Source organism: Streptomyces sp. HUAS MG56 (genome assembly GCF_058673395.1).
In genome coordinates this window covers 2601043-2716017 of the sequence record NZ_CM178722.1, presented here as the reverse complement: position 1 = coordinate 2716017, position 114975 = coordinate 2601043, and the positions used below count along the sequence as shown (strand labels likewise).

Genomic DNA, 114975 nt, shown 5'->3' with positions numbered 1-114975 from the left:
TGGCACTACTCGACCTTCGACCTCGTCGCCCACACCCGGCTCGCGGCCATCGGCCGGCACCTGGGCGTGGACCTCTGGTCGTACCGGGGTCCGGACGGGCAGGGCCTGGTCAAGGCGGTCGACTACCTGCTCCCGGCGGCGACGGGCGCCGCCGCCTGGTCGCATCCGGAGCTGGAGTTCCACCGGTACGCGGCCACCGACGTCGTCCACGCGGCGGCCGACGCGGGGGACCGGGCGGCCGCGAAGGCCGTCGCCGCACTGGAGGCGCCGCCCGGCGGCGACCTGTGGGCGCTGCGTCCCGCGGCCGAGCAACTGGACTCCATCGCGGGCTGACCTCTGCCCGACGGGCTCCGGCCAGGGCTCCTGAGCGGTCGCTTAGTATGTGGTTGTCCTTGCAACCATGTTCAGGAGCCCCACCCGTGACCGCCGAAGCCCCGAGCGCGCCCGTCCTCTCCTACGGTCGGCTGATCCCCGTCACCGTCCACTTCGACGACCTCGACGCCCTCGGACTCCTGCACAACGCCCGCTACCCGCTGCTGGTCGAGCGCGCCTGGACCGAGCTGTGGAACGAGCACGGCGTCCGCTTCGACGGCGACTGGCACGCGGCGGGTGACGCCTGCAACGCGGTGCGCGAACTGCGCATCAGCTACGAGGCGCCCGTGACCAGCCCCGGTGCGTACGCCGTCCACCTCTGGCTGGACCGGCTCGGCACCACCGGCCTGACCTACGGCTTCCGCTTCTGCTCGGCCGACGGCACGCGGACGTACGCCGAGGGCGCCCGGGTGCTGGTCCGGCTCGACGCCGGCACCCTGCGCCCCACGCCCTGGACGGACGGCTTCCGGGCCGTCGGCCGGGAACTGCTGCGCCCGGCGGGCTGACGTTCCGCGGGGGCGTCTGCCGGGGCGTCTCTCAGGGGCGCGGGTCGGGTACGGCGGCGGGGCGCACGCCGGCCTTCGGGTGGCCGCCGCGCTCGGCGGTGCGCAGCACCCCCGCGAACACCGCGAGCCCGCACGCCAGCGCCGTCACCACGCCGAACGACACCACCAGGCTGGTCGCCTGGGCCACCCCGCCGATCAGGCTCGGCGCGATCAGCCCCGAGGTGTAGGTGATCGTCGCCACGCCCGCTATGGCCTGGCTGGGGTTTGGCCCCGCGTGCCCGGCCGCCGCGAAGCACAGCGGTACGACCACCGCGATACCGAGCCCCATCAGCCCGAACCCGGCCATCGCCACCGCCTGTTGCCCGGCGACGACGATCAGCAGGCCGCCCAGCACGGCCAGCACCCCGCCGGCCCGGACGGTACGGACCGCGCCGTACCGGTTCACCACCGCGTCCCCGGCGATCCGCGCCACCGCCATGGTCAGCATGAACCCGGTCGTACAGGCCGCCGCCACCCCGGCCGAGCTGTCCAGCCGGTCCCGCAGGAAGACCGCCGACCAGTCCAGGCTCGCGCCCTCCGCGAACACCGCGCAGAAGCCGACCGTGCCGATCAGCAGCGCCGAGCGCGGCGGCAGCGCGAACCGCGGCGGCGGCTCCTCGTCCGCGGCCGGCTGGAGGTCCGGCACCCAGGAGCAGGCCACCGCTCCGAGCACGGTGAGCACGGCGGCGGCCAGCAGGAAGTGCACGCGGGCGTCCGCCCCCAGATGTGCTGCGAGCGTGCCGGCCGCCGAGCCGGTCAGCGCCCCCGCGCTCCACATGCCGTGCAGCCCCGACATGATCGACTTGCCCAGCAGCCGCTCGACCTCGACACCGAGCGCGTTCATCGTGACGTCGGCCGTCCCCGCGCTCGCGCCGTAGACGAACATCGCCAGGCACAGGGTGTACAGGTTCGGCGCCAGCGACGGCAGGACCAGCGACATCGTCCACAGCGCGAGCAGCCCGCGCAGCGCCGTACGGCTGCCGAAGCGGTGGCTGATCCGGCCCGCGAGCGGCATCGCGCACGAGGCGCCGAGCGCCGTGAACGCCAGCGCGAAGCCCAACTGGCCCGCGCCGAGCGAGGCATGGTCCTGGATCCACGGCACCCGGGTGGCGAAGGAGCCGGTCACGGCGCCGTGCACGGCGAACACCGCCGCCACGGCGTACCGGGCGCGCCTCACCCCGCCGGGTGCGTGTCCCACGTCACTCATGTTCCCGTCCCTCCCCGGTCCGGTCTCACCTCCGGGCGACTGGGCGCCCCTGCGGCACGCGGCGTAAACTATCAGGGACCCTTCCTGATAGATAGACGGCTCTAGGATTCCCGTCATGCCCGCATCGCCCAGCACCGCCCGGGCCATCAACGACCGCCTCGCCCTGCGGCTGCTCCAGCAGGAAGGCCCGCTGACGGCAGGGCAGTTGAAACAGCTGACCGGGCTGTCCCGGCCGACGGTCGCCGACCTCGTGGACCGGCTCGCCGACGCCGGGCTGATCACGGTGGTCGGCGAGTCGGGGGAGCAGCGCCGCGGCCCGAACGCCCGGCTCTACGGCATCGTCGCCGACCGCGCCCACCTGGCCGCGCTGGACGTCCGTACCGAGGGTGTCTTCGTGCTGGTGTCGGACCTGGTCGGGCGGGTGCTCGCCGAGGCGTCCGTGCCGATCGGCGGGGACACCGGCACCGGGTCCGCCGTGGAGCAGGCGGTGGCCGCGGTGGAGCGCGCCGCCAAGGAGGCCGGTGCGGACCGGCTGCACACCGTCGGCATCGGCGCGCCGGGCCTCGTCGACCCGGCCACCGGCGACCTGCGCGACTCCGGCGGGCTGCCCGAGTGGCACCGCAGCCTGTCCGCCGCCCTCCAGGATCGCCTCCCGGGCGCCCGCGTCACCGTGGAGAACGAGACCAATCTCGCCGCCCTGGCCGAGCAGCGCGAGGGCGCCGCCCGGGACCGGGACACCTTCGTCCTGCTCTGGCTGGGCCACGGCGTCGGCGCGGCGGTCGTCCTCGACGGCACCCTGCGCCGCGGTGCCTCGGGCGGCACCGGCGAGATCGGCTTCCTGCCCGTCCCGGGCGCCGGCGCACTGCCCTCGGCGCAGGACTGCGACGGCGGCTTCCACTCCCTGGCCGGAGCGGCGGCGATCGGCGCTCTGGCGACGTCCTGCGGCCTGCCGGCACCGCCCCGCCCGGACGGCCCGGGCGCGGCGGAGATCGTGCGGGCGGCGGTGGCGGCAGAGGGTCGCGAGGAAGCGGTCGATACGGGTGCCGGTCCGCCCGCCACCCGCTTCCTGCACACCCTCGCCGATCGGCTCGCGGTCGGGGCCGCCTCCGTCGTGGCCGTCCTGGACCCCGGCTGCGTGGTGCTCGGCGGGGAGGTCGGGCGGGCCGGGGGTGCGGTGCTCGCGGGGCTGGTGGCGGAGCGGCTGCGCGGGATGTCACCGCTGCGCACGGAGGTCCGGGCCGGCACCCTCGGCGGCACGGCCGTCCTGCGCGGTGCACTCCTGACGGCCCGGGACCGCGCCCAGGACGACCTGTTCAGACCCCCGGGCCTGACCTGACCCCTCCCCGTCTGGATACGGCCCCGCGTGCCGCACCCCTCCCGAACGGCCCCCGCTTCTCCGTCAGTTGCCGAAGCGGCGCTCCAGGTACTCCTCGAACGTCACCTGGCCCACCGCCCGCTCCGGTGCCAGGTGCCCGCCCGCGCGGAAGGCGCGGCACGTCCGGCCGGGCAGCGGTACCCGGACCACGCCTCGGCGGCGGCCGGTCGCCTTCAGATAGGCGCGGGCCAGGGAGTCGAAGGAGCGGACCTCGGGGCCGCCCATGTCCGGGACCCGTCCGGCCGGTGCGGCGAGTGCCAACTCGGCCAGCCGGTCGGCGACTTCGGTCACCTCCACCGGCTGGTCCGGCACCCCGGCCGGGAGCGGCAGGACGGGCGACCTGGCCAGTGCGCCCAGCACCGTCGCCACCAGGTCGTGGAACTGGGTGGCGCGCAGCAGCGTGAAGCCGAGCCCCGACTCCTCGATCAGCCGTTCCACGGCCAGCTTGGACCTGTAGTAGCCGAGCGGCACCCGGTCGACCCCGACGATCGAGATGTACACCAGGTGGGCCACCCCGGCCCGCCGCGCCGCCGAGACGAGACGGCCGGCCGCCTGCTCGTCGCCGCCGCGCGGGCTGCTCGCGCAGTGCACCACCGTCCCCACACCCGCCAACGCGGCGTCCAGGCCCGCTCCGCCCGCGCGCAGATCGACGGCGTACGGCTGCGCGTGCCGGCTGAGCACCCGCACCACCTGCCCGTTTGCCCGCAGCCGTTCCGTCACACGGCGGCCGAGCGTGCCGGTCCCGCCGGTCACCAGGATCGTGGTCATGCTGTTCCCGTTCCTCCGGACTCCGGGTACCCCCGGTCGGAGCACCCCTCGCCAGTGGAAACCGGACGGCCGCGGGAATCGTGACATCGCGGCGACGGACGTCGCGCGCCCTGGCGGTCCGGCGGCGGGCAAGGGCCGTCGTCACCGCCACCGGACCCGTCCGCACCCTAAAAGGACTAGACCAGTACGGTCAATGGTCCGGGCCACCATCCGGGGCACCGTCAACCGGACGTCCCGGAACGGCAGTTGTCCCGTGCGGCTGCGCCGCGCAAGGGTGCCGGCACACACTGTGAGGGAGGCCACACGCTTCGCCTGTCTGGATGCCGGTCCGGCGTGGCACACTGGCCCTGTACCAGAAGCAGCGCACTCCGGGGTCGGTGAAAGTCCGAACCGGCGGTTACAGTCCGCGACCCGGCCGCTTCCAGCGGCCGGTTGACCAGGTGAAATTCCTGGACCGACGGTTAAAGTCCGGATGGGAGGCAGTGCGCGGCGAGCGGGCACGTCTGTCGTGTGCGCCGTCGTATCTGGGCTCGTCCGTACCCGGACGGGTCCTTGTCGGCGTCGTCCCTTCGTGCTCACTCGTACCTGCTGTCGTCATCGACAGGCCCCGGAGTCCGTGCCCGAAGAGGCAGGAGGACCCGGGAAGTGTTCACCGGAATCGTCGAAGAGCTGGGTGAGGTCACCGCCGTCGAGAACCTCGGCGACGCCTCCCGCTTCAAGCTCCGTGGTCCCGTCGTGACCGAGGGCGCGCAGCACGGCGACTCCATCGCCGTGAACGGCGTCTGTCTCACCGTCGTCGAGCACGAGGGCGACGAGTTCACGGCCGACGTCATGGCCGAGACCCTGAAGCGCTCCAGCCTCGGCGCGCTCACCGTCGGCTCCCGCGTCAACCTCGAACGCCCCACCGCCGTGGGCGCCCGTCTGGGCGGCCACATCGTGCAGGGCCACGTCGACGGCACGGGCCAGGTGCTCGCCCGCACGCCCTCCGAGAACTGGGAGATCGTGAAGATCTCCCTCCCCGCGGACCTCGCCCGCTACGTGGTCGAGAAGGGCTCCGTCACCGTCGACGGCATCAGCCTCACCGTCGTCGATGCCGGCCCGGACTACTTCACCGTCAGCCTCATCCCGACCACCCTCGACCTGACCACGCTCGGCGTGAAGCAGGCCGGCGACCCGGTCAACCTGGAGGTCGACGTCATCGCCAAGTACGTCGAGCGCCTCCTCGGCGACCGTGCCCAGGGAGCCGGCAAGTGAACTGGCTGAACTCCGAGGCCTTCACCCTCTTCGGCCAGCGCATCATCTGGTCGGACATGGTCGGCAACATCCTCGGCCTGATCACCCTCGCCCTCGGCTGGCGCCGCTCCCTGTGGACCTGGCCCGTGCAGTTCCTCTCCGGCCTCGTCCTCTTCGCCGCCTTCTACGGCCATCTGACCGGCAGCGCCGGCAAGCAGGCCGTCGTCATGGCCGTTGCCCTGTACGGCTGGTGGCAGTGGCAGCGCACCAGGGACCGCGCCGGCGACGGCCACATCACGCCCCGCTTCGCCACCTGGCGCGAGCGCGCGGCCATGCTCGCCGCGGCCGCCGTGGGCACGGTCGCCGTCGCCCTGTTCTTCCAGGCGTACCCGAGCCTGTCCTGGGACCCCTGGCCGGACGCGTACATATTCGTCGGCACCGTCGTCGCGATGTACGCCCAGGCCAAGGGCATGGTCGAGTTCTGGATCGCCTGGCTCCTCGTCGACGTCGTCGGCGTTCCCCTCAACTTCACCAACGGCTACGCCTTCTCCGGTTTCGTCTACGTCATCTACGGCGCGCTCGTCCTGTGGGGCATGCGCGACTGGTGGCTGCGCTCCCGCAGGCGTCCGCAGCCCGTCCTGGAAGGAGCTCCGGCATGACCGCGGCACCTCTGCTCCACGACATCGATCCCCTTGAGGACTTCCTGCTCGACCCCGTCGAACAGGCCATCGCCGACATCGCCGCGGGCCGCCCGGTCGTGGTCGTGGACGACGAGGACCGGGAGAACGAGGGCGACCTCGTCATCGCCGCCGAGAAGGCGACCCCCGAGATCGTCGCCTTCATGATGAGCGAGTGCCGGGGCCTGATCTGCGCCCCCATGGAGGGCGAGGAACTCGACCGGCTGCGGCTGCCGCAGATGGTCGAGGACAACACCGAGTCGATGAAGACCGCCTTCACCGTCTCCGTGGACGCCTCCGCCGCGCACGGCGTGACCACCGGCATCTCCGGCGCCGACCGCGCCACCACGCTCCAGCTGCTGGCGAGCGGCACCGCCGAGCCGACGGACTTCGTCCGCCCCGGCCATGTCTTCCCGCTGCGCGCCAGGCCCGGCGGTGTCCTCGTGCGCGACGGCCACACCGAGGCCGCCGTCGACCTCGCCCGGCTCGCGGGCCTGCGCCCGGCCGGCGCCATCGTGGAGATCGCCGGCGAGGACGGCCGGATGCTCCGGCTGCCCGAGCTGGTCCCGTTCGCCCGCAAGCACGGCCTCACGATCATCTCCATCGAGGACCTGATCGCCTACCGCCGCAGCAGCGAGCCCACCGTCCGCCGCGAGGCCGAGACCCGGCTGCCCACCGCCCATGGCACCTTCACCGCCTACGGCTACCGCGCCGTCGCCGACGGCGTCGAGCACGTCGCCCTCGTGCACGGCGAGATCGGCGACGGGGAGGACGTCCTGGTCCGCGTCCACTCCGAGTGCCTCACCGGCGACGTCTTCGGCTCCCTGCGCTGCGACTGCGGCCCCCAGCTGGACACCTCGCTGGAGCGCATCCAGAAGGAGGGCCGGGGTGTCGTGGTCTACCTGCGCGGACACGAGGGCCGCGGCATCGGCCTGCTGTCCAAGCTCCGGGCGTACGAACTCCAGGAGCAGGGCCGCGACACGCTCGACGCCAACCTCGAACTCGGCCTGCCGGCCGACGCCCGGGACTACGGCGCGGGTGCGCAGATCCTGGCCGACCTCGGCGTGCGCAGCGTCCGGCTCATGACCAACAATCCGGACAAGACGGACGCGTTGCGTAGCCACGGCATCAAGGTCACCGACCGCGAGCCGATGCCGGTCCAGGCCGGGGAGCACAATCTGCGGTACCTGCGCACCAAGCGCGACCGGATGGGCCACGACCTGCCCTGGCTCGACACGCCCGCCGTGGCGGCCTGCGGCAACCAGTAAGCAAGAAAGCACTGAGGAGAAACGTGAGCGGCAAGGGTGCACCGGAGCTGTCCGTACGGGGCGCGAGCGACCTCAGGGTCGCCGTCATCGCGGCGCAGTGGCACGAGAAGGTGATGGACGGTCTGGTGAACGGCGCCCTGCGCGCCCTGCACGACCTGGGGATCGACGAGCCGACCCTCATCCGGGTCCCCGGCAGCTTCGAACTCCCGGTCGCCGCCAAGGTCCTCGCGGGCCGCGGCTACGACGCGGTGGTCGCCCTCGGCGTCGTCATCCGCGGCGGCACGCCCCACTTCGACTACGTGTGCCAGGGCGTCACCCAGGGCCTCACCCAGGTCAGCATCGAGACCGGCGTCCCCGTCGGCTTCGGCGTGCTCACCTGCGACACCGAGGAGCAGGCCCTGGACCGGGCCGGCATCGAGGGCTCCAACGAGGACAAGGGGCACGAGGCGGTGACGGCGGCGGTGGCGACGGCGGCCACGCTGCGCTCAGTATCCGAACCCTGGCACTAGGTCGGCCACCACAGCGGCTAGGGTGGGGCACACCATGTCCAAGAAGACGTTCGAGGAGCTCTTCACCGAGCTCCAGCACAAGGCCGCCCACGGCGATCCCGCCACCTCCCGCACCGCAGAGCTGGTCGGCAAGGGTGTCCATGCCATCGGCAAGAAGGTCGTCGAGGAGGCCGCCGAGGTCTGGATGGCCGCCGAGTACGAGGGCAAGGAAGCCGCCGCCGAGGAGATCTCGCAGCTGCTCTACCACGTCCAGGTGATGATGGTCGCCCGCGGGATCTCCCTGGACGACGTCTACGCCCACCTGTGAACAGCCTGCCGTACCAGCCGTAAAACCCCTTCACGCAAAGGAAGCCGACCTCATGCTGCGCATCGCCGTCCCCAACAAGGGTTCCCTGTCCGGCCCTGCGGCGGAGATGCTGCATGAGGCCGGCTACCAGCAGCGCCGCGAGTCCAAGGAGCTCCGGATCGTCGACCCGGAGAACGAGGTCGAGTTCTTCTACCTCCGTCCCCGCGACATCGCGATCTACGTCTCCTCCGGCCGCCTCGACATCGGCATCACCGGCCGCGACCTGCTGATCGACTCCGGCGCCGGCGCCGAGGAGATCCTCCCGCTCGGCTTCGCCCGCTCCACCTTCCGCTTCGCCGCCAAGCCCGGCACGGCGAACGGCATCGCGGACCTCAAGGGCAGGACGGTCGCCACCTCCTACGAGGGCATCGTCGCGGGGCACCTCGCGGAGCGCGGCGTCGACGCCTCCGTCGTCCACCTCGACGGCGCCGTCGAGACCGCGATCGAGCTCGGCGTCGCCGAGGTCATCGCCGACGTCGTCGAGACCGGCACCAGCCTGCGCAACGCCGGCCTGGAGGTGTTCGGCGAGCCCATCATGAAGTCCGAGGCGATCGTCATCCGCCGCACCGGCGCCGACGCCGCGGAGGCCGCCGAGCCGAAGGTCCAGCAGTTCCTGCGCCGCCTCCAGGGCGTCCTGGTCGCGCGGACGTACGTGATGATGGACTACGACTGCCGCGTCGAGCAGCTGGAGAAGGCCGTCGCGCTCACCCCCGGCCTGGAGTCCCCGACCGTCTCGCCGCTGCACAACGAGGGCTGGGTCGCGGTCCGCGCCATGGTCCCCGCCAAGGAGGCGCAGCGGATCATGGACGACCTCTACGCCATCGGCGCCCGCGCCATCCTCACCACGGCCATCCACGCCTGCCGCCTGTAAGAGGGGTACGCCGACCGATGTCCGACCCGACCTCCCTTCCCGACCTCCCCGTCACCTTCCGGCCGGGCCACACCCGGGCCATCCTGCTCACCGCCGGCGTGGCGATCTTCCTGACCATCACGGCGGTCGGCCTGCTGCTGGAGCAGCTGGGCCCGGGCGAGCGGCTCAGCTTCGTCGTGACCGGAGGGCTCGTCTTCTGGGTGCTCGCCGTGCTGGCCCGGATCAGGGTGGTCGCCGACGACTCCGGCGTCACCGTGGTCAACATCGCCAGCAAGCGGCGCCTGGAATGGGCGGAGATCGTTCAGGTGAACCTCCGCCCGGGCGACCCGTGGGTGTTCCTCAACCTCAGCGACGGCACCAGCCTGCCGGCGCTCGGCATCCAGCCGGGCCTCGCCAAGCAGCGTGCCATTGCCGACGCGCGGGCCCTGCGGGCGCTCGCCGAGGCCCGCTCGACGGTCGACGGCGCCCACGACCGGGGCTGACCCGGCTGCCGAGCACGGCCCTCAGGGGCCCGTCGCGGCTGCCTCGGGGGCGGCTCCGGGCTCACTCGGGGGCAGATCGGGGCCGACTCCGGGGCGCCCACCCTGCCCGAGCGGCCCTTGTCTTGATTAATCTGGTGGCGGAGGCCTTTTCGCTGCGCCTCCGCCCCTGCGCGCCGCCCCGGTGCCCAGGGGTTCCTGCTACCCGAGGAGTGACTCCCTCCAGCGATGGACGGATCGTCCTGTAGTACCTGCGCCGCCCCGACCCGACATACCGGGAAGGCGGCGGCATCGTGACCACCTCTCTGCTGCTCCTGGCAGCCGCCCTCCTGCTGATTCTCGCCAACGGATTCTTCGTGGCGGCCGAGTTCGGCCTCGTGACGGTCGAGCGCCCGGAGGCCGAGAAGGCCGCCGCCGACGGCGACCGACGCGCCCGTACGGTCGTCGAGTCGCTGAAGGAGCTGTCCTTCCAGCTCTCCGGCACCCAGCTCGGCATCACCATCACCTCCCTGGTCGTCGGCATGCTCGCCGAACCGGCCCTGGCCCGGCTGCTGCACGGCCCGTTCGCCGCACTCGGCCTCCCGGGCGGTGCCGTCTCCGGTATCGCCGTGGTCGTCGGCATGCTGCTGGCCTCCGCGATCCAGATGGTCATCGGCGAACTCGTGCCCAAGAACTGGGCGGTGTCCAAGCCGCTCCAGGTCGCGCGCTTCGTCGTCGGCCCGCAGGCCCACTTCTCGCGGCTGTTCCGCCCGGTCATCGCCGCGCTCAACACCGTGGCCAACCGGCTCGTCCGGGCCCTCGGCGTCGAGCCGGCCGAGGAGCTGGCCTCCGCCCGCACCCCGGGCGAGCTCGTCTCCCTGGCCCGGCACTCCGCCCAGGCCGGCGCCCTGGAGCAGGACACCGCCGACCTGTTCGTGCGCACCCTGTCCCTGGGCGAGCTGACCGCGCAGCACGTCATGACCCCGCGCGTGAAGGTCAGCGCCCTCCAGGACTCGGCCTCCGCCGAGGACGTCGTGAACCTCACCCGGGCCACCGGCCTGTCCCGTTTCCCCGTCTACCGGGAGAAGATCGACGAGATCGTCGGCATGGCCCACCTCAAGGACGCCCTGGCCGTCCCGGTCCACGACCGGCTGCGCACCCCGGTCAGCCGCATCGCCCGCAAGGCGCTGCTCGTCCCCGAGACCCTGCCGGTCCAGCCCCTCCTCGCCCGGCTCCGCTCCGAGCAGCCCATCGCGGTCGTCGTCGACGAGTACGGCGGCACGGCCGGCGTCGTCACCCTGGAGGACATCGTCGAGGAACTCGTCGGCGAGGTCCGCGACGAGCACGACCGCCCGGACACGCCGGAATTCGCCGTCGCCCCGCCGCAGGACGGCAAGCCGGCCTGGGACGTCGACGGCAGCGTCCGCGTCGACATCCTTCAGCGCATAGGACTCGACGTGCCCGAGGGGCCGTACGAGACGGTCGCCGGCCTGGTCGCGGACCTGCTCGGCAGGATCCCTGCCCCCGGCGACCGGGCCGAACTGCCCGGCTGGCGGCTCTCGGTGCGCCGCGTCGGCCACTACCGCGCCGAACGGGTCCGCCTGGTCAGGACGGCCCCGGCGGCGAACGTGATGGAGGCCGCCCGATGAGCCTCCTCCAACTGGCCTTCGCCGCGCTGCTCGTGCTCGCCAACGGCTTCTTCGTCGGTGCCGAGTTCGCGCTCGTCTCCGTGCGCCGCAGCCAGATCGAGCCGCTCGGCACGGCACGCGCCCGCCAGGTGCTCTACGGCCTGCAGCGCCTGCCGCAGATGATGGCCGCCGCCCAGTTCGGCATCACGGTCTGCTCCCTGACCCTCGGCGCGGTCGCCGAGCCGACGGTGGCGCATCTGCTGGAGCCGGTGTTCGCGGCGGTCCGGCTGCCGGACGGCATGATCCACCCGCTGGGTTATGCGATCGCGCTGATGGCGGTCGTCTTCTTCCACCTCGTGATCGGCGAGATGGTGCCGAAGAACCTCGCGATGGCGGCCCCCGAGAAGGCGGCGCTCTGGCTCAGCCCGGGCCTGGTGGCGTTCGCCCGCGTGTGCAAGCCGATCACGGTCGCCCTCGGCGCCTGCGCCCAGGCCATCCTGCGCCTGTTCCGGGTCGAGCCGAAGGACGAGGTGGAGGCGGTCGTCACCACCGAGCAGCTCAACCGCCTGCTGGAGGACTCCGGCCAGGCGGGCCTGCTCGGCCCCGAGGAGCGGGAGCGCCTGGAGGACGCCCTGGAGCTGGGCTCCCGCCCGGTGACGGACGTCCTGCTGCGCCGGGAGTCCCTGGTCGTCGTGGCGCCGGCGGTCACCCCGGGCGAGATCGTCGACCTGACGGCCCGCACCGGCTACTCCCGCTTCCCGGTCGCGGCGACGGACAAGGGCGCCTTCATGGGCTACGTCCACGTCAAGGACGTCCTGGACCTGGAGAGCTCCGACCGTGCCGTCCCGCAGCACGTCTGGCGGCCCATGACCACCCTGCGGGCCGAGCTGCCGCTCGACGACGCCCTCACGGTCATGCGCCGGGCGGCCACACACCTGGCCCAGGTGGCCGACGCCTCCGGCAAGGTGCTGGGTCTGGTGGCCCTGGAGGACGTACTGGAGCTGCTGGTGGGAGAGGTACGGGACCCGGCCCACCGCGAGATGCCCGAGCCGAGAGTCAGCGACGAGCCGGAGGGCGCGCTCGCCAACTAGCCCGGACGGCGGGGAGCCGCGTGACGGCGGGCCGATGATCGGCCGTCACGCAGCTCCCCGTGTCCGTTCCGGTTCCCCGTGTCCGTTCGGGGGAGGGCGCTCACACACCCGGCGGATCCTGGGGGCCCCGCCCCGACAGCACCTCTCCGTACGCCTGCATCAGGTCGGGCAGCCGCAGCGTCGCCAGGTCGTCCCGGGAGAGCGCGCCCAGGTAGGCGGAGAGCCGCAGGTCCCGGTACGCGCAGCTCTTCTCGTACAGCGTCCGCAGGAAGCGGCCGTTGCCCAGCTCGTCGATCCACCCCTGATCGACCACGTGCCCGGCGATCGAGCGCAGCTCCTCCAGCGCTTCCTCGTCCCACACGTCCCCGTTCTCCGCCGCCAGCACCTTGCCGATCTCGGTGAGTTCCTGCGGCCGGTAGGAGGGGAAGTCGACACGGGTCGTGAAGCGCGAGGACAGCCCGGGGTTCGCCGCCAGGAGCCGGTCCATGCCCTCGGGGTAGCCGGCCAGGATCACCACCAGGTGGTCCCGGTTGTCCTCGGCCCGCTTCAGCAGCACCTGCAGGGCCTCGTCGCCGTACGCGTCCCCCTTGCCGTACCCGGAGTTCGACAGCGCGTACGCCTCGTCCACGAACAGCACCCCGCCGATTGCGGAGTCGATCAGCTCGTTGGCCTTCACGGCCGTCTGCCCGAGGTACTCGCCGACGAGATCCGCCCGTTGGGCCTCCACCAGGTGGTCCCCGCCGAGCAGGCCGAGCGCGTAGAAGACCCGGCCGAGGATCCGGGCCACCGTGGTCTTGCCGGTCCCCGACGGGCCGGAGAAGACGAAGTGCCGCTTCGGCGGCTGCACCGGCAGCCCCTGCCCGGCCCGCAGCCGGGCCATGTTCAGCTGTGCGGACAACGCCTTCACCTGGCGCTTGACCGGCTCCAGCCCCACCATGCGCTCCAGCTCGGCGAGCGCCTCCTCCAGCAGGGCGGGATCCGTCGGCCCGGCCGGGATCGGGGAGGAGGGGACTCCGGTTTTCGCGCGCACCGCCGGGTCGGCCACCGAGGGCAGGGGCCCGGTCGGCAGATCCGGCTCCGGCAGCCGAAGATCACGGCCCTCGGTGCCGAAGAGCGCGTCGAAGCCGTCCGGTCCGTCGACGCTGTCCTGCCCGGCGCCGGTCAGACTGATCGCGGCGAGGCCGGCGGCGTCGTCGTACCCGTCCCCCTCGGCGATCGCCGCGAGGCGCGCCGAGGTGTCCATGAACGCGGGGTCGACGCGGTGCACGGCCCGGTACAGGGGGAGCGCCGCCGCCGAGCGGCCCGTGCCCTCGTGCGCCCGCGCCAGCCAGTAGCGCAGCTCCTTGCGCTGCGGCTGCTCGCTGCGGCAGCGCATCAGCGCCGCCGACAGCAGCGGCTCGGCCTGGCCGTACATCTCCAGCCGGACCCGGGCCATGCCGCCGAACAGGCCCGCCTCGATGCCGAGCAGCGGACCGTCCAGCAGCGGGTCGGTGTGCCGGACCAACTGCTCCCAGTCCTTGACCAGATAGGCCCGGCAGGCGTGCAGGAAGCGCACCTGGGGGTCGGTGTCGACGGGGGGCAGTCCGGCGAGCGCCCGGTCCAGCTCGGGCACGTGCCGGCCGTCCAGCCAGTGCGAGGCGTGCGCCAGCAGCAGATCGCGCGGGCTCTCCAACACCGGCTGCACCCACCAGCCCAGCCAGTACCAGGAGTTGAGGGGCCTGCGGTGCCGGGTGCGCTGCTCGCCGAAGCGGTCGCGGTGCCGGAACATTCTGAGCAGCGCGGTCGTCGTGTCGACCCGGAGCGCGTGCAGCCCGAGCCAGCCGTCCGCCATGCCCGGGTCCATCCGCACCGCCGTGCGGAACTCCTCCTCCGCCTGCGGATAGGCCCCCATCGTGTACGCGTCGACACCTCGCAGCCAGGCGAGGTCGGCCGGGGCGTCGGGGCCCTGCGTGCCGAAGTCCATCCGTCCCCCCACAGACCGTGCCCCCGTGGTTCACCACCGGGCGGACGCCCGGGGCCGCCGCGGTCGAACCGCCGTGCCGCGGACCGGAGTTGCAGTGTGCGAGGCAGCCGCTCGTCGCTCGCACCGATGGCATCGTACCCGCGCCGGGACCGCCTGCCGAAGGGTGCCGTAGGGGCCGTTTGACGAGGTGGGAGCGGACGGGGCGGACAGGCTTCGTGACCGAGGGTGAGCGGCTCGGTGCGCGGAGCGCCCGGAAAGCGGCATTAGGGCAGTACGAAGCCCCCGGTCACGGGGGAACAACCGGGGGCTTCGCGTTGGTGGGCGGTTCCGATTGACCGCACATTGAGAACGTAAGACCTGTACGGGCCCCCGGTCAAGCAGAGTTGAGGCACTCGGAGAAGTTCACCCGCAGGGGCCTTCACAGGTTCACCACATTGGCGATGGTCCGTCACTCAGGGTCACGGCCTGGTCCGGTCCAGGGGTTGACCCGGGTCCCGGCAGTACCTCGTACCCCACCGGTGTCTGTGTCACCAGGAGATCGGCATGGGGGTACGAGGGGTCGGCGGCGAAGTGCGCGCGCTCCGCCTCGACCCAGCCGTCCCAGAACTCCCGCTGCTCCGCCCCGTCCCGCAGCCGGCCGCGCGCCCAGGACTCCTCCCGGGGCAGCCCCATCCACAGCAGCCGCGCCAGATGCGGCCGCAGCTCCCGGCGGCCGGCGCCGACGCCCTCCAGCAGGATCACCGGAGCGGCCGGCAGCGGCCGTGGCGCGCCGAAGGCGCGGGCCCGCCAGTCGTAGGGGGTGTAGTGCCCGCTCTCGCCGCGGGCGAGCGGGCCGACCACCTGGGCCATGAGCCGGTCGGTCCAGTCGAAGAGCTGCTCGTGGCTCGCGATGTCGTCGAGGTGCAGCACCGGCGCCCCGTCCAGCGCGGCGGCCAACTGCCCGGCGAACGTGGACTTTCCGGAGCCGGCGTGCCCGTCGACGCCGATCAGCCGGACCGGCCCGAGGGAGGGCGGGAGCCGGCGCAGCCGGGCGGCGAGGTCGCGAATGACGGTTCCCGAGGTGTGCGGCGGTGTGGGTGGATTTCCGGAAACAGTCTAGTAGAGGTTTGAACCATCGGCTGGCGGCCAGTCAATGGCCCGGAAAAACATTCGGGAAATCACCTGACCGATATGTCGAATTCGGCGTTCCGGGGGTGCCCGCCCGTGAGTAGGGTGCCTCCAGCGCAACTGACCATGCGTCGTACGGGGACTGGTAGGGGGACATGGCCGCGGAGTTATTCGAAGGGCAGTATGTGTGGCATCCGGCCGCCGACGACCGTGTGCTGGCGAGTGTATGCGTCGATGTGCGCGCCGGTCGTTATCGATACGCGTACGAGGCGCTCGCCGAGACGCGTTCCGACTTCGGCCTGCGCGCCCATCGCTCGCTGGTTATCGCCTCCGAGGCCGCCGGCACCGATCTGGTCGAGCGCTGGCTCGACGAGGAGCCGACCCCCGAGGCCGCGCTGATGTGGGCCCGGGTCGCGGTGCAGCGCGCGCTGCGGGCCGCGGACGCCCACGACGAGCGCGCCGAGGCACTGGAGCGGATCGCCCTGACCGCCTGCGACCGGGCCGCCGCCCTGGCCCCCGCGGACCCCACCCCCTGGGCGGCCAAGCTCGCCATGGCCCGGCTGCACCGGCTGCGCGACCCGGCCCCGCACGGCCTGCTCACCGCCCCGCCCGGCCCCTGGCGGCTGTTCGCCCACGTCCTCTCGCTGGACCCCTGGCACCGCGAGGCCCACCACCGCTTCCTCTCCTTCTTCTTCACGCGCCACGGCGGCTCCGTCAACGCGGCCTGGGACGTGGCCGCCTTCCTCAGCCAGCGGGCGCCCGCCGACTCCGCCCTGCGGCTGCTGCCCCTGGTGGCCCTGGTGGAGAGCTACAACCCGACCCAGTTGCTCGCCGACCAGGTCTGGGAGCAGCCGCAGTGGCGTGCCACCGCGCTCGCGATCTACCAGAACTGGCTGCCCGCGGTGGCCGGATACCGCTTCACCCCGGTGCTCGACCTGGCCTACCTCGCGCACGCGCTGGTCATGGGCCAGCGCGAGTTCGAGGCCCGGGCGGTGTTCACGGCCATGGGCCCGTACGCCTCGCGCATGCCCTGGAGCGCCTTCGGTGACCCCGCCGAGCAGCTCTCCCGGGCCCGGCGCGCCTGCGGCCTGCCCGTCCCGGGGCCCGCCTGACCCCGCACGGTCTCCGCCCCCGGGAGACGCGTGCTCCGCCCCCACCGAGAGAAAGGCGAACAGTGTCGGAACGGATGTCGGCTCCACGGGCGAAGGCCCGTGCGGGCGAAGAGGCGGTCGCGCTCGACGACGACGCGACCCTGCATGCGATGGGCTATCCGCGCAAACTCACCCGGCGCTTCCAGGCGTTCGACAATTTTGCGATCTCCTTCACCATCATCAATATCCTCTCGGGTATTTTCTCCTCCTTCGGATTCGGAATGGGTGCGGGTGGCCCCCGCATTCTCGTTTTCGGCTGGATCGGCGTGTCCGTGATGGTGCTGCTCATCGGCGCGGCCATGGCGGAAGTCGCCTCGGCCTATCCGACGAGCGGCGCCCTGTATTTCTCCGCCGGTAAACTCGCCAAGCGACACAAAGGGGCCTGGTCCTGGTTCACGGGCTGGCTGAACTTCGTCGGCCAGATCGGCGGCACCGCCGCCACGGGCTATGCGGCCGCCACCTTCATCCAGGCCTTCGTGAGCCTCCAGTGGCCGTCCTACCAGCCGACCACGCATCAAACGGTGCTGATCACAGCGCTGGTCATCGTGGTGCAGGGGCTCGCCAACACCTACACCGTGCAACTCGTCGCCGTACTGAACCGCATTTCCGTGTGGTGGCTGCTGATCGGACTGGTCGTGATCGTGGGCGCACTCATAGTGATCCCCGATCACCATCAACCGGCTTCGTTCGTGACGCATTTCGAGAACAACACCGGCTTCACGAGCGGGCTTTACGGCGGCATGCTAGGTCTGCTGGTGACCAGCTGGACCTTCACCGGCTTCGACGGCAGCTTCCACATGTCGGAGGAAACGGTCCGCGCGACGGTCAACGCGCCGAGGGGGATCACCCGCGCCATCGGCTATTCGGCGATCACCGGCCTGATCCTGATGCTCGCATTGGTCTATAGCATTGGCGACTACGCCAAGGAAGCCGGCGCGGGCGCGCCGCCCGTGCAGATCCTCATCGACGCACTCGGCCTCGGCACCGCCAAGGTCATGCTCCTCATCGTCATCGGCGCGATGCTCTTCTGCGGTCTCGCCAACCTCACCAGCAACACCCGGCAGATCTTCGCCTTCTCCCGGGACGGCGCGATGCCCGGCTCGCGCTGGTGGCACTCGGTCTCGACGCGCACCCGTACGCCCGTGAAGGCGGTCTGGCTCGCGGTCGTCTGCTCGCTGGCCCTCGTCGTGCCCGGCTGGTGGTCCCACACGGCGTTCACCGCGATCGTCAGCGTCAACGTGGTCGGCCTCTTCCTCGCCTACGCCGTACCGATCTTCCTGCGGCTGCGGCTCGGGGACGGGTTCGAACCGGGCCCGTGGCACCTGGGCCGCTGGGGCCGGCCGGTCGGCTGGCTCGCGGTGGTCTGGATCCTGCTCAGCAGCGTGCTGTTCATGCTGCCGCAGGCCTCGCCGATCACCGTCGACTCCTTCAACTACGCGCCGATCGCGCTCGCCGCCGTGCTGCTCGTCGCGACGGTGTGGTGGTTCGCGACGGCCCGCCGCCGCTTCCAGGGGCCGGTCAGCTACGGCGGCCCCGACGAGGTGGCGGCGATGGACCTTGTCTGACCGCCCGTGCCCCGCACCCCGCGATCCCAGGGGCGCGGGGCACGCCGCCAGAGGCGCAGACCAATATTCATCGCGCGGCATGCGCCGAAGCGCTGGCAGGGGCATGGCGCCTGCCTCATAGTTGGCGCAGACCACCTACCGGACCAGCCCCGACCCGGACACCTGGGGGTAACCGCGCCCATGAGCAGAGCCCAGCAGCCGTCCCGCAGAACCGTCCTCACCGCAGCCGCAGTGGTCGCCGCAGCCGCAGCCGCGGCCGGCGCCGCGCCTCCCGCTGCCGCCGCCGCGCAGCGGCCGTCCGCCGGGGCCGGCGGGCCCGCCCGGGCGCAGGCCCGCCCCATCGACTACCGGGCCTGGACCACGTACGGCCAGTGGCGCCTCGGCGCCGCCGAGGGCGTCCGGGCCGTCTCCGGCGGGCGCCCCGGCGTCGTGATCGGCATCCCCGCCGGCCGCACCGACTACACCGACCCGCACACCGGCACGACCGCCACCTGGGAGTACGCCGTGTGGACCGGCCCGGTCCACCTGCTCGCCGTCCCGGCCACCGAGGTCGTCGCCTCCTGGAACGCCCACACCCCCGAGGGCACCTGGCTCCAGGTCGAACTGCGGGGCACGTACTCCGACGGCACCGCCACCCCCTGGTACGTGATGGGCCGCTGGGCGGCCGGCGACCAGGACATCAAGCGGACCTCGGTGGACGGCCAGGGCGACGGCAGGAGCGGCATCTCGACCGACACCTTCGCCATCGCCGACGCGAGCACCGGTCTGCGCCTGGTCTCGTACCGACTGCGCCTGACCCTCTACCGCAGGCCCGGCACCGAGCTGACCCCGACCGTCTGGCGGCTCGGCGCCATGGGCTCCGACGTCCCCGACCGCTTCACGGTCCCGGGCTCCGCCCCCGGCCTCACCCACGAACTGACCGTCCCGCGCTACTCGCAGGAGATCCACAAGGGCCAGTACCCGCAGTACGACAACGGCGGCGAGGCCTGGTGCAGCCCCACCTCCTCGCAGATGATCGTCGAGTACTGGGGCGGCCGGCTCACCCCCGAGCAGCTGGCCTGGGTGGATCCGTCCTACGCCGACCCGCAGGTCGACAACGCGGCCCGGTTCACCTACGACTACCAGTACGAGGGCTGCGGCAACTGGCCGTTCAACGCCGCCTACGCGGCCACCTTCGACGGCATCCAGGGCGTGGTCACCCGGCTCGCCTCGCTCACCGACGTGGAGACGCTGGTCGCGGCCGGTATCCCGGTCATCACATCCCAGTCCTTCCTGGCGAGCGAGCTGACCGGCGCGGGCTACGGCACCTCCGGCCATCTGATGACCGTCATCGGCTTCACCGCGGAGGGCGACGTCATCGCCAACGACCCGGCCTCGCCGGACGACGCCGCGGTCCGACGGGTCTATCGCAGACGGGAGTTCGAGAACATCTGGCTGCGGACCAAGCGGTACAACGCCGCGGGCAAGGTCGTCTCCGGCAGCGGGGGAGTGTGCTATCTCTACTTCCCGGCGCGTCCGGGCCCGCGCCGGCGCGAGGCGCTCGCGGCGGTGGGCGTGCGCTGACCGTGTGAGCAAGCTCATCACCGCACAGGCCGTCGCGGGTGGCAAGGTGGACAAACGGGTGGGGAACCTGCTCTGTACGTCCGACCTCTGCGAGTAACTCCATGACCGCACACCCGGCCACCGCCACCCGCGCCCGCACCGGAGGGCCCCGCGACGACGGCCCGAAGATCGTCGAGCACGTCATGGGATGGGTCCTCGTGGCCGTCGTCGCGATGCTTGTGACCCAGCTCGGTCTGCTCTGATCCGACCCGCTCACGCGTGCGGCTTGTTCTGACATACTGCGGATGTCCCGCCGACCGCCTGGAACAGGGTCGAAATTGAACATGCCGCACCAGCGTGCCGCCGTCCGTCCCCGGATGCGCGGCACCGAGCGCTCGGTCGCGCGTCGCGCCGAACTCATCGCCATCGGGCGGAAGTTGTTCGCCGACACGTCCTACGACGCGCTGTCCATGGACGACATCGCCCGCCAGGCGCATGTCGCCAAGGGGCTGATCTACTACTACTTCCAGTCCAAGCGGGGCTACTACCTGGCGATCATCCAGGACTCCGTGGCCGACCTGGTCACGTTCGCGGCGAGCGGGCTCGACCTGGCCGCCGTCGACCGCGTCCACCGCACCATCGACAGCTACCTGCGCTACGCCGAGCACCACCAGGCCGCGTACCGCACGATCGTCAGCGGCGGCGTCGGCTTCGACGCCGAGGTGCACGCCATACGGGACGGCGTGCGCGAGGCGATCGTCGACACCATCGCCGAGGGCGCCTACGGCCGCCGGGACATCTCCGCTCCGGCCCGGATGGGCCTGCTGTCCTGGGTGTGCAGCGTCGAGGGCGCGACCCTGGACTGGATCGACCGCCCCGGGCTGTCCCGCGACCTCATGCGCGAGCTGCTGGTGAAGACGCTGGGCGGCGTCCTGCGCGCCGTCGAGGAGCTGGATCCGGCCCACCCGGCCCCGCAGCCGGCCCGCCGCGACACCTGAGAACCGGTCGTCCCGCGTACGTCCGGCACGGCACAGACCCCCGTCACTTTCTGTTGAAAGTTGCGTGCGTCGAGTAGCACTGCTTTCTTGAAGTAAGCGGTCGTTAACTGGTGACGGGAGGTCCCTGATCGGGCATACTCACAGCGCAGAGCCGCTGGTCAGCAACTCCTGAGACCCAGGAGCGGGCGCCCGCGGCCATCCAGAACGATCAGGCGGAGCAGCTCCCACCCCACGGGCCACCCGCCTGTGCCCGACAGGGAGGAGACCGACGCCATGTCCGACCGCGACCCGCAGCCGGTGGAGCGTCAACTGCCCACGGAAGAGGCGAGAGACCTGCTCGCGCTCGTCCGTGAGATCGCCCAGCGCGAGATCGCGCCGACGGCCGCCGAGGAGGAGGAAGCGGGCCGCTTCCCGCGCGAGGTCTTCACCCTGCTCTCCCGGTCGGGACTGCTCGGCCTGCCCTACGGCGCCGAGTACGGCGGCGGCGACCAGCCCTACGAGGTCTACCTCCAGGTCCTGGAGGAGCTGGCCATGGCCCGGCTCACCGTGGGCATAGGCGTCAGCGTGCACACGCTCGCCTCCTACGCCCTCGCCACCTACGGCACCAAGCAGCAGCAGGTCGAGCACCTGCCCGCGATGCTCGGCGGCGGTCTGCTCGGCGCCTACTGCCTCTCCGAGCCGTCCTCCGGCTCGGACGCCGCGTCCCTGCGCACGAAGGCCGTGCGGGAGGGCGAGGAGTGGGTGCTGAACGGCACCAAGGCCTGGATCACCCACGGCGGGATCGCCGACTTCTACACCGTGATGGCCCGCACCGGCGAGGACGGCCCGCGCGGCATCACCGCCTTCCTGGTCCCCGGCGACACCCCCGGCCTCGGCGCGGCCGTGCCCGAGAAGAAGATGGGCCTGAAGGGCTCACCCACCGCACAGGTCCACCTCGACGGCGTCCGCATCGGGGACGACCGGCGGATCGGCGAGGAGGGCCAGGGCTTCTCCATCGCCCTGTCCGCCCTCGACTCCGGCCGGCTCGGCATCGCGGCCTGCGCGATCGGTCTCGCCCAGGCCGCCCTGGACCAGGCGGTCGCCTACGCCACCGAGCGCCGCCAGTTCGGCCGCCCCATCGCCGACTTCCAGGGGCTGCGCTTCATGATCGCCGACATGGCCACCCAGATCGAGGCCGGCCGCGCGCTCTACCTCGCGGCGGCCCGGCTGCGCGACGCGGGCAAGCCGTTCGCCCGGCAGGCCGCCATGGCCAAGCTGCACTGCAGCGACACGGCCATGAAGGTCACCACGGACGCCGTGCAGATACTCGGCGGCTACGGCTACACCGCCGACTTCCCGGCCGAGCGCTATATGCGCGAGGCCAAGGTCCTCCAGATCGTGGAGGGCACCAACCAGATCCAGCGGATGGTCATCGCCCGCCATGTGGCGGGACCCGAGGGTCGCTGAACTGCCCCCTGAGGACCGTAGGGGCCGCCAGCCTGAGCCACTCCGGGTCGTGGCGGCCCGGCAGGGTGCGGCCCCGGTCGGCCCAGGCCCGCATGAGCGCGCGGTAGATGGGCGGATCCTGCGGCGCCGGCGGAGGCGGAACCGATTCCGCGGGGCGCGGGACGAAGAGTCGGCGCTGACGCCCGGTGTCCTCGTACATGAGGGTCATACCCGGGCAACGCCGTCCAGGCCGGACGGGTCACCGCCCCGCGGAATCGGGCGTCAGTTCACGCACGTCCGGTTCCCGCTCTGGCCACCTCCCCCCGTCTGACGTACCGTCAGCGAACCGTCCACCAGGGGGTGTCCGTGGCCGACGACCGTCCCGTACCGCTCGACGAGTACCCCGTGCACCAGGTGCCGCTGTCCATGAAGCACGTGGCCACCGGGGACCGCAACGCCTACGACCGCTGCATCTTCCACGTCTTCGACCACGCCGGACGCGCCCTGCTCATCCTGGGCCTCGGCGTCTACCCCAACCTCGGCGTGATAGACGCCTACGCCACCCTGCGCACCGGCGACACCCTGCACGCCGTCCGCGCCTGCGACGCCCTCGGCGAGGACCGCATGCGGCTCGCCGTCGGCCCGCTGCGCATCGAGGTCGCCGAGCCGCTGCGCCGGCTGCGCCTGATCTGCGCGGACGAGCAGCTCTCGTACGACCTCACCTGGACGGCCGCCTTCCCCGCGCTGTGGGAGCCGCACCACCTCCAGCGCCGGGGCGACCGGCTCACCCTGGAGGGCCGCCGCTTCGTGCAAGCCGGCACCGCCGAGGGCATGATCCGGGCCGGGGGAGAGGAGTTCCGGGTCACCGCAGCGGACTGGACCGGCACCCGGGACCGCAGCTGGGGCGTGCGGCCGGTCCCGGGCGAGGACGGCGGACCGCTCGCCGAGAACCACCCCACCGAGGGCTTCCACTGGATCTGGTGCCCGGTCCGCTTCGAGGACCGCTTCCTGATGGTCGTCACCCAGGAGGACGCCGACGGCCACCGCTCCCTGAACGACGCGACCCTCGTCCGCCCCGGCCACCGCGACCGCCAACTGGGCTGGCCCCAGGCCGAGATCAGCTACCGCTCCGGCACCCGCCACCCGCAGCGGGCGGTCGTCCACCTGGGCGACGCCCGCAGCTCCCGCCAACTCGACGTCGAGATCCTCGCCTCCTCGCCGCTCGCCGTCGGCGCCGGCTACCCGCCCGCCGACGACTGGCAGCACGGCACCTGGCGCGGACCGGGCTGGACCGACCGCCGCACGTACGACATGACGGCGCCGCACCCCCTCGCCGCCTACGGCGTCACCGACCACTCCGCCCGCTTCCGGCTCGACGGACGCACCGGGTACGGCATCTTCGAACACGGCTCGTTCGGCCGGCACGACCCGAGCGGCTTCACCGGCTTCGACTCGGTCGCGCCCTGAGGGAGGAGCCCCGCATGCGCCCCCGCACCAGCACCCGCGACCCCGAGGAACTCGGCCGCCGCCTCACGGCCTGGCTCGGCACCCGGCTGCCCGGCGCCAAGGCCACCGGGATCACCGTCCCGGCCTCCAACGGCATGTCCAGCGAGACCCTGCTGTTCGACATCGAGCACCCCCGACCACCGCTGCGCTCCTGCGCGTTGCGGCTGGCCGCGGACCCGTCGGCGTACACCGTCTTCCCGGAGTACGACATGGCCCGCCAGTACCGCACCCTGCGCCTCGTGGCCGAGCGCACCGACGTGCCCGTGCCCCGGGTGCTGTGGCTGGAGGAGGACCCGGAGCCGCTCGGGGCGCCGTTCTTCGTCATGGAACGCGTGGCGGGCCGGGTGCCGCCGGACGTCATGCCGTACACGTACGAGGGCAGTTGGCTGCACGCGGCGAGCGAGGCGGAGCGCGAGCACCTGGAGGCGGCGACCATCGGGCTGCTGGCCCGACTGCACGACCAAGTCCCGGCCGGGGAGGCCGACTTCCTGTCCCTGCCCGGCGCCGGCGACGCGCTGCACCGCCATGTGTCGGCCCAACGCGCCTACTACGCCTGGGTGATCGACGGACTGCCCCGCTCGCCGCTGATCGAGGCCGCTTTCGACCGGCTGGCCCGCATCTGGCCGGGCGAGCCCGGCGCACCCGTCCTCACCTGGGGCGACGCGCGCATCGGGAACGTGGTCTACGACGGCTTCGACCCCGTTGCCGTGCTCGACTGGGAGATGGCGGCGCTCGCCCCGCGCGAGGTCGACCTCGGCTGGACGGTCTATCTGCACCGCTTCTTCCACGACCTCACGGTCGGCTCCGGACAGCGCGGCCTGCCCGAACTCCTGCGCCGCGACCGGGTCGAGGCCCGCTACGCACGCCTGACCGGGCACACCCCGCGCGACATGGAGTTCTACCTCCTCTACGCCGCCCTGCGGCACGCGATCGTCATGCTGCGCGTCGCCTACCGCCAGGTGCACTTCGGGGAGGCCGCCGTGCCGGCGGACCCGGACACACTGATCCTGCACCACGCCGACCTGCGCGCCATGGTGCGGGGCACGTACGGGAGTTGAGCCGGCCGGGCGGCGGGAACCGCGGTGGCTCAGGCGGCCTGGTGGCGCATCTCCGGCACGCGCATCGGGCGCGAGCCCGGGCCGCCGACGTGCGAGAAGGGCTGCGTCCGCCAGTTCAGACCCTGGGGGAGCGTGAGCAGCAGGGCGGTGTCCTGCTCCTGCGGCTCGGCGGACTCGTCCGCCGAGCGGGCGTCGGCCGCGGCGCGGCCCGTACCCGCACAGACCGTGAGCCCGAACGGGTTCCACGGCGAGACGCACAGCGCGTGCTCCGGCAGGATCTCCTCGCCCGCCAGCAGCGCGATCGGCTGCGCGCAGTCCGGGCAGATCACCCGGTACATCTCGAAGGTGTCGTAGGCGTCCGGTTCGTCGTCGAGGGCGTCGGGTTCGACGTACTCCGGCTCGGGCTCGACGACCGGCTGCTGCCGCTTGGACGTGGTGCGACCAGGGCGATGGACACTCTGCATGGGATTCTCCCCCTAAGGCTGGGCCGTGAAGGCGCTGCGGCCTCGACCACAGCAAGCACTTCCCGTCCGGTCCCGGGGGTAATCACGAGAACATCACGGAGACCGTTCGAGGCGTGTGTCGTTCGTCACATGCCGCGTGCAGGTGCGTGCGCGGGGCGATTCCCGGTGCTTTTCGTCGCGAACCGGCCATGACCTGCGCTCTCGGCTACCCCGGGAGATCAGGCGCACGGTAGGTTTTGGCGCCATGGAGGAGCTGGACCGACAGATCGTGCAGCTGCTCGTCAAGGACGGGCGGATGAGCTACACCGACCTGGGCAAGGCCACGGGCCTGTCCACGTCGGCCGTGCACCAGCGGGTGCGGCGGCTCGAACAGCGGGGCGTCATCCGCGGCTATGCCGCGGTGGTCGACCCCGAGGCCGTCGGGCTGCCGCTCACCGCCTTCATCTCGGTGAAACCGTTCGACCCCAGCGCCCCCGACGACATCGCGGACCGCCTCGCCGGCGTCCCCGAGATCGAGGCCTGCCACAGCGTCGCCGGCGACGAGAACTACATCCTCAAGGTCCGCGTGGCCACCCCGCACGAACTGGAGGAGCTGCTGGCCAGGCTGCGCAGCCTGGCGGGCGTCTCGACCCGGACGACCGTGGTGCTGTCGACGCCGTACGAGGCGAGACCGCCGAAGATCTGACCCTTCGGCGGCGGGCACGCTGAGAGGTGCCTCTGGTGCGGCGGCACCGCCGCGGCGAGAGAAACTGTCGGCTATGAGTGAGCGCACCGCCGAGCCCCCCCAGACCGTCCTCCTGCGCCGCGGCGAGGTGCACAGCCCCGCGGACCCCTTCGCGACGGCGATGGTCGTGGAGGCCGGCCACGTCGCCTGGGTCGGCTCCGAGGGCGCCGCCGACGCCTTCGCCGAGGGTGTGGACGAGGTCGTCGACCTCGACGGCGCCCTCGTCACCCCCGCCTTCACCGACGCCCATGTGCACACCACGTCCACCGGCCTCGCCCTGACCGGCCTCGACCTGTCCGCGGCCCCCTCGCTGGACGCGGCCCTCGCCCGGGTCCGCGAGTTCGCCGCCGGCCGCCCGGACGACCGCGTCCTGCTGGGCCACGGCTGGGACGCCGCCCGCTGGCCCGGCGGCCGCCCGCCGACCCGCGCCGAGCTGGACGAGGCCACCGGCGGCCGCCCGCTGTACCTCTCCCGCATCGACGTCCACTCCGCGGTCGTCACCACCGCCCTGCTCGACCTGGTCCCCGGCGACCTCCCGCGCACGGACGCCCCGCTCACGAAGGACGACCACCACGCCGTACGCCGGGCCGCGTACGCCGCCGTCACCCCGGCCCAGCGTGCCGAGGCCCAGCGCACCGCCCTGGCGCACGCCGCCTCGCTCGGCATCGGCACGGTGCACGAGTGCGGCGGGCCGCAGATCTCCTCCGAGGACGACTTCACCGGCCTGCTCGCGCTCGCCGCCGACGAGTCCGGCCCGCGGGTCGTCGGCTACTGGGCCGAGCAGGCCGACGAGGGCGTGGCCAGGGCGCGCGAACTGGGCGCCGTGGGAGCGGCCGGTGACCTCTTCGCCGACGGCGCCCTCGGCTCGCACACCGCCTGCCTGCACGAGCCCTACGCCGACGCCGCCCACACCGGCACCGCCTACCTGGACGCCGGGGACGTCGCCGCGCATGTCGTCGCCTGCACCGAGGCGGGCCTGCAGGCCGGCTTCCACGCCATCGGCGACGCCGCCGTGAGCGCCGTCGTGGAGGGCGTGCGCGCCGCCGCCGAGAAGCTGGGCCTCGCCCGCGTCCGCGCCGCCCGCCACCGCGTCGAACACGCCGAGATGCTCACCCCGGAGACGGTCGCCGGCTTCGCCGAACTGGGCCTGATCGCCTCCGTGCAGCCGGCCTTCGACGCGCTGTGGGGCGGCGAGGACGGCATGTACGCGCGGCGGCTGGGCGCGGCGCGGGCCCGCACCCTCAACCCGTTCGCGGCCCTGCTGCGCGCCGGCGTGCCGCTCGCCTTCGGCTCCGACAGCCCGGTCACCCCGCTCGACCCGTGGGGCACCGTGCGCGCCGCCGCGTTCCACCACACGCCCGAGCACCGGATCTCCGTGCGCGCCGCGTTCACGGCCCACACGCGCGGCGGCTGGCGGGCCGTGGGACGGGACGACGCGGGGATCCTGGTGCCGGGCGCCCCCGCCGACTACGCCGTCTGGCGCACCGACGAGCTGGTCGTCCAGGCCCCCGACGACCGGGTGGCCCGCTGGTCGACCGACCCGCGCTCCGGCACACCGGGCCTTCCCGACCTCACCCCGGGCCGGGACCTGCCGGTCTGCCTGCGTACGGTGGTGGGCGGACGAACGGTGTTCGTACGGCCGGGCGAGTGATCTGCCGGGGTGGCGCGTCGCCGGCCGGTCGCCGCCGTCGCGCCGCCCGACCTGCGCATCCTCCCGGGCCGGCCCGGCGCCCCGGCCGTCGTGGCCGGTCCGGGGGGTGTTTGACAGTCGGCGCCCACGGGCCGGTAGGTTCGTCCGAGTCCACCACCGGACGTCCGACCGGGGAGCGTTCACGCGACTCGTCGCAGCGCCGCTGGGTCAGGGACGGTGTGCCGCACCGGGCACCGTCACTGGGAGCCAGGCTCAGCGCCCGCGCCGACGAGGGAACGTTCCGGCCGGTCGGCAAGGTGTGACCCGGGTGGGGCCCGGCGCTCAGTAGACAACGGCTTTCGGTCGATCCGCAGCCAGCGGGTCCCAGGTCGGCCCGAAGGGCGCCGGGCCTCCATCCGCAGGGGTCACAGGGGGCGTCGGGGTCCCAGGCGGCGGAAAGATACTCAATGCCCACCGCCAAGGTGCCGAAAAACGCGTTCTTACCCCACTCTTGTGGAATCGACACCACGATACGAACGATGTCGGTGCGACCGGCCAGGCCACGGCCACTATGGTTGGACCCCTGCGTACGACCAGAAGGGGCAGCAGTGAACGACGGCGACGGGACCCTGGACGCCAAAAACCAGGGGAGGCAGTTCGGTCCGCTCGGCACAGCCTTGGTGATCATTCCGACCTACAACGAGGCGGAGAACATCAAGACCATCGTCGGCCGGGTACGCAAGGCCGTCCCCGAGGCGCACGTGCTGATCGCGGACGACAACAGTCCCGACGGCACGGGCAAGCTCGCCGACGAACTGGCCGCCGAGGACACGCACGTCCAGGTGATGCACCGCAAGGGCAAGGAAGGCCTCGGCGCCGCCTACCTCGCGGGCTTCCGCTGGGGCATGGAGCACGACTACGGCGTGCTGATCGAGATGGACGCCGACGGCTCCCACCAGCCCGAGGAGCTGCCCCGGCTGCTCACCGCCCTCAAGAGCGCCGACCTGGTGCTCGGCTCCCGCTGGGTGCCCGGCGGCCGGGTGGTCAACTGGCCCAAGTCCCGTGAGTTCATCTCCCGCGGCGGCAGCCTCTACTCCCGCATCGCCCTCGACCTGCCGCTGCGCGACATCACCGGCGGCTACCGGGCGTTCCGGCGCGAGACGCTGGAGGGCCTGGGCCTGGACGAGGTCGCCTCGCAGGGCTACTGCTTCCAGGTCGACCTCGCCCGCCGCGCGGTCAGGGCCGGCTACCACGTGGTCGAGGTCCCGATCACGTTCGTCGAGCGCGAACTCGGCGACTCCAAGATGAGCAAGAACATCCTCATCGAGGCGCTGTGGCGGGTCACCGCCTGGGGCGCCGGGGACCGTGTCGCCAAGCTCAAGGGCAAGCGGGCCTGACGCTCGTCCCACGGTCGGGGCCGATCGGCCCCTTTATCCCGTGCTGAAGGGCCGCCAGGCACACTGGGAGCATGACGACTGGCGTTCCCACCTCCGCGTACACCACCCGGCCCCGGCGCTCCCGGCTGCGCAGGTATCTGCCGCTGGGGGTCGCCGCGTGGCTGGTGCTGGAGATCTGGCTGCTGACCCTGGTCGCGGGCGCGGCCGGCGGTCTCGCCGTCTTCCTGTTGCTCGTCGCGGGCCTCGTCGGCGGCTCCGTGGTCATCAAGCGGGCGGGCCGCCGTGCCTTCCAGAGCCTCAACGAGGCCTTGCAGCAGGGCGGTTCCCCGGCGCGCGGCGGCGGCAACGGCCTGATGATGCTCGGCGGTCTGCTGCTGATGATCCCCGGCCTCCTCTCCGACGCGGCGGGTCTCCTGCTGCTCCTGCCGCCGGTCCAGAAGGCCGTGAGCCGCTTCGCCGAGAACACCCTGGAGAAGCGGCTGCGTGCCGCGGCCCCGGGGAGTCTGGGCGACGCCTTCCAGCAGGCCCGTATGCACCGGCCCGACGGCAAGGTGGTGCAGGGCGAGGTCATCCGCGAGGACGGCGCGGGACACCGTCCGGAGCCGGGGGAGCAGTACCCGCCCCTGACGCGCTGAGCGTCCCGTACCCATACGAAAAAACCGCGGGCGCCGTACGTGAGGATTCACGTACGGCGCCCGCGGTGTGTTCGTCTGCGGCGTTATGCGGACTTACGGCTGTCCCGAGGGTGAACCGCGATGTTCATCGCCCCCGAGCGCAGAACCGCCAGGCGCTCCTCAAGGACCTCTTCGAGTTCCTCACGGGTACGCCGCTCCATCAGCATGTCCCAGTGGGTACGCGCGGGCTTGGCCTTCTTCTCCTCAGGGCCGTCGCCGTCGACGAGGAGTGCCTGGGCCCCGCAGACCTTGCACTCCCACTCCGGCGGGATCTCCGCCTCGACCGAGAAGGGCATCTCGAAACGATGCCCCTTCTCACATGCGTACTCCACGGCCTGGCGCGGGGCCAGGTCGATACCGCGGTCCGTCTCGTAGCTGGTCACCACGAGGCGCGTACCGCGAAGAGCTCGCTCACTCATGAATCGTGCCTCCCGGGCTTGTCGCCCACAGGACAGGTGTCGCTGTCGTCGTCATCCGGTCAACGTCCGGTCGGCGGTAAAGATTCCCGTTCCGAGTCCCGTTCCGGGTCATGCGTCGCCGTCGTAGCCGCCCCTTGTTGTACCCACCAGCGCCCGGTTTGTCACATCTGCTAGCAGATGTCACCCAGCGTTTCGGCATCTTTGACGCGCAGTAACGGTACGCCTGGCAGGCCAAACGCGTACACTACCGCCCTTTCGCCTTGAGCGCTAAATCCGCGCTAGATCTTTTCCGGGACGGGGTTCCCCGCCTCGGCGATCGCCCGCCGCACCGGAACCCGGGCGAGCAGGGCGAAACCGATCACGAAGAAGGCCACCAGCGAGATGATCGCGGAACGATAGCTGCCGGTCAGCTGATACGTCACGCCGAACAGCAGCGGCCCGAGCCAGCTCATCCCGCGGTCGCTCATCTCGTATGCCGAGAAGTACTCGGCCTCCTTGCCGGGCGGTACGAGATGGGAGAACAGCGACCGGGACAGCGCCTGGCTGCCGCCGAGGACCAGGCCGATGCCGGAGGCCAGCACGAAGAAGAACACCGGCGCCTTCGCGGGCAGGAAGTAGCCGGCCGCCAGGGTGAGCGTCCAGGCCACCAGCGAGCCCAGGATCGTGCGCTGCGCGCCGTGCGTCCGGGCCAGCCGCCCCATCGCCAGCGCCCCGGCCACCGCCAGCACCTGCACCAGCAGCACCGCCACGATGAGCGTCGACTGACCCAGCCCCAGCTCCTGCGAGCCGTAGACCGAGGCCTGCGAGATCACCGTCTGGATGCCGTCGTTGTAGATCAGGTACGCCAGCAGGAACGACAGCGTCAGCGGATGCCGGCGCATGTCCCGGACCGTCGCCGCGAGCTGGCGCAGCCCGGGCGCCGTGGCGCGCTCCACGCGCGTGTGCCGGTCGCGCAGCCGGCTCAGCGGTACGAGCGTGAAGGCGCCCCACCACAGGCCCGCCGCGGCCAGGCAGATCCGCACCGCCTCCGTCTGGGACAGCCCGAAGGAGCCGTGCGCCGAGTACAGCACCAGGTTGGCGACGAGGACCGTGGAGCCCGCCGCGTAGCCGAAGGCCCAGCCCCGCGAGGAGATCGCGTCGCGCTCCTCGGGCGGGGCGATCTGCGGCAGGTACGAGTTGTAGAGCATCATCCCGACGGACTGCGCCGCGTTGGCCACGACGAGGAGCACCCCGCCGAGCAGATACCGGTCGCCGTCGAGGAAGAACATGCCGGTGGTCGCGGCCGCCCCGGTGTACGCCGCCGCCGCGAGCAGGGGCTTCTTGCGGCCCGTGCGGTCGGCCGCGCTGCCGACCAGCGGCATCAGCACCACGGCCACGATCACCGAGAGGGACACCGAGTAGGCGAAGAAGGAGCCCGCCCGGACCGGCACGCCCAGCGGATGCACATAGCCGCCGGAGTCCGCGGCCCGCTCGGCGACCGAGGTGAGGTAGGGCCCCAGGAACACCGTGAGGACGCTCGTCGAGTAGACCGAGCAGGCCCAGTCGTAGAAGTACCAGCCGCGTTGCTCGCGCCGCAGAGCGGCGGTCTCGTCCGCAGCCCCTGTGCGCACGGTGTCGATTCCCACCCGTGCCCTCGCTTTCCCCGCTGAACTGCGAAGGCTCGGGCCGCCGCCGGGCCGGTCAGGCCCAGACGCCGCGGTCCTCCATGACCTTGCGCAATGTGTCGATGTGATCGGTCATGATGCCATCGACACCCAGGTCCAGGAGCCGGTGCATGCGTTCCGGTTCGTTGATCGTCCACACGTGCACGTGCAGCCCGCGCGCGTGGGCGGCGCGAACGAAGCGCTGGTCGACCACCGGCACGCCCGACTGCGCCTCGGGCACCTGGGCGGCGACGGCGGAGCGGCGCACGGCGGCCGGCAGACCCCACGAGCGCAGCCGCAGGCTGAGCACCCCGCGCGTGCCGAACGAGGTCGCGAGGCGCGGCCCGGCCAGCCGCTGGGCGCGCAGCACCCGCGCCTCGGAGAAGGAGCCCACGCAGACCCGGTCCCAGGCGTCCGTGCGCTCGATCAGGTCCAGCAGCGGCCGCAGGGCGGGCTCTGCCTTGACGTCGACGTTCCAGCGGACCCCGGGGAAGGTCTCCAGCAACTCCTCGAACAGCGGCACCGGTTCACGCCCGCCCACGCGCGCGTGCCGTACGTCCTCCCACGGCAGGTCCGCGATCCGGCCCGCCCCGTCGGACACCCGGTCCAGGGTCGAGTCGTGGAAGGCGACGAGCCGGCCGTCCGCCGTGGCGTGCACATCGGTCTCGATGTACCGGTAGCCCATCTCCACCGCGCGGCGGAACTGCGCCACGGTGTTCTCGATGCCGTCGGCGGCCCCGCCCCGGTGGGCGAAGGGGATGGGGCCGGGGTGGTCGAGGTACGGGTGGCGCTTGGCCGGTCTCGTGAGGGTCACGGACGCAGTATCACCCGTTCCGGTGTCGCTTCGGCAACGACCGTGCTGCGGGCCGATTCCGCCGGGATGGCGAACACCCGGAGGAAGAGCTGGGCGAGCGGGCCGATGGACACCGCGTACAGCACGGTGCCCACGCCGACCGTGCCGCCCAGGGCGAAGCCGGTGACCACCACCGCCACCTCGATCGTCGTCCGCACCAGCCGGATCGAGCGGCCGGTGCGCCGGTGCAGCCCGGTCATCAGCCCGTCGCGGGGGCCGGGGCCGAAGCGCGCGGAGATGTACAGGCCGGTCGCGGCGCCGTTCAGCGCGATCCCCGCGAGCATCAGCGGGATCCGTACGGCGAAGGAGTGCGGGTCGGGGACCAGTGCGAGCGTGCCGTCCATGGCGAGGCCGACGGCGAAGACGTTGGAGACCGTGCCGAGTCCCGGGCGCTGGCGCAGCGGGATCCACAGCAGCAGCACCGCCGCGCCCACGACGATCGACACGACGCCGATGGTCAGCCCGGTCAGCTTCGCGAGCCCTTGGTGCAGTACGCCCCATGGCTCCAGGCCGAGGCCCGCCGCCACGAGCAGCGCGGCACTCGCGCCGTAGAGCGCGAGGCCGGCGTACAGCTGGATCAGCCGGCGTACGAGACGGTCGGGAGTGGACATGAAATATCCCCCTGGGTGGTGGCGGTGGCCTGACGCATGTCACTCTGTGGCTTGGGATGAAGAGTCATCCATGGCCAATTCGGGGAAGGTGGACTGATCGTCATGGCGCAGTGGACCTCTGCGATGGGCGCCGCGCAACTCGCCCGGCTCCTCAACTCCCAGCAGGAGCGTCCGGCCGGTCCGGGCACCCGCCGTCCGCCCGCGTACCGCGCACTGGCCGACGGCATTCGGCTCCTGGTGCTCGAAGGGCGCGTGCCGGTCGCCGCCCGCCTCCCCGCCGAACGCGAACTCGCCCTCTCCCTGTCCGTGAGCCGCACCACCGTCGCGGCCGCGTACGAGGCGCTGCGCAGCGAGGGCTTCCTGGAGTCCCGGCGCGGCGCCGGCAGCTGGACCGCGGTGCCGGCCGGGAACCCGATCCCGGCCCGCGGCCTCGAACCCCTGCCCCCGGAGGCGCTGGGCTCGGTGATCGACCTGGGCTGCGCCTCGCTCCCGGCCCCCGAGCCCTGGCTGACCCGGGCCGTGCAGGGCGCCCTGGAGGAACTGCCGCCGTACGCCCACACGCACGGCGACTATCCGGCCGGGCTGCCCGCGCTGCGCGAGATGATCGCCGAGCGCTACACCGCGCGCGGGATCCCCACCATGCCCGAGCAGATCATGGTGACGACGGGGGCGATGGGCGCCATCGACGCGATCTGCCACCTCTTCGCGGGCCGCGGCGAACGCATCGCGGTGGAATCCCCGTCCTACGCCAACATCCTCCAGCTGATGCGCGAGGCCGGCGCGCGCCTGGTCCCGGTCGCCATGGCCGAAGGCCTGTCGGGCTGGGACATGGACCGCTGGCGCCAGGTGCTGCGCGAGGCCGCGCCGCGCATCGCCTACGTGGTCGCCGACTTCCACAACCCCACCGGCGCGCTCGCCGACGAGGACCAGCGGCGCCGGCTGGTGGACGCGGCGCGCTCGGCCGGCACCGTGCTCGTCGCGGACGAGACGATGACGGAGCTGTGGCTGGACGAGGACCTGAGCGCGGCGGACATGCCCCGCCCGGTGTGCGGGTTCGACCCGGCGGGCTCCACGGTGATCACGGTCGGCTCGGCCAGCAAGGCGTTCTGGGCGGGCATGCGCATCGGCTGGGTGCGGGCGGCGCCGGACGTGATCCGCAGCCTGGTCGCCGCGCGCGCGTACGCCGATCTCGGCACCCCGGTGCTGGAACAGCTCGCCGTCAACTGGCTCTTCAGTACAGGGGGTTGGGAGCAGGCGGTGGAACTGCGCCGCGCTCAGGCCCGGGAGAACCGGGACGCGCTGGTGTCGGTGCTCCGCCGTGAACTGCCCACCTGGGAGTTCGAGGTGCCGCGGGGCGGTCTGACCCTGTGGGTCCGCGCCGGCGGCCTGTCCGGGTCCCGGCTCGCCGAGGCGGGCGAACGCACCGGCGTCCGCGTCCCCTCCGGCCCCCGCTTCGGCGTGGACGGCGCGTTCGAGGGCTATGTACGGCTGCCGTTCACCGTCGGGGGAGTGGTGGCGGAGGAGGCGGCGGTACGGCTGGCGGCCGCGGCCCGGCTGGTGGAGACGGGGGCGACGGGGGGCGTGGAGCCGCCGCGGACGTTCGTGGCCTGACGCCTCCTGGGCGGCTTTGCGGGGCGCCGATCGCGGGACCCGGTACGCGCACCCCTTACGTGGTCTCCGCCCCCACCGTCTCCGTACGCACCGTCTCCGTGCTCACCGAGGGTTTCGTCAGATCCGCCGGCTCCCGCGGCTGGGCCTCCACCGCCGCGGTCCGGGGCGGCAGCAGGTCCAGCACCGCCGCGCTGTCGGCGTCGCTCGTGGCGTCGTCGTACGGGTCCGGGGTGCGCGGCACCTGGAGGCGGTGCACCGGGCCGGAGCCCAGGCGGGCGTAGCCGCGTCCGGGCGGGACCTGGCCCGGCGGCGTGGTGTGCGGCGCGGCGCCGAGGACCGCCTCCACCTGGCGAGGCGTGGTGGAGCCGAGGACGACACGCGCGCGTGTGTGCTGGCGGACGACGTCGCTCAGCGCCTCCGCGCCGTCGAACTGCTCGGCCACCACGACGGTCACGTTCGCCGCGCGGCCGTGCCGCAGCGGGACCTGGAGCAGGGCCTGCGGGTCCTGGCGGCCCTCCGAGCCGGCGAGGTGCGCGAAGACGGCGGGTCGGTCGAGGAGGATCCACAGCGGGCGGCGGGTGTCCGCCGGCGGTGGGTCGCCCGCCTGCCGGGCCAGGTTGATGGCGATGAGCCGGCGTTCGGTCTCCTGCGCGGCCCACTCCAGGCTCGCCAGGGCGCCGGGCAGCGCGCACTCCACGGCCAGGACGCCGTCCCGGCCGGTCAGGCACGCGTACTCGCCGGTGCCGCCGCCGTCGACGATCAGGACGTCGCCGTACCGCAGCGCCTGGAGGGCGAGGGAGCGCAGCAGGGTCGACGCGCCGCCGCCCGGCTGGCCCACGGCCAGCAGGTGCGGCTCGGTGGAGCGCACGCCGGTGCGCCAGACGACCGGCGGGACGTCGATCTGTTCCTCGCCGTAGGCGAGGGGGAGCGTGCGCTGCACCTCGCCCGGGTCGGTGAAGCCGAGGACGGTCTCGCCCGGCGCGGTGACGAAGTGCTGGGCGGCGATGTCGGTGGGCAGCGGGGCGAGGACGGTGACGGTGAGCTGGTTGCCCTCCTCGTCCCACCCGAAGTGGTATTCGCGGCCGCGTCCGGCCTTCGCGGTGAGCAGGTGCTCGATCCGCGCGCGGGCCTCGGACTCGCCGTCCGGGAAGTAGGCCGGGTAGCGGATCACGAGGTGGCCGACGCGGCCGTCGTCGTCGAACTCGTGCGCCGCGAAGACCTTTTCCCACTCCCCGCCGTGCGTGTACAGGGGCGCCGGGTCCTCGGGGTCGGTGAAGTACGGCACCAGGGCCTCGTAGAGGGACTGGAGCCGCTCGATCTGGGACTCGTCCGGCCCTTCGGGGGCCGGCTCGGTGCGGTCCCGGCCGTGCCAGGCCGCTGCCGCCATCACGGACATGACGGCGAGCAGCGGGCCGTACGGCGCCAGCGCCACGACCAGGACCACGGCGGCCACCAGGAACAGCAGCGGCCCGCGCTTGTCCTCGGGCGTGTCCGCCCACTTGCGCCGCCCGGCCGAGGCCAGCCGGCGCATCCCGCGCGTGACGGCGATCAGCGGATGGAGGACGTCGGTGGCACTGTCGGCCGCCGTCCGGGCCAGCTCCCGGCTCCGGGCGAGCTGCGTCCGGGCGATCTGGGCGCTGTCCTTGCTCAGAATGCGGGGGAGAGGGCGCCGGGCCACTGCTGTCTCCTGGTGGTGCGTGCGGGCGGGAGGGGCTGGGTCAGAACTTGATGCCGCCGAGGAGGCTCGCCAGGCTCTCGCCGCCGGCCTTGATGCTCGGGGCGATGCCCGTGCTGGCGAGATAGAAGCCGAACAGGGCTGTCACGGTCGCGTGCGAGCCCTTGAGCCCGTCCTTGCGGAAGAACAGGAAGACGATGACGCCGAGAATGATCACGCCGGACATGGAAAAGACCATTTGAGGCCTCCTGGTGTCGAGGGGGACAGTCACCATGAGTTCTTCCAGGATCACAGGATGTGTCCATACGATAAAAGGTGCAAATGGGTGAAATCTGACCGCTTTCCCTCGGTCGGCGGAGCGGGCTCCGCCCGATTGGCCAGGGCTGATGCCCCGAACAGGGACGAGCGTGATCTTTACCTCGGGCGCATCGGGTCATGTGCCCCGCGAGCCAGTACGCTGACGATTCACTCGTACGGCCGTGTTCCGCTCGCTGCCGTACGCTCCCTGCAAGTCCCCGAAGTTTCCAGGAGAGGCGGTCCGGCCGATGAGCGAAGCCCCCGACCCCGAGGTCGTGGAGCTGGCGACCAAGATCTTCGATCTGGCCCGGCAGGGGCAGACCGAGGCGCTCGTGGCGTACGTCGACGCGGGTGTTCCGGCCAACCTCACCAATGACCGCGGCGACTCCCTCGTGATGCTCGCCGCCTACCACGGCCACGCGGCGACGGTGCGCGAACTGCTCGCGCGCGGCGCGGCGGCGGACCACGTCAACGACCGAGGCCAGACGCCGCTCGCGGGAGCCGTCTTCAAGGGTGAGGCCGAGGTCATCAAGGCGCTCCTGGCGGGCGGGGCCGATCCCGCCGCGGGCACGCCCTCCGCCGTCGACACCGCGCGGATGTTCGGCAAGACGGAACTCCTGGAACTGTTCGGCGCACACTGACGCACATGTCCTGACCAGGTACGACACACAAAACGGGGGAGGCGGTACAAGGCCGCCGGAAATACGGTCGCGGCAGCACACACCGCGGGTCATCATGACGACGTGATTCACGGACGCGATGGCTGGGCAGGTGTTGCCGCACCGCGCGGGCCGTGATGCGGTCCGCATGGGCCACCGACGAGAGGCAGAGAGAAATGGTCTACAGCAAGCAAGAGACGGCGGGCGCTCCGACGTTGTGTCACGCGGCCAGGTAGTGCGTGTTCTCCGGTTGCGTCGACGCTTGATGTGAGGCTGTTTGCCATGTTCGATCCGTTCATAGCGCCGAGCGGTACGCTGCTCGGCCTGTTGCAGCGGGGCCGCGGCGACGGCACGCTGCACGCGCTCACCGCCCCGCGCGCGGAAGCGCTCGCGGCGCTGAACCAGTGCGTGCTGCGCGACCCCCGCCAGGACTGGCAGGTGGAGAACCGCTCTCTCTACTACGCACGCCTGTACCTCGACCTGAATGGCGAGCTGGACGCGATCGCGGCCCATCTCTTCGGCCCCGAGGACGTTCTCGACACCGACGAGTCCCGCACTGGTCTCGCCCTCGCCGTGCTCGGACACCTCGCCTCCTACGGCAGGCTCGACGCGCTCGAACTGCTGCGGCGGTACGCCGCCACGGGCAGCAACTGGGCGTGGGCCCTGGACGAGCTGGCCCTGCGGGACGACGACGCGGGCCTGCGCGCCCTCGCCGCCCCCGTCCTGGCCCGCTTCGGCACCGACCCCGAGGGCGAGGCCGAGCTGGCCGCCGCCGTCCGGGACGCCTTCGAGCCCCGGCCGTGGCGGCTGTGGGCGGAGGATCCGCGCGAATCGATCGCCACGCGTGTGCGTGCCGCGCAGGAGACCGGCTGTTTCGACCGCTGGCAGCGGCAGATGCAGCCGACCGGTCCCCGGCCGGGCTGGAGCGTGCGCGCCGTCTTCGAGTGGGCGCAGGCGGGCATGGACCGCGGCGCCGCACTCCATGTGCCGGCCGCCCGCTGTCTGGTCGCCGTGGCCGGTCCCGAGGACCGCGCGGAGATCGTCCAGGCCGCCCGGTCCGGCACCGACGGCGCCCGCTGCACCGCCCTGCGCTATCTCGCCGACGGCAACGACGCCGAAGCCCTCGACCTGATCGAGGCCGCGGTCGCCGACGGCACCACCGTCGTCGTGGAGGCCGCCGTCGACGCCTTCGAACGGATGCGCAGCGTCGCCGCCGTCGACCGCGCCCGTCGCTGGGCCCAGCGCCCCGACCCCCTCGGCGCCGCCGCGGGCCGCATGCTCGCCTGCCGGGGCGGCGCGCGCGACAAGGACCTGGTCCTCGGCGCCCTGCGCGAGGCCGTACGCGGCGAGGGCCCCGACGCACCCACCCTGTGGACCCTCGTGGACGGTGCCGGACGCCTCGGCATCGCCTGCGCCGCCCCCGTCCTGCGGCACGTCTACCGTGAGACGGCCTCGTCCCACCTGCGCGGCCGCGCTGCCCACGCCCTGGCCGCCACCGACCCCTCCTTCGCCGCCGGCTTCGCCGTCGAATGCCTGTGGGACTGCGAGGAGACCACCCGCGAGATCGCCGCCCGGCACGCCGAGACCGGTGACACCCGGGTCGTGGAGCGCCTGCGCCGCCTGGCCGCCGATCCGGCCGAGGAGGCAGAGGTGCAGACGGCCGTCCGCAGCCGCTTCGGCTCCGACACCGCCGGCGGCTGACCCTCCCCCACGCGCGTACGGAACACGCGGACGACCGCCCGCCGGGTGAACACCGGATGACCGGCGGGTCAGGCGGCCATGACGGCCGTCTGACCCGCTCGGGTGTGCAGCCCAACGCTCACAGGACGTTCCCCGAGCGGAAAGATCGACGTTGACGCGGCCACGTCCAGCGCGGCGACAACACCCGTATGCGTGTCGTCATCGTGACCGAATCCTTTCCCCCCGATGTGAACGGCGTGGCCCACTGCGCGCTCCAGACCGCCCGGCACCTCGTTGATCGCGGTCACTCCCCGCTCGTCGTCGCGCCGGCCCCCGCTCCCGGCAGCGCACCGGACACGGACGCCCCGTGCCCGGTCGTCCGTGTCCCTTCCCTCCCCCTGCCCGGCTACCCCCAGGTCCGCGTCGCCCTCCCGAGCCGGCGCCTCGCCGCGGCCCTCCTCGACCACCGCGCCGACCTTGTCCATCTCGCCAGCCCCTTCGTCCTCGGCGTCCGCGGCATGGCCGCCGCCGCCCGGCTCGGCATCCCCGCCGTCGCCGTCTACCAGACCGATCTCGCCGGGTACGCGCGTACGTACATGGGCGCCGGGGAAGCGGCCGCCTGGCGGCGCATCCGCTCGGTGCACTCCGCCGCCGACCGCACCCTGGCCCCCTCCAGCGCCGCCCTCACCGACCTGGAGGCCCACGGCGTGCCCCGGGTCCGGCTGTGGCCGCGCGGCGTGGACACCGTACGTTTCAAGCCAGAACACCGTGATGAGGCCCTGCGCCGCGAACTCGCCCCGAACGGCGAGCTGATCGTCGGCTATGTCGGCCGGCTCGCCCCCGAGAAGCACGTAGAACTCCTCGCCGGAGTCTGCGGACTGGAGGGCGTGAAGGTCGTGGTCGTCGGTGACGGGCCCAGCCACGCCCACCTCGCCGAGGCGCTGCCCGGCGCCGCCTTCCTCGGCCGCCGCACCGGCCACGACCTCGCGCGGATCTTCGCCTCGCTGGACGTGTTCGCGCACACCGGCCCCTTCGAGACGTTCTGCCAGACCGTCCAGGAGGCCATGGCCAGCGGCGTCCCGGTCGTCGCGCCCGCCGCCGGCGGCCCGCTCGACCTGGTCGCCCACGAGCGCACCGGACTGCTCGTCGCGGCGCTCGACGCCGCCGCCGTGACGGAGGCCGTGCGCACTCTGGTCACCGACCCCGACCGCCGGATCGCGTACGGCCTCGCCGCCCGCACCATGGTCGAGGGCCGCACCTGGGCCGCCGTCGGCGACCAGCTGATCGGGCACTACGGCGACGTCCTCGCGGCCCGCAGGACGGCGGTGGCGGCATGACCGGCACCGGCTCCTCCCTGCGCATCGTCCGCCTCGCCAACTTCGTCGCCCCCGCCTCCGGCGGCCTGCGCACCGCCCTGCGCGAACTCGGCAAGGGCTTCCGCGCGGCCGGCCACGAACCGGTGCTGGTCGTGCCCGGCGAACGGCACACCGACCAGGACACCGAGCAGGGCCGTGTCATCACCCTGCCCGGCCCGCTGCTGCCCGGCACCGGCGGCTACCGCGTCCTCACCGACAAGCGGCGCGTGGCCGCCCTCCTGGAGGAGCTGGCCCCGGACCGGCTGGAGGTCTCCGACCGGACCACCCTGCGCTGGACCGGCCGCTGGGCCCGACGCGCGCGCGTGCCCGCCGTGATGGTCTCCCACGAGACCGCCGACGGCGTACTGCGCACCTGGGGCCTGTCCGAGAACCTGTCCCGCAAGGCCGCCGACGCCCTCAACACCCGCACCGCGCACGTCTACTCGCGGGTGGTGTGCACCACGGAGTTCGCCGAGCGCGAGTTCGTCCGCATCGGCGCGCGCAACGTCGTACGCGCCCCCCTGGGTGTCGACCTGATGCAACGCCACCCCGCGCTGCGCGACCCCGCCCTGCGCGAGCGCCACGCGCGCGAGGACGAGGCGCTGCTCGTGATGTGCTCGCGGCTCTCCGTCGAGAAGCGTCCCGGCACCGCCCTCGACGCCCTGGAGGCGCTGCTGCGGCGCGGCCGGAAGACCGTGCTGGTGGTCGCCGGGGACGGACCGCTCAAGGCCCGGCTGGAGCAGCGCGCGCGGGAGCGCGGGCTGCCGGTGACCTTCCTGGGGCACGTCTCCGACCGGGCCGTGCTCGGGGCGCTCCAGGCGTCCGCCGACATAGCCCTCGCCCCCGGGCCCGCCGAGACCTTCGGGCTGGCCGCGCTGGAGGCCATGGCCTGCGGCACGCCCGTCGTGGCGAGCGCCTCCTCGGCGCTGCCCGAGGTGATCGGGTCCGCGGGCGCGACCGCGGCCGACCACGGCGAGGCCTTCGCCGACGCCGTCGACATGCTCCTGGAACGCGGCGAGCGCGAGCGCCGCGAGACGGCACGCGCGCGTGCCGAGTGCTTCGGGTGGGGCACGGCCGTGGAGGCGTTCCTCGCCGCGCACGACGCCCCGGTGACCGCGCCCCGGCGCGGCGCCGTCCCGGAGGGCGTGGCATGAGAGCCGTCCGCTTCGTCGCCCTCGGTGACTCGCTGACCGAGGGCGTGGGCGACCCCGTCGGCACCGGCTGGCGGGGCTGGGCCGCGCTGCTGGCGCCGTCCCTCGCGGGGAACGTGGAGTTCACCAACCTCGCCGTCAGCGGGGCGCAGACCCGTGACGTGGGGGAGCGGCAGCTCCCGGCCGCCCTCGCCCTGCGCCCGGACGTGGCCTGCGTGGTCATCGGCGTCAACGACACCCTGCGCCACACCTTCGACATCCGCACGGTGGCCGCCCGCCTCGACGAGGCCTACGCCGCCCTCACCCGGCAGGGTGCCACCCTGCTCACCGCCTGCCTGCCCGACCCCGGCGCGATGCTGGGGCTCCCCGGCGCCCTCGCCCGCCCGCTGGCCCGCCGGCAGCGCGCGGTCAACACCGTCGTGCACACGCTGTCCGAGCGTTACGGCGCCGTCCATCTGCACGCGACGGGCGGTACCTGGATCATGGACCGGGCCCTGTGGAGCGCGGACCGGCTGCACCCGAGCGAGCGCGGACACCGGCAGCTGGCCGCCCACTTCCACGCCCTGCTCGCCGAGACGGGCCGGGCGAGCGGCCAACCTCCCTCGCCCGAGCCGGAGTTCCCCCCGCCGACCCGTACGGCGAGCCTGCTGTGGCTGGCCACCGCAGGCACGGGGTGGGTGGTGCGGCGGTGCAAGGACCTGCTGCCCCAGCTGCTGCGTCTCGCCGCCGACGAGATGCGCCACCAGGCCCGCGGGACCGGCGCCCGGCTCGACCAGAGCGCGTCGGCGGCGGTGTCCGCGGCCCTGGCCGCCCTGCCGGAGCGCACCGGCGCCGCCGGCGGGGCACAGCTGCGCCGTATCGTCGTGAACCGTGCCGCGACGCCCGGCGGTGCGGGCCACCGCGCGGAGGCGGAGGCGCCGGCGTCCCACCGGGAGGACGCGGAGGTGGCGGCGAACGGGATCGGCTAGCCGAGGCGGACGGATGATGGGTCGTTCAACAATCCGACAATACCCGTGTTGTCTGGTTCCGCCTGTCTGCGATTGAATTCCCGGCATGGCAGAGCAGCTGACGGGACTGGCCGGCGACCGGGCCCTCCTCGGGCGTACGAGCACGGCCGAGCGCGTGTCGGACATCCTCCGCAGCCGTATCGCCGACGGGTACTTCCCGCCCGGCACGCGGCTGTCGGAGGACGGCATCGGCGGGGCGCTCGGGGTCTCCCGCAACACCCTGCGCGAGGCCTTCCGGCTGCTCACGCACGAACGCCTGCTGGTCCACGAGCTGAACCGGGGCGTGTTCGTCCGCGTCCTGACCGTCGAGGACGTCGAGGACATCTACCGCGCGCGCACCCTGGTCGAGTGTGCCGTCGTCCGCGGGCTCGGCGAGCCGCCGTACCCGCTGGACGGGCTCGCCGCGGCGGTCGCCGAGGGGGAGACGGCGGCCGGCGCGACCGACTGGAAGGCGCTGGGCACCGCCAACATCCACTTCCATCGCGAACTGGTCGCCCTCGCCGGCAGCGAACGCACCGACGAACTGATGCGCAGCGTCTTCGCCGAACTGCGCCTCGCCTTCCACGTCGTGGACGACCCGCGCCGGCTGCACGAGCCGTACCTCGCCCGTAACCAGCAGATCCTCCGGGCGCTCCAGGCCGGTGACCGGCTCGGGGCGGAGGACCTGCTGGAGACCTACCTCACCGACTCGCTGGAGCGGGTGGTGGAGGTGTACCGGCGCAGGGTCGGCGAGGAGAGCGCCGGGCTCTCCTGAGCCTGTGTGACGCCCGTCGCTTCTGCGTCGTTTGGGTCGATGTCAGACCGAGGACCTAGTCTGTGCACCGTGACTTCACCCGCATCGACGGACAGTGTTCCGCCCCAGCTCAGCGCCGCGGCGCGCCCGGCTCCGGGCCCGGCCGCCGACGAGGGCCTGGCGCGGCGGCTGCGCGCCCTCGCCTGCACGGCGCCGCTGCACGACCTCGACGCGCGCAAGGCCAACCTCGCCGGTGAGTACTCGGTCTACGGAATGGCCGAGGTGGCCCTGGCCGCCATCGACCTCGTCACGCTCAACATGGACTTCGACACCGGCGCGGACCACGAGCAGATCGTGGCCCGGCTGATCCCGCGCATCGCCGCCCAGGCCCCGCAGCGGCCCGTCGGCGAGCACGAGCGCGTGGCCCGCTGGGTCGTGGAGAACCTGATCAACGTCGGCAGCGCCGACCGCGGCTTCCGGGCCGTGTACGGCACCTTCGGCCCGGACGGCACGTACGTCCGCCGGGACTACGACTTCAAGCTGATCGAAGAGGTCCCCGGCCCCGGCGGCACGGTCTACCTGCGCACCACGGACGAGGCGGTCAACGTCCTGGTCGGCGCCCTGGACACCGACGTCACCAGCGCCCAGATCGCCGCCGAGGTCAAGCTCGAAGTACTGATCAACCGCGGCCGGCTGGCGGACGCCCAGCTCGCCGCCGAGCAGGCCCGCTACCGCACGGTGCAGTACTCAGAGACCCTGCGCCGCGCCCTGGATGCCACCCGGCGCAACGTCCGCGCGGTGGACTGGCTGAACTCCGTGCCGGACATGATCGCCGAGGCCCTGGACCACGTGGCGGACCGCTACCGCCACGAGAACGCGATCCTCACCAACATCCGCAAGGCCCGCGACGAGACCGAGGAGCCCGAGCACAAGCGCCGCGCCGCCGAACTCGTCGACATCGTCAAGGACTGCATCCGGCGGCACACCCAGCTCCAGTCCCGCCTGCTGGAGGCCGGCCCGCTCTTCCGCGCCGAGCAGGACCGGCAGGCCTTCGCCACCCCGGCGACGACGTCCGGAACAGACCTGTACGGCCATCTCGTGGCCCCCGTCCTGCCGCTGCCCGTGGAGCAGGCGATCCGGGTCACGGACGCCTTCTTCGCCCAGGGCACGGGGCTGCGCACACCGGTCTCCGTGCGCGTGGCGGACCTCGTCGACATACTGCTGACCCCGCCCGTCGAACGGGAGCACCTGGGCGCGGAGATGCCCGAGCCCGACCTGATCGCCACGCCGGACGACAGCCGGTTCAGCGAGGAGCAACTGGTCGCCGCGACGGAGCTGCTGGACCTCCCGGCCGACGCGCCGCGCCGGCTGTCCGGGCTGCTGGCCGAGGCCCGCCGCACCGGCGACCCCGATCTGGCGTATCTGGTGGCCCTGTTGGCGGTGCACGCGGCCAGCCCGGCCGTCGGCACGGCGTACCGCCAGGGCGAGGAGAAGCTGCTGTTCGCCGTGGACGACGGGACCGAGCTGGACGATCCCGAGTTCGGCGGGGCGGACCTGATCGTGGGCACCGCGCTGCTGGACGCGGCCGGGATGGCGGCCGACCGGACGGAAGCAGCATGACCGAGCAAGAACGCGACAAGGAGCCGAAGCCGTGACCGAGCACGTCGACTGGAGTGAGCCCGAGCCCGCCGCCGCGCCGGCCGGTGCCGCCGTCACCCCCGCCGACGCCGCCGACGCGGCGCGGCTCGTCGCCTTCGGACTGCAGCCCAAGGTGCAGCCCGCGCGCGACCAGGAGTACACGGAGCTGCTGCGCCGCTACCGCGACGACCCGGCGTTCGCGCGGCTCGCCGACGCCGTCGCCGCCGGGCTCGGCCTCGTCGTGCTGGAGGTGTCCCCGCGTGCGGGGATGGCCGTGACGGCCGCCGAGGACTCCGTGTTCGCCGTCCGCATGGGCGACTACGCGCGTCGCACCGCCGCCGACTCCGGCGACCGCTTCCTGCACGGCCTCGCCCATCTCGCCGCCGCCGCCCTGGCGTTCCCGCGCCCCGAGGACCTGGCCGACGACTCCTACATCGGCCGCGTCACGGTCAACGGTGTCGACGCCTTCGTACGGCAGGCCTGCCGGCGCCTGGAGGAGCGGGCCGAGCAGCAGGGCGAGAACACCGACCCGGCGAGCGACGCACCCGGTCTGGAGGCCGCCTGGCGGATCTGGGCCAGACGCAGCGCCACCGGCGCCACCAAGGACGCCCGCCGCCCCGCCGCCTCCACCACCGGCATCGTCGCGAAGGCCCTCGCCTTCCTCACCGACTCGGGCTTCCTCCAGCGCACCGGCGACGACGGAGGCGGCACCTACCGCACCACGGCGCGCTACCAACTCCAGGTCCGTGACATGGCCGGCGCCGCGGCGATGGCCGAACTGCTCGACCTGGGCGTCGTCCCGGTGACCGACGGCACGGCAAGCCTGCTGCCCGCCGAGGACACCGAGGACCTGGAGCTGGTGGCGGACGCCGGACTGCCGTTCCACTCCTGAGGGCCGCAGGGCCCCGCCATGACCTGAACCACCGCACCTTTCACCAGACTTACGAGAGTCCGCCATGTACGAGCTGTCCCGGGTCCGCCTCTACTCCATCGGGCCCGCCGGTGCGCGCTACGCCGACACCGTGCTTGACCTGCGGGGCGTGGGCGAGCCCGTGCCCGACCCGGCGCCCACGCAGGCGGAGTTCTTCGAGGAGGAGCCGGCCGGGCCGCCGCGCCGCCCCGCGCCCGCGGGCGTGCTCTTCCTGGAGAACGGCGGCGGCAAGTCCGTCCTGCTCAAGCTGATCTTCTCGGTGATGCTGCCGGGCCACCGCAACACCCTCGGCGGCGCCAGCTCCGGCGTGCTGCGCAAGTTCCTGCTCGCCGACGACTGCGGACACGTCGCGCTGGAGTGGCAGCACGTGCAGACCGGTGAGTGCGTCGTCGTCGGCAAGGTCAGCGAGTGGCGAGGGCGGCAGGTCTCCAACGACCCGCGCAAGTTCGCCGAGGCCTGGTACTCCTTCCGGCCCGGCCCCGGACTGAGCCTGGACAACCTGCCGGTCGCCGAGGCCACCGCCGTACGGCCGCCCGCCGAGGGCACCTCGGGCGCCCAGGGCCGGCGCCGCACCATGAAGGGCTTCCGTGACGCCCTGACCGAGGCGGGCAAGGCCTACCCGCATCTGGAGGCGCACTGGGAGGAGATCCACGACCGCTGGATCGAGCACCTCGGCGACCTCGGCCTCGACCCCGAACTCTTCCGCTACCAGCGGGAGATGAACGCCGACGAGGGCGAGGCGGCCGGCCTCTTCGCGGTCAAGAAGGACTCCGACTTCACCGACCTGCTGCTGCGCGCGGTCACCGACACCCGCGACACCGACGGCCTCGCCGACCTCGTCAGCGGCTTCGGCAACAAGCTGGGCCGGCGCGCCGAGCTGATCGCCGAACGGGACTTCACCGCCGGCTCGGTCGACCTGCTCGGACGCATCGTCGAGGCCGCCGAGACCCGCACGCGTGCGCGTGACGTCCACGCCGGTGCCGAGCGCCGCACCCGCTCCCTCGCCCGGCGGCTGTCCGCGCGGGCCGTGCGGGAGCGGGTACGGGCCGCCGACCTCGCCCAGCGCGTCACGGCCGCCGCCTACGCCGTCACGCACTCCGAGGGCGGGCGGGAGCGCAGCGCCCTGTCCGCCGCCGAACTCGCCTACCGGCACGCCTCCCTGGCGCTCGCCGCCGCCGAGAAGTCCGCCGCCGCGCAGAAGCGCGAGCTGGCCGACGCCCGCACCCTGCACTCCGCCTGGCAGGCAGCCGAGGTCGTGCTGCGGCACCGGGCCGCCGCCGACCGCGTCGCGCGCGTGTCCGCCGCCATCCAGGAGGCCGAGCGGGACGCGGCGCCCGCGCTCGCCGCCCGCGCCAAGGCCGCAGTCGACCTCGTACGGGCCCTGCACGCCGCCGCCGAGAGCGCCGAGACCCTCGCCAACGAGGAGGAGGAGCGCTCCGCCGCCCTCCAGGAGGTCGGTGACTGCGCCCACCGCGACTCCACGACCGCCGCGACCGAGGCCCAGCGCGCCCGCAGCGAGGCCGGGCATCTGCGCCAGCGCCTCACCGAGGTCGAGCAGGAGACCGCCGAGGCGGTCCGCGCGGGCTGGCTCGACGACAGCGCCCCGGACGCCGACCCGGCCAGGGCCGCGCTCGCCGCCAGCGACGCCGAGAAGACCGCGGTGGCCGCCTGGGACGCGGCCCGCGAGGCCGCCCACAAGGTCACCGAGCACGCGCGCGAGGCGGCCGCCGCCGAGTCCCGTGCGGAGCTGACGGCGGCCCGCGCGGCCGACGCGGCGGCCGCGGCCGCGCGCGCCCACGAGGCCGAGCAGCGCCTCGCCGAGTCCCTGGCCGCCGAGGAGCGGCTCGCCGAACTGCTGGGCCTGCCCGGCATCCCGAGCAGGGCGCGCGTTCCCGGCCCGCGCACCGACACCGACGACGACCTGCGCGCGACGACGGCCGCGGAGGCGCCCCCCGCCGCCGAGGGCCCGCTGCGGCCCGAGCAACTCGACCGGTTCGCGGACGAGTTGCGCGCGCTCCTCGACGCCGCCGTGACGACCGCCGAACGGCATCTGTTCGAACTGCGCACCGCGGCCGCCGACGACGCCCGGATCCTCGGCGCGCTCGGCGACGGCGGGCTGCTGCCGCCCGGCCCGGACGTGCTGGCCACCGTGGAGTTCCTCGGGGAGCACGGCATCCCCGCGCTCCCCGGCTGGCGCTATCTCGCCCAGTCCGTCGACCCCGCCGACCACGCGCGTGTGCTCACCGCCCGGCCCGAACTGGTCGACGGCGTGATCATCACCGATCCCGACACGCACGCGCGCGCCCGCGACGCCCTGGCCGACGCCGCCCTGCTGCCCCGGTCGACCGTCGCCGTCGGCACGGCCGCCGCCCTGCTCGCCCCGCCCCCCGCCACCGACGCGTCCTCCGAGGACGTCTTCCTCGTGCCGCCGAACCCGGCCATGCACGACGAACTCGCCGCCGACGAGGAACGGCACGCGCTGCGCGCCCGGGCCGCCGAGCGCGACGAGGAGATCCGCACCCTGGCCGCCCGGCTCGGCAAGGACCGCGAGCTGGCCGCCCGGCTCGCCTCCTGGCGCACCGGCTGCCCCGCCGGACGTCTCACCGAACTCGCCCGGGCCGCCCAGGAGGCGGGCGAGTTCGCCGAGGAGGCCGAGGCGGAACTGACCGAGGCGCGCACCGCACGCGCGGAGGCCGAGGAGGCCGCCGCCGAGGCCGCCCAGCTGCGCGACGAACGGCAGGAGGCCGCGCAGAAGGCCCGCCGCGCCGCCGACGCCCTCGCCGGTCTCGCCTTCCGCCTCCGTGAGCGCGCCGGCTGGCAGGTCAAGCTCCGCGAACTCGCCGACGAGGCCGCCGAGTCCGAGGCCCGCGCCCAGGCCTGCCTGGACCGCGCCCGGGCCGCCGACGAAGACCGCCGCGCCGCCCAGCGCGCCGCCGACGACGCCCGCCGCACCGCCCGCGCCCTGCGCGCCGAACGCGCCGAGATCGCCGGCGCCCCCGACGATGTACCGGTCGAGGACGTGGACGCCCCGAAGGCGTCCCTGCCCGCCCTCCGCGAGGCCTACCGGGCCGCCTCCCAGGTGTACGAGAAGGTCGGCGTGGGTGCCGACCTGCGGGCCGAGCAGGCCCGCGCGGAGAGCGACGAGAGCGCCGCCCGCACCGAACTGGACCGGCTCACCAACAAGGTGCGCACCCGCGCCGAGCAGCTGCTCCAGTCGCCCGACGGCTCCGACGGCCCCTCCCGGCAGGCGGCCGCCGCACGCGCGGAGGAGCTGGTGCAGCTCCTGGAGACCCGCATGTCCACCGCGAGCGAGCAGCTCGGCCGACTGCGCGGCGAGGCCGAGCGCCACGCCCCCGAGGACGGCGAGGCACACACCGAGCTGCCCGAGGAACTCGTCCCGCGCGACGCCGAGCACGCCCAGGCGCTCCTGCGCACCGCGACGGGCGAACTCGCCTCCCGCACCGAGGCGTTGGCCGAGGCCCGCGAGGCGCACGCCGAGCTGCTGGACGCCCACCGGGGCGCCGAGGACGCGGCTGGCGGCTTCGACGAGATCGCCGCGATGCTCCGCGACCTGCTGCGCGAGCACGCCCCGGAGGAGGAGCAGGAGGAGCCGGAGCCCTACCCGGGCAGCCTGGAGGACGCCCGGCACTCCGCCGCCGAGACCCGCCGCTCACTGCGCGGCTGCGCCGGCGACCTGTCCGCCGCCGAGGCCGCCGTGCGCGAGGCGAGCGACGTCCTCGTCCGGCACGCCAACTCCACGCGCTACGAGCAGGTCCGCACCCCCGCCCGCCAGCAGATCCGCGAACTGCCCGCCTCCGCGCTGCCCGAGCACGCCCAGAAGTGGGCCGACGCCTTCGCCCCCCGGCTGCGCGTCCTGACCGACGAGCTGGCCCAGCTGGAGCGCAACCGCGACTCGATCGTGGACCGGCTGCGCGGGCTGGTGGAGTCCGCGCTCGCCACGCTGCGCTCCGCCCAGCGGCTCTCCCGGCTGCCGGAAGGGCTCGGCGAGTGGTCCGGGCAGGAGTTCCTCCGCATCCGCTTCGAGGAACCGGACCAGGTCACGCTCACCGAACGCCTCGGCGAGGTCATCGACGACGCCACCCGCGCGGCCGTGAAGAAGAACTCCGACCTGCGCCGCGACGGCATGTCCCTGCTGCTGCGGGGCGTCGCGGCGGCCCTCCAGCCCAGGGGCGTGGCCGTCGAGATCCTCAAGCCCGACGCCGTGCTGCGCGCCGAGCGCGTCCCTGTCGGACAGATGGGCGACGTGTTCTCCGGCGGACAGCTGCTCACCGCGGCGATCGCGCTGTACTGCACGATGGCCGCCCTGCGCTCGAACGACCGGGGCCGTGAGAAGCACCGGCACGCCGGCACGCTGTTCCTCGACAACCCGATCGGCCGCGCCAACGCGACGTACCTGCTGGAGCTCCAGCGGGCCGTGTCCGACGCGCTGGGCGTGCAGCTGCTCTACACCACCGGCCTGTTCGACACGACCGCCCTCGCCGAATTCCCGCTGGTCATCCGGCTGCGCAATGACGCGGACCTCAGGGCGGGCCTGAAGTACATCAGCGTGGAGGAGCACCTGCGGCCCGGGCTGCCCCAGCAGGCCCAGACCGGAGAAGCGGTGCACAGCGAGATCACGGCGACGCGGATGTACAAGAAACCGGCATGACGGTCACGCGGTGAGGCGGGGCCGCGCCGGGTCAGGGGTGGGACAGCTGACCGGCGCCGCCCCGCCTGCGTATCCGCTCCTGCTCGCGCAGGGCCGCTCGCTCCCGGCGCCGGCGGGCACGCCGCTCGCGGCGCAGGGCCCGGGCGGTGCTGCTCGGCTCGGAGACCACGCCGTAACGCTGGTTCCACACCTGGCGGGTGACCCACACGTCGACCACCGCCCATGTGGCCACCACTGTGCTCACCACGCTGCTGATCACCATGGGGAAGGCCAGCCAGGACCCGGCCATCGTGCACAGGAAGGCCACCATCGCCTGGATCAGCGTCACCGCCATGATCAGGACCGCCCGCACCGCCGCCGTCCGCACCGGATCGGGCAGCGGGTGCCGCTTGGCCGGCTCCTCGATCCACAACGGCCGGTACCCCGGCTGCCGTTCCTCCCCGGCGGACCGCCCGAGGCGCCCCCGCACCGGAATGTCGCGATCCGGCTCTCGCTGCCCCCGTGGCTCCGCCGGGCGCTCCGCCGCGCGCTCGGCGGGCGCCTCGCGCCCCTCCGCCGTCCCCATCACCTTTGTCACTCCCCACCGCCGGCACACCGCTCGCCCCGGAGTACCTGGACTCCGACTCCCCAGTGGCTGCCCGGCTTGCGCAGTTTTACGCCGCCGAGGTGCTAGATGCGGCACCTGTGGCCCATTCCGCACCCATTTCCCGAAGACCCGTCACAGACAAGGACGAACGAGATCGCGGGATGATTCCCCATCAGCGAAAAAATCCAGCCAACCACCTGGCCGTGACCCCGTGATCGGTACGGAGCCGGCTGCTCGATCGCGGGTGCAATCTCCCGCAATGACCGGACAACTCGCCATCTCTCGTCGTCGGAGCGGAAGTTCGCCCTCCGGACATGTCTTCGAGTTAACTGTGAGGCGGTAGTAGGCTCGCGCCGTTTGTTGACGCACATGTACACCCCCGGCCGGCGGGGGTCGAGCTGGGGGAGGCCATGCGGTTTCGCGGGAAGTCGATCCGCCGGAAGATCGTGGCGCTGCTTCTCGTGCCGCTGGTGTCCCTGGCCGCCGTCTGGGCCTTTGCCACGGTGATCACAGGGCGCGAGGTCGCCCGGCTGTTCCACGCCACCGATGTCGTCAAGGACATCGGCTACCCCACCGAGGACACGGTCCGCGCACTGCAGCAGGAGCGCCGCCAGACCCTCGTCTATCTCGCCGACCCCCGTGCCGCCGACGCGCTCGCCGCGCTGCACCGCACCCGCACCGCCACCGACCGGGCGATCGTCGAGGTCCGCAAGAACGCCGGGGAGCACGGCGGCGCCAACGGCATGAACGCGGCCGAGAACGAACGCCTCACCAACGTCCTGGACGCCTTCGACGGCCTCGACTCCCTGCGCCGCGACGTCGAGCAGGGCACGGTCAGACGCGCCCAGGCCCTCGACCTCTACAACCGCCTTGTCGACCCCTGCTACACCCTGCTCGACGGCCTCGACGGCGTGGACGACGTCGGGCTGGACAAGCAGTCCCGCGCGCTGGTCAACGTCACCCGCGCGCGCGAGCTGCTCTCCCGCGAGGACGCCCTGCTCGGCTCCTCGCTCGTCGTCGGCACCCTCACCCGCGACGAGACCCGGGACATCTCCGACCTGGTCGCCCAGCGCACCCTCCTGTACGACATCAGCCTGCCGCTGCTGCCCGCCGCCGAGCGCGCACGCTACGAACGCCTCTGGCAGGACGCCACCACCGCCCCGCTGCGCACGGCCGAACAGTCCGTCATCGGCACGGGCTCCGGCACGCCCCGCGACGTCACCGCCAAGAGCTGGGACTCCGCCGCGGCGAGCGTCCTGGACGAACTCGGCACCCTGGACGACCAGGCGGGTGACCGCTTCCAGCACCGCACCCGCCCCGTCGCCCTGACCATCATCTTCCAGGCGGCCGTACCGGGCGTCCTCGGCCTGATCGCGCTGCTGTTCTCCCTCTACGTGTCGGTCCGGATCGGCCGCAGCCTCATCCGTGACCTGCGCCAGCTGCGCCTGGAGGCGCACGAGGCCTCCGGCGTCCGGCTGCCCAGCGTGATGCGCCGCCTGTCCGCCGGTGAACAGGTCGACATCGAGACCGAGGCGCCGCGCCTGGAGTACGACAAGAACGAGGTCGGCGAGGTCGGCCAGGCCCTCAACACCCTCCAGCGCGCCGCCGTCGAGGCCGCCGTCAAACAGGCCGAACTGCGCGCCGGTGTCTCGGAGGTGTTCGTCAACCTCGCCCGCCGCAGCCAGGTGCTGCTGCACAAGCAGCTCACCCTGCTCGACACCATGGAACGCCGGACCGAGGACACCGACGAACTCGCCGACCTGTTCCGCCTGGACCACCTCACGACCCGTATGCGCCGGCACGCCGAGGGCCTCGTGATCCTCTCCGGCGCGGCGCCCTCGCGGCAGTGGCGCCGCCCCGTGCAGCTGATGGACGTCGTCCGGGCCGCCGTCGCCGAGGTGGAGGACTACGAGCGCGTCGAGGTGCGGCGGCTGCCGCGGGTCGCCGTCACCGGCCCGGCCGTCGCCGACCTCACCCATCTCGCGGCCGAACTGCTGGAGAACGCCACGGTGTTCTCGCCCCCGCACACCGCCGTCCAGGTCCTCGGCGAGCGCGTCGCCAACGGATTCACCCTGGAGATCCACGACCGGGGGCTCGGCATGACCGCCGAGTCGCTCCTGGACGCCAACCTGCGCCTCGCCGAGACCCCCGAGTTCGAACTGTCCGACACCGACCGGCTCGGCCTCTTCGTGGTCAGCCGCCTCGCGCAGCGGCAGAACGTCCGGGTCTCCCTCCAGCCCTCGCCGTACGGCGGCACCACCGCCGTCGTGTTCATCCCCGACGCGCTGCTGAGCGACGACGTACCGGACACCAACGGCCTCGGCTTCCGCCTGGACCGGGACCGCTCGGCGAGGGGGCCGGGACAGGCGCTGGGCCGCTCCGCGCCGCCGGCCCAGCTGCCCGGGCTCCAGACCTCCCTGCTGGACGGCCCTGTCGAGCTGGAGGCGCCCGTCGATCTCGACGCCCTCGACGACTTCCCCGGCGCCCTCGGGGACGAGGACAGCGAGCGCGGCGGACTGTTCCGGCACCGGCGCTCCCACCCCCGCGACGAGGACCGGACGCCCGCCCCGGCCGCCGACCGCCTGCCGCGTGACCCGGCCGGCGACCCCGGTCCCGTGCCGCCGCCGCGCCGTCAGACGCCCAAGCTGGTCAGCTCGCACGGCAAACCCGTCACCGACCAGCGCTCCCGCCGCGACGACTCCGACCAGGAGTCCGCCGCCGGCCCCCGCCGCCCCGAGCAGGCCGCGCCGGCTCCGCTGCCCACCCGCCGGCGCGGCGCGACCGCCCGGCGCACCGGCGAAACCGCCGGGCGCGTCGAGGACGGCGGACCGGCCCGCGCCGCCGCCGACGAGACGCCCGGGATTCCCGCACTGCCCCGGCGCACCCGAACGAAGGGGACGGCCGCGGGCGGCCCCGGCGCCCCCCTGCCCACGGGCGGCGACGCGACGCGGCCGGGCGGCACAGCCCCGCCCGCCGGCGGCGCGACCGGCGCCGGCGGCGCTACGGCCGGACCCGACGGCCATGCGGCACGCCCCGGCGACGCAGCGCCGCCGAGCGGCGAAGGCGCCGTCACCCGCGCCGACGCGGACCCGCCGCGCGACGGGACCCCGGACCTCACCTCCGGTGCCGCGGCCGCCCGGCCGGACGCGGCACCGGACGGCATCGGGCCGTTGCCCCGGCGGGTGCGCCAGGCCAGCCTGGCTCCCCAGCTCAAGCAGGACACCGCGCGACGCGCCGACCGGACGGAACCGCCCGCCGACCGCGACGCCGAGGAGGTCCGCAGCCGGATGGCCTCGCTCCAGCGCGGCTGGCAGCGAGGCCGGGAGGAGAACGCCGCGGGCGACGGGTCCGGCAACGGCACAGCACCAGGAACGACTAAGGGGGACGGTCGATGACCGCACCGAAGGCCACCGGCCACACGACGACCGACAAGGGAGAGCTGAACTGGCTCCTGGACGACCTGGTCGACCGGGTCGCCAGCATCCGCAAGGCCGTCATCCTGTCCGGCGACGGCCTCGCCATGGGCGTCTCGAAGGATCTGACCCGGGAGGACAGCGAGCATCTGGCCGCAGTGGCCTCCGGCTTCCACAGCCTGGCCAAGGGCGTGGGCCGCCACTTCGACGCGGGCAGCGTCCGCCAGACGGTGGTCGAGCTGGACGACGCCTTCCTGTTCGTCACCGCCGCCGGCGACGGCAGCTGCCTCGCCGTCCTCTCGGACGCCGACTCCGACGTCGGGCAGGTCGCCTACGAGATGACCCTGCTGGTCAAGCGGGTCGGTGTGCATCTGGGTACCTCCCCGCGCACCGATCTGCCCGCAGGCGGGTAGTGGGATGGCATGAGCACAGACGGTCAGGGAAGAAGCCACTGGTTCGACGACGAGGCCGGACCGGTCGTCCGCCCGTACGCCATGACGCGCGGCCGGACCACCAGTCCGGCCCAGCACCGCCTCGACCTGATCGCGGTGGTCGTCACGGAACCGGACGCGGGCGACGCGGAAGCGGACCCGACGCTCTCGCCGGAGCACGTGGCGATCGTCGGACTGTGCCGGGACGAGCCGCAGTCGGTGGCCGAACTCGCCGCGGAGGTCGACCTGCCGATCGGCGTGATCCGGGTGCTCATCGGCGACCTCGTGCACGCGGAACTCGTCCATGTGTCCCGCCCGATACCCCCGGCCGAGCTGCCGGACGAGAGCGTTCTGCGCGACGTGATCAACGGCCTCCGGGCCCTGTGACCGTCCCCCGACCCCATCAAGCAGGAGAAGAGACCGATGATCTTCGGGCGTACTGAGCGCGGCAAGCCCCCGGTCGAACCCGTCACGCTCAAGATCCTGGTGGCCGGCGGCTTCGGCGTGGGCAAGACGACCCTCGTCGGCGCCGTCAGCGAGATCAGGCCGCTGCGCACCGAGGAACTGCTCACCGAGGCCGGACGACCGGTCGACGACGTCAGCGGCGTGGAGGGCAAGCACACCACCACCGTGGCCATGGACTTCGGCCGCATCACCCTGCGCGAGGACCTGGTGCTGTACCTGTTCGGCACGCCCGGGCAGGAGCGGTTCTGGTTCATGTGGGACGAGCTGTCCGAAGGCGCGCTCGGTGCCGTCGTGCTCGCCGACACACGCCGGCTGGAGGACTGCTTCGCCGCCGTCGACTACTTCGAGCGGCGGTCCATCCCGTTCCTCGTCGGCGTCAACTGCTTCGAGGGCTCGGCCCGTTACCCCGGTGAGGCGGTCCGGCAGGCCCTCGACCTGGACGACGACGTCCCCGTCGTCCTGTGCGACGCGCGTGACCGGGAGTCGGTCAAGGAGGTGCTCATCGGCGTCGTCCAGCACGCGATGCACCACGCGGCCGGCCACCGCGAACCCGCCATCGGCTGACGACGGACACGGCCCGTACCCCCGCCGACCGGGGCACGGGCCGTGGTCCGGTGCGAAGCACGCGCGCGTACGGACCTCCGTACGCGCGCGTGGCTTCTACGCGCCGTCCCCGGCACCCTCCTCCAGCCAGCCGAAGCTCTTCTCCACCGCCCGGCGCCAGTTGCGGTACTCGCGCTCACGCGCCGACGCCTCCATCGCGGGCGTCCACTCCGCGTCCTTGCGCCAGTGCGACTTCAGCTCGTCCAGGTCGTGCCAGACGCCCGTCGCCAGACCGGCCGCGTACGCGGCGCCCAGGCAGGTCGTCTCCGACACCCGCGGGCGGATCACCGGCACCCCGAGGACGTCCGCCTGGTGCTGCATGAGCAGGTTGTTCCTCGTCATGCCGCCGTCGACCTTCAGGGTGCTGATCCGCACCCCGGAGTCCTGGTACATCGCGTCCACGACCTCCCGCGTCTGCCAGCTCGTCGCCTCCAGCACCGCGCGCGCGAGGTGTGCCTTCGTGACGTACCGGGTGAGCCCGGTGACGACCCCGCGCGCGTCGGCGCGCCAGTACGGCGCGAACAGGCCGGAGAACGCGGGCACGATGTAGGCGCCGCCGTTGTCCTCGACGCTCGCCGCCAGCGTTTCGATCTCGTCGGCGGTGCGGATGATCCCGAGCTGGTCGCGGAACCACTGCACGAGCGCGCCCGTTATCGCTATGGACCCCTCCAGGCAGTACACCGGCGCCTCCCCGCCGATCTTGTAGCCCATCGTCGTCAGCAGCCCGTTCTTGGACGGCACCGGCCGGTTGCCGGTGTTCAACAGCAGGAAGCTGCCGGTCCCGTACGTGTTCTTCGCGGTGCCGACGTCGTAGCAGGCCTGCCCGAACACGGCGGCCTGCTGGTCGCCCAGTGCCGAGGCCACGGGCACCCCGGCGAGTTGTCCGACCGCCGTGCCGTACACCTCGGCGGATGACCGGATCTCCGGCAGCAGCGCGGCGGGGAGGTCCATGGCGGACAGGATGGCGGGATCCCACTGGAGGGTGTCGAGGTTCATGAGCAGGGTGCGGCCGGCGTTGGTGACGTCGGTGACGTGCCGGCCGCCGTCCGTGCCGCCGGTCAGGTTCCAGATCAGCCAGGAGTCGATGGTCCCGAACGCGATCTCGCCGCGCTCGGCCCGCTCCCGCAGCCCCGGCACCTGGTCGAGCAGCCAGGCCGCCTTGGGCCCGGAGAAGTAGCTGGCGAGCGGCAGCCCGGTCTGCTCGCGGAAGCGGTCCTGGCCGTCCGTGCCGCCGAGTCGGGCGCACAGCGGCGCGGTACGGGTGTCCTGCCAGACGATGGCGTTGTGCACGGGCTTGCCCGTGGCGCGGTCCCACAGGACCGTGGTCTCCCGCTGGTTGGTGATGCCGAGCGCGCTCAACTGGTCCGCGCGCAGCCCGGCCTTGGCCAGCGCCCCGGCCACCACGGCCTGCACCTTGGCCCAGATCTCGGTCGCGTCGTGCTCCACCCAGCCCGGCTTGGGAAAGATCTGGCGGTGCTCACGCTGGTCGACGGCGACGATCGCGCCGCCGTGGTCGAAGACGATGCAGCGGCTGGACGTGGTGCCCTGGTCGATGGCGGCGACGTACTTCTCGGCGGTGTCCGTCATGGCAGTCCCTGGGTCGCTGGTTCGCTGGGTCGCTGGGTGGGGTCGCTGAGGCGTGCGGGGGATCGGAGAACGGCGTGCGGGGATCAGGACGTACGGGATCGGCGCATACCCGGACGGTGAGGCACGGGGTCAGAAGGCCGCGTTGTAGAGAAGACCGGCGAGCGTGCCGCCGATCAGCGGGCCGACGACCGGGACCCAGGCGTAACCCCAGTCGGACGTGCCCTTGTGGGGGATCGGCAGGAAGGTGTGCACGATGCGCGGGCCGAGGTCGCGGGCCGGGTTGATGGCGTATCCGGTGGGGCCGCCGAGGGAGAGTCCGATGCCGACGACGAGCAGCGAGACGACCAGCGCGGTCGTACCGGACTCGCCGAGCCCCTTGGTCAGCCCGAAGGCGAGGACGGGCAGCACCAGCGCCATGGTCGCGATGATCTCGGTGATCAGGTTGGCGACCGGGTTCCGGATCTCCGGAATGGTCGAGAAGATGCCGAGCGTCGCCACCGGCTCGTCGGCCTCGCCGTCGCCCTCCCCGCGCACGTTGGCCCGGAACTGGGCGAGGTACACCAGATAGGCGAGTACGGCGCCGAGCATCGCGCCGACGAGCTGGCCCAGCAGATACACCCAGACCTTGCCCCACTTGCCGGTGTCGATCGCGATGCCGAGCGTGACCGCGGGGTTGAGCTGGCCGCCGGACAGGGGGGCGGCGGTGTACGCGCCCGCGAGGACCCCGAAGCCCCAGCCGAAAGCGATGACGACCCAGCCCGCGGCCCGCGCCTTGGAGTGTCTGAGGGTGACGGCGGCGCAGACACCGGCACCGAACAGGATCAGGATCGCGGTGCCGATGACCTCGCCGACGAAAATGTGCCCGTTGCTCATGGCGGCTCCCTTGGCGCAGGTTGGGGGGGCGCACGGCCCCGGGCCTCCGTGCAGGAACGGTTCCCTTGACGACTTCGGCCGACGGCGGGGCGCAGGACGGATCGATGGCACAGTGCCTGATAACGCCGAGAATGTACGGCGATGTCGGCCGACACCGGGAAGTGTTCACCGGCGCTCCGGGGGCGTCAAGGTTGCCGACGGCGACGGTGACACCGGCGCACCCGTCACATGGGTGCCTCAAGGACCGTATACGAAACGGGCGTTCAGAGCCCGGGCTCCATGGCCGCGTACCCGGCCTGCGCCGCAGTCGCCCCCGCGCCGCCGCGTCGCACCTCGCGACCCGCGGCCCCGGCGCGCCCGAGGACCCAGCTCGCGCCGCGCAACGCCTTGGCCTCCTTCTTCAGCGGCGCGAGATGGGCCGCGGCCTGGCGATGGTCGCCCACGCTGCCCGGGACGCACACGACGGTCGCGACGGAGAGCGTGACCGGCCGGCCGCCCGCCGACCACGGCGCGTCGAGCACGCCGGCGACCACCGGACCGAGCGCTTCCTCGTCCGCCAGCACCAGGAAGTCGTCCCCGCCGATGTGCCCCACGCGTGCGTGCCCCACGACCGCCTGCTGGAGCGCGCGGCCCACGGACCGGATCAGCTCGTCGCCCGCGGCGAACCCGGCGCCGTCGTTGACCTGCTTGAAATGATCGATGTCCAGCCAGCTGAGCGCGAACGTCCGCCCGTCCGCGATCCACCGGTCGACCTCGGCCGTGATCGTGTCCGAACCGGGCAGCCGGGTCAGCGGGTTGAGCCCGGCCGCTTCCTCGACCCTGCTCTCGGCCAGGGCCCGCACCAGGTCCGCGAGCCGTACGACCCCCACGCAGCGCTCGCGCGCGTCGACCACCGCCACGTCGTCGGAGGTCCGGTCCCGGCCGCCGATCGCGACCACGTCCAGAACCTCCCAGGCGGTGGCGTCCACACCGACCGTGCGGGGCACGTCGCCCAGCTTGAACGCGGGCCGGTCGGCGTACAGGGCGTGGCCGTAGCGGGCGGACATCGACAGCAGGAAGCGCGAGCGGTGCACCGACCGGACGGGCCGGCCGGCCTGGTCCACCAGCAGCACGCCGGAGACGTCCGGCGACCCGGTCAGCAGCGCCCGCACCTGCCCCGCCGACGCGGTCACCGGCAGGACGGCGGCCGGGCGCACGAACTCCCGCACGGACGGCACGGACGGCCCGGACCGGGGCACGCTCACGGCGCCGGGGGAGCGCGGCGGAACGTACACGTCCGCGGCCGGGATCCGCGCCGGCGGCGCGAACAGCTCGCCCTGGGCCAGCTGGGCACCGGCCGAGACCGCCGCCGCACACTGGAGCTCGGTCTCGACCCCCTCCACCGCGACCAGGGCGCCCAGTTCCTCGCACAGCGTCCGCATCGCGCGCACCGCGGCGGGCCGGGCCAGCAGCGAGGCGTCGAGCTTGACCAGGTCGGGGGAGAGGTCGTTGAGCAGCCGCAGCGGTACGTCGCCGTCGCCGATGCCGTCCGCGCTGATCCGGAACCCCTGTTCGCGCAGGGACGCCACCGCCTCCAGCAGCGCCCGCTGCGGCACGTGCGTGTACGGCGGGACGATGTCGAGCGTCACCTCCCAGGGCATGCGCCCCGTCGCGCGCACGGCGTCGTGCAGCGGGACGAGGCCGCCGAGGTCCGCGAGCGTGGCCGCGAACACGTTCAGGTGCAGCGGCAGCAGCGTCTCCTTGAGCGTCGCCGCCCGCAGGGCCAACACCGTGAGCCTGCCGTCGAGTTCGGGATCCCGGCGAGCCTCGGCGAGGATGTCACCCGTTTCCGGGCGGGCGAGCGTCTCCAGTGCGGTGACCGCGCCGGTCCTGAGGTTGACCACCGGCTGGAAGGCGAAGCGGAGAGTGTCCGTCCAGGAGTGCACGGGAGCATGATTGCGCTGCCCGGGCGTGCCCAGGCGCAGTTCATGAGACGTTCACACAGGATTCCGGCGTGATCACAGAGCGTGGAGAACCGCTGTGCCCCCGCACCTCGCACGCCGCTCTGTCTCCGTCTCCTTCACCGCACCGCGACCACCGACGAGCCGTGCCCGAACAGCCCCTGGTTGGCGGTGATCCCCACGCGGGCACCGGTGATCTGCCGCTCGCCCGCGGTGCCCCTCAACTGCCAGGTCAGCTCGCAGACCTGGGCGATGGCCTGGGCCGGCACCGCCTCCCCGAAGGAGGCGAGCCCACCGCTGGCGTTGACGGGTATGCGGCCGCCCGGCGTCGTCACGCCCTCGCGCAGCAGCTTCGCGCCCTCGCCCGTGCCGCACAGCCCCAGGTCCTCGTACCACTGCAACTCCAGGGCGGTGGACAGGTCGTAGACCTCGGCGAGGGACAGGTCCTCGGGGCCGATGCCCGCCTCCTCGTAGGCGGCACGCGCGATGGACGCACGGAACGTCTCGCCCGGGGGCTGCACCGCGACCGCGGAGTCCGTGGCGATGTCCGGCAGGTCCAGCACCGTGTTCGGGAAGCTCGGGGTCACCGTCGACACCGCGCGGATCCGCACCGGATGCCGCACGCCGTGCCGGTGCGCGAAGCCGACGCTGGAGAGGACCAGGGCGGCCGCGCCGTCGGAGGTGGCGCAGATGTCGAGCAGCCGCAGTGGATCGGCGACCACCGCGGACGCGGCGACCTCCTCGGCGGTGACCCGCTTGCGGTACCGGGCGTACGGATTGAGCGCTCCCAGGGCGGCGTTCTTCACCTTGACCAGCGCGAAGTCCTCCGGCGTGTCCCCGTGCACCGCCATCCGCCGGCGCGCGTACAGCCCGAAGTACACCGGATTCGTCGCGCCCAGCAGCCGGAAACGCAGCCAGTCCGGGTCGTCGGGACGGTCCCCGCCCGCGGGCCGGAAGAAGCCCTTGGGTGCGGAGTCGGCCCCCACGACGAGGACGACCTCCGCCAGTCCGGCGAGGATCTGCGCCCGCGCGGCGGCGATCGCCTGCGCCCCGGACGCACACGCCGCGTACACACTCGCGACCCGCGCCCCCTGCCACCCCAGGGCCTTGGCGAAGGTCGCTCCCGCGACGTACCCGGGATAGCCGCCACGCACCGTGTCCGCGCCCACGATCGAGCCGACGTCCCGCCAGTCGACACCGGCGTCCGCGAGTGCCGCGCGGGCCGCCGCCGTCCCGTACTCCACGAAGGAGCGCCCCCACTTGCCCCAGGGGTGCATGCCCGCGCCGAGCACCGCCACGTCCCTCGTCATGCGCGCACCCCCGTCGGGCGCCAGTGCCAGATTGTCCGGGCCGTCTCCGCGTCCTCGTCGAGCACGCCGGGGACGGCCTCCACCTGCATGCCCACCGCCAGGTCGGCGACGGTGATCCCGGGAGCCGCCTGTCCGAGCACCACGATCCGCTCGGCCGCCAGCTCCACAGCGATCAACGCGTACGGCTCCCACGGAAGTTCCGGATTACTCACATAGGGTGACGGTGGTCGATAGCGGCTGTCCGTGTACGACCAGATATGCCCCCTTCGCGACAGCGGGACCTCCTCCAGTGCGCCGCCCGCGCAATGCGGGTTGCGGCAGTGGACGTCCTCACGCGGGAAGAACACCGACCCGCAGGACGAGCAGCACGTGCCCAGCAGTCGGAAGCCCTCCCCCTCTCCGTCGAACCAGCCGGCGACCGCGGGTGTGCGTGTGTGCGGCAAGGTCCCTCCCCAGCATCGAATCTGACGAAGCGTCAGAAGTGTGCCACCGGCAGCGGGAAATGGGCAGGGCGTCCGGGGGAATCGCCTCCGATCGCTTCCCCGCGCGAGCCCGGACCTGATAGATGCAGGAGACATGACACGACTCACCGGTGCGGTCCGCGGTCTCGTCGCCGCCCTCGCCACCCTGCTGGCCGTGGCCGTCACCCCCGCGACCGCGACGGCCGGGGCGGCGACGGAGCCCAAGGCGCCCAGGGACTTCGTGGCCCTGAGCGCCGTCGATCCGACGATCATCCAGGAGATCCGCTACTTCACCCCGCACAACTTCGTCGGCGAGCCCGTCGACGGCTACCGGCAGCCGATCTGCATCCTCACCCGCCCCGCCGCCGAAGCCCTCCACAAGGCCCAGCGCACACTGCTGCGCAAGGGCTACACGCTCAAGGTCTACGACTGCTACCGGCCCCAGCGCGCCGTGAACGACTTCGTCCGCTGGGCCGAGGACCTCGGCGCCCAGTCGATGAAGGGCGAGTTCTACCCGAACGTCGACAAGACCCGGCTGTTCGAGGACGGTTACATCGCCGCGAAGTCCGGCCACAGCCGCGGCTCGACCATGGATCTGACGATCGTGAAGCTCCCCGCGCGGCCGACCCGGCCCTACCACCCCGGAGAGCCGCTGGTGCCCTGCTTCGCGCCCAGGAACGAGCGCTTCCCCGACAACTCCGTCGACATGGGTACCGGATTCGACTGCTTCGACACCCTCGCGCACACGCTCGACCCGCGCATCCAGGGCGTACAGCGCGCCAACCGGATGCTGCTCAAGAACACCATGGAAAGCCTCGGATTCGTGAACCTCGCCGAGGAATGGTGGCACTACACGTACCAGCCGGAGCCCTACCCGGACACGTACTTCGACTTCCCCGTCTCCTGGAGGTCGCTCCGCGGAGCCCCTTAGGCGACCATCGGAAGATCTCCCTCCGCCGATCGGATACAGTCCGCGCGTGTCCGAAACTCAACACCTAACTGTCAACTCCGTACCGAACTCGCACTGTTCGAGCTGCGGAGCGCCCTATGGAGAGGGCGTCACCGGCTGGCCGCGGACCTGCCCGTCCTGCGGAGACGTCACCTACCGCAACCCGCTGCCGGTCGCCATCGCACTCCAGCCCGTGTACGACACCCAGGGCACGGCCCTGATCGTCATCACCCGCACCATCGTCCCCGCGCGCGGAGGCACCGCCCTGCCCGGCGGCTACGTCGACGACCGCGAGGACTGGAAGCAGGCCGTCGTGCGCGAACTCAAGGAGGAGACCGGCATCGAGGCCGCCGCCCGGGACGTTCGGCTCGTGGACGCCATGAGCTCGCCCGACGGCCACCTGCTGCTGTTCGGAGTCCTCCCCGAACGCCCGGTCGACGGCCTGCCGCCCGCCGACCCCACCGACGAGACCGAGGGCTGGCAGCTGCTGCGCCGGCCCGAGGAACTCGCCTTCCCGCTGCACACCGTGGCTGTGCGGGCCTGGTTCGAGGGCCGCTACGTCTGAGCCGTCCGGCTCAGCCCAGCCCCCGTACCCGTACCGGGCAGGGCGGCTCCGCCGAACCGTCCTCCCGCTCCCGGGTGACCACCACCGAACGGCCCTGCCGACGGGCGACGTAGCGCTCCACCTCCGGTTCCTCCCCACCGTCGCCCGCGTACGGTACGACCAGACCGCCCCCGGTCCGGCCCCGCGCGGGCGCCCACACCTCCAGCTCCACATCGCCGTCGGCGCCGCGCACGGGAATCACCGCACCCGCGCGCGCGAGCACCGGTATCCGCGACAGCGGCGCGTTCATGTACACCCGCCCCGGCCCCTCGTACGCCTCCTCCGTCACTGTGTCGTACCAGCGGCCCCGCGGCAGCTGCACCGCACGCCGCTTCACGCCCGGATCCAGCACCGGCGCCACCAGGAGGGCATCCCCCAGCAGAAACGTGTCCTCACAGCCGCGCAGCGCCCGGTCCTCCGGAGACCCCCACCACACCGGCCGCACATATGGCGCGCCGGTCCGCCGGGCCAGATGCGCCAGCGTCACCCAGTACGGCAGCAGCCGCCGCCGCTCCAGCAACGCCACGCGCGCGTGCTCCAACACCTCCGCCCCGAACTCCCAGGGCTCCCTGCGCCCCGCCCGCAGGCTCGCGTGCGTACGGAACAACGGCAGATACGCGCCGAGCTGGAACCAGCGCAGATACAGCTCCGGAGACGGACTCCCGTCGAACCCGCCCACATCCGGACCCGAGTACGGCACCCCGCACAGCCCGAGCCCCAGCACCAGCGACAGCGACGCCCGCAACCCCGTCCAGTCTGTCGCCACGTCCCCCGACCAGGTGCCGCCGTAGCGCTGCAGCCCCGCCCAGCCCGAGCGCGAGAACACGAACGGCCGCTCCTGCGGCGCCAACTCGCGCAGCCCCTCGTAACCCGCCCGGGCCATGCACAGCGCGTACACGTTGTGCGCCTCGCGATGATCGCCGCCGCGCCCCTCCAGATCGTGCCGGGCCGAACGCGGCAGGGTCGGCTCCCCGAAGGCACTGAACGACGTCGGCTCGTTCATGTCGTGCCAGAAACCCGCGAAGCCCCGCCCCAGCCGCTCCGCGTACAGACCGCCCCACCACTCACGCACACGCGCGCGCGTGAAGTCCGGGAACACCGACTCCCCGGCCCACACCACACCGCGCACCTCGCGCCCGGAGCCGTCCCGCACGAACGCGTCCAGCGCCGAACCGGCCTCGTACACGGCATTGCCCGGCGCCGCCTTCACCGCCGGATCGACGATCGACACCAGCCGGATCCCGTCCCGCCGCAACTCCTCCGCCAGCACCGGAAGCTTGGGGAACCGTTCCTCGTCGACGGTGAACACCTGGTGGTCGGCGTAGTGGTCGATGTCCAGGTGCACGGCATCCAGCGGCAGATCCCGTTCCTGGTACCCCGCCACGATCCGGCGGACCTCCTGCTCGCTGCCGAACCCCCACCGCGCGTGATGGTGACCGAGCGCCCACGCCGGGGGCAGCGCCGGCGCACCGGTCAGCGAGGCCCACGTGGCCAGCACGCGCGCGGGAGTGCCCACGATCACCCAGCAGCGCACCGGACCACCGTCCATGCGCAGCTCGCACCGCCCCGCCCGGTCGTGCCCCGACCCGGCACCCTCCTCGCCCTCCCGCAGCACCACCGTGCCGTCCCACGTGGAGTCGTGGAACACCAGATGCGTGCCCGCATCGGCCACCACGAGCTGCACCGGCATGGTCAGATACAGCGGATCCTCCCCGGGCCCGAACGCCCGGCCCGGATCGGTGTTCCACAGCCGGTACGAGCCGCTGCGCAGCCGGGGCCCCGACGCCCGCCCGCCCAGACCGAAGAACCGGGCGTCCGCCGCCACCTCCGAGCGCTGCAACCACCGCGCCGTACCCCCACCCACCGGCTCCCACCAGCGCGGCGGCAGATCGTGCCGCAGCGTCACCCCGCCGGGCGTGCACACCTGCACCGCGCCGTGCCGCGAGACGACGACCGTCACCCGCTCGGCGACCACCCGCCAGCCGCCGTCCTTGTCCGGCTCCAGCACCGCCCGCGGATCCGGCTCCGGACAACTGCCCGCCAGCGCGTACGACGGCTCCGGACCCGCCCCGTCCCAGCCCCAGAACACCGCCCCGTTCACCGCGACCGTGATCCGCAGCTCGGACCGCCCGAACCGGATGACACCGCCGCCCGGCCCCGGCTCCACACCCGCCACCTGACCCGGGACCCGCGCCCGCTCGGCCCCCCGCCGCGGCAGCCCGGCAGCGTCGATCCGCCGCCTGCGCCACGCCGCACGTACGGTGCGCAACCCCCGAAGCGCCCTCCCCGAACCAACCACACTCACCGAACGCACCAGGTCACGACCGTCCATGCTGCTCACCCTGCCACTGTGCGCCCCACGCGTGCGTGTCGTTCAACTGCCGTTCACCTGTGCCAGGGCCACATCTTCACGACACGGACTATGTGGGGCGAGCCCTGGTGCTGAAGTCGATCACATGGCATCGTCCCTGTCAGCCGCGTCACGCGCACACCCCAGCACGTGCGCGGACCGACGCCCACGACGCGCACAGCCCGGGAGCCGCCCCATGTCGACCGCGAACCCCCAGCCGCTCTGGCAGCCCGATCCCCAGCAGATCGCCCAGGCCCGCATCACCCGGTTCCAGGCATGGGCCGCCGAACACCACGGCGCCCCCGCCGACGGCGGCTACCCCGCCCTCCACCAGTGGTCCGTCGACCAGCTCGACACCTTCTGGAAAGCCGTCACCGAGTGGTTCGACGTACGGTTCTCGACCCCCTGCACGCGCGTGCTCGGCGACCGCTCGATGCCCGGCGCCCAATGGTTCCCCGGCGCCACCCTCAACTACGCCGAGCACGCCCTGCGCGCCGCCGCCGACCGCGCCGACGAGCCCGCCCTGCTCCACGTGGACGAGACCCACGAACCGCGCCCCGTGACCTGGTCCGAGCTGCGCCGCCAGGTCGGCTCCCTCGCCGCCGAACTCCGCACCCTCGGCGTCCGCCCCGGCGACCGCGTCAGCGGCTACCTCCCCAACATCCCCCAGGCCGTCGTCGCCCTTCTCGCCACGGCCGCCGTCGGTGCCGTCTGGACCTCCTGCGCCCCCGACTTCGGCGCCCGCAGCGTCCTCGACCGCTTCCAGCAGGTCGAACCCGTCGTCCTGTTCACCGTCGACGGCTACCGCTACGGCGGCAAGGAACACGACCGCCGCGACACCGTCGCCGAACTGCGCCGCGAACTGCCCACCCTGCACGCCGTCGTCCACATCCCGCTCCTCGGCACCGACACACCCGAGGGTGCCCTCGACTGGGCCGCCCTCACCTCGGCCGACACCGAGCCCGTCTTCGAACAGGTCCCCTTCGACCACCCCCTGTGGGTCCTCTACTCCTCCGGCACGACCGGCCTGCCCAAGGCCATCGTCCAGTCCCAGGGCGGCATCCTCGTCGAACACCTCAAACAGCTCGGCCTGCACTGTGACCTCGGCCCCGAGGACCGTTTCTTCTGGTACACCTCGACCGGCTGGATGATGTGGAACTTCCTCGTCTCCGGCCTCCTCACCGGGACGACGATCGTCCTGTACGACGGCAGCCCCGGCTACCCCGACACCGGCGCCCAGTGGCGCGTCGCCGAACTCACCCGGGCCACCCTCTACGGCACCTCGGCCGCCTACGTCATGGCCTGCCGCAAGGCCGGCGTCCACCCCGCGCGCGACCACGACCTGTCCGCCGTGCGGTGCGTCGCCACCACCGGCTCGCCCCTGCCGCCCGACGGCTTCCGCTGGCTGCACGACGAGTTCGCACACAGCGGGGCCGACCTCTGGATCGCCTCCGTCAGCGGCGGCACCGACGTCTGCTCCTGCTTCGCCGGAGCCGTACCCACCCTCCCCGTCCACACCGGCGAACTCCAGGCCCCCGGCCTCGGCACCGACCTCCAGGCCTGGGACCCGAGCGGCAACCCCGTCATCGACGAAGTGGGCGAGCTCGTCGTCGCCAACCCCATGCCCTCCATGCCGATCCGCTTCTGGAACGACCCCGACGGCAGCCGCTACCACGACAGCTACTTCGACACCTACCCCGGTGTCTGGCGACACGGCGACTGGATCACCCTCACCGCGCGCGGCACCGTGATCATCCACGGCCGCTCCGACTCCACGCTCAACCGGCAGGGCGTGCGCATGGGCTCCGCCGACATCTACGAGGTGGTCGAGCGCCTCCCCGAGATCAAGGAGTCCCTCGTCATCGGCGTCGAGCAGCCCGACGGCGGCTACTGGATGCCCCTCTTCGTCCACCTCGCACCCGGCGCCACCCTCGACGACGCCCTCCTCGCCCGCGTCAAGCAGGCCATCCGCGAAGAGCTCTCCCCGCGCCACGTCCCCGACGAGATCATCGAAGTGCCCGGCGTCCCGCACACCCTCACCGGCAAGCGCATCGAGGTCCCCGTCAAACGACTGCTCCAGGGCACCCCCCTGGAGAAGGCGGTCAACCCCGGATCCATCGACAACCTCTCCCTGCTGGGCTTCTACGAGGAACTCGCCCGCAAACGCGCCTGAACCCACCCCGCACCACCTGCGCGAACGAGCCCACCACCGAGCTACGTCCACCGGCGGCGCCCCCCGTTGTCAGTGCCGCCGGTTACGGTGAGTGAGCATTGATCGACTGCGCACTCTGGGGGAAACATGGCGCACACCGACGACCGGACCATGCGACGCGTCCTGCGCCGCGAGATCGCCGGCACCATCGGCCTGCTCACCGACGAACACGACTTCCGCGCCATGCGGCGCTACCGCAGCTTCACCTTCGACGACCACACGGCCTACCTCCGGCAGGTCGAGGCGGTCCTCATGGCCCGCGCCGCCCAGGGCAGCCACACCACCCTCGCCCTGTTCGACCCCGAGGACTACGCCGTGTACTGCGCGGACACCGGCCTCGACCCGGAAGCGCCGGCCAGCCGCACCAGGTTCACCGCCGAACTCGCGGCCACCGGCCCCACCATCCCGTACGACGGCCGTCCACTCGCCACCCTCGTACCGGCCCTCGTGGACGAGGCCGTACGCCAGGCCACCTGGGAGTACGCCACCACGCTGCTCTCCCGCCTCGGCCCCTGCCCCACCTGCGGAGAGGACATCGGCAGGGCCGCCTTCACCCGCGCCTCCGACCTCCTGGTCCGCATCCTCGACACCGCACCGCCCGGCGACCGGCACCTCGTGACCAGCGTCTCCGGCCCACCGGACACCCTGATCTCCGTCCTCCACGCCGACCAGGACGGCACCGACGCCACCCGCCTGGACGAGGCCGAAGCCCTGGAATTCACCAGCGTCCTCGCGCTCGGCCTCGCCACCCGCAGCCCCGGCGGACTCGTCATCCGCACCAGCCGCCCCGGGACGCCCGACCGCGTCTACGGCTGGCGACTGCGCTGCGGCGAGCTCGAACCCCTCACCGCCGCCGAGGTGTTCGACGCCTACTGCACCGACGTCGAATCCGGCGACCTCATCTCCCCGGAGTCCGGCGTCGACTACGACGCGCCCCCCGACCTCGGAAAGGACGGCACAGCCCCCGGCCACCACCACTGACCGCACACGCACCCGGCGCCGACACACGTCAGGGGCGCCCCACCGAAGGCGGGACGCCCCTGAACCCGACTGCGCGAACGCGCCGCGCCGACGACTACTCGCCCGACAGCACCGCCTGAGCAGCGCTGCGCGCATCCTCGGCGCTGTCCGCGGCACGCGCCGCCGCCGCGGCCCGCTCGCACTGCGCCAGCGTGTACTTCGCCAGCGTCGCCCGGACATAAGGAATCGACGCCGACCCCATGGACAGGGAGGTGACCCCCAGACCGGTCAGCACACAGGCCAGCAGCGGATCGGACGCGGCCTCACCACACACACCACAGCTCTTGCCCTCGGCCTTGGCCGCCTCCGCGGACAGCGCCACCAGGTCGAGCAGCGCCGGCTGCCACGGGTCCTGCAGCCGGGACACCGCACCCACCTGACGGTCGGCCGCGAACGTGTACTGCGCGAGGTCGTTGGTCCCCAGCGACAGGAACTCGACCTCCTGGAGGATCGAACGCGCCCGCAGCGCGGCCGACGGGATCTCCACCATCGCGCCGAACTTGGCCCGCAGCCCCGCCGCACGACACGCGTCCGCGAACGCCTTCGCGTCCGTACGGTCCGCCACCATCGGCGCCATGACCTCAAGGTAGACGGGCAGCCCCTCGGCGGCCCTGGCCAGCGCGGTCAGCTGCGCGCGCAGGACCTCCGGGTGGTCCAGCAGCGTCCGCAGACCCCGCACACCCAGCGCGGGGTTCGGCTCGTCGGCCGGAGTAAGGAACTCCAGCGGTTTGTCCGCACCCGCGTCCAGCACACGCACGACCACACGGCCCTCGGGGAACGCCTCCAGCACCTGCCGGTAGGCCTCCACCTGCTTCTCCTCGGAAGGAGCGTTCTTGCTGTCGTCCAGGAACAGGAACTCGGTACGGAACAGACCGACACCCTCGGCCCCCGCCTCCACCGCGGCCGGCACGTCCGCAGGACCGCCCACGTTGGCCAGCAACGGCACCTTGTGCCCGTCCGCCGTCGCGCCCGGCCCGGTCGACGCGGCCAGCGCGGCCTTGCGCTCGGCGGCCGCGGCCTCCAGCTCCGCCTTCTTCGCCTCGGTCGGGTCCACGAAGATGTCACCGGTGCTGCCGTCGACCGCGATCACCGTGCCCTCGGCCAGCTCACCGGCACCGGGCAGCGCCACGACCGCAGGCACGCCCAGTGCCCGCGCCAGAATCGCGCTGTGGCTGGTCGGCCCGCCCTCCTCGGTGACAAAACCGAGCACCAGGGACGGATCCAGCAGCGCGGTGTCGGCGGGCGCCAGGTCCCGCGCCACGAGCACATAGGGCTGGTCGCTGTCCGGCACCCCCGGCATCGGAACGCCCAGCAGCCGGGCGACGATACGATTCCGCACGTCATCGAGGTCGGCCACGCGACCGGCGAGGTACTCACCCGCACCGGCCAGCAGCTCGCGGTACGCCGCGAACGCGTCGTACACGGCACGCTCGGCCGTGCTGCCGACGGCGATCCGCCGGTCCACGTCGGACATCAGCTCGGGGTCCTGCGCCATCATGGCCTGTGCTTCGAGCACGGCCTGGGCCTCGCCGCCCGCCAGATTGCCGCGCGCCATCAGATCGGCGGCCACGGCGTCGACGGCCTGGCGGGCACGCCCCTGCTCCCGCTCGGCCTCATCCGCGGGGATCGACTTGGCCGGCGGCTCCAGCACCGCCGTGCCCATGTGCCGAACCTCGCCGATGGCCACACCATGGCTCACGCCCACGCCTCGCAGCGTTGCTTCCATCTCACCCGTCTCCGATAGTGCGGCGGGTCCCGCCGCCGCGATGGTTGTCCTGAACGCCGCCCTGCGACGGCACTGCCGTCAGTTCCAGGCGAAAAGCTCGTCGCCGACCTTGAGGTCACCGTCCTCACGGACGTCCCCGAGGGAGCCGGCCGTGGCCTCAAGCGCGACGACGGGGCAGATGGGGGACTTGCCGGCGGCCTCGACGGCGGCGGGGTCCCAGCGCACGACGGCCTGGCCGCGCGTCACGGTGTCGCCCTTGTTGACGAGCAACTCGAAGCCCTCGCCGTTGAGCTGCACGGTGTCGATGCCGAGGTGGGTGAGTACGCCGTGCCCGTCCGCGTCGACCACGACGAACGCGTGCGGGTGCAGAGAAACGATGACGCCGTCCACGGGCGATACGGCCTCGGAGGCCTCACGCACGGGGTCGATGGCGGTACCCGGGCCGACCATGGCCCCGGAGAAGACCGGATCGGGCACATTGGCCAGTCCGATGGCGCGTCCGGCAAGAGGGGACGTCACGGTGGTCATGGGAAGCCTCCCAGGAGTGGAGCTGCTTACGGGCCGCCACTGCCTGTCCCGGACGGCACTGAGCAGCAGCGTATGTCATAGGAAGTTGGGGTTCCGTATGGAAGCTACCAGCTAGTGGTCTAGACCACCAACCCGGTGGATTTGCACGGCGTTCACGGCTCCGTGTACAGTCGTACTCCTGCTTGGGACGGAAGGGCGCGAAAGCGGCCTCACTCAGCAGCACCCAAACTTGTCAGATCCTATCTCTGGATCTCCTTCTGCGTGTCCGCAGAAGGGTGGTCAGAGAGACGGAAAAACCCTGATAGAGTTTGGAACACCGAAGGGAAGCCCGGAGGAAAGCCCGAGAGGGTGAGTACAAAGGAAGCGACCGTTCCTTGAGAACTCAACAGCGTGCCAAAAATCAACGCCAGATTAGTTGATACCCCGTCTCCGGTCATCACGACCGGGGCGAGGTTCCTTTGAAAAACACAGCGAGGACGCTGTGAACCGGGAGGACTATTCCTCCTCCTGGTTCCGCTCTCGTGGTGTTCGACCGGATTACCGGTAAACATTCACGGAGAGTTTGATCCTGGCTCAGGACGAACGCTGGCGGCGTGCTTAACACATGCAAGTCGAACGATGAAGCCCTTCGGGGTGGATTAGTGGCGAACGGGTGAGTAACACGTGGGCAATCTGCCCTTCACTCTGGGACAAGCCCTGGAAACGGGGTCTAATACCGGATATGACCGTCTTGGGCATCCTTGACGGTGTAAAGCTCCGGCGGTGAAGGATGAGCCCGCGGCCTATCAGCTTGTTGGTGAGGTAATGGCTCACCAAGGCGACGACGGGTAGCCGGCCTGAGAGGGCGACCGGCCACACTGGGACTGAGACACGGCCCAGACTCCTACGGGAGGCAGCAGTGGGGAATATTGCACAATGGGCGAAAGCCTGATGCAGCGACGCCGCGTGAGGGATGACGGCCTTCGGGTTGTAAACCTCTTTCAGCAGGGAAGAAGCGCAAGTGACGGTACCTGCAGAAGAAGCGCCGGCTAACTACGTGCCAGCAGCCGCGGTAATACGTAGGGCGCAAGCGTTGTCCGGAATTATTGGGCGTAAAGAGCTCGTAGGCGGCTTGTCACGTCGGGTGTGAAAGCCCGGGGCTTAACCCCGGGTCTGCATTCGATACGGGCTAGCTAGAGTGTGGTAGGGGAGATCGGAATTCCTGGTGTAGCGGTGAAATGCGCAGATATCAGGAGGAACACCGGTGGCGAAGGCGGATCTCTGGGCCATTACTGACGCTGAGGAGCGAAAGCGTGGGGAGCGAACAGGATTAGATACCCTGGTAGTCCACGCCGTAAACGGTGGGAACTAGGTGTTGGCGACATTCCACGTCGTCGGTGCCGCAGCTAACGCATTAAGTTCCCCGCCTGGGGAGTACGGCCGCAAGGCTAAAACTCAAAGGAATTGACGGGGGCCCGCACAAGCAGCGGAGCATGTGGCTTAATTCGACGCAACGCGAAGAACCTTACCAAGGCTTGACATACACCGGAAAGCATTAGAGATAGTGCCCCCCTTGTGGTCGGTGTACAGGTGGTGCATGGCTGTCGTCAGCTCGTGTCGTGAGATGTTGGGTTAAGTCCCGCAACGAGCGCAACCCTTGTTCTGTGTTGCCAGCATGCCCTTCGGGGTGATGGGGACTCACAGGAGACCGCCGGGGTCAACTCGGAGGAAGGTGGGGACGACGTCAAGTCATCATGCCCCTTATGTCTTGGGCTGCACACGTGCTACAATGGCCGGTACAATGAGCTGCGATACCGTGAGGTGGAGCGAATCTCAAAAAGCCGGTCTCAGTTCGGATTGGGGTCTGCAACTCGACCCCATGAAGTCGGAGTTGCTAGTAATCGCAGATCAGCATTGCTGCGGTGAATACGTTCCCGGGCCTTGTACACACCGCCCGTCACGTCACGAAAGTTGGTAACACCCGAAGCCGGTGGCCCAACCCCTTGTGGGAGGGAGTCGTCGAAGGTGGGACTAGCGATTGGGACGAAGTCGTAACAAGGTAGCCGTACCGGAAGGTGCGGCTGGATCACCTCCTTTCTAAGGAGCACTTCTTACCGGGCTCTGCTCGGTCAGAGGCCAGTACATCGGCGAGTGTCCGATGCTGGTTGCTCATGGGTGGAACGTTGATTATTCGGCACGGTCCAGGACGGACCAGGCGCTAGTACTGCTCTTCGGGGCGTGGAACGCTGATCTGGTCGGCTGGTCGTGCCGGGCACGCTGTTGGGTGTCTGAGGGAATGATCTGATCTTCTCCTCAGTCGCCGGCCCCAGTGCACTCGGACCTTATGGGTTCGGGGTGATGGGTGGCTGGTCGTTGTTTGAGAACTGCACAGTGGACGCGAGCATCTGTGGCCAAGTTTTTAAGGGCGCACGGTGGATGCCTTGGCACCAGGAACCGATGAAGGACGTGGGAGGCCGCGATAGTCCCCGGGGAGTCGTCAACCAGGCTTTGATCCGGGGGTTTCCGAATGGGGAAACCCGGCAGTCGTCATGGGCTGTCACCCGCTGCTGAACACATAGGCAGTGTGGAGGGAACGAGGGGAAGTGAAACATCTCAGTACCCTCAGGAAGAGAAAACAACCGTGATTCCGGGAGTAGTGGCGAGCGAAACCGGATGAGGCCAAACCTATGGCGTGTGAGACCCGGCAGGGGTTGCGTCGTGGGGGTTGTGGGATCTCTCTTTCACGGTCTGCCGGCCGTGAGACGAGTCAGAAACCGTTGATGTAGGCGAAGGACATGCGAAAGGTCCGGCGTAGAGGGTAAGACCCCCGTAGTCGAAACGTCAGCGGCTCGTTTGAGAGACACCCAAGTAGCACGGGGCCCGAGAAATCCCGTGTGAATCTGGCGGGACCACCCGCTAAGCCTAAATATTCCCTGGTGACCGATAGCGGATAGTACCGTGAGGGAATGGTGAAAAGTACCCCGGGAGGGGAGTGAAATAGTACCTGAAACCGTGTGCCTACAAGCCGTGGGAGCGTCGGAATGTGCTTGCACATTCTCGTGACTGCGTGCCTTTTGAAGAATGAGCCTGCGAGTTTGCGGTGTGTTGCGAGGTTAACCCGGGTGGGGAAGCCGTAGCGAAAGCGAGTCCGAACAGGGCGATTCAGTAGCACGCTCAAGACCCGAAGCGGAGTGATCTAGCCATGGGCAGGTTGAAGCGGAGGTAAGACTTCGTGGAGGACCGAACCCACCAGGGTTGAAAACCTGGGGGATGACCTGTGGTTAGGGGTGAAAGGCCAATCAAACTCCGTGATAGCTGGTTCTCCCCGAAATGCATTTAGGTGCAGCGTCGTGTGTTTCTTGCCGGAGGTAGAGCACTGGATAGGCGATGGGCCCTACCGGGTTACTGACCTTAGCCAAACTCCGAATGCCGGTAAGTGAGAGCGCGGCAGTGAGACTGTGGGGGATAAGCTCCATGGTCGAGAGGGAAACAGCCCAGAGCATCGACTAAGGCCCCTAAGCGTACGCTAAGTGGGAAAGGATGTGGAGTCGCACAGACAACCAGGAGGTTGGCTTAGAAGCAGCCACCCTTGAAAGAGTGCGTAATAGCTCACTGGTCTAGTGATTCCGCGCCGACAATGTAGCGGGGCTCAAGCGTACCGCCGAAGTCGTGTCATTCACACAATAGGGCCAACGCCTGTGTGGATGGGTAGGGGAGCGTCGTCTGCCGGGTGAAGCGGCACTGGAAGGTAGTCGTGGACGGTTGACGAGTGAGAATGCAGGCATGAGTAGCGATACAAACGTGAGAAACGTTTGCGCCGATTGACTAAGGGTTCCTGGGTCAAGCTGATCTGCCCAGGGTAAGTCGGGACCTAAGGCGAGGCCGACAGGCGTAGTCGATGGATAACCGGTTGATATTCCGGTACCCGCTGTGAAGCGTCAAACATCGAGCATCGTGATGCTAAGGCCGTGAAGCCGTTCCGGACCCTTCGGGGAATGGAAAGTGGTGGAGCCGCCGGACCAAGCGGTTAGTAGGTGAGTGATGGGGTGACGCAGGAAGGTAGTCCATCCCGGGCGGTGGTTGTCCCGGGGTAAGGGTGTAGCCCGAGTGGTAGGCAAATCCGCCACTCATGCAGGGTGAGACCTGATGCCGAGCCGATTGTGGTGAAGTGGATGATCCTATGCTGTCGAGAAAAGCCTCTAGCGAGTTTCATGGCGGCCCGTACCCTAAACCGACTCAGGTGGTCAGGTAGAGAATACCGAGGCGTTCGGGTGAACTATGGTTAAGGAACTCGGCAAAATGCCCCCGTAACTTCGGGAGAAGGGGGGCCACGTCTGGTGACGGCACTTGCTGCCAGAGCTGGGGGTGGCCGCAGAGACCAGCGAGAAGCGACTGTTTACTAAAAACACAGGTCCGTGCGAAGCCGTAAGGCGATGTATACGGACTGACGCCTGCCCGGTGCTGGAACGTTAAGGGGACCGGTTAGCTCCATTTCGGTGGGGCGAAGCTGAGAACTTAAGCGCCAGTAAACGGCGGTGGTAACTATAACCATCCTAAGGTAGCGAAATTCCTTGTCGGGTAAGTTCCGACCTGCACGAATGGCGTAACGACTTCTCGACTGTCTCAACCATAGGCCCGGTGAAATTGCACTACGAGTAAAGATGCTCGTTTCGCGCAGCAGGACGGAAAGACCCCGGGACCTTTACTACAGTTTGATATTGGTGTTCGGTTCGGCTTGTGTAGGATAGCTGGGAGACTTTGAAGCGGGCACGCCAGTGTTCGTGGAGTCGTCGTTGAAATACCAGTCTGGTCGTGCTGGATGTCTAACCTGGGTCCGTGATCCGGATCAGGGACAGTGTCTGATGGGTAGTTTAACTGGGGCGGTTGCCTCCTAAAGAGTAACGGAGGCGCCCAAAGGTTCCCTCAGCCTGGTTGGCAATCAGGTGTTGAGTGTAAGTGCACAAGGGAGCTTGACTGTGAGACCGACGGGTCGAGCAGGGACGAAAGTCGGGACTAGTGATCCGGCGGTGGCTTGTGGAAGCGCCGTCGCTCAACGGATAAAAGGTACCCCGGGGATAACAGGCTGATCTTCCCCAAGAGTCCATATCGACGGGATGGTTTGGCACCTCGATGTCGGCTCGTCGCATCCTGGGGCTGGAGTCGGTCCCAAGGGTTGGGCTGTTCGCCCATTAAAGCGGTACGCGAGCTGGGTTTAGAACGTCGTGAGACAGTTCGGTCCCTATCCGCTGTGCGCGTAGGAGTCTTGAGAAGGGCTGTCCCTAGTACGAGAGGACCGGGACGGACGAACCTCTGGTGTGCCAGTTGTTCTGCCAAGGGCATGGCTGGTTGGCTACGTTCGGGAGGGATAACCGCTGAAAGCATCTAAGCGGGAAGCCTGCTTCGAGATGAGGACTCCCACCCACTTGATGGGGTAAGGCTCCCAGTAGACGACTGGGTTGATAGGCCGGATCTGGAAGCACCGTGAGGTGTGGAGGTGACCGGTACTAATAGGCCGAGGGCTTGTCCTCAGTTGCTCGCGTCCACTGTGTTGGTTCTGAAACCACGAACAGCCCCGCCGAACAGGCGGTCCGGTTGTCAGTTTCATAGTGTTTCGGTGGTCATAGCGTGAGGGAAACGCCCGGTTACATTCCGAACCCGGAAGCTAAGCCTCACAGCGCCGATGGTACTGCAGGGGGGACCCTGTGGGAGAGTAGGACGCCGCCGAACTCCTTTTACAGCTCCGGCTCTTGGGCACTGCCCGAGAGCCGGAGCTTTTTTGCGTTGAGGTAAGGTCAGGGGGCATCGTTGGCTCGTTTTCGCACAGGAGGCCCCCGGGTGGAGGTCCAGGAGACCCGTGTCCAGACAGACCGGGTCCTCACCATCCCCAACATCCTCAGCATGGCTCGGCTCGTCGGCGTACCCCTCTTCCTGTGGTTGATCCTCAGGCCCGAGTTCGGGGGCCCCAAGAGTGATGGCTGGGCTCTCCTCGTGCTTGCCTTCAGCGGGATCAGTGACTATCTCGACGGGAAGCTCGCGCGGCGCTGGAACCAGATCAGCAGCCTCGGCCGGCTTCTCGACCCTGCTGCCGACCGGCTCTATGTCCTTTCCACCCTGCTCGGTCTCACCTGGCGCGGCATCCTGCCGCTCTGGTTGACCGGGCTGCTGCTGGCGAGGGAGCTGATTCTCCTGGTGATGGTGGGTATCCTTCGCCGGCACGGGTATCCGCCGCCGCAGGTGAACTTCCTCGGGAAGGCAGCAACCTTCAACCTGATGTACGCGTTCCCGTTGTTGCTCCTCAGCGACGGCAACACATGGATCGCGTCACTCGCTGCCATTTTCGGATGGGCGTTCGCCGGGTGGGGTACAACGCTCTACTGGTGGGCAGGAGTGCTCTACGTGGTACAGGTCCGCTGTTTGGTCCGGGCGGACACCATGGCCGATTGAGCTCGGCGATTGTCCTGACGTTATGTCGCGATGGCCCGCAGTGGAAAAGTGCGGGACAATCAGGACGGGTGAAGTCGGCTAGACCGTCATCTCTTGCGAGGAGGACGCTTCCGACATGAAGGCCGTCGTGATGGCCGGGGGCGAAGGCACACGCCTGCGCCCCATGACCTCTAGCATGCCCAAGCCGCTCCTGCCCGTGGCCAATCGCCCGATCATGGAGCATGTGCTACGGCTGCTCAAAAGGCACGGGCTCACCGAGACCGTTGTTACCGTCCAGTTCCTGGCATCGCTCGTCAAGAACTACTTCGGCGACGGTGAAGAGCTCGGAATGGAGCTCACCTATGCCAATGAGGAGAAGCCACTCGGTACCGCCGGAAGCGTCAAGAACGCCGAAGAGGCGTTGAAGGACGATGCCTTCCTCGTCATCTCCGGCGATGCCCTGACCGACTTCGACCTCACCGAGTTGATCAATTTCCACAAGGAGAAGGGTGCACTCGTCACGGTCTGTCTGACCCGTGTGCCCAATCCGCTGGAGTTCGGCATCACCATTGTCGACGAGGAAGGCCAGGTCGAGCGTTTCCTGGAGAAGCCGACCTGGGGTCAGGTCTTCTCCGACACGGTCAACACGGGCATTTATGTCATGGAGCCCGAAGTCTTCGGATACGTCGAACCGGATGTTCCGGTCGACTGGTCAGGTGACGTCTTTCCGCAGCTGATGAAGGAAGGCAAGCCGGTCTACGGCTATGTCGCGGAGGGCTACTGGGAGGACGTCGGCACCCATGAGAGCTATGTGAAGGCCCAGGCCGACGTACTTGAGGGCAAGGTCCACGTCGACATCGACGGGTTCGAGATCTCGCCCGGTGTGTGGGTGGCGGAAGGCGCCGAAGTGCATCCCGACGCCGTACTGCGCGGGCCGTTGTACATCGGCGACTACGCGAAGGTGGAGGCCGGCGCGGAGATCCGGGAGCACACCGTCGTCGGATCGAACGTCGTCGTCAAGAGCGGTGCCTTTCTGCACCGGGCCGTCGTGCACGACAACGTGTATGTCGGTCAGCACAGCAATCTGCGCGGCTGTGTCGTCGGGAAGAACACCGACATCATGCGCGCCGCCCGGATCGAGGACGGCGCCGTCATCGGTGACGAGTGCCTGATCGGTGAGGAATCGATCGTTCAGGGCAACGTCCGCGTCTATCCGTTCAAGACCATCGAGGCCGGCGCGTTCGTCAACACCTCGGTCATCTGGGAGTCCAGAGGGCAGGCCAATCTGTTCGGCGCCCGTGGGGTGTCCGGCATTCTGAACGTCGAGATCACGCCCGAGCTGGCGGTGCGGCTCGCCGGGGCGTACGCGACGACCCTGAAGAAGGGCTCGACCGTCACCACGGCCCGCGACCACTCCCGGGGTGCCCGTGCGCTGAAGCGGGCGGTCATCTCCGCGTTGCAGGCCAGCGCCATCGACGTACGCGACCTGGAGAACGTGCCGCTGCCCGTGGCCCGGCAGCAGACCGCGCGCGGCAGTGCCGGCGGCATCATGATCCGGACCTCGCCGGGCGTGCCGGACTCGGTCGACATCATGTTCTTCGACGGGCAGGGCGCCGATCTGTCGCAGGGCGGCCAGCGCAAGCTGGACCGGGTGTTCGCACGGCAGGAGTACCGGCGGGCGTTCCCCGGCGAGATCGGTGACCTGTACTTCCCGGCCAGCGTCTTCGACTCGTACACAGGCACGGTCCTGCGGAACGTCGACACGACCGGCATCGCCGACTCCGGTCTGAAGGTCGTCGTGGACGCGGCCAACGGCAGCGCCGGACTGGTGCTGCCCAGCCTGCTCGGCAAGCTCGGCGTGGATTCGCTGACGATCAATCCGGGGCTGGACGAGTCGCGGCCCACCGAGACCACCGAGATGCGGCGGGGCGGGCTGGTGCGGCTCGGCGAGATAGTGGCCTCCTCGGGTGCCGCCTTCGGCGTGCGGTTCGACCCGGTCGGCGAGCGGTTGTCGCTCGTGGACGAGAAGGGCCGGATCATCGAGGACGACCGGGCGCTGCTGGTGATGCTCGACCTGGTGGCCGCGGAGCGGCGCAGCGGGCGGGTGGCGCTGCCGGTGACCACGACCCGGATCGCCGAGCAGGTGGCCGCCTATCACGGCACGCAGGTCGAGTGGACCACGACCTCGCCCGACGATCTCACGCGCGTGGGGCGTGAAGAAGGGACGATCTTCGGCGGTGACGGCAAGGGCGGGTTCATCGTCCCCGAGTTCAGCGGCGTGTTCGACGGTACGGCGGCCTTCGTCCGGCTGATCGGGCTCGTCGCGCGGACGCAGCTCACGCTCAGCCAGATCGACGCGCGGATCCCGCGGGCCCATGTGCTCAAGCGGGACCTGGCCACGCCGTGGGCCGTCAAGGGTCTGGTCATGCGGCGGGTGGTCGAGGCGGCAGGGGATCGCTTTGTCGACACGACCGACGGCGTGCGGGTCGTGGAGACCGACGGGCGCTGGGTGATGGTGTTGCCCGACCCGGCCGAGGCGGTCACCCATCTGTGGGCGGAGGGGCCCGACGACGCCTCCGCACAGGCCCTGCTCGACGAGTGGTCGGCCGTCGTGGACAGCGCCGGCCGGTAGGGCACCGCGGGGCGGCCGGAAGGGGCGCGACACACCGCGCCGTACGGGAAGGCCCACGCACACGCGCGTGCCGGACAGATGTCCCCCAGGGGGCCTGTCCGGCACGTCGGTGGGGCCATTCGGAGGTATCGCCCGCGACATGCGACGATGTGCGGCATGCCGCAGCAACCCCCCGTTCGGAGCAGCCCTGCGCGGCCGCAGCGCCCGGACGCCTCCATGTCGTTGATCACCAATGTCATGGACCACAGCCTCGACGACGGATACGCCGAGGCCGCAGCCCGGAAGAAGTCCGCGGGCGAGGGCGGGCTGCCCAAGACGCTCCGGGCGAAGCTCGGTCTCGCGGGCGGTCTCGTCCTCGCGGCGCTGGTCGTGACCCTCGGTGCGGCGCAGGCGCAGGGGGCGGCACCCGTGGTGGCCAAGGAGCACCAGGAGCTGATCGACCGCATCGACAGCGAGACCGCGAACGCGGACAAGCTGGAGCACACCGTGGACACGCTGCGCGACGACGTCAGCGCCCGTCAGCGGGCGGCGCTGAAGTCGAGCGGCGGCAGCGGGCCGGCGGATCTGGTGGGCGTCCTGTCGGGTGCGACCGAGGTGCACGGGCCGGGCGTCAAGCTCGTCGTGAACGACGCCAAGGAGGCCAGCTCCGGCGGTGACGGGACCAATCCGCGGGAGACCTCGGGCTTCTCCGACAGCGGCCGGGTGCGCGACCGTGACATGCAGCGCGTGGTCAACGGGCTGTGGGCGTCCGGGGCCGAGGCCGTCTCCATCAACGGACAGCGGCTGACGGCCCTGTCCGCGATCAGGGCCGCGGGAGACGCGATACTGGTCGACAACCGGCCGCTGGTGCCGCCGTACACGGTGCTGGCCGTGGGGGACGGGGAACGGCTGAGCACCGGGTTCCAGAACAGTGCCGACGGGCTGTATCTGCACGCCCTGGAGGAGAACTTCGGCATCCGCGCCACCATTTCCACCCAGGGTGACGTACGGTTGCCCGCCGCACCGAGTGTGATCGTCCGTACCGCACAGCCGAGCACCGAGAAGACTGAGAAGGGCACATCGTGATCGCCGTACTGGGCCTCGTCGTGGGAGTCGTGGCCGGCCTGTTGGTCCACCCGGAGGTTCCGGCGATCGTCGAGCCTTATCTGCCGATCGCCGTCGTCGCGGCGCTGGACGCCGTCTTCGGCGGTCTGCGGGCCATGCTCGACGGGATCTTCGACGACAAGGTCTTCGTGGTGTCGTTCCTGTCGAACGTGGTCGTCGCCGCCTTGATCGTGTTCCTGGGTGACAAGTTGGGCGTGGGCGCGCAGCTGTCCACGGGTGTCGTCGTGGTCCTCGGCATCCGGATCTTCTCCAACGCCGCCGCGATCCGGCGTCACGTGTTCCGGGCGTGAGACCGATGAGCGAGCCGAACGAGCAGCCGGAGAACCAGCCGGAGAACAGGCTGCGCAAGGAACTGCCGGCCGAGGTGCCGCCGCCGGCACCCGAGTCCGGGGCGACGTCCGGCGAGCCGCCGCAGGAGTCGCTGACCGGGCGGCAACGGCTGGTCAAGGGGCTGTGGCCGCCGCGTTTCACCCGGGCCCAACTCATCGTCGCCCTGCTGCTGTTCGGGCTCGGCTTCGGGCTGGCCGTGCAGGTGGCCTCCAACAGTGACACCGACAGCGCGCTCCGCGGCGCGCGACAGGAAGATCTTGTGCGCATCCTCGATGAACTGGATTCGCGTACGCAGCGTCTTGAGGACGAGAAGCAGGGACTCGAAAAGCAGCGCCAGGAGCTCCAGAACAGCTCCGACCAGGCTGCGGAGGCCCGCAAGCAGACGGCCGAGAAGGAGAGGCAACTCGGCATTCTGGCGGGCACCGTGGCGGCGCAGGGTCCCGGCATCACGATGACGGTCGAGGACACGAAGGGGGCGGTCAAGGCGGACATGCTGCTCGACGCCGTCCAGGAGCTGCGTGCGGCCGGCGCGGAGGCGATCCAGCTGAACGGGGTCCGTGTGGTGGCGAACACGTACTTCGCGGATTCCGGCAGCGGCGTGAGCGTCGACGGGAACAAGATCAACGCCCCCTATCGTTTTACGGTCATCGGCAAGCCGCAAGATCTGGAACCCGCGCTGAACATCCCGGGAGGAGTGGTGCAGACGCTGGAGAAGGAGCAGGCCACGGTCACGGTGGAGCGCTCGGACAAGATCGTCGTGGACGCCTTGCGACAGACGAAGCGGCCTGACTACGCTCGGTCGTCCTCGTAGTGAACCGGCGGTGCATGCGGGACGTCCGGCAGGGGCATGAGGTTGCGGGGGGTCGACGCATCGAAGGGGTGGTGCGTGGTGGAAACTGTCTGGTGGATACGGACGTTGTGAGGATGTCCGGCTCGGCCGGTGTAGGCAATCAGGGTTCGTCCTGCCCCACGGGCGGGTCTGTTTCGGTCAAGGGGAATCGCCCGTGAAGTTGTTTGCGAAGTTGTTCGGCAAGAGTGCGCGAGAGGGTGGCGACAACGCGACCGCTCGCCATCGCGCCCAGCCCGACGCGGAGGGTCAGCGGCCGCTGTTCCGGGACCAGGTGGCTGGTCCGGGCGGTGACATTTCCGGAGGCCAGGGCGGGGCGTCGGTTGACCCTGCCCAGTCCGGCGGCATAGGTTTCGGACAACCGTCAACCTCAGGTACGGGTGGAGGGTTCGCCTCTGGTCCGTACGCGTCCAACGCCCCGGCGGGGCAGCCGCGGCAGGAGGATCCGTCCATGTCGGCCCTGGTGTGTTCGAGGTGCGGTAACCGCAATGCGGACAGCGCCCGCTTCTGTTCCAACTGCGGTGCGCCGCTGCGCCCCGGAGCCGTGCCGGAGCGCGCCTCCGAGACGACGTCAACGATCTCGATCTCCGGTCTTGAGGCGTACGACGCCGAGGTGACCGGCCAGACGCAGGTCCCGACGCTGTCGCCCGAGGCGCAGGCCGCGGTGGACGCGCTGCCGTTCGGCTCGGCGCTGCTGGTGGTGCGCCGGGGGCCGAACTCGGGCAGCCGCTTCCTGCTGGACGCCGACCTCACCACGGCCGGCCGTCATCCGCAGAGCGACATCTTCCTCGACGACGTGACGGTCTCGCGTCGGCACGTGGAGTTCCGTCGCCAGCCGGACGGCTCGTTCACCGTCGCCGACGTGGGCAGCCTCAACGGCACGTACGTCAACCGCGAGCCGATCGACCAGGTCGCTCTGTCGAACGGTGACGAGGTGCAGATCGGCAAGTACCGGCTGGTGTTCTACGCGAGCCGGAACCAGGGCATCTGACCCGCCCCCGGACCGGCGTCCGGGGGGACCCCAGGGAAGGTCCATGCTTCAAACACCGAGCGGCGGTGCCGGAAGCGGTACCGCCGCCAGGGACAGTGGGCTGATGAGCATCGGCACGGTGCTGAACGCGCTGCGCGACGAGTTCCCCGAAGTCACCATCTCCAAGATCCGCTTCCTGGAGTCCGAGGGGCTCATCGAGCCGCAGCGGACCGCTTCGGGGTACCGCAAGTTCAGCGCCGGAGACGTCGAGCGCCTGGCGCACGTCCTGCGGATGCAGCGGGACCACTATCTGCCGCTCAAGGTGATCCGCGAGCACCTGGACGCCATGGAGCGCGGCGAGGCCGTCCCGCTGCCCGTCGTGGGGCGCCAGCGCACGCCGGAGGACCTTCAGGAGCGGTCGGCGGTGCCCACGGTCGCTCGAATCGGCCGGGCCGAGCTGCTGGCGGCGGCGGACATCGACGAGGCCGAGCTCCAGGAGTGGGAGTCGTACGGGCTCATCGCTCCGCTGGCCGACGGGGCGTACGACGCCGAGGCGGTCACCGTGGCCGGGCTGGTGGCCGAACTGGGCCGGTTCGGGATCGAGCCGCGTCACCTGCGGGTGATGAAGGGCGCCGCCGACCGCGAGGCCGGTCTCGTCGACCAGGTGGTTGCCCCGCTCAAGCGCCACCGCAACCCGCAGACCAGGGCACTTGCCGAAGCCCGTACGAAGGAGCTGGCGGCGCTCACGGTGAAGCTGCACGCGGCTCTGGTGAAGAGCGCTCTCGGTGTGAGCCTGCCCTGAGAGCGGCGGGTGGGCCGGGGGTCCGCCGGAGTCCGGATCGGGCACCTGTTCCCGGCCCGACTACCCAAACGTCCCGGGCACGGCCTAGGGTTGCTGTGTGAACGAGCTCGATGTCGTAGGTGTCCGGGTCGAAATGCCCTCCAACCAACCGATCGTGCTCCTGCGCGAAGTGGGGGGCGACCGTTACCTCCCCATCTGGATCGGGCCGGGGGAGGCTACGGCGATCGCCTTCGCCCAGCAGGGCATGGCTCCCGCCCGACCGCTGACGCACGACCTGTTCAAGGACGTGCTGGAGGCCGTCGGCCAGGAGCTGACCGAAGTACGCATCACCGACCTGCGGGAAGGCGTCTTCTACGCGGAGCTCGTCTTCGCCAGCGGGGTCGAGGTCAGCGCCCGCCCCTCCGACGCCATAGCGCTGGCCCTGCGCACCGGTACGCCGATCTACGGCAGCGACACGGTGCTGGACGACGCGGGCATCGCCATCCCGGACGAGCAGGAGGACGAGGTGGAGAAGTTCCGTGAGTTCCTCGACCAGATCTCGCCCGAGGACTTCGGCACCAGCAGCCAGTGATCACAAGCCGTCGGTGAGCGCGCCCGCCCGGTGAGCACCGGGTGCGGCGGGCCCGTGCGGGCGGTGGGGCCGGGCATGTGCCACCGGCCAATGAGGGCGTCCTACGGCCCCCCGCGAGCGCATTCGGCTAGCCTTTCCCCGCGGTGGGGCACGGGAAACCACTCTTAGGGTGATTATCACTCGGCGTGCCGAGTGTGGCGATCGTTGACGCGCCCCTGGTGACTGCCTACCGTCGAGAAGGCAGGTCAAGGACGGAGGTCGGCGTGAGAACGAGCGGCGACGGTACGGCTGGGGGTGCCCCCGGACGCGGGTTCGGGGAGAGCGGTCCGTACCCTCCCCCGAGTTCACAGCTGCGTTCGAACAGGGGGTGCCTCCCATCGAGCAGCGCGGTCGACCCCGCTCCGCAGCGGCCGACGGTGGTACCGGACGGCGGAGGGGCAGCGTCCATGACGTCCGAACAGATCGGTTACCGCGGGCCCACCGCGTGTGCGGCCGCGGGCATCACCTATCGACAGCTCGACTACTGGGCCCGCACCGGCCTGGTCGAGCCGAGCGTGCGGCCCGCCTACGGGTCCGGCACCCAGCGGTTGTACAGCTTCCGGGACGTGGTCGTCCTGAAGATCGTGAAGCGGTTCCTGGACACCGGGGTCTCGCTCCAGAACATCCGCTCGGCCGTCCAGCACCTCAGAGAACGCGGTTTCCGCGACCTGGAGCGGTTGACCCTGATGAGCGACGGCGCGACGGTGTACGAGTGCACCTCGCCGGACGAGGTCCACGCCCTGCTCCAGGGCGGTCAGGGCATCTTCGGGATCGCCGTCGGCGTGGTGTGGCGGGACGTGGAAAGCGCGCTCTCCCAGCTGCACGGCGAGCGCATCGACACGGGCGAGACCCTCGTCGGGCACAACCCCGCGGACGAGCTGGCGCGCCGCCGCAACCGAGCGGTCTGAACGCCGGGTCCCTCGCCGTCCGACAGCGGGGATCCGTCGCCGTCCGCTAGCCGGTGCCCGCCGGCATCCGGCGCGATGCCGCACGGTGGGCGTCCCGTACCGCGGCATTGTCAGTGCCGTGGTGCAGCATCGGAGATGTGAGACACGCGCCGACCATCCTGCATCTCGACATGGATGCCTTCTACGCCTCGGTGGAGCAGGCATCCAAGCCGAGCCTGCGCGGGAAGGCGGTCGTGGTGGGCGGGCTCGGACCGCGCGGTGTGGTGGCCACCGCGTCGTACGAGGCACGGATCTTCGGGGTCCATTCGGCGATGCCCATGGGCCAGGCCCGGCGGCTGGCGCCCAACGCCGCGTATCTCGTGCCGCGCTTCGGGGTGTACCGGGCGATCAGCGAGCAGGTGATGGCGCTGCTGCGGGAGCTGTCGCCGCTGGTGGAGCCGCTCAGTCTGGACGAGGCGTTCGTGGATCTGGAGGCGGGCGGGACGGCCTGGGACGAGGAGTCGGCGCGGCTGGCCGGGAACAGGCTGCGCGCGGACATCCGGGCGGTCACGGGGCTGACCGGCTCGGTGGGGCTCGCCGCGTCCAAGATGCTCGCGAAGATCGCCTCCGAGCAGGCCAAGCCGGACGGCCTGCTGGTCATCGAGCCGGGGACCGAGCGGGCACTGCTCGGGCCGATGCCGGTGCGGACCCTGCCGGGCGTGGGCCCCGCGACCGGGGACCATCTGCGCCGGGCCGGGATCACCACGGTCGAGGAGCTGGCCGAGGCGGGTGAGGACGAGTTGGTCCGGCTGCTCGGCAAGGCGCACGGGCACGCGTTGTACGCGATGGCGCTGGCCCGTGACGACCGGCCCGTGGTGGCCGAGCGTGAGGCGAAGTCGGTGTCGGTCGAGGACACCTACGACGTGGACATCCATGACCGGCTGCGGATCGGCATGGAGGTGCAGCGGCTCGCGGACCGGTGCGTGGGGCGGCTGCGGGGGGCCGGGCTGTCGGGGCGGACCATCGTGCTGAAGGTGCGGCGGTACGACTTCTCGACGCTGACCCGTTCGGAGACGCTCAGGGGGCCCACGGACGATCCGGCGGTGGTCCGGGAGGCGGCGGCCCGGCTGCTGGACTCCGTGGACACCACGGGCGGGGTGCGGCTGCTCGGCGTGGGCGTCTCCGGGCTCGCCGACTACACGCAGGAGGACCTGTTCGCCCAGGCCATGGACGCGCGGGCGGCGGAGACGCCGGAGGAGGTCGTGGCCGAGGCCGTGGTGGAGCGGCCGGAGCCGGTCGAGCGGCACTGGCGGGCCGGGCAGGACGTGCACCATGTCGCGTACGGGCCCGGGTGGGTGCAGGGGAGCGGGCTGGGGCGGGTGACGGTGCGGTTCGAGACGCCGCAGTCCCCTCCGGGGCGGGTGCGGACGTTCTTCGTCGACGACCCCGCGCTGGAGGCCGCGGAGCCGCTGCCGCTGGTGCCGGATCCGCAGGAGGAGGAGCTCCGGCGCGACCACCCTGCCGAGGCCTAGCTAGGGGGTGTCGCTTGGATCAGGCCGGCCGTGAGGAACGGCCGCCTGCCGGCCGAGCCGAGCGGGGTCGTGGGGGAGTCGGTGATCGATGACAATGCCGCAGATGGGCGTGCCAGGGCCCGCGACGCCGGCATGATCCGAACGACACCCCCTGGCGGGGTGCGCCGGCCTCAGGCCTCCTCCGACCCGGCCAGCTTGCCGAAGTCCCGGTCGGGGAGCGTGGGAGGCAGGGCCGTGTCGAGGCCGTAGTGGTGGTAGAGCTGGAGTTCCTGTTCGGGGGAGAGATGGCGGCCCACGCCGAAGTCCGGGGCGTCCTTGATGAGGGCGCGGTCGAAGGGGACGCGGAGGGTGCCCTCGACGAGTTCGCTCGGTTCCAGCGGGACGAACGCGTCACGGGAGAACAGGCCGGTGCGTATGGCCGCCCACTCGGGTATGCCGGTCGCGTCGTCCAGGTACACCTCGTCGACGGTGCCGATCTTGGCGCCGCTGCGGTCGAACGCCTTGCGGCCGATCAGGTTGCGCGGATCGATGTCGGTCTGCACGGTCGCTCTCCCTCCACATGGTCACAACTCATCCGTAACCACTACAAAAGAGCAGATTCGCGGAGGCGGCCACTCGAGGGCTCGGGCGTTGACCTCGCTGGTAGTCTGACAACGGCTGCTGAACCCGTGCGGGAGAGTCCTCCGATCACCTCGGAGGCGCCGAAGGAGCAAATCCTCCCCGGAATCTCTCAGGCTCACGTACCGCACGGACGAGGTCACTCTGGAAAGCAGGGCGGTTGTCGACGGCTTCCGCTCTCACCGACGGTGAAAGCCGGGCCTCTCGGGCGCCCGGTGAAGCTCTCAGGTTGAGATGACAGAGGGGGAGGCCGTCGGGGCACCGCACCGTGGTGCCCTTCGAAGGTCGCGTCAGACCAGGAGGCCTCCGCAATGACCGCCCACCGCATGCCGCTCTCCGACCTCGAAGCGGGTATTCCCTTCGAACAGCGCCACATCGGGCCCGACCAGGAGGCGCGGGCCAAGATGCTCGCGCAGGTCGGCTACGGCTCGCTGGACGAGCTGACCGCCGCCGCGGTCCCCGACGTGATCAAGAACGCCGACGCCCTCGACCTGCCGGGCGCCCGCACCGAGGCCGAGGTGCTCGCCGAGCTGCGCGCGCTCGCGGACCGCAACCAGGTGCTCGGCTCGATGATCGGCCTGGGGTACTACGGGACGTTCACCCCGCCCGTCATCCTGCGCAACGTCATGGAGAACCCCGCCTGGTACACGGCGTACACGCCCTACCAGCCGGAGATCTCCCAGGGTCGGCTGGAGGCCCTGCTGAACTTCCAGACCATGGTCGCCGACCTGACCGGGCTGCCGACCTCCGGTGCCTCCCTGCTGGACGAGGGCACGGCGGCCGCCGAGGCCATGGCGCTGTCCCGGCGCATGGGCAAGAACAAGAAGGGTCTGTTCCTGGTCGACGCGGACGTGCTGCCGCAGACCATCGCCGTCATCGAGACCCGCTCCGAACCGACCGGTGTCGAGGTCGTCGTCGCCGACCTCAGCGAGGGCATCCCGGCCGACATCGCCGCGCGCGAGATCAACGGCGTACTGATCCAGTACCCGGGCGCCTCCGGTGCCGTACGCGACATCAGGCCGGTCATCGACCAGGCGCACGAGCTGGGCGCCCTCGTCACCGTCGCCGCCGACCTGCTCGCGCTGACCCTGCTGGCCTCGCCGGGTGAGCTGGGCGCGGACATCGCGGTCGGCACCACCCAGCGGTTCGGCGTGCCGATGGGCTTCGGCGGTCCGCACGCCGGTTACATGGCCGTGCAGGAGAAGTTCGCGCGCAGCCTGCCCGGCCGGCTCGTGGGCGTCTCCGTCGACGCCGACGGCAACAAGGCCTACCGGCTCGCGCTCCAGACCCGTGAGCAGCACATCCGCCGTGAGAAGGCCACCAGCAACATCTGCACCGCGCAGGTGCTGCTCGCCGTCATGGCCGGCATGTACGCCGTCTACCACGGCCCGGAGGGGCTGCGGATCATCGCCCGGCGGACGCACCGGTACGCCACGCTTCTCGCCGAGGGCCTGCGGGCCGGCGGTGTCGAGGTCGTCCACGGTGCCTTCTTCGACACCGTCACCGCGCGCGTGCCCGGCAAGGCCGCCGAGGTCGTCGCCGCCGCCCGGGAGAACGGCGTGAACCTGCGCCCGGTCGACGCCGACCACGTCTCCGTGGCCTGCGACGAGACCACCGACCGGGACCGGCTGGGCGTGGTCCTCGCGGCCTTCGGCGTCGCGGGCGACATAGCGGCGCTCGACGCGACCGCCGCGGACGCCCTGCCCGAGGCGCTGCTGCGCGGCGACGACTACCTCACCCACCCGGTCTTCCACCAGCACCGCTCCGAGACCGCGATGCTGCGCTACCTGCGCAAGCTCGCCGACCGCGACTACGCGCTCGACCGCGGCATGATCCCGCTGGGCTCCTGCACCATGAAGCTCAACGCGACCACCGAGATGGAGCCGGTCACCTGGCCCGAGTTCGGCGGGCTGCACCCCTTCGCGCCGGCCGAGCAGGCGCAGGGCTTCCTCACCCTCATCCGCGAGCTGGAGGAACGTCTCGCCGAGGTCACCGGCTACGACAAGGTCTCCCTCCAGCCGAACGCCGGCTCCCAGGGTGAGCTGGCCGGTCTGCTCGCCGTACGCGGCTACCACCGCGCCAATGGCGACGAGCAGCGCACCGTCTGCCTGATCCCGTCCTCCGCGCACGGCACCAACGCGGCCAGCGCCGTGATGGCCGGCATGAAGGTCGTCGTCGTCAAGACCGCTGAGGACGGCGAGATCGACGTCGAGGACCTGCGCGCCAAGATCGAGCAGCACCGCGCCGAGCTGGCGGTGCTGATGATCACCTACCCGTCGACGCACGGCGTCTTCGAGGAGCACGTCGCCGACATCTGTGCCCGGGTGCACGAGGCGGGCGGCCAGGTGTACGTCGACGGCGCGAACCTCAACGCGCTGGTCGGCCTCGCCAAGCCGGGCCACTTCGGCGGTGACGTCTCGCATCTGAACCTGCACAAGACCTTCTGCATCCCGCACGGCGGCGGCGGTCCAGGCGTCGGCCCGGTCGCGGTCCGCTCGCACCTCGCGCCGTACCTGCCGAACCACCCGCTCCAGCCCGCGGCCGGCCCCGAGACGGGCGTCGGCCCGGTCTCGGCCGCCCCCTGGGGCTCCGCGGGCATCCTGCCCATCTCCTGGGCGTACGTCCGCCTGATGGGCGGCGAGGGTCTCAAGCGGGCCACGCAGGTCGCCGTGCTGTCGGCGAACTATGTCGCCAAGCGCCTGGAGCCGCACTACCCCGTGCTCTACACCGGCCCCGGCGGCCTGGTCGCGCACGAGTGCATCATCGACCTGCGTCCCCTGACCAAGGCGACCGGCGTCAGCGTGGACGACGTCGCCAAGCGGCTCATCGACTACGGCTTCCACGCGCCCACCATGTCCTTCCCGGTGGCCGGCACGCTCATGATCGAGCCGACCGAGTCCGAGGACCTCGCCGAGCTGGACCGGTTCTGCGACGCGATGATCGCCATCCGCGCGGAGATCGAGAAGGTCGGCGCGGACGAGTGGCCGGCGGAGGACAACCCGCTGCGGAACGCCCCGCACACCGCCGCCGCGCTCGGCGGCGACTGGGCGCACGCCTACAGCCGCGAGGAGGCCGTCTTCCCGGCCGGTGTCTCCGCCGCCGACAAGTACTGGCCGCCGGTGCGCCGGATCGACCAGGCCTTCGGCGACCGCAACCTGGTCTGCTCCTGCCCGCCGCCGGACGCGTACGAGGACTGACACCTCTCGCCCGCCGGCACGGCGGCGGGCGGTGACATCGAGGGCCCCGCCCGGATTCCCGGGCGGGGCCCTCGCCGTGTCACCCGCCGTGTCACTCCGTCGCGAGGGCCACCTCGGTCGCCTTGATCAGAGCGACCACGTCGGAGCCCACGAAGAGGCCGAGGTCCTCGACCGCGTCCTTGGTGATCGCCGCGGTCAGTTCGCCGCCGTCGACGGTGATCCGGACGGTCGCCATGACGGCACCGGTGACGAGGCCGGTGACCGCGCCGGGCAGCTGGTTGCGGATCGACAGGCCCTCGACCCGGCCGCTGGCGAGGGAGACCTCGGTCGATTTCACGAGGGCGCGTACGGGCGAGCCGGGGGCGAGGGCGAGTTCCTCGGCGGCCTCCAGGGTGATCGCCGCGGTGAGGTGCTGCCCGCCGCCGAGGCGGACCTTCACGGCGGCCATCGCCTCGCCCGACCGGACCTCGGTGACGGCGCCGGGCAGCTGATTGCGGATGCTCAGGGTCATGGGCACCCACGGTAGGGCGCGCGGTCACCTAAGCCGGGTATGCGTGCGTCTGCGTCGCTTTGACCGTCGCCCAGACAGCGGCGCCCGGGTGTAGATCCAGCTCGGCCGCGGCGACCGTGGTGAGGTCGGCCGCGAGCGGGAGTTCGCCGACGAGGCCGGCGCGGATCTGGTCGCCGTGCGTCTCCAGGCCCTCGACCTCGCAGCGCCACAGGTTCCGGGCGCTCGCGCCGGTCGGCCGGTCCCGGAACAGGGTGACGGCGCTCGGCGGGAACGCCACGAAGACGGGCCCGGACAGCTCCTCGGTGGTCGTGAGCGAGGGCCCGGCGTCGAGCCGTACCGTGTGCCCGTCCGCCCGGCCCCGGTAGAGGTTGAGGCCGACGAGCTGGGCGATGTAGTCGGTGCGGGGGTGGCGGGCGATGTCGGCGGGGGTGCCCTCCTGCACCACCTGGCCGTCCTCGATGACGACCAGCCGGTCCGCGAGCACCATGGCGTCCAGCGGGTCGTGCGTGACGAGAACGGCGACCGCCTCGAACTCGGCCAGATGGCGGCGCAGTTGGGCCCGGACCTCCAGGCGGGTGCGGGCGTCCAGGGCGGCCAGCGGCTCGTCCAGGAGCAGCAGCCGCGGGCGGGTGGCAAGGGCCCGGGCGACGGCCACCCGCTGGGCCTGGCCGCCGGACAGCCGGCGTGGTTTGGCGTGGGCGTGGTCGGCGAGCCCCATGCGCTCCAGCCACGCGGCCGCCCGGGTACGGGCCTCGGTCTTGGAGACGCCCTGGCAGCGCGGCCCGAAGGCCACGTTGTCCAGGGCGGTCAGGTGCGGGAAGAGCAGGTAGTCCTGGAAGACCACGCCGACCGGGCGGGACTCCGGGGGAGTGTCCGCCAAGGAGGCGCCGTCGAGCCGGAGATGCCCGTCGGTGAGCGGGACGAGACCGGCGAGGGCGCGCAGGGCGGTGGTCTTGCCGGCGCCGTTGGGGCCGAGCAGGGCGACGACGTCGCCGGGGGCGGCGGTGAGGGAGACGTCCAGGCGGAAGGCGTCCCGGTCGACGACGAGCCGGGCGTCGAGCCCCTCGCCGCCCACCCGCGTCGGGGCGGCTTCGGGGGCGTCGATGTCGGTCATGGGACGGTACGTTCGCACACGCCCGGGGTCGGCGGCCACGCTCACGCTCCCGTCATCCAGCGGTCCCGCAGCCCCGCCAGCACCGCGATCGACACCGCGAGCAGGACCAGGCTGAGGGAGATGGCGGCGTCGGGGTCGTCCTGGAGGGCGAGATAGACCGCGAGGGGCATGGTCTGGGTGCGGCCGGGGAAGTTGCCGGCGAAGGTGATCGTCGCGCCGAACTCGCCGAGCGCGCGGGCCCAGGCGAGGACCGAGCCGGCCGCGATGCCGGGGGCGATGAGCGGCAGGGTGACCCGGCGGAACGCGGTGAAGCGGGACGCGCCGAGGGTGGTCGCCGCCTCCTCGTAGCGCGGATCGGCCGCGCGCAGGGTGCCCTCGACGCTGATGACCAGGAACGGCATCGCGACGAACGCCTCCGCGACCACCACCCCGGTGGTGGTGAACGGCAGGGTGATCCCGAACCAGGCGTCCAGCCACTTGCCGATCACGCCGTTGCGGCCGAGGGCCAGCAGCAGGGCCACACCACCGACCACCGGCGGCAGGACGAGGGGCAGGGTCACCAGGGCCCGGACGAACCCCCGGCCGGGAAACTCGGTGCGGGCCAGCAGCCAGGCCAGGGGCACGCCCAGGACAAGGCTGACGGCCGTCGCCGCCGTCGCGCTGACCAGGGACAGCTGGAGCGCCTGCCAGACCTGGGTGCTGGACAGCTGGTCCGGCAGCGTGCGCCAGGGCGCGCGGACCAGCAGCGCGAGCAGCGGCAGCAGCAGAAACGCCAGCGCCACCAGGCCCGGCAGCAGCAGCGGCAACGGCACCCCGCGCCGGCCCCCCGTGCCGACGCGGCGACGCCGCGGCCGGCCCGTGCGGGGGCCGGCCGCGGCGTCGGGTTCGAGAGGCGAGGTCACGGCTTGAGGAACCCGGCCTCGCTCAGCACCTTCTCGCCCTCGGCGGACTGCACGAGGGCGATGAACGCCTTGGCGGCCTCGGCGTTCGGCGCGTTCTTCAGCAGGACGATCGGGTAGTCGTTGATCGTCTTGGCCGACTCCGGGAACTCCACGCCCTGCACCTTGCTGCCGGCGGCGTGCACGTCGGTCTTGTAGACGACGGCGGCGTCGGCCTCCTTCAGTTCCACCTTGTTGAGGGCGCCCTTGACGTCCTGCTCGTAGGAGACCGGGGTGAGCTTGAGGTGGCTGGCGTCCAGGGCCTTCTGCGCGGCGGCGCCGCACGGCACGGTCTTGTCGCACAGCACGACCTTCAGGCCGGAGGCGGTGAGGTCCTTCAGCGAGGCCACCTTGTGCGGGTTGCCCGGCAGGGTCGCGATCTCCAGCTGGTTGCGGACGAAGGTGGCCGGGGTGCCGGCCGCGTCCTTCTTGCCCGTGACGATCGCCATGGTCTTGGGGCTGGCGGCGGCGAAGACGTCCGCCGGGGCGCCGCTGGTGATGCTCGCGGCCAGCGTGTCGCTGCCGCCGAAGTTGAAGCTGACCTTGGTGCCGGGGTGCTGCTGCTCGAACTCCTTGCCCAGGGCCGTGAAGCTCTCCTTGAGGGAGGCGGCCGCGAACACGGTGACGCTGCCGGAGAGCTTGGGGGAGCCGGAGGCGTCCGACGGGGCCGACGAGCCCGACGAGTCCGAGGACTTCGACGAGGAGGAACAGGCGCTGAGTGCCAGCAGGGCGGCGGCTCCCGCACCGGCAACCTTCAGCATCCGTCGGGTCCGGCGCACGGAACGGGTCATCACGGGTCTACTCCTCGCGTTCTGTGGAACAAGTGTCGCGCCCTGTCGCGGCCGGGGGAACCGGCCGTGCGGCGATGATAATGCCGCATCTGCCAGGGGTAAGTCTCCTGTCACATCGCATGAGCTGCGAACTTGTGACATGTAGCTTGCATGTGCGTTTGTACGGCGCACTCCGGCGGGTACCGTCCTGCGGGAGGTGGTCGCAGATGACGCTCGCGCAACTCGCCCTGACCGGCGATCTCGCCAGGCCCGCCCGGCTGACCGTGCCGGAGCTGCTGCACTGGCCGCAGCACCGGGCGGACGTCAGCTTCGACTGCGCGACCAGCGGCATCCAGCACCACCGCTTCACCGGACCGCGCCTGTACGACGTCCTCGCCGACGCCGGCCCGGACTTCGACCCGGCGCGGCGCAAGGACCGGCTGCGCTTCCTCATCGCCGTCACCGGCACCGACGGCCACCACGCGGTGCTGTCCTGGGCCGAGATCGACCCGGACTTCGCGGACGCGCCCGTCCTGCTGGGCGTGCGCATCGACGAGACCCCACTGGATTCGGCCGGACCCCAGCTGGTCCTCCCGCAGGACCGGTGCGGCGCCCGGCACATCAGCGGGATCACCGCGATCCGGGTGGACGGCGGCTACCGCTGTGGCGCTCCAGCGCCCGCCACACCCGGTCGCGCAGCAGCGGCACCTCGGTGAACCGCACACCCGTTGCGTCCCGCAGCGCGTTGGCCAGGGCCGGGGCGACCGGGTTGAACGGGCTCTCGCTCATCGACTTGGCGCCCAGCGGGCCGATCGCGTCCGCCGTCTCCATGAAGTGCACCTCGGTGCGCGGCACGTCGGCGTACTGCGGGAGCCGGTAGCGGCGGAAGGCGGCGGTGTCGACCGCGCCCCGCCCGTCCAGCAGGACCCGCTCGAAGAGGGTGGCGCCGAGCGCCTGGGCGACCCCGCCCTCGACCTGCCCCCGGCACTGCATCGGGTTCATCACCTTGCCCGCGTCGGCCGCGTGCACACTGCGCAGGATGCGGATCTCGCCGGTCCCGGGGTCGACCGCCACCCGGAACCAGTGCGCGTTGAAGGCGACCGAGCGCGGGGTGCCGCCGAAGTGCCCGTCGGCGCTCAGCTCCAGGCCGACGGTGCGCGCGGCCGCGTACACCTCCTTCAGCAGCAGGCGTCCGCCCGGGTGGAGCACGGCCTCCTCCGTCAGCCGGCACCGCCCGCGCGGGACGGCCAGGTGGGCGGCGGCGAAGTCCAGCAGCTGGTCGGCGAGGGCGCGGGCGGCGCGCAGGGTGGCCTTGCCCGCGACGACCGTACCGGTCGAGGCGAAGGCGCCGGTGTCGTGCCGTACGACGTCCGTGTCGGACTGGCGGACGGCGATCCGGTCGACGGTGGTGGCCAGCTCGCCGGCCGCGATCTGCTTGTGCACCGTCGTGGTGCCGTTGCCGAACTCGGCGGTGCCGACGGCCAGGTCGAAGGTGCCGTCCGGCAGCAGGGAAGCCCTGGCGTCGGCGATGTGGCCGCCGGGCGGGCCGGTCGCGATCATCGCCAGCGCGGCGCCCTCGCCGACCAGCCACCCCGCGGGGACGGGCTCGGACGCCGGCTCCGCCTGGGCCCGGCGCACGATCGCCACGCACTGGTCGAGGCCGTAGCTCGCGATGTGCAGGTCCTTCTCGTGGCCGCCCGGGGTGAGCATCGGTTCGTCGGGCCCGATGATGTTGCGCGCCTTGAACTCCAGGGGATCCAGGTCCAGTCGGCGGGCCAGCTCGTCCAGCGCCGACTCCACCGCGAACAGCACCTGGCCCAGGCCGTAGCCGCGGAAGGCGCCCGCCGGGACGGTGTGCGTGTAGACCGAGTAGGCGTCGACCTTCTTGTGCGGGGCGCGGTAGACGGCCAGGGACTCGCCGACGCTGTGGAACATCACGGCCGGCCCGTGGTTGCCGTACGCGCCCGTGTTCGCGACGACGCGCAGCTGGAGCGCGGTGAGGGTGCCGTCGCGGCGGGCGCCCGCCTTCACCCGGATCGTGAAGGGGTGCCGGGTGGTGGCGCCGTAGAACTGCTCCGCGCGTGTGTACTCCAGTTTCACCGGGCGGCGCAGCCTCAGCACGGCGAGCGCCACGATGTCCTCGACCAGCATCTCCTGCTTGCCGCCGAACCCGCCGCCGACCCGCCCCGCCAGCACCCGGACCTGGTCCTCGGGCAGGTCGTACAGCGCGCACAGGGCGCGGCGGGTGAGGAACGGCGTCTGGGAGCTGGTGCGGACGGTGAGCCGGCCGTCCTCGTCGATCCAGGCGAGGGCGCCGTGCGTCTCCAGGCTGGCGTGCTGGACGCGCTGGGTGCGGAAGGTGTCCTCGTAGACGACGTCCGCCGCCGCGAAGCCCGCTTCGACGTCGCCGAGCTCGCCGTGCGCCTCGCCGACGACGTTGGCCTCGGGGCGCGCGATGCGGGCCGTCGCCGCGTCCTTGTCGTGGACCACCGGGGCGCCGGGCCGCATGGCCTCCTCCGGGTCGAGGACGGCGGGCAGCACCTCGTACGTCACCTCGATCCGCCGGCAGCCCTCCTCCGCGGCGCCCTCGCTGTCGGCGACGACGGCGGCGACGCGCTGGCCGATGTGGCGGACGGTGTCGTCCAGGACGCGGGTGTCGTCCGGGTCCTCCTCGGGGTGTTCGTGGCGGGCGGTGGAGAAGTGCCGTTCCGGGGCGTCGTGGTGGGTGAGCACGGCGTGCACGCCGGGGACGCGCAGGGCGGCGGAGGTGTCGATCGCGAGGATGCGGGCGTGGGCGTGCGGGGAGCGCAGCAGCTTCATGTGGAGCAGGCCCGGTACGTCGATGTCGAAGGTGTAGCGGGCGGTGCCGGTGACGACCTGCGGTCCGGCCGGGGCGGGCAGGCTGCGGCCGACGGTCTCGCCGGGCGCGGGCGCCTCCACGTTCTTAACCCCGCGCACGGCGTCCTCGATGGCCCGGTAGCCGGTGCAGCGGCACAGATTGCCCTTGAACGCCCTGGGCAGATCGGCGAGTTGGTCCTCCGTGAGCGCTGCCGTGGTCATCAGGAAGCCGGCCGTGCAGAAGCCGCACTGGAAGCCCTGGGCGTCGAGGAACGTGCGCTGCACGGGGTGGAGTTCGCCGTCCGGGGCGGCCAGGCCCTCGACGGTGGTGACGCTGCGGCCGTCGGCGCGGAAGGCCGGGTAGAGGCAGCTGTGCACCGGCTCGCCGTCCACGTGGACGGTGCAGGCGCCGCAGTCGCCCTGGTCACAGCCCTTCTTCACGCCGAACCAGCCGCGCTCGCGCAGATACGTGCGCAGACACTGGCCCGGGCGGGGGTCCTCCTCGTGGGACCGTCCGTTGACCTCGACCCTCATCGCCGCTCCTCCTCCGTCAGTTCCCGGCGGATCTCCTCCGCCAGCCGCAGTGCCATGTGCCGCCGCCACTCGGGCAGTCCGTGGATGTCGTCGAACCACTCGCCGTCCGCGCCGGCCCCCTCGACCGCCGCCCGCAGCGCCGCGGCCGTCGGCGGCAGCGGGAACCACAGCCGCACCGGGCGCACCGTGGCCGCGGTGACGGTGACCGTGAGGGAGTGGTCGACCGGGTCGAGGGTGCCGATGACGAGGGCGGCCGAGCGCCCGAGGCCGTACAGCGAGACCTGCCGGAACGCCGTACGGCAGGCGAGGGCGCGGGCGGGCAGGGTGACCGAGCGCAGCAGCTCGCCCTCGGCCAGATCCTTGCGGCCCGCGCCGGTGACGAAGTCGGCGACCTTCAGGCGGCGCGCGGATCCGTCCTGGGCGAGGAGCAGGCAGGTGCCGTCGAGCGCGGCCGTGAGGGAGATCATCGGGCCGGCCGGCAGGCCGTTGCACAGGTTCCCGCCGACGGTGGCCATGTTCCAGATCTTGAACGAGGCGAGGAAGGCCCGGCAGCACTGCTCGAAGAGGGGCGCCGCGGGGGCGGTCAAGTCCTGGGCAAAGCGGGACAGTTGGGCGATGGTGCAGGTGGCGGCCAGCTCCAGGGAGCCGTCCGGGTGCCGCTGTGCGGGCGTCCAGCCCATGCGGCTCAGGTCCACCAGACGCCGCAGGTGCGACTGGGGCTCGGAGAACAGATACGTCCCGCCGCCGAGCCAGGCGTCCCCGGGCCGCCAGGGCGCGGGCCGCCGGGCGTCTCGTATCTCGGCCACCGTGTTCAGGTCCATGGCCGGAAGTGAACCAACGGGAACCGGTCGAATCGACTGGTGCGGGGCACGGAAACACCGACGTCGCAGGTCCCGGGACTGGAGGATCAACCAAGAGGCATTCCGCTCCGGCAACCTTGCATTTACGATGCTTTCTCTCACACTCACCTGGTGAATGCGAGATGCCGGGGGATGTGCTCACCCCGCGGCGGCCGTACGAGGAGCCAGCACATGCACGTCGAACACCTCCTGGGGGACGCCTCCCTCGGGCTGCGCCTGCTGTGGGCGGAGGACGCGCTGCTGCGGCGCGAAATCAGCGGAGTGACCGTCACGGACCTGGAGGACCCGGCCCGGTTCGTACGGCCCGGCGAGGTGGTCCTCAGCGGGCTGGTGTGGTGGTCACCCGACGGCGGCTCCGGCAAGGCCGAACGGTTCGTCTCGGCCCTGAAGGACGCGGGGGCCGCCGCGCTGCTCGCGGGCGAGGAGACGCACGGGACCGTGCCCGACGACCTGGTCGAGGCGTGCGTGCGCCACGGCGTGCCGGTGGCCGGGGTGCCCGCACACATCATGTTCCGGTCGATCACCGACACCGTGTACCTGCGCCAGTGGGGCGGGCTGAGCCGGCATCACGCGCTGCCGGAGAACGCGCGCGTGCGGCTGAGCCGGCTGCTCGCCCAGGAGGCCGGCCCGCACGCCGTCCTCGCCGAGGCCTTCGCCCACCTCGGCCGGACCGCCGCCTACGTCTTCACGCCCTCGGGCCGTACGGTCGCCGCCACCGAGGGTGCCCCGCCGGTGCCCCCGCGGGAGGCGCTCGCGCTCGTCGCGGACGGCACCGGGGTGACCGCCTCCGTCGACGCGAGCGGCGTCTCGCCGTACGAGCGCCGGCTGTTGTACCTGCCCGACCCGGACGCCGCCCCGCCGCGCATGCTGCACGAGGTCGCCGCCGTGCTGGCGCACTGCCAGGAGGCCGCCGCCCGGCGCCCCTCGGCCCGGCTGCGCGCAGCCGACGAACTCGGCGCGCTGCTGTCGGCCCCGGACGCGCGCGAGGACGGCACGGTGGAGGCGGCGCTGCGGCGGTGCGGGCTGCCGGAGACGGGGCCGTACCTGGTCCTCGTCGCGGACGCCGGGACACGGCGGCCAGGGCCGGACGAAGGGCCGCTCGCCGAGGGCGCGTTGACGGAACTGGCGGGGCATGCGGTGACGGCCGGCGACGCGGGCGGTGCCGCGGTGGTGGCCGCGCGAGCCGAGGAGGCCGTGGCGGAGGCGGGCGCGGAGGGCGGGCCCGGGGAAGCCGCGGCCGTCGGCCGGCTGCCGGACGGGGGCGCCTTCGCGGTGCTGTCCGGGGTGCCCGACGGCTGGGCGGACGAGGTCTGGCCGCTGGTCGCCGGGTGCGTGCCCGGGGTCGTCCTGCACGGCGGCACCGGCGCGCCCGCGGCGGGGCCCGGGGAACTCGGCGCCGCGCTCGGGCAGGCCCGGTACGCCCTCACCTCCGCGCGGACCACCGCGCCCGACGCCTCCCGCCTGACCGACGCCCGCGGCCTCACCACCCTCGACGCGCTGCTCACCGGTGTGCCGGCCGAGGTGCGCACCGCCTATGCCCGTACGGTGCTCGGCCCGCTGCTGGAGACCGGCCGGCCGCCCGTCGCGGTCCTGCTCGGCACCCTGGAGACGTTCCTGGCCTGCGACGGCTCCTGGGCGCGCACGGCGCAGGCGCTGCATCTGCACGTCAACACCGTGCACTACCGGGTGGAGCGGATCGAGCGGCTGACGGGGCGCGACCTGTCGCGGCTGCGGGACCGGCTGGACCTGTGGGCGGCGCTGCTCTGCCGCTGACCCCGCCGCGTCAGACGCGGTCGATGTGCACGTTGGTGGACTTCACGCGCGCGGTGGCCTCCATGCCGACCTCCAGGCCCAGTTCCTCCACGGCCTCCCGGGTCAGCAGGGACACCAGCCGGTGCGGGCCCGCCTGGATCTCGACCTGGGCGGCGACGTCGCCGAGCTTGATCGCGGTGACGATGCCGGGGAAGGCGTTGCGGACGGAGGTGTAGGAGGCGTCCTCCTCGCCGCCGGCCGCCTTGGCCAGTTCGACCGAGAACGCGGCGAGGGCACGGCCGTCGATGAGCCGGCGTCCGGCCTCGTCGCGATGGGTGGCCACCCGGCCCGCGTCGGCCCAGCGGCGGGCGGTGTCCGGGCTCACGCCGAGCAGCCGCGCCGCCTGGCCGATCGTGTAGGACTGCATGCCGGTCACGATAGGGCCAACCACCGGGAACCATGGACGTGGGGTTGGCCGTCAGGTATAACGCGATATAACGTTAGTTCTCGATGGCGACGGCTCCCCGCGGAGCCTGCTGGAACGGGGTGAGGGGATGACGGCCGACATGGTGGACGCGGACGTGCCGGACGGGCTGCGTGCCTCGCACGCGGACCGCGACCGGGTGGTGGAGGCGCTCGCCGCCGCCGCGGGGGAGGGCCGGCTCACCCACGAGGAGCTGGACGAGCGCGTCACGGCCGCGCTGTCCGCCCGCACGCTCGGGCAGCTGGCGGTGCTCACCGCCGACCTGCCGGCGCAGGCCGCCGCCGTCGTGGCACCGGCGGCGGCCAAGGACGTCGTCCGGATCGAGCAGCAGTACGCCTCGGCCACCCGTGAGGGCCCCTGGATCGTGCCCCGCCGGCTGGAGATCGTGTGCGCCTGGGGAAACGTGACCCTGGACTTCTCCGACGCCGTGCTCACGCACGACACCCTCGACATCGACCTGGACCTGTGCGGCGGCACCCTGCGCCTGATCACCCGGCCCGGCATGGTCGTCGACACGGACTCGCTGGCGGTCGGCTACAGCAAGACCAAGGTCCGCCCGGCCCGCGGCCCCGAGGCGCCGGTCGTGCTCCGGGTGGGGATAGGCGGGCGGATCAGCATGGGGAAGGTGGACGTACGGCCGCCCCGGCGGTGGTTCGGGAAGTAGCGCCGAGCCGGTCGGGCCCGGCGCTGTCCGCTCCCGGACTCAGCCGGTGTGCACCCGCGGCCGGCGCTCCCGGTTCGGCTCCGCCTCGCGCAGCACCTCGCGGGTGACCGGGGCGACCTCGCCCTGGCCGAAGAGGAAGAAGCGCAGGAAGTTGGCGAACGGATTGCCCTCGGTCCACTCGAAGTAGATGTGCGGGGTGCAGCGCGTCATGTCGCGGACGTTGAGCAGGAGCGCGGCCAGGGCGTTCGGGATGGACGCGGACTCCAGGGTGAGCACCCGGTAGCGGTCGTGCAGCACCTCGCCGCGCACGGTCAGGCCCGCCTCGAACTCGGAGGGGTCGGTGACCGTGACCTCCACGAAGACGAAGTCCTCCTGCTCCGGCATGTCGTTGTCGGCGCGGATCTGCTCGACCTTGTCGCGGTACTCGGCCTTGTCACGGTGACCGGGTTCATTGGCGATGAACCGCATCTTGCGGCTGGCCATGTCCCGGATGAATCGTTCCGCCATCGGATCGAACGTCACGCTGGTGACGCGCAGCTCGAAGGCGCGGGCCAGCCGGGACAGCAGCGAGACGAGGATGATGCCGACGATGAAGCAGGCACCGATCTTCACACCGTCCGGCCGCTCGATGACGTTCACGACGGTCGTGTAGATGAAGACCACCGAGATCACGCCGAACCCGATGGTCCACTTGCGCTGCCCGGCCTTGCGCGCCGCGATGGTCACGGCGATCGCCGCGGAGGTGATGAGCACCAGCACACCGGTGGCGTAGGCGCCGCCCTGCGCGTCGACGTTGGCGTCGAAGAGCCAGGTCACCAGGAAGGCGATCAGGGTGAACACGATGACCATCGGGCGCACCGCGCGGGCCCAGTGGGGGGCCATGCCGTAGCGGGGCAGATAGCGCGGCATCAGGTTCAGCAGGCCCGCCATGGCCGAGGCGCCGGCGAACCACAGGATGGCGATGGTCGAGACGTCGTAGACCGTGCCGAAGGCGCCGCCGAGGTACTCGTGCGCGAGGTAGGCGAGCGCACGTCCGTTGGCCTGGCCGCCGGTCTTGAACTCCTTCTCCGGGATGAGCAGCGTGGTGATGAAGCTGGAGGTGATCAGGAAGCCGCTCATGATGATGGCGGCCGTGGTCAGCAGCTTCTTCGTGTCCCGGATCCGGCCGGTCGGCTTCTCCTCGGTGTCGTCCGGGTCGCCCTGGACGTGCGGCATGACGGCGACGCCGGTCTCGAACCCGGAGAGGCCGAGCGCGAGTTTGGGGAAGACGAGCAGCGCGAGGCCGATCATCACGAAGATGTTGCCGTGCTGCACGGTCAGCGCGTTGGACCAGTCGGTGATCACATGGCCCGCGGTGACGACGTGGTAGAGGCCGACGATCACGACGACGACGTTCAGCGCGAGGTAGACACCGACCAGGGCCGTCGCGACGCCGATCGCCTCCAGGAAGCCCTTGAGGAAGACCGCGCCGAGCAGGGCGACCAGGAACAGCGTGATGACCATCTGGTGGCCGTGCAGGACGTTCGTGAGGTGCGGGTTCTCCACCAGGTGGGTCGAGGCGTCCGCGGCGGAGAGCGTGATGGTGATCAGGAAGTCGGTGGCGGCGAAGCCGAGCAGCGTGAGCACGAAGAGCTTGCCCTGCCAGAAGGACAGCAGCCGCTCCAGCATGGCGATCGAACCCTCGCCGTGCGGGGACTCCTCGGCGACCCGGCGGTACACCGGCAGCGCGCCGGCCAGGGTCACGATGACGAGGACGATGGTCGCGATCGGCCCGAGCAGACCGGCCGCGAGGGCCGCGATGCCCGGCTGGTAGCCGAGGGTGGAGAAGTAGTCGACACCGGTCAGACACATCACGCGCCACCAGCGCTGGCCCTTGTGCGGGGGCTCCGGCTCGGCGTGGGGACCCGTGTGGCCACCGGGCTTGCCCATGTCGGACAGCCCCTCCAGCATCCAGGTGCGCAATCGACTGGAAGGAGGGTGTTCGGTCGTGGCCATCGGCGTGCTCCTGTGTGCGGCTCAGCTCTTTCCGGCCATCACGCGGACGGCCGCACCAGCGTATGCAGAGAGTGACGTCTGGGCCTATGGATCTCGGCTCGGTGGGCGTCAAGCTTGCGTTAAGAATGACCGGCGGCCGCCCCGGTCGCATCAACAGCGGCCGCCGGGGCGGTGTGGCCTGGGCCACGATTCTGCCGGTGGTGCGTCGTACAGGCGTTCTGGCGACCTCGCCCGGCGTCACCGTTTGTCGACGTGTTGACGGCCGCGGAGCGCGTTCCTGACGTCCTCGCGGGGGGTGTCGGCCGCCGGTCGGCACGGCTCGCGACCACGGTGCGTGACCGTGGTCGGGGTGCCGGACCGCTCCTACAGCCGGCGGAGGTCCATGCGCAGATGCCATGTGTTCCGCCGGTGGACCGACAGCAGTTGGGATTCGAGCGGGGAGGGGGGTACGGCGAGGACCGGGCAGATCGCGTGGGCGAGGCAGTGCCGGGAGACCCGGCCGGAGAAGGCACGGTGCAGTCCGCGCCGCCCCGCGCCGACGACCAGGACGTCGTCCTCGCGGTCCGCGGTCGCGACGAGCTTCGGGCCCGGTGCGTCGCGGACGACGACGGCGTGGACCGGGACCCCCGGGCCGTCCCCGCCGAAGATCTCCTCCAGCACCGCGATCAGCCGCTGCCGGGCCAGCCGCTGCCACTCCTCGACCGCCAGACCGCCGGCGGGGCAACGGCGTGCGGCGGGGTCGCCGCCCGGCGGCTCCCAGGCCAGCACGGTCCACAGTTCGGCACCCAGCCGCCGGGCCAGCGCGGTGGCCCGGCGCAGGGCCGTGACGCTGCCCAGGGAGCCGCTCACGCCGACCACCACCCGAGCCACCGCCGAGGCGTCGTAACCGGACATCGCTCCACCGCTCCTCGCGCCCTGGCGGGCGACGCCCGGGTGACGCGTGCGGACGTGCCCGCCTGCAAGGCCCTTGCTCCCTTCCATCCCACCTCCGCGCGCAGGATTCGACCAGCCGGGGCGCACACCTTTCCCGACCCTCCTCCGCAGCGCGCCACGCCAAGAGAATTCGGCGCTACGATCGAAACTTTCGACAGCTGTGGGGTGAGCCGTGCGGACCTACGACAACCCCGTCATCCCCGGCTTCCGCCCGGACCCGAGTGCGCGCCGGCTCGGGGACGAGTACGTCCCCGGTGTCCCGCTCTTCCAGGGCCGGGACCTGGTGCACTGGCGGCAGCTCGGCAACGTCCTCGACCGGCCGGGCCGGTTGACGCTGCCCGGCGCCGTCCCCGCCGGCGGCACCTTCCTCGTCACCGCCGAGCGCCCCCGGCACTTGCTGCCCACCGAGGGCGGGACCGCGCTCGGGCGCGGCGTCTGTCGGCCGCCCGGGCCCGCTCGCCGCGCGGCCCCTGGGAGCCGGCTCCCGGCAACCCGCTGCTGAGCCACCGCGGCACCGGCCTGCCGGTCCAGTGCACCGGCCGCGGCGACCTGGTCCAGGCGGCCGACGGCGGCTGGTGGACGGTGCTGCTCGGCACCCGGCCGCGCGGCTGGTTCCCGGAGTTCCACGTCCTCGGCCGGGGGACCTTCCTGGTGCCGGTGGAGTGGGCCGACGGCTGGCCCGGTTGGGGCCGGTGGGGGGGGGCGCCATCCGCCGCCCGCAGCCTGGGCGCCCCTCGAACAGCCGCCGGCGCGCGACGACTTCACCGCCCCCCTGCTCGCGCCGTACTGGATCTCCCCGCGCCGCCGGCCCACGCGGTCCTGGTCCCTCACCCGGCGCCCCGGGCGGCTCACCCTGACCGCGACCGGGGACAGCCTCGACCGGCCCGGGCGGGCCTGTCGGTCCGGCTGGACGGGGCGCACCACTGCGACCCGGAGGTGGCCGGCGGGGCGGCGGCCGTGCTCGCCCGCCGGTCGTGTTCTCGGGATGTACGTCACCGAGGGCACCGCGGCCTTCGGCTGGTTCGACTACGCACCCGGACCTCGTGCGTGACACCTTGACGCTCCCGAGGGGCCCTTCTAGAGTCGCGGTTCCGAACGTTCGGGGATTTGCTCGAATGTTTCGACTACTCGACGCCGGCTCGTCGGCGGTCTCGTCGCCGGCGCCGCCAAGGGCTGAACACCCCTCGTCCCGCAGATCGGAGCCGCACCATGCCCCAGGTACGTCTGAGACTCGCCGGCGCCCTCGCGGCCGTCCTCGTGGCCGCCGGCGTCGCCACCGGCCCCGCCGCCCAGGCTCACGACCGGCAGCCCACGCTCGCCGATCTCGCCCGGCGCCACGGCCGCTACGTCGGCAGCGCCACCGACAACCCCGAACTCACCGACAGCGCCTACACGAAGATCCTCGGCGACGAGTTCGACATGATCACGCCAGGCAACGGCATGAAGTGGTACGCCACCGAGCCCCGGCAGGGCGTCTTCGACTGGACCGACGGCGACCAGATCGTGAACCTGGCCCGCGAGCACCACCAGCAGGTTCGCGCCCACACCCTGGTCTGGCACAGCCAGCTGCCCGACTGGCTCACCTCCAGGCAGTGGACGGCCGCCGAACTGCGGGCCGTGCTGAAGAAGCACATCACCACCGAGGTACGGCACTACCGGGGTGAGGTGTACTCCTGGGACGTCGTCAACGAGGCCTTCAACGAGGACGGCACCTACCGCGAGACCCTCTGGTACAAGACGCTCGGCCCCGGCTACATCGCCGACGCGCTGCGCTGGGCCCACGAGGCCGACCCGCACGCCAGGCTGTACCTCAACGACTACAACATCGAGGCGACCGGCCCGAAGAGCGACGCCTACTACGCGCTCGCCAAGAGCCTCAAGGCCGAAGGCGTCCCGCTCGACGGCATCGGCTTCCAGACCCATCTGGCGCTCCAGTACGGCTATCCCACCACGCTCAGGGACAACCTGAGCCGCTTCTCCCGCCTCGGCCTGGACACCGCGCTCACCGAGGTCGACGTACGGATGCAACTACCCGCGACCGACGCGAAGCTGGCCGAACAGGCCGACTGGTACCGGCAGTTGACGCAGGCCTGCCTGGCCGTGCGCCGGTGCGTGGGCATCACCGTCTGGGACTACACCGACAAGTACTCCTGGATCCCGGGGGTCTTCCCCGGCGAGGGTGCCGCCCTGCCCTGGGACGAGCAGCTGAACCCCAAGCCGGCGTACCAGGCGCTGCGGGAGGCGCTGAGCTAGCACCTGGGCACGGTCCGTAACCGCCCCTGGACACACTTCGGGGCCGGTGCGCACCTCGTACGGTGCGGCCGGCCCCGCAGGTCCTTCGCGCGCCCTCCGCTCAGGCGGCGGTCATCACATGCTCCGCACCCAGCGGGCGGTGCGGAGCGATGATGCGGCCGTCGGGCAGCAGCTCACCGGTGTCCTCGAAGAGCAGGACGCCGTTGCACAGCAGACTCCAGCCCTGCTCGGGATGGTGCGCCACGAGTCGGGCGGACTCCCGGTCGGCGGACTCTGCTGTCGGACACGGCGGCTGGTGCTGGCACATGGGTGGGATCTCTCGCTCTGTCGTGGTCATGGCCGTCCCCCGTGGTGATAAGTCGGTCGGAACCCAGTGTTGCCCTCCGGGCGTCATTCCGCAGGGATTTCGCGGCACCGCTTCTCACAGGTTCATGACGCGTCACCCGGGCGGACGGTTCAGTCCAAGTGCACTGTCCCTTTGGGTGGTTCGCAGTGGTCGGATGGGGCTAGTCCATGCAGGCCAAGCCCCTGACCTGGGCCCTGGCAGGGGTGTTCCGGCACGTGTGTCCGGCATGGGCGTGCCCCGCCGCCGGGAGGCGGCGGGGCACGCGGGAGGTCCGGTCAGGCGGGCGAGCCGAGCACGGTCGGGCCGAGGAGCGGGAGCGGGGTGGCGCGGTGGGTCAGTACCGGTAGCAGTTCGGCGACCCGGAACGGGCGGTGCGCCGATATGCCGGGCGGGGCCGGGGCGAGGGGAACGAGCAGATCGGTGCCGGCCGGGTGCCCCTCGGCGCCGTCGGCGGTGGTGTCTCCGTGCAGCCACAGCGTGAGCATGTACAGCCCGGGGACGGACAGCAGCCGTGCCTGGTACGGCTGTTGCAGCGCCTCCGCCTGCTGCATCGCGCGCTCGGTGGAGGGGACGTAGGGGCCCTCGAAGAAGTGCGAGAAGGTCCAGCCGTCCGGGGTGAGCATGGTGTCGGCGGCGGCCACCGCCTTGTCGCCGCAGCGGATCAGGAAGCGCCAGCCGGCCAGCCGGGTCGCGGACAGCCCCTGGGGCGTGATCCGGTCCAGCACATGGACGGGAAGCGGGAGTTCGGGTGTCGCCGGGCCCTGCGCGGCGCGCAGGGACGGGGTGCGGGCCTCGCGGACGGCGGTGGGGGAACCGAGGGCGGCGAGGACGGAACGCAGGGCGGGCGCGGGGGCAGGGGGCACGTGCAGCGGCATGGTGGGTCGCCTCTCTCATTCGACAGGCGCGGCGGCGCGAGGAGGGTGGGGCGGACGGCGCTGTCTGCTCACGGAAAGGCCGGAAGGGTGGTGGCCCGGGTCGGTGAACGTGGGTGCGGCTCGGTCTGCCTCCCGTGACCGCGACGGCAGGAACATGGCAGGAACCACGACCGAGGGCGTCAACCTTCTGCCTTGTGGGCGAAGTTTATACGACGCGTGTTCGGCCGTTGTTTCGTCTATCCGATTCCGGTGAACCGCGCAAGACCGCAATACGCCACCGATATGCGGGAATCCTCCCGGTTCCCGGACCGGTCCTGCCTCGCTGACCTCGGAATACGCGCCGGTAGCGGTCGGCCGAATGTCGTCGGCGTTTTTCACGAGATGTGCCGGGTACCCGGTGGGCCGGGCTGCTGCATGCCCAGTGAAAATGCCTCTGGGAACAATCCGACAGAGTAGCGTGCGTCGGGCTCGCGCGGGGCGTTATCGATCGCTTCCGCTGGGCATCATCCCCCCTGCACCCGGGAGCCCGGCGGCCGTAACGTCGGTCCGCCCACCGAGGAGGGACACTTCGATGGGGGAGAAGGTCGTGGCGGGGCAGTTCGACCTGTCCGATCGCCAGCGCTACCGAGAAAAGCTCCAGAAGTGCCTGGCGGGACTGGAGCGGCTGTTGGTGGAGAAGCGATTCGACCGCCCCAAGAACCTCATGGGCGTCGAGATCGAATTGAATCTCGCCGGTACCGACGGTATGCCGAAAATGTTGAACGGTCAGGTGCTGGAACGCATCGCGAGCCGCGATTTCCAAACAGAACTCGCCATGTTCAACCTGGAAGTCAACATAGCCCCACACCGACTGGGCGGCAGGGTATTCGACCGGCTCGCCGAGGAACTGCGCACATCGCTCGCCTACGCCGACCGCAAGGCCCGCGAGGTGGACGCCGGCATCGTCATGATCGGCATCCTGCCCACGCTCGGCCCGGACGACCTGGTCTCCGCCAACCTCTCCGAGGTCGACCGCTACACCCTGCTCAACGACCAGATCGTGGCCGCGCGCGGGGAGGACTTCCGGCTCGACATCGAGGGCGTGGAACACCTCGTCCGTACGGCGAAGTCGATCGTCCCCGAGGCCGCCTGCACCTCCGTACAACTGCACCTCCAGGTCACCCCCGGCCGGTTCGCCGACGTGTGGAACGCCGCGCAGGTGGCGTGCGCCCCGCAGATCGCCGTCGGCGCCAACTCGCCGTTCCTGTTCGGGCACGAGCTGTGGCGCGAGTCCCGGCCCCCGCTGTTCCTCCAGTCCACCGACACCCGCCCACCCGAACTCCAGGCACAGGGCGTACGGCCGCGCACCTGGTTCGGCGAGCGCTGGATCACCTCCGCGCACGAACTGTTCGCCGAGAACCTGCGCTTCTTCCCGGCCCTGCTGCCCCTGTGCGACGACGAGGAACCTCTGGAGGTCGTCGCCGCCGGCGGCACGCCCAGCCTCGCCGAACTCGTGCTGCACAACGGCACGATCTACCGCTGGAACCGGCCGGTGTACGGCATCGCGGACGGCGTACCGCACCTGAGGGTGGAGAACCGGGTGCTGCCGGCCGGGCCGACCGTCATCGACGTGATCGCCAACGCGGCCTTCTACTACGGCCTGGTGCGCTCCCTCGCCGAGGAGAGCCGGCCGGTGTGGACCCGGCTGCCCTTCGCCGCGGCCGAGGCCAACTTCGACGCCGCGTGCCGGTACGGCATCGACGCGCGGTTCGTGTGGCCGCGGCGGGGGCGCTACGGCGGCACGGGCGAGGTGGACGCGGTCACCCTGGTCCGCGACGAGCTGCTGCCGCTGGCCTCCGCCGGGCTGGACGCGTGGGGGGTGGAGGCCGCCGACCGGGACCTCTACCTGGGCGTCGTCGAGGAGCGCTGCCGGCGTCGGGTGAACGGGGCGTCCTGGCAGGCGGCCACCTTCCACCGGGCCCTCGAACAGGGACTGACCCGCGAGGCGGCCCTGGCCGCGACGACGCGCCGCTATGCCGAGCTGATGCTCGCGGGGGAGCCGGTGCACATGTGGCCGGTGGGACTACCGGAACCGGTAGCTCCGCTTGGGCTGGGGGCTGAGCTGGCCTGAGCCGCCGGGGTCGCGGCGCAGTGCTCGGTGTCGTACCACTGCGCCGTCCTCACCGTGCTCACATCTCCTTCTGCGATCCTTGCCAGGCGACAGGTGGGCCCGCGGGCCCGTGAACCGGCGGGAGGCAGGGGTGCAGGTGGAGGCTGACGCGGTGGCCGACCCGGGGGCGCGGCAGCGCGACCCGCGGCGGATCCTGCGGGACGAGACGCTGCTCGTGCTCGCGCTGTCGCTGGGCGCGAGCGGGGTCTCCGCGCTGATCAGCTTCATCGGCTCGGTGACCAAGCCGGGCGGCCTGAAGGACCAGGCGGCCACCATGAACGCGTCGGCCGCCCCGGGCCGCCCCTGGCTGGACCTCACCTGGCAGCTCTTCGGCATCGCGACCGCCCTGGTCCCCGTGGCCCTGGTCGCCCATCTGCTGCTGCGCGAGGGCGCCGGCCTGCGCACGCTGGGCTTCGACCGCACCAGGCCGTGGCCCGACCTCGGCCGGGGCGCCACGATCGCGGCGGTGATCGGCAGCACCGGCATCGCCTTCTACCTGGCCGCCCGCGGTCTCGGCTTCAACCTCACGGTCATCCCCGAGGCGCTGCCGAACGTGTGGTGGAAGTACCCCGTGCTGATCCTGTCCGCCGTGCAGAACGCGGTCCTCGAAGAGGTCATCGTCGTCGGCTATCTGCTGCGCAGGCTCGGCCAGTTGGGCTGGTCCGCGGGGACCGCACTGGTCGCCAGCGCGGTCCTGCGCGGCTCGTACCACCTCTACCAGGGCGTCGGCGGCTTCGTCGGCAACATGGTGATGGGCGTGGTCTTCGTGTACCTGTACCGCCGCTGGGGGCGCGTCGGTCCGCTGGTCGTCGCGCATTCCCTGCTCGACATCGGCGCGTTCGTCGGCTACGCCCTGCTCGCGCACCGGGTGTCCTGGCTGCCGACGGGCTGAGCGCGGCGTCAGGCGTGCAGTTCGCCGTCGACGACGGTGACCGCGCGGCCGGTGAGCAGCGTGCGTCCGCCGCGCAGTGCGGTGCGGACGAGACCGGTGCGGCGGGAGGCCTGGAGCCCCGTGAGGTCGTCGCGGCCCAGCCGGGCGGACCAGTGCGGGGCGAGCGCGGTGTGGGCGGAGCCGGTGACCGGGTCCTCGTCGATGCCGACGTTCGGGAAGAAGCAGCGCGAGACGAAGTCGTAGCCCCGGGCGGGGTCCTCGGCGCGAGCCGTGGCGATGATGCCCCGTGAGGAGTAGCCGGCCAGGGCCCTGTGGTCCGGGGCGAGCCCCAGCACCGTTTTCTCGTCGGCCAGTTCCACCAGCAGGTCACCGACGTTCGCGCCGGTGTCGAAGACGGCGACCGGCTCGGCGCCGAGCGCGTCGGCGACGCCGGCCGGGGCCTCGACCCGGGTGAGCGGGGCGGTCGGGAAGTCGAGGGTGATCGAGCCGTCCGCGGCGGGCGTGGCCACGAGGACGCCGCTGCGGGTGGCGAACCGCGCCGGGCCCGAGTGGGCGCCGGTGGTGTGCAGGACGTGGGCCGTGGCGAGCGTGGCGTGCCCGCACATCGCGACCTCCGTGACGGGCGTGAACCAGCGCAGCGCCCAGTCGGCCTCGGCGCCCTCGGGCAGCCGGTGCGCGAACGCCGTCTCGGCGTGGTTGACCTCCATGGCGACGTTCTGGAGCCAGGTGTCGTCCGGGAAGGCGTCGTCCAGGAGCAGGACCCCGGCCGGGTTGCCGGTGAAGGGGCGGTCGGTGAAGGCGTCCACGATTCGAATGCGCATGAGCCGACGCTAGCGGCCGCGCCGGGCACCGGCCCAAGGCCAATGCACGAGTCCTGGCACGTTTTCGCGGTCACTGCCCCGGGGTCGCGGTGCACAGCACACGCGAACTATGGTGGGCCGATGGCGTCGATCAAGAAGTTCCAAGTCACCTTCGACTGCGCGGAACCCGAGCGCGTCGCCCGCTTCTGGTGCGAGGTGCTGGGATACGTCGCACCGTCGCCGCCGGAGGGGTTTGCCACGTGGGACGAGTTCAACCGCACGCTGCCGCCTGAGGATCAGGGCGCGTGGTTCGCCTGCAGCGATCCCTCGGGTGTGGGCCCGCGCCTGTACTTCCAGCGCGTCCCCGAGGGCAAGGTCGTCAAGAACCGGGTTCATCTCGACGTGCGGGTCGGCACCGGGCTCGTGGGTGAGGAACGCCTCGCCGTACTGGAGGCCGAGTGCGCACGACTGGTGGCGCTCGGCGCGGCACGCGTGCAACTGCTGCCGGCCGACGACGAGAACGAGTCGTGCCTCGTGATGCAGGACGTCGAGGGCAACGAGTTCTGCCTCGACTGAGGGGATCCTTCTTCCAGCCCGAGTCAGCCTCGTCGCCGACTGCGTGCGGCCGTACTACGAGGAGATCGAGCAGGCGGTTCCCGCCGGACTCGATCTGCTGGAAGCGGTCGACGCCTTTGCCCGGTACTACCGGCGCAGCTGTGACCCGGACCGGGGGTCCCGGCTCGCCACGTCCGTCCGGGCGCAGGAGAGCCACCTGATCGCGCTGCAGTACTTCGCCGACACCGCCCGCGCTCTGGTGTCCGGGATGTCCCTCATCGATCACGATGTGGATCTTTCCTGATGGACAGTCAGGACGAGGCATTCCTCAGTCGATACAGAACTCGTTGCCCTCGATGTCCTGCATCGGGATGCACGCATCATTGCCGTCGTACAGCGTTTGCACGTGTACCGCGCCGAGCGGGACCAGTCGTGCACACTCGGCCTCCAGTGCGGCGAGGCGCTCTTCACCCACGAGTCCGGTGCCGACCCGGACATCGAGATGAACCCGGTTCTTGACGACCTTGCCCTCGGGGACGCGCTGGAAGTACAGGCGCGGGCCCACGCCCGAGGGGTCGATGCAGGCGAACCATGAATCCCGCTGCTCAGGTGGCTGCGCGCGCTTGAATTCGTCCCACGTGGCAAACCCCTCCGGCGGCGGCGGTACGACGTATCCCAGCACCTCGCACCAGAAGCGGGCCAGGCGCTCGGGTTCCGCGCAGTCGAAGGTGACTTGGAACTTCTTGATCGACGACATGGGTCCACCGTATTGGCGGGTGTCGACCGTCGAGGTCCCTCCTGTCAGTGCAGCCGTAATGGCTGTGGGCCGATCCCTGCCACCCTCGGACCGAAGTCCACCGGCAACGGCCGGTCCCGCTCCAGCCACGGCTCGAAGCCGACGTGCCGGGTACGACAGCTCGGAAAGGGCATTGCCATGCGATCGGTCCCGATATATCGTTGAGGCATCGCGAACAATACGCGATGCAGACGTGACAGATCATCGATGGAATGGAGTGATCGCGATGCGCAGCCACGGATACGAGCACGGACATCGGCACGAGGGCCACGGGTACCGGGGCCTGGGCGGGTTCGAGGGGCGGCGGGCCGCGTTCGGGCCCTTCGGTCCCGGTGGGCCGGGGTTCGGTCCCGGTGGGCCCGGTTTCGGCCCTGGTCCCTGGGGGCCCCGCGGACGCGGTGGTCCGAGGGGGCGGGCACGGCGCGGTGACGTACGCGCCTCGATCCTGGCCCTGCTGAAAGACCGGCCGATGCACGGCTACGAGATGATCCAGGAGATCGCCGAACGCAGCGGCGGCGCGTGGAAGCCCAGCCCCGGCTCGGTGTACCCCACGCTCCAGCTGCTGGAGGACGAGGGTCTGATCGCCAGTGAGAGCGAGGGCGGCAAGAAGCTGTTCGCGCTCACCGGGGACGGGCGTTCCGTCGCCGACGAGGGCCCGGACGCCCCGTGGGAGGAGGCCTCGCGCGGGGTCGACTGGGAGGCTCTCGGTGAGATCCGGCAGGCCGGCTTCGGTCTGATGGAGGCCTTCAGCCAGGTCTGGAAGACCGGCAGCAAGGAACAGCGCGAGAAGGCGCTGGCCGTCATCAACGAAGCCCGCAAGAAGCTGTACCTGATCCTCGCCGACGAGGACTGACGAGCACTGACGAACACCGGCCCGTACCGAAGGCGCCCCGTGGATCGTCCACGGGGCGCCCTCGCGTGTCCGGCCCCTCAGGCCACCAGTCCGGCCAGCTTGCGCAGGGACTCGTTGAGTGCGGCCGTCGCCGAGTCCTTGAGCTTGCCCGCCATGAGGGAGACGGCGGCGCCCGTGAACTCGCCGTCGATACGGACCACCGTGGCCTCGCCCTGCGGGGTGAGCGTGTAGCGCGTGGCGACGGTCACGGCCATCGGGCCCTTGCCGCGAATGGCGAACACCCGGGCCGGCTCCAGCTCCTCGATGGTCCACTCGACCTCCGCCGGGAAGCCCATCAGCTTCATGTTCTCCTGGAAGGTCCCGCCCACCGCCAGGGTCTGGGGGCCGCCCTTGGGGAAGTTGGTGTGGGTCGCGTTCCACTCCCCGTACGCCGACCAGTCGGTGAGCTGCGCCCATACCTTCTCGGCCTGCGCCTCCAAGCGTGCCTCGGCGCTGACTTCGGCCATGCGACCACCCCTTCGTGTCGGGCTACGGTGTCGCGGAACGTAGCGGCAGGGGCCGCAATGTTCAATACTGATGAACCGTCAGGA

Annotated in this window: 97 protein-coding genes, 3 rRNA genes, 1 pseudogene and 2 riboswitches (1 of these 103 only partly in view); of the genes and pseudogenes, 66 read left to right on the top strand and 35 right to left on the bottom strand. The window is 71.6% G+C overall.

Going from position 1 to position 114975, the window contains the following annotated elements:
- Both AC4OXY_RS12965 and AC4OXY_RS12960 read left to right on the top strand, forming a co-directional pair.
- Positions 1-333: the final stretch of an alginate lyase family protein gene (locus AC4OXY_RS12965; RefSeq protein ID WP_491993958.1), read on the top strand. It extends 924 nt beyond the left edge of the window; the window shows 333 of its 1257 coding nt (coding positions 925-1257); the start codon falls outside the window, past its left edge; its stop codon occupies positions 331-333.
- A gap of 86 nt (positions 334-419) precedes the next feature.
- Entirely contained in the window at positions 420-878 is a 459-nt protein-coding gene (locus AC4OXY_RS12960) for an acyl-CoA thioesterase (protein ID WP_491993957.1), read from the top strand.
- 31 nt (positions 879-909) lie between these two features.
- On the opposite strand, the gene AC4OXY_RS12955 is transcribed toward AC4OXY_RS12960, so the two are convergent.
- Positions 910-2124 (bottom strand): MFS transporter, encoded by a 1215-nt coding sequence (locus AC4OXY_RS12955; RefSeq protein ID WP_491993956.1) that lies wholly within the window; start codon positions 2122-2124, stop codon positions 910-912.
- 115 nt (positions 2125-2239) lie between these two features.
- Between AC4OXY_RS12955 and AC4OXY_RS12950 the strand changes: the two genes are divergently transcribed.
- Positions 2240-3460 carry an ROK family transcriptional regulator gene (locus AC4OXY_RS12950; RefSeq protein ID WP_491993955.1) on the top strand — a complete coding sequence of 407 codons (1221 nt, stop codon included), beginning with the start codon at positions 2240-2242 and terminating at the stop codon, positions 3458-3460.
- 63 nt (positions 3461-3523) lie between these two features.
- Here the strand turns inward: AC4OXY_RS12950 and AC4OXY_RS12945 are convergent, their stop codons facing one another.
- Positions 3524-4267 carry an SDR family oxidoreductase gene (locus tag AC4OXY_RS12945; protein WP_362822003.1) on the bottom strand — a complete coding sequence of 248 codons (744 nt, stop codon included), beginning with the start codon at positions 4265-4267 and terminating at the stop codon, positions 3524-3526.
- Positions 4268-4626: 359 nt separating this feature from the next.
- Positions 4627-4757: riboswitch (FMN riboswitch) on the top strand.
- Positions 4758-4912: 155 nt separating this feature from the next.
- On the opposite strand from AC4OXY_RS12945, the gene AC4OXY_RS12940 reads away from it, so the two are divergent.
- From AC4OXY_RS12940 to AC4OXY_RS12900, 9 genes are all read left to right on the top strand, one after another.
- Positions 4913-5521 (top strand): riboflavin synthase, encoded by a 609-nt coding sequence (locus AC4OXY_RS12940; RefSeq protein ID WP_491993954.1) that lies wholly within the window; start codon positions 4913-4915, stop codon positions 5519-5521.
- The gene (gene pnuC, locus AC4OXY_RS12935) at positions 5518-6159 is read left to right on the top strand and encodes a nicotinamide riboside transporter PnuC (protein WP_356032773.1); all 642 of its coding nucleotides are present in this window, start codon (positions 5518-5520) and stop codon (positions 6157-6159) included. Before AC4OXY_RS12940 ends, pnuC begins: the two co-directional genes overlap by 4 nt.
- Positions 6156-7445, top strand: a complete 1290-nt coding sequence (locus tag AC4OXY_RS12930) for a bifunctional 3,4-dihydroxy-2-butanone-4-phosphate synthase/GTP cyclohydrolase II (RefSeq protein ID WP_356032775.1) — start codon at positions 6156-6158, stop codon at positions 7443-7445. The genes pnuC and AC4OXY_RS12930 overlap by 4 nt, the downstream gene beginning before the upstream one ends.
- A gap of 23 nt (positions 7446-7468) precedes the next feature.
- Complete coding sequence (gene ribH / locus AC4OXY_RS12925; protein ID WP_071375103.1) at positions 7469-7954, top strand: 6,7-dimethyl-8-ribityllumazine synthase; 486 nt, start codon at positions 7469-7471, stop codon at positions 7952-7954.
- Positions 7955-7988: 34 nt separating this feature from the next.
- Positions 7989-8261 (top strand): phosphoribosyl-ATP diphosphatase, encoded by a 273-nt coding sequence (locus AC4OXY_RS12920; RefSeq protein ID WP_007491392.1) that lies wholly within the window; start codon positions 7989-7991, stop codon positions 8259-8261.
- A gap of 52 nt (positions 8262-8313) precedes the next feature.
- On the top strand, positions 8314-9171 hold the full coding sequence (gene hisG / locus AC4OXY_RS12915) for an ATP phosphoribosyltransferase (RefSeq protein WP_356032778.1): 858 nt from the start codon (positions 8314-8316) through the stop codon (positions 9169-9171).
- A 17-nt stretch (positions 9172-9188) separates the two neighbouring features.
- Positions 9189-9653 carry a PH domain-containing protein gene (locus tag AC4OXY_RS12910; RefSeq protein WP_356032780.1) on the top strand — a complete coding sequence of 155 codons (465 nt, stop codon included), beginning with the start codon at positions 9189-9191 and terminating at the stop codon, positions 9651-9653.
- A 290-nt stretch (positions 9654-9943) separates the two neighbouring features.
- A complete protein-coding gene (locus tag AC4OXY_RS12905) occupies positions 9944-11278 on the top strand; it encodes a hemolysin family protein (RefSeq protein WP_356032783.1) in 1335 nt (444 codons plus the stop codon).
- Positions 11275-12348 carry a hemolysin family protein gene (locus tag AC4OXY_RS12900; protein WP_491993953.1) on the top strand — a complete coding sequence of 358 codons (1074 nt, stop codon included), beginning with the start codon at positions 11275-11277 and terminating at the stop codon, positions 12346-12348. Before AC4OXY_RS12905 ends, AC4OXY_RS12900 begins: the two co-directional genes overlap by 4 nt.
- Positions 12349-12448: 100 nt before the next feature.
- Here AC4OXY_RS12900 and AC4OXY_RS12895 read toward each other — a convergent pair whose 3' ends face one another.
- Complete coding sequence (locus AC4OXY_RS12895; RefSeq protein ID WP_491993952.1) at positions 12449-14311, bottom strand: AAA family ATPase; 1863 nt, start codon at positions 14309-14311, stop codon at positions 12449-12451.
- Positions 14312-14737: 426 nt separating this feature from the next.
- Positions 14738-15358: a uridine kinase family protein gene (locus AC4OXY_RS12890; protein WP_491994596.1), complete on the bottom strand. Its 621-nt coding sequence runs from the start codon at positions 15356-15358 to the stop codon at positions 14738-14740.
- Positions 15359-15573: 215 nt separating this feature from the next.
- Between AC4OXY_RS12890 and AC4OXY_RS12885 the strand changes: the two genes are divergently transcribed.
- The 8 genes from AC4OXY_RS12885 (at position 15574) to AC4OXY_RS12850 (ending at position 24663) form a co-directional block, all read left to right on the top strand.
- A complete protein-coding gene (locus tag AC4OXY_RS12885; protein ID WP_467496842.1) occupies positions 15574-16530 on the top strand; it encodes a hypothetical protein in 957 nt (318 codons plus the stop codon).
- A 62-nt stretch (positions 16531-16592) separates the two neighbouring features.
- Positions 16593-18134, top strand: a complete 1542-nt coding sequence (locus tag AC4OXY_RS12880) for an amino acid permease (RefSeq protein ID WP_356032793.1) — start codon at positions 16593-16595, stop codon at positions 18132-18134.
- A 180-nt stretch (positions 18135-18314) separates the two neighbouring features.
- Positions 18315-19697, top strand: a complete 1383-nt coding sequence (locus AC4OXY_RS12875) for a C39 family peptidase (RefSeq protein WP_491993951.1) — start codon at positions 18315-18317, stop codon at positions 19695-19697.
- A 101-nt stretch (positions 19698-19798) separates the two neighbouring features.
- Positions 19799-19939: an SCO1431 family membrane protein gene (locus AC4OXY_RS12870; protein WP_358657992.1), complete on the top strand. Its 141-nt coding sequence runs from the start codon at positions 19799-19801 to the stop codon at positions 19937-19939.
- Between the two features lie 81 nt (positions 19940-20020).
- On the top strand, positions 20021-20674 hold the full coding sequence (locus tag AC4OXY_RS12865; RefSeq protein ID WP_376294630.1) for a TetR/AcrR family transcriptional regulator: 654 nt from the start codon (positions 20021-20023) through the stop codon (positions 20672-20674).
- A gap of 273 nt (positions 20675-20947) precedes the next feature.
- Entirely contained in the window at positions 20948-22120 is a 1173-nt protein-coding gene (locus AC4OXY_RS12860; protein WP_491993950.1) for an acyl-CoA dehydrogenase family protein, read from the top strand.
- A gap of 345 nt (positions 22121-22465) precedes the next feature.
- The gene (locus AC4OXY_RS12855) at positions 22466-23566 is read left to right on the top strand and encodes an Rv3169 family protein (RefSeq protein WP_356032807.1); all 1101 of its coding nucleotides are present in this window, start codon (positions 22466-22468) and stop codon (positions 23564-23566) included.
- Positions 23567-23580: 14 nt separating this feature from the next.
- Complete coding sequence (locus AC4OXY_RS12850; protein ID WP_491993949.1) at positions 23581-24663, top strand: phosphotransferase family protein; 1083 nt, start codon at positions 23581-23583, stop codon at positions 24661-24663.
- 29 nt (positions 24664-24692) lie between these two features.
- On the opposite strand, the gene AC4OXY_RS12845 is transcribed toward AC4OXY_RS12850, so the two are convergent.
- Positions 24693-25127 carry a hypothetical protein gene (locus AC4OXY_RS12845; protein WP_356032812.1) on the bottom strand — a complete coding sequence of 145 codons (435 nt, stop codon included), beginning with the start codon at positions 25125-25127 and terminating at the stop codon, positions 24693-24695.
- Positions 25128-25371: 244 nt separating this feature from the next.
- Between AC4OXY_RS12845 and AC4OXY_RS12840 the strand changes: the two genes are divergently transcribed.
- From AC4OXY_RS12840 to fxsA, 4 genes are all read left to right on the top strand, one after another.
- Positions 25372-25812: an Lrp/AsnC family transcriptional regulator gene (locus tag AC4OXY_RS12840; protein WP_067046457.1), complete on the top strand. Its 441-nt coding sequence runs from the start codon at positions 25372-25374 to the stop codon at positions 25810-25812.
- 73 nt (positions 25813-25885) lie between these two features.
- Positions 25886-27502 carry an amidohydrolase gene (locus tag AC4OXY_RS12835; RefSeq protein ID WP_491993948.1) on the top strand — a complete coding sequence of 539 codons (1617 nt, stop codon included), beginning with the start codon at positions 25886-25888 and terminating at the stop codon, positions 27500-27502.
- A gap of 587 nt (positions 27503-28089) precedes the next feature.
- A complete protein-coding gene (locus AC4OXY_RS12830) occupies positions 28090-28878 on the top strand; it encodes a polyprenol monophosphomannose synthase (protein ID WP_356032818.1) in 789 nt (262 codons plus the stop codon).
- Positions 28879-28949: 71 nt separating this feature from the next.
- Positions 28950-29513 carry an FxsA family membrane protein gene (fxsA, locus tag AC4OXY_RS12825; protein ID WP_356032821.1) on the top strand — a complete coding sequence of 188 codons (564 nt, stop codon included), beginning with the start codon at positions 28950-28952 and terminating at the stop codon, positions 29511-29513.
- Positions 29514-29596: 83 nt separating this feature from the next.
- Here the strand turns inward: fxsA and AC4OXY_RS12820 are convergent, their stop codons facing one another.
- From AC4OXY_RS12820 to yczE, 4 genes are all read right to left on the bottom strand, one after another.
- The gene (locus AC4OXY_RS12820) at positions 29597-29971 is read right to left on the bottom strand and encodes an RNA polymerase-binding protein RbpA (protein WP_003977404.1); all 375 of its coding nucleotides are present in this window, start codon (positions 29969-29971) and stop codon (positions 29597-29599) included.
- Between the two features lie 278 nt (positions 29972-30249).
- Positions 30250-31596 carry an MFS transporter gene (locus AC4OXY_RS12815; protein WP_376294646.1) on the bottom strand — a complete coding sequence of 449 codons (1347 nt, stop codon included), beginning with the start codon at positions 31594-31596 and terminating at the stop codon, positions 30250-30252.
- A 55-nt stretch (positions 31597-31651) separates the two neighbouring features.
- Positions 31652-32428 (bottom strand): glycerophosphodiester phosphodiesterase family protein, encoded by a 777-nt coding sequence (locus tag AC4OXY_RS12810; protein WP_356032826.1) that lies wholly within the window; start codon positions 32426-32428, stop codon positions 31652-31654.
- Positions 32425-33078, bottom strand: coding sequence for a membrane protein YczE (gene yczE / locus AC4OXY_RS12805; protein ID WP_356032829.1), 654 nt, complete (start codon positions 33076-33078; stop codon positions 32425-32427). Before yczE ends, AC4OXY_RS12810 begins: the two co-directional genes overlap by 4 nt.
- 102 nt (positions 33079-33180) lie before the next feature.
- Between yczE and AC4OXY_RS12800 the strand changes: the two genes are divergently transcribed.
- Positions 33181-34689, top strand: a complete 1509-nt coding sequence (locus AC4OXY_RS12800; RefSeq protein ID WP_356032832.1) for an SCO1417 family PLP biosynthesis transcription factor — start codon at positions 33181-33183, stop codon at positions 34687-34689.
- 55 nt (positions 34690-34744) lie between these two features.
- Here AC4OXY_RS12800 and AC4OXY_RS12795 read toward each other — a convergent pair whose 3' ends face one another.
- Both AC4OXY_RS12795 and AC4OXY_RS12790 read right to left on the bottom strand, forming a co-directional pair.
- Positions 34745-36367, bottom strand: a complete 1623-nt coding sequence (locus AC4OXY_RS12795; RefSeq protein WP_491993947.1) for a hypothetical protein — start codon at positions 36365-36367, stop codon at positions 34745-34747.
- Between the two features lie 40 nt (positions 36368-36407).
- Positions 36408-36602 carry a hypothetical protein gene (locus AC4OXY_RS12790; RefSeq protein ID WP_356032837.1) on the bottom strand — a complete coding sequence of 65 codons (195 nt, stop codon included), beginning with the start codon at positions 36600-36602 and terminating at the stop codon, positions 36408-36410.
- A 307-nt stretch (positions 36603-36909) separates the two neighbouring features.
- On the opposite strand from AC4OXY_RS12790, the gene AC4OXY_RS12785 reads away from it, so the two are divergent.
- From AC4OXY_RS12785 to AC4OXY_RS12745, 9 genes are all read left to right on the top strand, one after another.
- Positions 36910-37302, top strand: a complete 393-nt coding sequence (locus AC4OXY_RS12785) for an ankyrin repeat domain-containing protein (RefSeq protein WP_356032840.1) — start codon at positions 36910-36912, stop codon at positions 37300-37302.
- A gap of 300 nt (positions 37303-37602) precedes the next feature.
- Complete coding sequence (locus AC4OXY_RS12780; RefSeq protein WP_356032842.1) at positions 37603-39021, top strand: HEAT repeat domain-containing protein; 1419 nt, start codon at positions 37603-37605, stop codon at positions 39019-39021.
- A gap of 188 nt (positions 39022-39209) precedes the next feature.
- Positions 39210-40337 (top strand): glycosyltransferase family 4 protein, encoded by a 1128-nt coding sequence (locus tag AC4OXY_RS12775; protein ID WP_491993946.1) that lies wholly within the window; start codon positions 39210-39212, stop codon positions 40335-40337.
- A complete protein-coding gene (locus AC4OXY_RS12770; RefSeq protein WP_362822016.1) occupies positions 40334-41509 on the top strand; it encodes a glycosyltransferase in 1176 nt (391 codons plus the stop codon). Before AC4OXY_RS12775 ends, AC4OXY_RS12770 begins: the two co-directional genes overlap by 4 nt.
- Positions 41506-42474 (top strand): SGNH/GDSL hydrolase family protein, encoded by a 969-nt coding sequence (locus tag AC4OXY_RS12765; protein ID WP_376294657.1) that lies wholly within the window; start codon positions 41506-41508, stop codon positions 42472-42474. The genes AC4OXY_RS12770 and AC4OXY_RS12765 overlap by 4 nt, the downstream gene beginning before the upstream one ends.
- A gap of 85 nt (positions 42475-42559) precedes the next feature.
- The gene (locus tag AC4OXY_RS12760; RefSeq protein ID WP_356032852.1) at positions 42560-43267 is read left to right on the top strand and encodes a GntR family transcriptional regulator; all 708 of its coding nucleotides are present in this window, start codon (positions 42560-42562) and stop codon (positions 43265-43267) included.
- Between the two features lie 69 nt (positions 43268-43336).
- Positions 43337-44866: a hypothetical protein gene (locus AC4OXY_RS12755; RefSeq protein ID WP_376294659.1), complete on the top strand. Its 1530-nt coding sequence runs from the start codon at positions 43337-43339 to the stop codon at positions 44864-44866.
- 31 nt (positions 44867-44897) lie between these two features.
- Positions 44898-45776, top strand: a complete 879-nt coding sequence (locus AC4OXY_RS12750; protein ID WP_376294661.1) for a hypothetical protein — start codon at positions 44898-44900, stop codon at positions 45774-45776.
- A 64-nt stretch (positions 45777-45840) separates the two neighbouring features.
- Entirely contained in the window at positions 45841-50484 is a 4644-nt protein-coding gene (locus AC4OXY_RS12745) for a hypothetical protein (RefSeq protein ID WP_491993945.1), read from the top strand.
- Positions 50485-50515: 31 nt separating this feature from the next.
- On the opposite strand, the gene AC4OXY_RS12740 is transcribed toward AC4OXY_RS12745, so the two are convergent.
- Positions 50516-51049 (bottom strand): hypothetical protein, encoded by a 534-nt coding sequence (locus AC4OXY_RS12740; protein ID WP_356032862.1) that lies wholly within the window; start codon positions 51047-51049, stop codon positions 50516-50518.
- 431 nt (positions 51050-51480) lie between these two features.
- Between AC4OXY_RS12740 and AC4OXY_RS12735 the strand changes: the two genes are divergently transcribed.
- The 4 genes from AC4OXY_RS12735 to AC4OXY_RS12720 are packed head-to-tail and all read left to right on the top strand — an operon-like array spanning position 51481 to position 55943.
- Positions 51481-54465, top strand: coding sequence for a sensor histidine kinase (locus tag AC4OXY_RS12735; RefSeq protein WP_491993944.1), 2985 nt, complete (start codon positions 51481-51483; stop codon positions 54463-54465).
- Positions 54462-54896 (top strand): roadblock/LC7 domain-containing protein, encoded by a 435-nt coding sequence (locus AC4OXY_RS12730; RefSeq protein ID WP_356039087.1) that lies wholly within the window; start codon positions 54462-54464, stop codon positions 54894-54896. The genes AC4OXY_RS12735 and AC4OXY_RS12730 overlap by 4 nt, the downstream gene beginning before the upstream one ends.
- Before the next feature lie 9 nt (positions 54897-54905).
- Positions 54906-55301 (top strand): DUF742 domain-containing protein, encoded by a 396-nt coding sequence (locus AC4OXY_RS12725; protein ID WP_356039085.1) that lies wholly within the window; start codon positions 54906-54908, stop codon positions 55299-55301.
- A 36-nt stretch (positions 55302-55337) separates the two neighbouring features.
- Positions 55338-55943 (top strand): GTP-binding protein, encoded by a 606-nt coding sequence (locus AC4OXY_RS12720; protein ID WP_356039082.1) that lies wholly within the window; start codon positions 55338-55340, stop codon positions 55941-55943.
- A gap of 96 nt (positions 55944-56039) precedes the next feature.
- Here the strand turns inward: AC4OXY_RS12720 and glpK are convergent, their stop codons facing one another.
- The 5 genes from glpK to AC4OXY_RS12695 all read right to left on the bottom strand — a co-directional run bounded on the left by glpK (position 56040) and on the right by AC4OXY_RS12695 (position 62135).
- Positions 56040-57569 (bottom strand): glycerol kinase GlpK, encoded by a 1530-nt coding sequence (gene glpK / locus AC4OXY_RS12715; protein ID WP_402068991.1) that lies wholly within the window; start codon positions 57567-57569, stop codon positions 56040-56042.
- 129 nt (positions 57570-57698) lie between these two features.
- On the bottom strand, positions 57699-58442 hold the full coding sequence (locus AC4OXY_RS12710; RefSeq protein ID WP_356039076.1) for an MIP/aquaporin family protein: 744 nt from the start codon (positions 58440-58442) through the stop codon (positions 57699-57701).
- Positions 58443-58705: 263 nt separating this feature from the next.
- Positions 58706-60367, bottom strand: a complete 1662-nt coding sequence (locus AC4OXY_RS12705; RefSeq protein ID WP_362822024.1) for an EAL domain-containing protein — start codon at positions 60365-60367, stop codon at positions 58706-58708.
- Between the two features lie 134 nt (positions 60368-60501).
- Positions 60502-61692 carry a lipid-transfer protein gene (locus AC4OXY_RS12700; protein ID WP_491993943.1) on the bottom strand — a complete coding sequence of 397 codons (1191 nt, stop codon included), beginning with the start codon at positions 61690-61692 and terminating at the stop codon, positions 60502-60504.
- Entirely contained in the window at positions 61689-62135 is a 447-nt protein-coding gene (locus AC4OXY_RS12695; RefSeq protein ID WP_356039068.1) for a Zn-ribbon domain-containing OB-fold protein, read from the bottom strand. Before AC4OXY_RS12695 ends, AC4OXY_RS12700 begins: the two co-directional genes overlap by 4 nt.
- A 133-nt stretch (positions 62136-62268) precedes the next feature.
- Here AC4OXY_RS12695 and AC4OXY_RS12690 point away from each other — a divergent pair, with 133 nt between their 5' ends.
- Entirely contained in the window at positions 62269-63084 is an 816-nt protein-coding gene (locus AC4OXY_RS12690; protein ID WP_356039065.1) for a M15 family metallopeptidase, read from the top strand.
- Positions 63085-63130: 46 nt separating this feature from the next.
- Positions 63131-63667 (top strand): NUDIX domain-containing protein, encoded by a 537-nt coding sequence (locus tag AC4OXY_RS12685; protein ID WP_491993942.1) that lies wholly within the window; start codon positions 63131-63133, stop codon positions 63665-63667.
- 10 nt (positions 63668-63677) lie between these two features.
- Here AC4OXY_RS12685 and AC4OXY_RS12680 read toward each other — a convergent pair whose 3' ends face one another.
- The gene (locus AC4OXY_RS12680; protein ID WP_491994595.1) at positions 63678-66038 is read right to left on the bottom strand and encodes a glycoside hydrolase family 31 protein; all 2361 of its coding nucleotides are present in this window, start codon (positions 66036-66038) and stop codon (positions 63678-63680) included.
- Positions 66039-66252: 214 nt separating this feature from the next.
- On the opposite strand from AC4OXY_RS12680, the gene AC4OXY_RS12675 reads away from it, so the two are divergent.
- Complete coding sequence (locus AC4OXY_RS12675; protein ID WP_491993941.1) at positions 66253-68229, top strand: acetoacetate--CoA ligase; 1977 nt, start codon at positions 66253-66255, stop codon at positions 68227-68229.
- 126 nt (positions 68230-68355) lie between these two features.
- Positions 68356-69249 carry a DUF8829 domain-containing protein gene (locus tag AC4OXY_RS12670; RefSeq protein WP_356039057.1) on the top strand — a complete coding sequence of 298 codons (894 nt, stop codon included), beginning with the start codon at positions 68356-68358 and terminating at the stop codon, positions 69247-69249.
- Positions 69250-69343: 94 nt separating this feature from the next.
- Here the strand turns inward: AC4OXY_RS12670 and ptsP are convergent, their stop codons facing one another.
- Positions 69344-71014 (bottom strand): phosphoenolpyruvate--protein phosphotransferase, encoded by a 1671-nt coding sequence (ptsP, locus tag AC4OXY_RS12665; protein WP_491993940.1) that lies wholly within the window; start codon positions 71012-71014, stop codon positions 69344-69346.
- Between the two features lie 78 nt (positions 71015-71092).
- Positions 71093-71542: a PTS sugar transporter subunit IIA gene (locus tag AC4OXY_RS12660; RefSeq protein WP_356039051.1), complete on the bottom strand. Its 450-nt coding sequence runs from the start codon at positions 71540-71542 to the stop codon at positions 71093-71095.
- A 550-nt stretch (positions 71543-72092) separates the two neighbouring features.
- Here AC4OXY_RS12660 and AC4OXY_RS12655 point away from each other — a divergent pair.
- The 13 genes from AC4OXY_RS12655 to AC4OXY_RS12595 all read left to right on the top strand — a co-directional run bounded on the left by AC4OXY_RS12655 (position 72093) and on the right by AC4OXY_RS12595 (position 87658).
- Positions 72093-73618, top strand: a 16S ribosomal RNA gene (locus AC4OXY_RS12655).
- A 312-nt stretch (positions 73619-73930) separates the two neighbouring features.
- A 23S ribosomal RNA gene (locus AC4OXY_RS12650) occupies positions 73931-77049 on the top strand.
- 82 nt (positions 77050-77131) lie between these two features.
- Positions 77132-77248, top strand: a 5S ribosomal RNA gene (gene rrf / locus AC4OXY_RS12645).
- The 16S, 23S and 5S rRNA genes sit together here, the layout of an rRNA operon.
- A gap of 108 nt (positions 77249-77356) precedes the next feature.
- Positions 77357-77965: a cardiolipin synthase ClsA gene (gene clsA, locus AC4OXY_RS12640; protein ID WP_491993939.1), complete on the top strand. Its 609-nt coding sequence runs from the start codon at positions 77357-77359 to the stop codon at positions 77963-77965.
- A gap of 115 nt (positions 77966-78080) precedes the next feature.
- Positions 78081-80576, top strand: a complete 2496-nt coding sequence (locus AC4OXY_RS12635; protein ID WP_376296044.1) for a sugar phosphate nucleotidyltransferase — start codon at positions 78081-78083, stop codon at positions 80574-80576.
- A gap of 156 nt (positions 80577-80732) precedes the next feature.
- Positions 80733-81641, top strand: coding sequence for a DUF881 domain-containing protein (locus AC4OXY_RS12630; RefSeq protein WP_491993938.1), 909 nt, complete (start codon positions 80733-80735; stop codon positions 81639-81641).
- The gene (locus AC4OXY_RS12625; RefSeq protein ID WP_071378005.1) at positions 81638-81970 is read left to right on the top strand and encodes a small basic family protein; all 333 of its coding nucleotides are present in this window, start codon (positions 81638-81640) and stop codon (positions 81968-81970) included. Before AC4OXY_RS12630 ends, AC4OXY_RS12625 begins: the two co-directional genes overlap by 4 nt.
- Before the next feature lie 5 nt (positions 81971-81975).
- Positions 81976-82821 (top strand): DUF881 domain-containing protein, encoded by an 846-nt coding sequence (locus tag AC4OXY_RS12620; protein WP_491993937.1) that lies wholly within the window; start codon positions 81976-81978, stop codon positions 82819-82821.
- 193 nt (positions 82822-83014) lie between these two features.
- Positions 83015-83848 (top strand): double zinc ribbon and FHA domain-containing protein, encoded by an 834-nt coding sequence (locus tag AC4OXY_RS12615; RefSeq protein ID WP_356037269.1) that lies wholly within the window; start codon positions 83015-83017, stop codon positions 83846-83848.
- Between the two features lie 43 nt (positions 83849-83891).
- The gene (ftsR, locus tag AC4OXY_RS12610; protein ID WP_491993936.1) at positions 83892-84629 is read left to right on the top strand and encodes a transcriptional regulator FtsR; all 738 of its coding nucleotides are present in this window, start codon (positions 83892-83894) and stop codon (positions 84627-84629) included.
- Between the two features lie 97 nt (positions 84630-84726).
- The gene (locus AC4OXY_RS12605; RefSeq protein WP_026253112.1) at positions 84727-85200 is read left to right on the top strand and encodes a bifunctional nuclease family protein; all 474 of its coding nucleotides are present in this window, start codon (positions 84727-84729) and stop codon (positions 85198-85200) included.
- A gap of 263 nt (positions 85201-85463) precedes the next feature.
- On the top strand, positions 85464-86147 hold the full coding sequence (locus AC4OXY_RS12600; protein WP_356037273.1) for a MerR family transcriptional regulator: 684 nt from the start codon (positions 85464-85466) through the stop codon (positions 86145-86147).
- 137 nt (positions 86148-86284) lie between these two features.
- On the top strand, positions 86285-87658 hold the full coding sequence (locus tag AC4OXY_RS12595; protein ID WP_356037275.1) for a DNA polymerase IV: 1374 nt from the start codon (positions 86285-86287) through the stop codon (positions 87656-87658).
- A gap of 170 nt (positions 87659-87828) precedes the next feature.
- On the opposite strand, the gene AC4OXY_RS12590 is transcribed toward AC4OXY_RS12595, so the two are convergent.
- Positions 87829-88200, bottom strand: a complete 372-nt coding sequence (locus tag AC4OXY_RS12590) for a PRC-barrel domain-containing protein (protein WP_356037277.1) — start codon at positions 88198-88200, stop codon at positions 87829-87831.
- Positions 88201-88319: 119 nt separating this feature from the next.
- Positions 88320-88414, top strand: a riboswitch (glycine riboswitch).
- A gap of 173 nt (positions 88415-88587) precedes the next feature.
- On the opposite strand from AC4OXY_RS12590, the gene gcvP reads away from it, so the two are divergent.
- Positions 88588-91473, top strand: a complete 2886-nt coding sequence (gcvP, locus tag AC4OXY_RS12585; RefSeq protein WP_491993935.1) for an aminomethyl-transferring glycine dehydrogenase — start codon at positions 88588-88590, stop codon at positions 91471-91473.
- Between the two features lie 91 nt (positions 91474-91564).
- On the opposite strand, the gene AC4OXY_RS12580 is transcribed toward gcvP, so the two are convergent.
- The 4 genes from AC4OXY_RS12580 to modA are packed head-to-tail and all read right to left on the bottom strand — an operon-like array spanning position 91565 to position 94827.
- On the bottom strand, positions 91565-91984 hold the full coding sequence (locus AC4OXY_RS12580; RefSeq protein WP_362821412.1) for a TOBE domain-containing protein: 420 nt from the start codon (positions 91982-91984) through the stop codon (positions 91565-91567).
- Positions 91985-92012: 28 nt separating this feature from the next.
- Positions 92013-93098 (bottom strand): ABC transporter ATP-binding protein, encoded by a 1086-nt coding sequence (locus AC4OXY_RS12575; RefSeq protein ID WP_491993934.1) that lies wholly within the window; start codon positions 93096-93098, stop codon positions 92013-92015.
- 41 nt (positions 93099-93139) lie between these two features.
- Positions 93140-94000 carry a molybdate ABC transporter permease subunit gene (modB, locus tag AC4OXY_RS12570; RefSeq protein ID WP_491993933.1) on the bottom strand — a complete coding sequence of 287 codons (861 nt, stop codon included), beginning with the start codon at positions 93998-94000 and terminating at the stop codon, positions 93140-93142.
- Positions 93997-94827: a molybdate ABC transporter substrate-binding protein gene (gene modA / locus AC4OXY_RS12565; RefSeq protein ID WP_491993932.1), complete on the bottom strand. Its 831-nt coding sequence runs from the start codon at positions 94825-94827 to the stop codon at positions 93997-93999. The genes modB and modA overlap by 4 nt, the downstream gene beginning before the upstream one ends.
- Positions 94828-95033: 206 nt before the next feature.
- Here modA and AC4OXY_RS12560 point away from each other — a divergent pair, with 206 nt between their 5' ends.
- The gene (locus AC4OXY_RS12560) at positions 95034-95522 is read left to right on the top strand and encodes a molybdopterin-dependent oxidoreductase (protein ID WP_356037288.1); all 489 of its coding nucleotides are present in this window, start codon (positions 95034-95036) and stop codon (positions 95520-95522) included.
- Here the strand turns inward: AC4OXY_RS12560 and AC4OXY_RS12555 are convergent.
- Together AC4OXY_RS12555 and AC4OXY_RS12550 are read right to left on the bottom strand one after the other, a co-directional pair.
- Positions 95437-98178 (bottom strand): molybdopterin-dependent oxidoreductase, encoded by a 2742-nt coding sequence (locus tag AC4OXY_RS12555; protein WP_491993931.1) that lies wholly within the window; start codon positions 98176-98178, stop codon positions 95437-95439. The genes AC4OXY_RS12560 and AC4OXY_RS12555 overlap by 86 nt on opposite strands.
- Positions 98175-98999: an FAD binding domain-containing protein gene (locus tag AC4OXY_RS12550; RefSeq protein ID WP_491993930.1), complete on the bottom strand. Its 825-nt coding sequence runs from the start codon at positions 98997-98999 to the stop codon at positions 98175-98177. The genes AC4OXY_RS12555 and AC4OXY_RS12550 overlap by 4 nt, the downstream gene beginning before the upstream one ends.
- A 210-nt stretch (positions 99000-99209) precedes the next feature.
- Between AC4OXY_RS12550 and AC4OXY_RS12545 the strand changes: the two genes are divergently transcribed.
- Complete coding sequence (locus AC4OXY_RS12545; protein WP_376288302.1) at positions 99210-100811, top strand: helix-turn-helix domain-containing protein; 1602 nt, start codon at positions 99210-99212, stop codon at positions 100809-100811.
- Between the two features lie 10 nt (positions 100812-100821).
- Here AC4OXY_RS12545 and AC4OXY_RS12540 read toward each other — a convergent pair whose 3' ends face one another.
- On the bottom strand, positions 100822-101217 hold the full coding sequence (locus AC4OXY_RS12540; protein ID WP_071377990.1) for a TOBE domain-containing protein: 396 nt from the start codon (positions 101215-101217) through the stop codon (positions 100822-100824).
- Positions 101218-101344: 127 nt separating this feature from the next.
- Between AC4OXY_RS12540 and AC4OXY_RS12535 the strand changes: the two genes are divergently transcribed.
- Positions 101345-101938 (top strand): DUF1707 SHOCT-like domain-containing protein, encoded by a 594-nt coding sequence (locus AC4OXY_RS12535; protein ID WP_467493941.1) that lies wholly within the window; start codon positions 101345-101347, stop codon positions 101936-101938.
- Between the two features lie 39 nt (positions 101939-101977).
- On the opposite strand, the gene AC4OXY_RS12530 is transcribed toward AC4OXY_RS12535, so the two are convergent.
- Together AC4OXY_RS12530 and AC4OXY_RS12525 are read right to left on the bottom strand one after the other, a co-directional pair.
- Positions 101978-103933, bottom strand: coding sequence for an APC family permease (locus AC4OXY_RS12530; RefSeq protein WP_356037297.1), 1956 nt, complete (start codon positions 103931-103933; stop codon positions 101978-101980).
- 363 nt (positions 103934-104296) lie between these two features.
- A complete protein-coding gene (locus AC4OXY_RS12525; RefSeq protein ID WP_491993929.1) occupies positions 104297-104827 on the bottom strand; it encodes a universal stress protein in 531 nt (176 codons plus the stop codon).
- 211 nt (positions 104828-105038) lie between these two features.
- Between AC4OXY_RS12525 and AC4OXY_RS12520 the strand changes: the two are divergent.
- Both AC4OXY_RS12520 and AC4OXY_RS12515 read left to right on the top strand, forming a co-directional pair.
- Positions 105039-105835 (top strand): annotated as a pseudogene (locus AC4OXY_RS12520) (family 43 glycosylhydrolase); the annotation flags it as partial.
- A gap of 240 nt (positions 105836-106075) precedes the next feature.
- Positions 106076-107119 carry an endo-1,4-beta-xylanase gene (locus AC4OXY_RS12515; RefSeq protein WP_356037301.1) on the top strand — a complete coding sequence of 348 codons (1044 nt, stop codon included), beginning with the start codon at positions 106076-106078 and terminating at the stop codon, positions 107117-107119.
- Between the two features lie 100 nt (positions 107120-107219).
- On the opposite strand, the gene AC4OXY_RS12510 is transcribed toward AC4OXY_RS12515, so the two are convergent.
- Complete coding sequence (locus AC4OXY_RS12510) at positions 107220-107426, bottom strand: DUF5999 family protein (protein WP_071377983.1); 207 nt, start codon at positions 107424-107426, stop codon at positions 107220-107222.
- A gap of 314 nt (positions 107427-107740) precedes the next feature.
- Positions 107741-108340: a hypothetical protein gene (locus AC4OXY_RS12505; protein WP_356029973.1), complete on the bottom strand. Its 600-nt coding sequence runs from the start codon at positions 108338-108340 to the stop codon at positions 107741-107743.
- Positions 108341-108911: 571 nt separating this feature from the next.
- Here AC4OXY_RS12505 and AC4OXY_RS12500 point away from each other — a divergent pair.
- On the top strand, positions 108912-110450 hold the full coding sequence (locus tag AC4OXY_RS12500; RefSeq protein WP_491993928.1) for a glutamate-cysteine ligase family protein: 1539 nt from the start codon (positions 108912-108914) through the stop codon (positions 110448-110450).
- Between the two features lie 130 nt (positions 110451-110580).
- Entirely contained in the window at positions 110581-111381 is an 801-nt protein-coding gene (locus tag AC4OXY_RS12495) for a CPBP family intramembrane glutamic endopeptidase (protein ID WP_376288306.1), read from the top strand.
- Between the two features lie 8 nt (positions 111382-111389).
- Here the strand turns inward: AC4OXY_RS12495 and AC4OXY_RS12490 are convergent, their stop codons facing one another.
- Positions 111390-112202 (bottom strand): PhzF family phenazine biosynthesis protein, encoded by an 813-nt coding sequence (locus tag AC4OXY_RS12490; RefSeq protein ID WP_491993927.1) that lies wholly within the window; start codon positions 112200-112202, stop codon positions 111390-111392.
- Positions 112203-112322: 120 nt separating this feature from the next.
- Between AC4OXY_RS12490 and AC4OXY_RS12485 the strand changes: the two genes are divergently transcribed.
- On the top strand, positions 112323-112757 hold the full coding sequence (locus AC4OXY_RS12485; protein WP_376288308.1) for a VOC family protein: 435 nt from the start codon (positions 112323-112325) through the stop codon (positions 112755-112757).
- A 43-nt stretch (positions 112758-112800) separates the two neighbouring features.
- Positions 112801-113040, top strand: coding sequence for a hypothetical protein (locus tag AC4OXY_RS12480; RefSeq protein WP_491993926.1), 240 nt, complete (start codon positions 112801-112803; stop codon positions 113038-113040).
- A 24-nt stretch (positions 113041-113064) separates the two neighbouring features.
- On the opposite strand, the gene AC4OXY_RS12475 is transcribed toward AC4OXY_RS12480, so the two are convergent.
- A complete protein-coding gene (locus AC4OXY_RS12475; RefSeq protein WP_491993925.1) occupies positions 113065-113493 on the bottom strand; it encodes a VOC family protein in 429 nt (142 codons plus the stop codon).
- 265 nt (positions 113494-113758) lie between these two features.
- On the opposite strand from AC4OXY_RS12475, the gene AC4OXY_RS12470 reads away from it, so the two are divergent.
- Positions 113759-114385, top strand: coding sequence for a PadR family transcriptional regulator (locus AC4OXY_RS12470; RefSeq protein ID WP_362821394.1), 627 nt, complete (start codon positions 113759-113761; stop codon positions 114383-114385).
- Between the two features lie 77 nt (positions 114386-114462).
- Here AC4OXY_RS12470 and AC4OXY_RS12465 read toward each other — a convergent pair whose 3' ends face one another.
- Positions 114463-114891, bottom strand: a complete 429-nt coding sequence (locus tag AC4OXY_RS12465; RefSeq protein ID WP_356029980.1) for a type II toxin-antitoxin system Rv0910 family toxin — start codon at positions 114889-114891, stop codon at positions 114463-114465.
- Positions 114892-114975: the final 84 nt, after the last annotated feature.

Bases quoted from the DNA above. Each gene is read 5' to 3' on its own strand.
- AC4OXY_RS12955 (WP_491993956.1), bottom strand. From the start codon at position 2,124: ATGAGTGACGTGGGACACGCACCCGGCGGGGTGAGGCGCGCCCGGTAC.
- AC4OXY_RS12950 (WP_491993955.1), top strand. From the start codon at position 2,240: ATGCCCGCATCGCCCAGCACCGCCCGGGCCATCAACGACCGCCTCGCC.
- AC4OXY_RS12945 (WP_362822003.1), bottom strand. From the start codon at position 4,267: ATGACCACGATCCTGGTGACCGGCGGGACCGGCACGCTCGGCCGCCGT.
- AC4OXY_RS12930 (WP_356032775.1), top strand. From the start codon at position 6,156: ATGACCGCGGCACCTCTGCTCCACGACATCGATCCCCTTGAGGACTTC.
- AC4OXY_RS12920 (WP_007491392.1), top strand. From the start codon at position 7,989: ATGTCCAAGAAGACGTTCGAGGAGCTCTTCACCGAGCTCCAGCACAAG.
- hisG (WP_356032778.1), top strand. From the start codon at position 8,314: ATGCTGCGCATCGCCGTCCCCAACAAGGGTTCCCTGTCCGGCCCTGCG.
- AC4OXY_RS12910 (WP_356032780.1), top strand. From the start codon at position 9,189: ATGTCCGACCCGACCTCCCTTCCCGACCTCCCCGTCACCTTCCGGCCG.
- AC4OXY_RS12900 (WP_491993953.1), top strand. From the start codon at position 11,275: ATGAGCCTCCTCCAACTGGCCTTCGCCGCGCTGCTCGTGCTCGCCAAC.
- AC4OXY_RS12895 (WP_491993952.1), bottom strand. From the start codon at position 14,311: ATGGACTTCGGCACGCAGGGCCCCGACGCCCCGGCCGACCTCGCCTGG.
- AC4OXY_RS12885 (WP_467496842.1), top strand. From the start codon at position 15,574: ATGGCCGCGGAGTTATTCGAAGGGCAGTATGTGTGGCATCCGGCCGCC.
- AC4OXY_RS12875 (WP_491993951.1), top strand. From the start codon at position 18,315: ATGAGCAGAGCCCAGCAGCCGTCCCGCAGAACCGTCCTCACCGCAGCC.
- AC4OXY_RS12870 (WP_358657992.1), top strand. From the start codon at position 19,799: ATGACCGCACACCCGGCCACCGCCACCCGCGCCCGCACCGGAGGGCCC.
- AC4OXY_RS12865 (WP_376294630.1), top strand. From the start codon at position 20,021: ATGCCGCACCAGCGTGCCGCCGTCCGTCCCCGGATGCGCGGCACCGAG.
- AC4OXY_RS12860 (WP_491993950.1), top strand. From the start codon at position 20,948: ATGTCCGACCGCGACCCGCAGCCGGTGGAGCGTCAACTGCCCACGGAA.
- AC4OXY_RS12850 (WP_491993949.1), top strand. From the start codon at position 23,581: ATGCGCCCCCGCACCAGCACCCGCGACCCCGAGGAACTCGGCCGCCGC.
- AC4OXY_RS12845 (WP_356032812.1), bottom strand. From the start codon at position 25,127: ATGCAGAGTGTCCATCGCCCTGGTCGCACCACGTCCAAGCGGCAGCAG.
- AC4OXY_RS12840 (WP_067046457.1), top strand. From the start codon at position 25,372: ATGGAGGAGCTGGACCGACAGATCGTGCAGCTGCTCGTCAAGGACGGG.
- AC4OXY_RS12835 (WP_491993948.1), top strand. From the start codon at position 25,886: ATGAGTGAGCGCACCGCCGAGCCCCCCCAGACCGTCCTCCTGCGCCGC.
- fxsA (WP_356032821.1), top strand. From the start codon at position 28,950: ATGACGACTGGCGTTCCCACCTCCGCGTACACCACCCGGCCCCGGCGC.
- AC4OXY_RS12820 (WP_003977404.1), bottom strand. From the start codon at position 29,971: ATGAGTGAGCGAGCTCTTCGCGGTACGCGCCTCGTGGTGACCAGCTAC.
- yczE (WP_356032829.1), bottom strand. From the start codon at position 33,078: ATGTCCACTCCCGACCGTCTCGTACGCCGGCTGATCCAGCTGTACGCC.
- AC4OXY_RS12800 (WP_356032832.1), top strand. From the start codon at position 33,181: ATGGCGCAGTGGACCTCTGCGATGGGCGCCGCGCAACTCGCCCGGCTC.
- AC4OXY_RS12790 (WP_356032837.1), bottom strand. From the start codon at position 36,602: ATGGTCTTTTCCATGTCCGGCGTGATCATTCTCGGCGTCATCGTCTTC.
- AC4OXY_RS12785 (WP_356032840.1), top strand. From the start codon at position 36,910: ATGAGCGAAGCCCCCGACCCCGAGGTCGTGGAGCTGGCGACCAAGATC.
- AC4OXY_RS12780 (WP_356032842.1), top strand. From the start codon at position 37,603: ATGTTCGATCCGTTCATAGCGCCGAGCGGTACGCTGCTCGGCCTGTTG.
- AC4OXY_RS12775 (WP_491993946.1), top strand. From the start codon at position 39,210: ATGCGTGTCGTCATCGTGACCGAATCCTTTCCCCCCGATGTGAACGGC.
- AC4OXY_RS12770 (WP_362822016.1), top strand. From the start codon at position 40,334: ATGACCGGCACCGGCTCCTCCCTGCGCATCGTCCGCCTCGCCAACTTC.
- AC4OXY_RS12765 (WP_376294657.1), top strand. From the start codon at position 41,506: ATGAGAGCCGTCCGCTTCGTCGCCCTCGGTGACTCGCTGACCGAGGGC.
- AC4OXY_RS12760 (WP_356032852.1), top strand. From the start codon at position 42,560: ATGGCAGAGCAGCTGACGGGACTGGCCGGCGACCGGGCCCTCCTCGGG.
- AC4OXY_RS12745 (WP_491993945.1), top strand. From the start codon at position 45,841: ATGTACGAGCTGTCCCGGGTCCGCCTCTACTCCATCGGGCCCGCCGGT.
- AC4OXY_RS12740 (WP_356032862.1), bottom strand. From the start codon at position 51,049: ATGGGGACGGCGGAGGGGCGCGAGGCGCCCGCCGAGCGCGCGGCGGAG.
- AC4OXY_RS12735 (WP_491993944.1), top strand. From the start codon at position 51,481: ATGCGGTTTCGCGGGAAGTCGATCCGCCGGAAGATCGTGGCGCTGCTT.
- AC4OXY_RS12730 (WP_356039087.1), top strand. From the start codon at position 54,462: ATGACCGCACCGAAGGCCACCGGCCACACGACGACCGACAAGGGAGAG.
- AC4OXY_RS12725 (WP_356039085.1), top strand. From the start codon at position 54,906: ATGAGCACAGACGGTCAGGGAAGAAGCCACTGGTTCGACGACGAGGCC.
- AC4OXY_RS12720 (WP_356039082.1), top strand. From the start codon at position 55,338: ATGATCTTCGGGCGTACTGAGCGCGGCAAGCCCCCGGTCGAACCCGTC.
- glpK (WP_402068991.1), bottom strand. From the start codon at position 57,569: ATGACGGACACCGCCGAGAAGTACGTCGCCGCCATCGACCAGGGCACC.
- AC4OXY_RS12710 (WP_356039076.1), bottom strand. From the start codon at position 58,442: ATGAGCAACGGGCACATTTTCGTCGGCGAGGTCATCGGCACCGCGATC.
- AC4OXY_RS12700 (WP_491993943.1), bottom strand. From the start codon at position 61,692: ATGACGAGGGACGTGGCGGTGCTCGGCGCGGGCATGCACCCCTGGGGC.
- AC4OXY_RS12690 (WP_356039065.1), top strand. From the start codon at position 62,269: ATGACACGACTCACCGGTGCGGTCCGCGGTCTCGTCGCCGCCCTCGCC.
- AC4OXY_RS12680 (WP_491994595.1), bottom strand. From the start codon at position 66,038: ATGGACGGTCGTGACCTGGTGCGTTCGGTGAGTGTGGTTGGTTCGGGG.
- AC4OXY_RS12675 (WP_491993941.1), top strand. From the start codon at position 66,253: ATGTCGACCGCGAACCCCCAGCCGCTCTGGCAGCCCGATCCCCAGCAG.
- AC4OXY_RS12670 (WP_356039057.1), top strand. From the start codon at position 68,356: ATGGCGCACACCGACGACCGGACCATGCGACGCGTCCTGCGCCGCGAG.
- ptsP (WP_491993940.1), bottom strand. From the start codon at position 71,014: ATGGAAGCAACGCTGCGAGGCGTGGGCGTGAGCCATGGTGTGGCCATC.
- AC4OXY_RS12660 (WP_356039051.1), bottom strand. From the start codon at position 71,542: ATGACCACCGTGACGTCCCCTCTTGCCGGACGCGCCATCGGACTGGCC.
- AC4OXY_RS12635 (WP_376296044.1), top strand. From the start codon at position 78,081: ATGAAGGCCGTCGTGATGGCCGGGGGCGAAGGCACACGCCTGCGCCCC.
- AC4OXY_RS12630 (WP_491993938.1), top strand. From the start codon at position 80,733: ATGCCGCAGCAACCCCCCGTTCGGAGCAGCCCTGCGCGGCCGCAGCGC.
- AC4OXY_RS12620 (WP_491993937.1), top strand. From the start codon at position 81,976: ATGAGCGAGCCGAACGAGCAGCCGGAGAACCAGCCGGAGAACAGGCTG.
- ftsR (WP_491993936.1), top strand. From the start codon at position 83,892: ATGCTTCAAACACCGAGCGGCGGTGCCGGAAGCGGTACCGCCGCCAGG.
- gcvP (WP_491993935.1), top strand. From the start codon at position 88,588: ATGACCGCCCACCGCATGCCGCTCTCCGACCTCGAAGCGGGTATTCCC.
- AC4OXY_RS12580 (WP_362821412.1), bottom strand. From the start codon at position 91,984: ATGACCCTGAGCATCCGCAATCAGCTGCCCGGCGCCGTCACCGAGGTC.
- AC4OXY_RS12575 (WP_491993934.1), bottom strand. From the start codon at position 93,098: ATGACCGACATCGACGCCCCCGAAGCCGCCCCGACGCGGGTGGGCGGC.
- modA (WP_491993932.1), bottom strand. From the start codon at position 94,827: ATGACCCGTTCCGTGCGCCGGACCCGACGGATGCTGAAGGTTGCCGGT.
- AC4OXY_RS12560 (WP_356037288.1), top strand. From the start codon at position 95,034: ATGACGCTCGCGCAACTCGCCCTGACCGGCGATCTCGCCAGGCCCGCC.
- AC4OXY_RS12555 (WP_491993931.1), bottom strand. From the start codon at position 98,178: ATGAGGGTCGAGGTCAACGGACGGTCCCACGAGGAGGACCCCCGCCCG.
- AC4OXY_RS12550 (WP_491993930.1), bottom strand. From the start codon at position 98,999: ATGGACCTGAACACGGTGGCCGAGATACGAGACGCCCGGCGGCCCGCG.
- AC4OXY_RS12545 (WP_376288302.1), top strand. From the start codon at position 99,210: ATGCACGTCGAACACCTCCTGGGGGACGCCTCCCTCGGGCTGCGCCTG.
- AC4OXY_RS12540 (WP_071377990.1), bottom strand. From the start codon at position 101,217: ATGCAGTCCTACACGATCGGCCAGGCGGCGCGGCTGCTCGGCGTGAGC.
- AC4OXY_RS12535 (WP_467493941.1), top strand. From the start codon at position 101,345: ATGACGGCCGACATGGTGGACGCGGACGTGCCGGACGGGCTGCGTGCC.
- AC4OXY_RS12530 (WP_356037297.1), bottom strand. From the start codon at position 103,933: ATGGCCACGACCGAACACCCTCCTTCCAGTCGATTGCGCACCTGGATG.
- AC4OXY_RS12525 (WP_491993929.1), bottom strand. From the start codon at position 104,827: ATGTCCGGTTACGACGCCTCGGCGGTGGCTCGGGTGGTGGTCGGCGTG.
- AC4OXY_RS12515 (WP_356037301.1), top strand. From the start codon at position 106,076: ATGCCCCAGGTACGTCTGAGACTCGCCGGCGCCCTCGCGGCCGTCCTC.
- AC4OXY_RS12510 (WP_071377983.1), bottom strand. From the start codon at position 107,426: ATGTGCCAGCACCAGCCGCCGTGTCCGACAGCAGAGTCCGCCGACCGG.
- AC4OXY_RS12505 (WP_356029973.1), bottom strand. From the start codon at position 108,340: ATGCCGCTGCACGTGCCCCCTGCCCCCGCGCCCGCCCTGCGTTCCGTC.
- AC4OXY_RS12500 (WP_491993928.1), top strand. From the start codon at position 108,912: ATGGGGGAGAAGGTCGTGGCGGGGCAGTTCGACCTGTCCGATCGCCAG.
- AC4OXY_RS12490 (WP_491993927.1), bottom strand. From the start codon at position 112,202: ATGCGCATTCGAATCGTGGACGCCTTCACCGACCGCCCCTTCACCGGC.
- AC4OXY_RS12485 (WP_376288308.1), top strand. From the start codon at position 112,323: ATGGCGTCGATCAAGAAGTTCCAAGTCACCTTCGACTGCGCGGAACCC.
- AC4OXY_RS12475 (WP_491993925.1), bottom strand. From the start codon at position 113,493: ATGTCGTCGATCAAGAAGTTCCAAGTCACCTTCGACTGCGCGGAACCC.
- AC4OXY_RS12470 (WP_362821394.1), top strand. From the start codon at position 113,759: ATGCGCAGCCACGGATACGAGCACGGACATCGGCACGAGGGCCACGGG.
- AC4OXY_RS12465 (WP_356029980.1), bottom strand. From the start codon at position 114,891: ATGGCCGAAGTCAGCGCCGAGGCACGCTTGGAGGCGCAGGCCGAGAAG.